Annotated in this window: 71 protein-coding genes and 1 pseudogene (1 of these 72 only partly in view); 42 read left to right on the top strand and 30 right to left on the bottom strand. The window is 72.1% G+C overall.

Annotated features, from left to right (window positions below; translation table 11 throughout):
- Positions 1-209 (top strand): integrase core domain-containing protein (locus ACWD5O_RS05205; protein ID WP_450084664.1); only part of this gene is annotated, 209 nt, incomplete at its 5' end.
- A 119-nt stretch (positions 210-328) separates the two neighbouring features.
- Here ACWD5O_RS05205 and ACWD5O_RS05200 read toward each other — a convergent pair.
- From ACWD5O_RS05200 to ACWD5O_RS05190, 3 genes are read right to left on the bottom strand one after another with little or no spacing between them, the layout of a single operon-like run.
- Positions 329-919 (bottom strand): GNAT family N-acetyltransferase, encoded by a 591-nt coding sequence (locus ACWD5O_RS05200; protein ID WP_450084663.1) that lies wholly within the window; start codon positions 917-919, stop codon positions 329-331.
- Positions 916-2,439: an APC family permease gene (locus ACWD5O_RS05195; RefSeq protein ID WP_450084662.1), complete on the bottom strand. Its 1,524-nt coding sequence runs from the start codon at positions 2,437-2,439 to the stop codon at positions 916-918. The genes ACWD5O_RS05200 and ACWD5O_RS05195 overlap by 4 nt, the downstream gene beginning before the upstream one ends.
- Before the next feature lie 45 nt (positions 2,440-2,484).
- On the bottom strand, positions 2,485-3,126 hold the full coding sequence (locus ACWD5O_RS05190; RefSeq protein ID WP_450084661.1) for a GOLPH3/VPS74 family protein: 642 nt from the start codon (positions 3,124-3,126) through the stop codon (positions 2,485-2,487).
- A 171-nt stretch (positions 3,127-3,297) separates the two neighbouring features.
- Between ACWD5O_RS05190 and ACWD5O_RS05185 the strand changes: the two genes are divergently transcribed.
- Genes ACWD5O_RS05185 through hrpB form a run of 3 tightly spaced genes read left to right on the top strand, consistent with a single transcriptional unit; the run spans position 3,298 to position 6,966 of the window.
- Positions 3,298-4,122 (top strand): helix-turn-helix domain-containing protein, encoded by an 825-nt coding sequence (locus tag ACWD5O_RS05185; RefSeq protein WP_354964330.1) that lies wholly within the window; start codon positions 3,298-3,300, stop codon positions 4,120-4,122.
- Between the two features lie 41 nt (positions 4,123-4,163).
- Positions 4,164-4,364, top strand: coding sequence for a DUF397 domain-containing protein (locus ACWD5O_RS05180; protein WP_450084660.1), 201 nt, complete (start codon positions 4,164-4,166; stop codon positions 4,362-4,364).
- Positions 4,365-4,392: 28 nt separating this feature from the next.
- Positions 4,393-6,966, top strand: coding sequence for an ATP-dependent helicase HrpB (gene hrpB / locus ACWD5O_RS05175; RefSeq protein ID WP_450084659.1), 2,574 nt, complete (start codon positions 4,393-4,395; stop codon positions 6,964-6,966).
- A gap of 6 nt (positions 6,967-6,972) precedes the next feature.
- On the opposite strand, the gene ACWD5O_RS05170 is transcribed toward hrpB, so the two are convergent.
- Positions 6,973-7,698, bottom strand: a complete 726-nt coding sequence (locus ACWD5O_RS05170) for a PP2C family protein-serine/threonine phosphatase (RefSeq protein ID WP_450084658.1) — start codon at positions 7,696-7,698, stop codon at positions 6,973-6,975.
- A 259-nt stretch (positions 7,699-7,957) separates the two neighbouring features.
- On the opposite strand from ACWD5O_RS05170, the gene ACWD5O_RS05165 reads away from it, so the two are divergent.
- From ACWD5O_RS05165 to ACWD5O_RS05150, 4 genes are all read left to right on the top strand, one after another.
- Entirely contained in the window at positions 7,958-10,567 is a 2,610-nt protein-coding gene (locus tag ACWD5O_RS05165) for a glycoside hydrolase family 9 protein (RefSeq protein WP_450084657.1), read from the top strand.
- Between the two features lie 91 nt (positions 10,568-10,658).
- Positions 10,659-11,573 carry a hypothetical protein gene (locus tag ACWD5O_RS05160; protein ID WP_450084656.1) on the top strand — a complete coding sequence of 305 codons (915 nt, stop codon included), beginning with the start codon at positions 10,659-10,661 and terminating at the stop codon, positions 11,571-11,573.
- A 110-nt stretch (positions 11,574-11,683) separates the two neighbouring features.
- Positions 11,684-12,934: a DUF222 domain-containing protein gene (locus tag ACWD5O_RS05155; protein ID WP_450084655.1), complete on the top strand. Its 1,251-nt coding sequence runs from the start codon at positions 11,684-11,686 to the stop codon at positions 12,932-12,934.
- A 307-nt stretch (positions 12,935-13,241) separates the two neighbouring features.
- Entirely contained in the window at positions 13,242-14,480 is a 1,239-nt protein-coding gene (locus ACWD5O_RS05150; protein WP_450084654.1) for an MFS transporter, read from the top strand.
- Positions 14,481-14,512: 32 nt separating this feature from the next.
- On the opposite strand, the gene ACWD5O_RS05145 is transcribed toward ACWD5O_RS05150, so the two are convergent.
- The 5 genes from ACWD5O_RS05145 to ACWD5O_RS05125 are packed head-to-tail and all read right to left on the bottom strand — an operon-like array spanning position 14,513 to position 19,086.
- The gene (locus ACWD5O_RS05145; RefSeq protein WP_450084653.1) at positions 14,513-14,770 is read right to left on the bottom strand and encodes a UBP-type zinc finger domain-containing protein; all 258 of its coding nucleotides are present in this window, start codon (positions 14,768-14,770) and stop codon (positions 14,513-14,515) included.
- Positions 14,767-16,338 carry a Na+/H+ antiporter gene (locus tag ACWD5O_RS05140; protein WP_387325847.1) on the bottom strand — a complete coding sequence of 524 codons (1,572 nt, stop codon included), beginning with the start codon at positions 16,336-16,338 and terminating at the stop codon, positions 14,767-14,769. The genes ACWD5O_RS05145 and ACWD5O_RS05140 overlap by 4 nt, the downstream gene beginning before the upstream one ends.
- A 39-nt stretch (positions 16,339-16,377) precedes the next feature.
- Complete coding sequence (locus ACWD5O_RS05135) at positions 16,378-17,343, bottom strand: TIGR03885 family FMN-dependent LLM class oxidoreductase (RefSeq protein ID WP_450084652.1); 966 nt, start codon at positions 17,341-17,343, stop codon at positions 16,378-16,380.
- A gap of 54 nt (positions 17,344-17,397) precedes the next feature.
- A complete protein-coding gene (locus ACWD5O_RS05130; protein ID WP_450084651.1) occupies positions 17,398-18,810 on the bottom strand; it encodes an NADP-dependent succinic semialdehyde dehydrogenase in 1,413 nt (470 codons plus the stop codon).
- 12 nt (positions 18,811-18,822) lie between these two features.
- Positions 18,823-19,086, bottom strand: coding sequence for a DUF6343 family protein (locus ACWD5O_RS05125; protein ID WP_089016751.1), 264 nt, complete (start codon positions 19,084-19,086; stop codon positions 18,823-18,825).
- A gap of 242 nt (positions 19,087-19,328) precedes the next feature.
- Between ACWD5O_RS05125 and ACWD5O_RS05120 the strand changes: the two are divergent.
- Positions 19,329-20,179: pseudogene (locus ACWD5O_RS05120) on the top strand (GDSL-type esterase/lipase family protein).
- A 28-nt stretch (positions 20,180-20,207) separates the two neighbouring features.
- On the opposite strand, the gene ACWD5O_RS05115 reads toward ACWD5O_RS05120, so the two are convergent.
- From ACWD5O_RS05115 to ACWD5O_RS05105, 3 genes are all read right to left on the bottom strand, one after another.
- Positions 20,208-20,954, bottom strand: coding sequence for an EcsC family protein (locus ACWD5O_RS05115; protein ID WP_450084650.1), 747 nt, complete (start codon positions 20,952-20,954; stop codon positions 20,208-20,210).
- A gap of 37 nt (positions 20,955-20,991) precedes the next feature.
- Positions 20,992-21,138, bottom strand: coding sequence for a hypothetical protein (locus tag ACWD5O_RS05110; RefSeq protein ID WP_354964076.1), 147 nt, complete (start codon positions 21,136-21,138; stop codon positions 20,992-20,994).
- A 106-nt stretch (positions 21,139-21,244) separates the two neighbouring features.
- Positions 21,245-22,093, bottom strand: a complete 849-nt coding sequence (locus ACWD5O_RS05105; protein ID WP_450084649.1) for a peptidase M23 — start codon at positions 22,091-22,093, stop codon at positions 21,245-21,247.
- Between the two features lie 417 nt (positions 22,094-22,510).
- On the opposite strand from ACWD5O_RS05105, the gene ACWD5O_RS05100 reads away from it, so the two are divergent.
- From ACWD5O_RS05100 to ACWD5O_RS05090, 3 genes are read left to right on the top strand one after another with little or no spacing between them, the layout of a single operon-like run.
- Positions 22,511-23,431, top strand: a complete 921-nt coding sequence (locus tag ACWD5O_RS05100; RefSeq protein WP_354964074.1) for a proteasome assembly chaperone family protein — start codon at positions 22,511-22,513, stop codon at positions 23,429-23,431.
- 37 nt (positions 23,432-23,468) lie between these two features.
- Positions 23,469-24,266: an exodeoxyribonuclease III gene (locus ACWD5O_RS05095; RefSeq protein ID WP_354964073.1), complete on the top strand. Its 798-nt coding sequence runs from the start codon at positions 23,469-23,471 to the stop codon at positions 24,264-24,266.
- A 19-nt stretch (positions 24,267-24,285) separates the two neighbouring features.
- A complete protein-coding gene (locus tag ACWD5O_RS05090; RefSeq protein ID WP_354964072.1) occupies positions 24,286-24,603 on the top strand; it encodes an antibiotic biosynthesis monooxygenase family protein in 318 nt (105 codons plus the stop codon).
- Between the two features lie 117 nt (positions 24,604-24,720).
- Here the strand turns inward: ACWD5O_RS05090 and ACWD5O_RS05085 are convergent, their stop codons facing one another.
- Together ACWD5O_RS05085 and ACWD5O_RS05080 are read right to left on the bottom strand one after the other, a co-directional pair.
- On the bottom strand, positions 24,721-25,443 hold the full coding sequence (locus ACWD5O_RS05085; protein ID WP_354964071.1) for a class F sortase: 723 nt from the start codon (positions 25,441-25,443) through the stop codon (positions 24,721-24,723).
- A gap of 7 nt (positions 25,444-25,450) precedes the next feature.
- Entirely contained in the window at positions 25,451-26,071 is a 621-nt protein-coding gene (locus ACWD5O_RS05080) for a hypothetical protein (protein ID WP_354964329.1), read from the bottom strand.
- A 130-nt stretch (positions 26,072-26,201) separates the two neighbouring features.
- Here ACWD5O_RS05080 and trmB point away from each other — a divergent pair, with 130 nt between their 5' ends.
- Both trmB and ACWD5O_RS05070 read left to right on the top strand, forming a co-directional pair.
- Complete coding sequence (gene trmB, locus ACWD5O_RS05075) at positions 26,202-26,900, top strand: tRNA (guanosine(46)-N7)-methyltransferase TrmB (protein WP_450084648.1); 699 nt, start codon at positions 26,202-26,204, stop codon at positions 26,898-26,900.
- 59 nt (positions 26,901-26,959) lie between these two features.
- Positions 26,960-29,473, top strand: a complete 2,514-nt coding sequence (locus tag ACWD5O_RS05070) for a DEAD/DEAH box helicase (protein ID WP_450084647.1) — start codon at positions 26,960-26,962, stop codon at positions 29,471-29,473.
- 64 nt (positions 29,474-29,537) lie between these two features.
- On the opposite strand, the gene ACWD5O_RS05065 is transcribed toward ACWD5O_RS05070, so the two are convergent.
- On the bottom strand, positions 29,538-30,257 hold the full coding sequence (locus ACWD5O_RS05065) for an MBL fold metallo-hydrolase (protein WP_354964068.1): 720 nt from the start codon (positions 30,255-30,257) through the stop codon (positions 29,538-29,540).
- A 115-nt stretch (positions 30,258-30,372) separates the two neighbouring features.
- On the opposite strand from ACWD5O_RS05065, the gene ACWD5O_RS05060 reads away from it, so the two are divergent.
- From ACWD5O_RS05060 to ACWD5O_RS05045, 4 genes are all read left to right on the top strand, one after another.
- Positions 30,373-30,951: a TetR/AcrR family transcriptional regulator gene (locus tag ACWD5O_RS05060; RefSeq protein WP_450084646.1), complete on the top strand. Its 579-nt coding sequence runs from the start codon at positions 30,373-30,375 to the stop codon at positions 30,949-30,951.
- 124 nt (positions 30,952-31,075) lie between these two features.
- Positions 31,076-31,720: a hypothetical protein gene (locus ACWD5O_RS05055; RefSeq protein ID WP_450084645.1), complete on the top strand. Its 645-nt coding sequence runs from the start codon at positions 31,076-31,078 to the stop codon at positions 31,718-31,720.
- A 196-nt stretch (positions 31,721-31,916) separates the two neighbouring features.
- Complete coding sequence (locus tag ACWD5O_RS05050) at positions 31,917-32,111, top strand: hypothetical protein (RefSeq protein WP_354964065.1); 195 nt, start codon at positions 31,917-31,919, stop codon at positions 32,109-32,111.
- A gap of 184 nt (positions 32,112-32,295) precedes the next feature.
- Entirely contained in the window at positions 32,296-32,823 is a 528-nt protein-coding gene (locus ACWD5O_RS05045; RefSeq protein ID WP_450084644.1) for a hypothetical protein, read from the top strand.
- Between the two features lie 113 nt (positions 32,824-32,936).
- Here the strand turns inward: ACWD5O_RS05045 and ACWD5O_RS05040 are convergent, their stop codons facing one another.
- The 4 genes from ACWD5O_RS05040 to ACWD5O_RS05025 are packed head-to-tail and all read right to left on the bottom strand — an operon-like array spanning position 32,937 to position 36,919.
- Positions 32,937-33,884 (bottom strand): ABC transporter substrate-binding protein, encoded by a 948-nt coding sequence (locus ACWD5O_RS05040; protein WP_450084643.1) that lies wholly within the window; start codon positions 33,882-33,884, stop codon positions 32,937-32,939.
- On the bottom strand, positions 33,884-34,750 hold the full coding sequence (locus ACWD5O_RS05035; protein WP_450084642.1) for an ABC transporter ATP-binding protein: 867 nt from the start codon (positions 34,748-34,750) through the stop codon (positions 33,884-33,886). Before ACWD5O_RS05035 ends, ACWD5O_RS05040 begins: the two co-directional genes overlap by 1 nt.
- A 19-nt stretch (positions 34,751-34,769) precedes the next feature.
- Positions 34,770-35,876: a FecCD family ABC transporter permease gene (locus ACWD5O_RS05030; RefSeq protein WP_450084641.1), complete on the bottom strand. Its 1,107-nt coding sequence runs from the start codon at positions 35,874-35,876 to the stop codon at positions 34,770-34,772.
- Positions 35,873-36,919 carry a FecCD family ABC transporter permease gene (locus ACWD5O_RS05025; RefSeq protein ID WP_450084640.1) on the bottom strand — a complete coding sequence of 349 codons (1,047 nt, stop codon included), beginning with the start codon at positions 36,917-36,919 and terminating at the stop codon, positions 35,873-35,875. The genes ACWD5O_RS05030 and ACWD5O_RS05025 overlap by 4 nt, the downstream gene beginning before the upstream one ends.
- Positions 36,920-37,059: 140 nt before the next feature.
- Between ACWD5O_RS05025 and ACWD5O_RS05020 the strand changes: the two genes are divergently transcribed.
- Complete coding sequence (locus tag ACWD5O_RS05020; protein ID WP_450084639.1) at positions 37,060-37,419, top strand: YciI family protein; 360 nt, start codon at positions 37,060-37,062, stop codon at positions 37,417-37,419.
- Between the two features lie 21 nt (positions 37,420-37,440).
- Here ACWD5O_RS05020 and ACWD5O_RS05015 read toward each other — a convergent pair whose 3' ends face one another.
- Positions 37,441-37,896: a cytidine deaminase gene (locus ACWD5O_RS05015; protein ID WP_450084638.1), complete on the bottom strand. Its 456-nt coding sequence runs from the start codon at positions 37,894-37,896 to the stop codon at positions 37,441-37,443.
- A 119-nt stretch (positions 37,897-38,015) separates the two neighbouring features.
- Here ACWD5O_RS05015 and hrpA point away from each other — a divergent pair, with 119 nt between their 5' ends.
- On the top strand, positions 38,016-42,098 hold the full coding sequence (hrpA, locus tag ACWD5O_RS05010) for an ATP-dependent RNA helicase HrpA (RefSeq protein WP_450084637.1): 4,083 nt from the start codon (positions 38,016-38,018) through the stop codon (positions 42,096-42,098).
- Positions 42,099-42,104: 6 nt separating this feature from the next.
- Here hrpA and ACWD5O_RS05005 read toward each other — a convergent pair whose 3' ends face one another.
- Entirely contained in the window at positions 42,105-43,034 is a 930-nt protein-coding gene (locus tag ACWD5O_RS05005) for a LysR family transcriptional regulator (protein WP_354964056.1), read from the bottom strand.
- Between the two features lie 77 nt (positions 43,035-43,111).
- Between ACWD5O_RS05005 and ACWD5O_RS05000 the strand changes: the two genes are divergently transcribed.
- From ACWD5O_RS05000 to ACWD5O_RS04970, 7 genes are all read left to right on the top strand, one after another.
- A complete protein-coding gene (locus tag ACWD5O_RS05000) occupies positions 43,112-43,801 on the top strand; it encodes a succinate dehydrogenase cytochrome b subunit (RefSeq protein ID WP_450084636.1) in 690 nt (229 codons plus the stop codon).
- A 1-nt stretch (position 43,802) separates the two neighbouring features.
- The gene (locus ACWD5O_RS04995) at positions 43,803-45,740 is read left to right on the top strand and encodes a fumarate reductase/succinate dehydrogenase flavoprotein subunit (RefSeq protein WP_450084635.1); all 1,938 of its coding nucleotides are present in this window, start codon (positions 43,803-43,805) and stop codon (positions 45,738-45,740) included.
- Positions 45,737-46,501: a succinate dehydrogenase/fumarate reductase iron-sulfur subunit gene (locus ACWD5O_RS04990; protein ID WP_450084634.1), complete on the top strand. Its 765-nt coding sequence runs from the start codon at positions 45,737-45,739 to the stop codon at positions 46,499-46,501. Before ACWD5O_RS04995 ends, ACWD5O_RS04990 begins: the two co-directional genes overlap by 4 nt.
- Before the next feature lie 318 nt (positions 46,502-46,819).
- Entirely contained in the window at positions 46,820-48,004 is a 1,185-nt protein-coding gene (locus tag ACWD5O_RS04985) for a zinc-dependent alcohol dehydrogenase (RefSeq protein WP_450084633.1), read from the top strand.
- Positions 48,001-48,930 (top strand): SDR family NAD(P)-dependent oxidoreductase, encoded by a 930-nt coding sequence (locus tag ACWD5O_RS04980; protein WP_450084632.1) that lies wholly within the window; start codon positions 48,001-48,003, stop codon positions 48,928-48,930. The genes ACWD5O_RS04985 and ACWD5O_RS04980 overlap by 4 nt, the downstream gene beginning before the upstream one ends.
- Positions 48,931-49,015: 85 nt before the next feature.
- Complete coding sequence (locus ACWD5O_RS04975; protein WP_450084631.1) at positions 49,016-50,026, top strand: serine hydrolase; 1,011 nt, start codon at positions 49,016-49,018, stop codon at positions 50,024-50,026.
- A 113-nt stretch (positions 50,027-50,139) separates the two neighbouring features.
- Positions 50,140-51,288 carry an MBL fold metallo-hydrolase gene (locus ACWD5O_RS04970; RefSeq protein ID WP_450084630.1) on the top strand — a complete coding sequence of 383 codons (1,149 nt, stop codon included), beginning with the start codon at positions 50,140-50,142 and terminating at the stop codon, positions 51,286-51,288.
- Here the strand turns inward: ACWD5O_RS04970 and ACWD5O_RS04965 are convergent.
- Positions 51,285-52,796, bottom strand: coding sequence for a deoxyguanosinetriphosphate triphosphohydrolase family protein (locus ACWD5O_RS04965; RefSeq protein WP_450084629.1), 1,512 nt, complete (start codon positions 52,794-52,796; stop codon positions 51,285-51,287). The two genes, ACWD5O_RS04970 and ACWD5O_RS04965, sit on opposite strands and share 4 nt — an antisense overlap.
- Positions 52,797-52,967: 171 nt before the next feature.
- Here ACWD5O_RS04965 and ACWD5O_RS04960 point away from each other — a divergent pair, with 171 nt between their 5' ends.
- The 3 genes from ACWD5O_RS04960 to ACWD5O_RS04950 all read left to right on the top strand — a co-directional run bounded on the left by ACWD5O_RS04960 (position 52,968) and on the right by ACWD5O_RS04950 (position 57,231).
- A complete protein-coding gene (locus ACWD5O_RS04960) occupies positions 52,968-55,388 on the top strand; it encodes a Tex family protein (protein WP_450084628.1) in 2,421 nt (806 codons plus the stop codon).
- A 487-nt stretch (positions 55,389-55,875) separates the two neighbouring features.
- A complete protein-coding gene (locus tag ACWD5O_RS04955) occupies positions 55,876-56,760 on the top strand; it encodes an aminoglycoside phosphotransferase family protein (protein WP_450084672.1) in 885 nt (294 codons plus the stop codon).
- Between the two features lie 33 nt (positions 56,761-56,793).
- Positions 56,794-57,231 (top strand): hypothetical protein, encoded by a 438-nt coding sequence (locus tag ACWD5O_RS04950; RefSeq protein ID WP_450084627.1) that lies wholly within the window; start codon positions 56,794-56,796, stop codon positions 57,229-57,231.
- Here the strand turns inward: ACWD5O_RS04950 and ACWD5O_RS04945 are convergent.
- From ACWD5O_RS04945 to ACWD5O_RS04935, 3 genes are all read right to left on the bottom strand, one after another.
- Positions 57,191-58,051 carry a polysaccharide biosynthesis protein gene (locus ACWD5O_RS04945; protein WP_450084626.1) on the bottom strand — a complete coding sequence of 287 codons (861 nt, stop codon included), beginning with the start codon at positions 58,049-58,051 and terminating at the stop codon, positions 57,191-57,193. The two genes, ACWD5O_RS04950 and ACWD5O_RS04945, sit on opposite strands and share 41 nt — an antisense overlap.
- On the bottom strand, positions 57,966-58,193 hold the full coding sequence (locus ACWD5O_RS04940; protein ID WP_450084671.1) for a hypothetical protein: 228 nt from the start codon (positions 58,191-58,193) through the stop codon (positions 57,966-57,968). Before ACWD5O_RS04940 ends, ACWD5O_RS04945 begins: the two co-directional genes overlap by 86 nt.
- Positions 58,194-58,454: 261 nt before the next feature.
- The gene (locus ACWD5O_RS04935; RefSeq protein ID WP_450084625.1) at positions 58,455-59,858 is read right to left on the bottom strand and encodes a hypothetical protein; all 1,404 of its coding nucleotides are present in this window, start codon (positions 59,856-59,858) and stop codon (positions 58,455-58,457) included.
- 629 nt (positions 59,859-60,487) lie between these two features.
- Here ACWD5O_RS04935 and ACWD5O_RS04930 point away from each other — a divergent pair.
- Positions 60,488-61,330: a glycosyltransferase family 4 protein gene (locus ACWD5O_RS04930; RefSeq protein ID WP_450084624.1), complete on the top strand. Its 843-nt coding sequence runs from the start codon at positions 60,488-60,490 to the stop codon at positions 61,328-61,330.
- Positions 61,331-61,494: 164 nt separating this feature from the next.
- Positions 61,495-62,730, top strand: coding sequence for a hypothetical protein (locus ACWD5O_RS04925; RefSeq protein ID WP_450084623.1), 1,236 nt, complete (start codon positions 61,495-61,497; stop codon positions 62,728-62,730).
- Positions 62,731-62,748: 18 nt separating this feature from the next.
- On the opposite strand, the gene ACWD5O_RS04920 is transcribed toward ACWD5O_RS04925, so the two are convergent.
- On the bottom strand, positions 62,749-64,059 hold the full coding sequence (locus ACWD5O_RS04920) for a hypothetical protein (RefSeq protein ID WP_450084622.1): 1,311 nt from the start codon (positions 64,057-64,059) through the stop codon (positions 62,749-62,751).
- Positions 64,060-64,419: 360 nt separating this feature from the next.
- Here ACWD5O_RS04920 and ACWD5O_RS04915 point away from each other — a divergent pair, with 360 nt between their 5' ends.
- On the top strand, positions 64,420-65,328 hold the full coding sequence (locus ACWD5O_RS04915; RefSeq protein ID WP_450084670.1) for an NAD(+)/NADH kinase: 909 nt from the start codon (positions 64,420-64,422) through the stop codon (positions 65,326-65,328).
- 51 nt (positions 65,329-65,379) lie between these two features.
- On the opposite strand, the gene pgm is transcribed toward ACWD5O_RS04915, so the two are convergent.
- Together pgm and glgC are read right to left on the bottom strand one after the other, a co-directional pair.
- A complete protein-coding gene (gene pgm / locus ACWD5O_RS04910) occupies positions 65,380-67,023 on the bottom strand; it encodes a phosphoglucomutase (alpha-D-glucose-1,6-bisphosphate-dependent) (protein ID WP_450084621.1) in 1,644 nt (547 codons plus the stop codon).
- A 47-nt stretch (positions 67,024-67,070) separates the two neighbouring features.
- On the bottom strand, positions 67,071-68,303 hold the full coding sequence (glgC, locus tag ACWD5O_RS04905) for a glucose-1-phosphate adenylyltransferase (protein WP_450084620.1): 1,233 nt from the start codon (positions 68,301-68,303) through the stop codon (positions 67,071-67,073).
- 72 nt (positions 68,304-68,375) lie between these two features.
- Between glgC and glgA the strand changes: the two genes are divergently transcribed.
- The 3 genes from glgA to glgB all read left to right on the top strand — a co-directional run bounded on the left by glgA (position 68,376) and on the right by glgB (position 73,927).
- Entirely contained in the window at positions 68,376-69,584 is a 1,209-nt protein-coding gene (gene glgA, locus ACWD5O_RS04900; protein WP_450084619.1) for a glycogen synthase, read from the top strand.
- Positions 69,585-69,761: 177 nt separating this feature from the next.
- Positions 69,762-71,837, top strand: a complete 2,076-nt coding sequence (locus ACWD5O_RS04895) for a maltotransferase domain-containing protein (RefSeq protein ID WP_450084618.1) — start codon at positions 69,762-69,764, stop codon at positions 71,835-71,837.
- Complete coding sequence (gene glgB, locus ACWD5O_RS04890) at positions 71,825-73,927, top strand: 1,4-alpha-glucan branching protein GlgB (RefSeq protein WP_450084617.1); 2,103 nt, start codon at positions 71,825-71,827, stop codon at positions 73,925-73,927. The genes ACWD5O_RS04895 and glgB overlap by 13 nt, the downstream gene beginning before the upstream one ends.
- Positions 73,928-73,929: 2 nt before the next feature.
- Here glgB and ACWD5O_RS04885 read toward each other — a convergent pair whose 3' ends face one another.
- Entirely contained in the window at positions 73,930-74,970 is a 1,041-nt protein-coding gene (locus tag ACWD5O_RS04885) for an App1 family protein (protein WP_354965931.1), read from the bottom strand.
- A gap of 117 nt (positions 74,971-75,087) precedes the next feature.
- On the opposite strand from ACWD5O_RS04885, the gene ACWD5O_RS04880 reads away from it, so the two are divergent.
- The 6 genes from ACWD5O_RS04880 to ACWD5O_RS04855 all read left to right on the top strand — a co-directional run bounded on the left by ACWD5O_RS04880 (position 75,088) and on the right by ACWD5O_RS04855 (position 81,516).
- Positions 75,088-76,713, top strand: coding sequence for an ArnT family glycosyltransferase (locus ACWD5O_RS04880; RefSeq protein WP_450084616.1), 1,626 nt, complete (start codon positions 75,088-75,090; stop codon positions 76,711-76,713).
- 112 nt (positions 76,714-76,825) lie between these two features.
- On the top strand, positions 76,826-77,440 hold the full coding sequence (locus tag ACWD5O_RS04875; protein ID WP_354965933.1) for an IS607 family transposase: 615 nt from the start codon (positions 76,826-76,828) through the stop codon (positions 77,438-77,440).
- Complete coding sequence (locus ACWD5O_RS04870; RefSeq protein ID WP_450084615.1) at positions 77,437-78,843, top strand: RNA-guided endonuclease TnpB family protein; 1,407 nt, start codon at positions 77,437-77,439, stop codon at positions 78,841-78,843. Before ACWD5O_RS04875 ends, ACWD5O_RS04870 begins: the two co-directional genes overlap by 4 nt.
- A 16-nt stretch (positions 78,844-78,859) precedes the next feature.
- Positions 78,860-79,657, top strand: a complete 798-nt coding sequence (gene yaaA / locus ACWD5O_RS04865) for a peroxide stress protein YaaA (RefSeq protein WP_450084669.1) — start codon at positions 78,860-78,862, stop codon at positions 79,655-79,657.
- Between the two features lie 105 nt (positions 79,658-79,762).
- Entirely contained in the window at positions 79,763-80,479 is a 717-nt protein-coding gene (locus tag ACWD5O_RS04860) for a hypothetical protein (RefSeq protein WP_450084614.1), read from the top strand.
- 74 nt (positions 80,480-80,553) lie between these two features.
- Positions 80,554-81,516, top strand: coding sequence for a TAXI family TRAP transporter solute-binding subunit (locus ACWD5O_RS04855; protein ID WP_450084613.1), 963 nt, complete (start codon positions 80,554-80,556; stop codon positions 81,514-81,516).
- Positions 81,517-81,527: 11 nt separating this feature from the next.
- On the opposite strand, the gene ACWD5O_RS04850 is transcribed toward ACWD5O_RS04855, so the two are convergent.
- Positions 81,528-82,839, bottom strand: the 3' portion of a protein-coding gene (locus ACWD5O_RS04850) for an ATP-binding protein (protein WP_450084612.1). The gene runs 125 nt beyond the window's last position; the window shows 1,312 of its 1,437 coding nt (coding positions 126-1,437); its start codon lies beyond the right edge, outside the window; it ends in the stop codon at positions 81,528-81,530.

Genomic DNA, 82,839 nt, shown 5'->3' with positions numbered 1-82,839 from the left:
ACCGGCCGCAGACCAACGGCAAGGTCGAACGGTTCCACCGGACCCTGACCGACGGCTGGGCCATCGCCCGCTTCTACAGCTGCGAACAAGCCCGCCGCAAGGCCTTACCGGCCTTCCTGCATCACTACAATCACCACCGACCCCACACCGCCACCGGCGGCCTACCACCCATCACCAGGTTGACCAACGTCCCTGGACAGCACAACTAGGCGGTTCCGATCGAGGGCCGGGTCCGCGGACCCGGCCCTCGATCGCGCGTACGAACTGTCACGCGAGCGTTACAGCACGTCAGCTCTGCGCACCGGGCGGCAGCGCCCGGCCGGTCCCGTCAGCGGCTCACCGGCTCCCGCCACATCGGCCAGAACGGCGTACCATCGGGCACCCGGAACGGCTCGCCGGCCCGGTAGGCGTGCTGCGCGTACAGGTCCCGACTGCGCGGGCTGCTCGCCTCCAGGTAACCGGGCATCCCGTTGGCGTCCAGCCAGGCGTGGTGGTGCTCCAGCAGCGCGGTGCCCAGCCCCTGCCCCTGCCGGTCCGGCTGGACCGCCAGGAAGGCCAGATGGTGGTGGTCCGGATGCGGGTGGTTCGCCGCGAACAACTCGTCGAGATGCTCGAACCGGTCGGTCCACTCACCGCAGGCGGCGGCGAGCCGGGCGTCGTAGTCGGGCGGCGGCGGAGCCGGGTCGCCGACCGAGGGGAACCAGACCGCGACCGCGGCCCGGTCCGCGCTGGCATACACCAGACCGTGCCGCATCGCGTGCTCGACCAGGATCTCGAAGTTCCCGGCCAGCACGGCCTCCCGCTTGCTCGCGTCGGGCACCAGCCAGCGGGTCACCTCCAGGACGGTGAAGGCCTGGGCGATCCGGCCGGCCACCAGCGCGGTGCCTTCGGGACCGAGCCGCTCGATGGCCACGCTCATCGGGGCGCCTCCGAGCCGGCCGGTGCCGGCGACTGCTCCACCGGCTGCACGGCGGCCGCGGCGCTCTCCGCGCCGAGGCCGATCCGGGCGTACGTGTCCGGACGGCTGCCGCGCAGCACCAGCGCCCAGCCGACGCCCAACGCGGCCGCCACCGGGTACACCGCGGGCAGCGCCCAGCGCAGGGTGGAGTCCGGCGCGACGCCGAGCAGGTTGGCGAAGTTCGACACGGCCAGCCAGATGATCACAAAGAGCGCGATGGTGGCCAGCCCGGGTGCGATGACCCGCCGCCACAGCGTCTCCCCGCCACCGGAGCGGAGGAAGTAGGCGATCACGGCCACCGAGGTGGTGGCGATCAGCAGCAGCACACCGAACCCGCCGGTGGTGCCGCCCCAGAAGAACAGCTTGACCACCGGGTCCCAGCCGTTGACCGCGTACAGCAGGATGACCAGCAGGCCGAGGACGCTCTGCGCCAGCGAGGCGGCCCGCGGCGCGCCGCTGCGCGGCGAGGTCTGCCCGAACACCGCCGGCAGCACCCGCTCCCGGCCGAGCGCGAAGGTGTAGCGGGCCGTGGTGTTGTGGAACGAGATCATCGCGGCCAGCACCGAGGTCAGGAAGAGCGCCTGGCCGATGGTGACCGCGGTGTCGCCGAGCTGCGCACCGGCCAGGTTGAAGATCAGCCCGACGCTCTGCTCACCGGCCTCGGCCACGATACGGTCCGGTCCGACGGCGACCGTCATGGTCCAGGAGGAGAGCGCGTACAGCCCGGCGATGATCGCGACCGAGAGGTACGTCGCCAGCGGCACCGTGCGCTTCGGGTCCTTGCTCTCCTCGCTGAAGACCACCGCGGACTCGAAGCCGACGAAGCCGAGGATGGCCAGCACCAGCACCGCGCCCAATCCGGGCACGAAGAGGTTGTCCGGCGACAGCGCGGCGAAGCTGACCTGGCCGTCGGCCGGGTTGCCCAGCTGCCCCAGGTCGAAGATCAGGATCACCACGATCTCGGCGACCAGCAGCGCCGCCAGCACCAGGCCGTTGATGTCCACCCGGAGCAGGCCGAGCAGGCCGACCAGCGCCCACGCCACCAGGGCGACGATCGACCAGTGCGGGTGCCCACCGAAGATCCGGTCGAGCACCGGCTCGGCGGCGACGCCGATGGTGCCGTAGAGCCCGACCTGAAGCGCGTTGTACGCGATCAGCGCCACCCAGGCGGCGCCCACGCCGGCCGGCCGGCCCAGGCCACGGGAGATGTACGCGTAGAAGGCGCCGGCGTTCTCCACCCGGCGGGACATCGCCACGTAGCCCACCGAGAACAGGGCGAGCACCGCGGCGACCACCAGGAACGCCAGCGGGATGCCGGTCACCCCGATGACGCCGTAGCCGGTGGTGACGACACCTGCAACCACCGTCAGTGGCGCGGCGGCGGAGAGCACGAAGAAGATCACCGAGGGGACGCCGAGGCGGCCTCGGGCAAGGGCTTCGGAAACGTTGCTGGGTCGGTCGACTGTCGATGTCGGGGGCATACGACTACTCCGGTTGTCGAGGGGAGGGTGGGGGTTACCGGGGAATCATGGGACGCCACGGAGGACGGCGGCGCCGACCGCGGCCTCGGTGTGCCCGACGAGTTCCTTCAGGGGCGCCGGCAGCGCGGGGAGGAGGACGTTCAGCCGGTGGTGGGCACGGGGGCCGGCGCTCCACAGCACCTCGCGGGTCAGCCCGGCGGCCACCACCAGGCCGAGCAGCAGGGCGTCCGGCACGCTCGGCGGGTCCGGCCGCTCCAGCAGGGCCCGCAGCCGGGTGGCCGGCCAGGCCACCGCGTTGAGGTCGACCGGCAGGTAGCTGACCGAGGTGCGCAGCAGCCGACGGCTCTCCTGGCGGCGCAGCATGCCGGCCCGGGCCAGCCGCTCCCCCACCGAGGTCGTCGCGCTCTGCGCCAGGAAGCTGAGCCAGGTACGCACCGCCTGGTGCTGGGACTCGCCGATCAACTGGTCGAGCACGGTGTGCGCCAGCGCGTCGCCCGGCGGGCGCCGGTCGATGACAGTGACGTGCCCGCCGGAGACGGTGATGTGTCCATACAGGATCAGCTCGCCGAGCAGCCCGCCGGCCAGGCCGAGCCCGGTCGCGGCCGGGTGGAGTTTTGCCTTGCCGCGACTGTCGTTGTGAGCGATCAGGAAGAACTCGTCGGCGATGAGCAAACGGTCCTCCCGCACGGGTGTGTGTCCACAGTGATCGCGACCGGCAAAGGATGCACCGACAGCTACCGCAATGCAACTCCCAGATTTGAAAGTTGCACTCCGTGCAGGTCCGACCTGCGGATCTTGTCGTGACAGACTCGGAGGGTGACCGCCACCCCCGCCGTCCCACTCGCCGCCAGCCCGACCGTGCGCCGTCGACGCATCGCCCGGGAGCTGCGCCAGCTCCGCGAACGCGCGGGCATGACCCTCGATGTGGCGGCCCGCCAGCTCGACATGTCCAAGAGCAACCTCTCCCGGATCGAGACCGCGCAGATCGGCATCAAGCCGCGCGACGTCCGAGCGGCGCTCGCGCTCTACCAGGTGACCGGGGCCGACGCCGAGGCGCTGATCGAGATCGCCCGGAGCGCACAGCAGCGGGGCTGGTGGCAGAACTACAGCGACGTGCTGCCCGAGTGGTTCGAGTTCTACGTCGGGCTGGAGGCCGAGGCGGCGGCGCTGCGCACGTACGAGGCCGAGTCTGTGCCGGGGCTGTTGCAGACCGAGGCGTACGCCCGGGAGATCTACCGGCGCACCGCGGGCGAGGACGGCGTGGAGCGCAAGGTGGCGGCACGGCTGCACCGGCAGGAGGTGCTGCGCCGCGACGACCCGGTCCAGTTGTCGGTGGTGCTCAACGAGGCGGTGCTCCTGCGCCCGGTCGGCGGCAACGCCGTGATGGCCGAACAGGTGGTCCACATGACCCGGATCGCGCAACTACCGAACGTGACAATCCAGGTACTTCCATTCGCGGCCGGCGGGCATCCCGCGATGAGCACCCCGTACGTGATCCTCAACTTCGCCGACGCCGCCGACGCGTCCGTGGTTTACCTGGATAACCTCACGATGGGCCTGGCGCTGGAGGATGCCGACCAGGTGCTCGGGTATAGCCTGCTGCACGAGGAGCTGTGCCGCTTGGCGCTCGATCCGGCGGCGTCGTTGACCCGTCTTGAGCAGGCTTCTCGTAACTTTGCGTGACCGCGTCTGCGGCACGCCGACGCAGACGAGAGGTATCGCGGATGACGGCGCACGACCTGACCCGGGCGGACTGGCGGACCAGCACGCGCAGCAGCGGCAACGGCAACTGCGTGGAGGTCGCGACAGCCGACGGTCAGGTCGCCGTCCGGGACAGCAAGGACCGGCCCGGCCCGGTGCTCACCTTCGACGCGTCGGCCTGGCGCGCGTTCCTGCACGGCGTCGGCGAGGTCCGCCGCAGCTGAGCCCCCGGGGCCGGTGCGAGACTGGGCCGTGCTCTCCGACGTAACCCTGGACCTGCCGGTACGCCCGGTGCTGCCGGCGCTGGTCGCGGCACTCGACGCGGCCGGCGCCGGTGTCCTGGTGGCCCCGCCGGGCACCGGTAAGACGACCCTCGCGCCGCTGGCCGTGGCCGACCGGGTCAGCGGGCGGGTCGTGATCGCGCAACCCCGCCGGGTGGCCGCGCGGGCCGCCGCCCGCCGGATGGCCGAGCTGCTCGGCGAGCGGGTGGGCGACCGGGTCGGCTACGCGGTACGCGGCGAGCGCCAGGTCAGCCGTGCCACCCGGGTGGAGGTGGTCACCACCGGCCTGCTGGTCCGCCGGCTGCACCACGACCCGGAGCTGCCCGGCACGGGCGCCGTGCTGCTCGACGAGTGCCACGAGCGGCAACTCGACGCCGACCTCGCGCTGGCCTTCGCGGTGGAGGCCCGGGCCACCCTCCGGCCGGACCTGTGGCTGCTGGCAATGTCCGCCACCCCGGACACGGACCGGTTCGCCGCGCTGCTCGGCGGACCCGATCCGGCCCCGGTCGTCCGGGCCGAGTCGGCGCTGCACCCGGTGCAGCGGATCTGGGCACCGCCGGCACGGCCGATCGCCCCGCCCGGGGGCGGGCCGGTGGACCGGGCCCTGCTCGACCATGTGGCGGCCACCGTCCGACGGGCGCTGCGCGAGCGCGACGGCGACGTGCTGGTCTTTCTGCCCGGGGCCGGCGAGATCGCGGCGGTCACCGGCCGGCTGGCCGACCTGCGGGACACCGTCGCGCTGCTGCCGCTGCACGGCCGACAGCGCGGCAGCGAGCAGGACGCGGCCCTGCGCCCGGCTGATCGACGCCGGGTGGTGCTGGCCACCGCGTTGGCCGAGACCAGCCTGACCGTGCCGGGCGTGCGGGTGGTGGTGGACGCCGGGCTGTCCCGGGTGCCCCGCACCGACCTGGCCCGTGGGCTCGGCGCGTTGATCACCGTGCCGGTCTCCCGGGCCGCCGCCACGCAGCGGGCCGGCCGGGCCGGCCGGGAGGCCCCCGGGGCCGTCTACCGCTGCTGGTCCGCGGCGACCCACGAGCGGCTGCCCGCCCGGCCGGAGCCGGAGATCGCCACCGCCGACCTGACCGGCTTCGCGCTGGAGCTGGCCGCCTGGGGACGGCCGGACGGCGTCGGGCTCGCACTGCCCGATCCGCCGCCGCCGGCAGCGCTGTCGGTGGCCCGGGACACGCTGGTCACCCTGGGCGCGGTCGACGCGGACGGCCGGATCACCGGGCGGGGACGGGCCATCGCCGCCGCCGGTGCGCACCCACGGCTGGCCCGGGCGCTGCTCGACGGCGCCGGCCGGGTCGGCGCCGACCGCGCGGCCGAGGTGGTGGCCCTGCTCGCCGAGGAGAGCGCGGCCGGCCCGGGCGACGATCTGGTCGCCGGCTGGCGTCGGCTGCGCGCCGGGGCGGACGCGGGCGCGACCGCCCGCTGGCGGGCCGAGGTGCGCCGCCTGCGAGGTGCCCTGCCCGCCGGCTCCCCGCCGCAGGGCCGCGCCGCCGCCGGTAAGCCCGGCCGGACGGTCGGTCCCGGGACCAGCGGACGCGCCGACGCCGGTGGGCTCACTGACGACCTGGCCGCCGGGCTGCTGGTCGGGTTGGCGTACCCGGAGCGGTTGGCCCGGGCGCGGCGGTCGGGCGGTTCGGCGTACCTGATGACCGGTGGGACCGCCGCGGAGCTGGCGGTGGGGTCGGGGCTGACCGGGTCGGACTGGCTGGCGGTGGCCGTCGCGGACCGCACCCCCGGCGCGCCCTCGGCGCGGATCCGCCGGGCCACGCCGCTGGACGAGGCGACGGCCCGGGAGGCGGCCGGCCCGCTGCTGTCCACGCGCCGGGAGGTCGGCTGGTCCGAGGGGGACGTGGTGGCCCGGGAGGTGACCCGGCTGGGGGCGATCCTGCTCCAGGAGCGCCGGCTGGATCGTCCGGACCGGGCGGAGGTAGCGGCGGCGCTGCTGACCGGCCTGCGCCAGGACGGGCTGGGGCTGCTGTCCTGGACGCCGGCGGCCCGGGCGCTGCGCGAGCGGCTGGCGTTCACCCGGCACCACCTCGGCGCACCGTGGCCGGACGTCAGCGACGAGGCGTTGCTCGCCGCCGCGCCGACCTGGCTGGGCCCGGAGCTCTCCGCCGCCCGGCGCCGCGCCGACCTTGCCCGGGTGGACGTGGCCTCGGCGCTGCGCCGGCTGCTGCCGTGGGCACAGGCCGCCCAGCTGGACGAACTGGCCCCGGAACGGATCGCCGTGCCGAGTGGTTCCCGGATCCGGCTCGACTACAGCGACCCGGCGGCGCCGGTGCTGGCGGTGAAGCTGCAGGAGACGTTCGGCTGGCGGGTGGCCCCGCGCATCGGCGGCGGCCGGGTGCCCGTGCTGCTGCACCTGCTCTCCCCCGCCGGCCGGCCCGTGGCGGTCACCGCCGACCTGGCGTCGTTCTGGCGCACCGGCTATCCGCAGGTGCGCGGCGAGCTGCGCGGCCGCTATCCCCGGCACCCGTGGCCGGAGGATCCGACGACCGCGACGCCCACCCGGCGCGCCACACCGCGCCGGCGTTGAGGCCGGTTACTCCTCCAGCACGTCGGCCACCACGACGGTGACGTTGTCCGGCCCGCCGGCGTGCAGTGCCAGGTCGATCAGCTTGCCGGCGCAGGCGGCCCGGTCCGGGTAGCCGGTGAGCACCTCGACGAGGGTGTCCGAGCGGACCACGTTGGACAGCCCGTCGCTGCACAGCAGCCACCGGTCGCCGACCCGGGGCACCATCGTCGCGTACGACGGGGAGACGTCGTCGCCCTGCAACGCCTGGGTGACCACCGCCCGGCGCGGGTGGCTGCTGGCCTGGTCCGCGGTGATCACGCCCTGGTCCACCAGCATCTGGACGAACGTGTCGTCCCGGGTGACCTGCTTGAGCACTCCCTCGCGGAGGAGATAGGCCCGCGAGTCACCGACGTGCGCGAGGGCGAGGCAGCTGCCGGTGCGGGCGAAGAGCAGGGCGGTCAGTGTGGTGCCCATGCCCTGGCGCTCCGGGTCCTCGGCGACCGCCTGCCGGATCCGGGTGGTGGCCAGCGCGATGCCACCCTGGAGCGCGGCCACCAGGGCGTCCTCGGGGGTCTCCACGTCCAGAGGAGCGACCGCGTCGATGGTGAGCGCGCTGGCCAGGTCGCCGGCCGCCATTCCGCCCATGCCGTCGGCGACGGCGACGAGCCAGGTCCCGGCGTGCAGGGCGTCCTGGTTTCCGCTGCGGATCAGCCCACGGTCGCTCGTTCCCACGGAACGCAGCTTCAGGGTCATGGGAGGCAGCCTGCCAGGCGAAGGGCGCAGTTGTCTCTAGGAGATCAGGACGACGGCGCGTGGCGCGGCCAATCTCACGTGTCCGCCCTGGCGCGTCATGGCGGACCCGGCCGGGCTGGCCGCCCTCGTCGTACGCCACAACCCATCCAGTCAGATCGATTGACGCGGCGCACGGACGCTGGAAACATCAAGCCGATAGTTGGGAGCGCTCCCAGATTCCGCCACCACCGCCCCGCATCCCGTCCCGGAAGGACTCCCCGTGACGCCATCTCGACGCCGCCTCCTACTGGCCGCGGCGACCACCCTGGCCCTCACCGGCGCGGGCGCCGGCGCGGCCCACGCCGACCCGCCGCCGGACGCCCCCGAACAGATCGACAACGGCGACTTCAGCGCCGGCGTGAGCCCCTGGTTCTCCTACGGCACCGGCGCGCTCGCGGTGACCGACGGCCGGCTCTGCACCACCGTTCCCGGCGGACTGGCCAACCCGTGGGACGCCGGCATCGGCCAGGACGGCGTGCCGCTGATCGCCGGCGCCGAATACACCCTCGGCTTCACCGTGTCCGCCACCCCCGGCGCCGCGGTCAAGGCCGTCCTCCAGCTCGGCAGCGCCCCGTACACCACGTACGCCGCCGTGGACGCCACCGCCACGGGCACCGCCCAGCGGGTCGAGCAGACCTTCACCGTCCCGGACGACAACCCCGGCGCCCAGCTGATCTTCCAGGTCGGTGGCGCCGCCGAGACGCAGACCGTCTGCCTGGACGACGTCTCGCTGCGCGGCGGTGAGCCGCCCGAGCCGTACGAGCCGGACACCGGGCCGCGGGTGCGGGTCAACCAGGTCGGCTACCTGCCCGGCGGGCCGAAGAACGCCACAGTGGTCACCGAGGCCACCGGGCCGCTCCCCTGGCAGCTGCGCTCGGCCGCCGGCACGGTCCTGGCCAGCGGCACCACCACCGCGCGCGGCGTGGACGCCGCCTCCGGGCAGAACGTGCACACGGCCGACTTCTCCGGCTACCGCACACCCGGCAGCGGTCTGACGCTCACCGTGGACGGTGACACCAGCCACCCGTTCGACATCTCCGGCACCCTCTACGACCGGCTGCGCGCCGACTCGCTCCAGTTCTTCTACGCCCAACGCAGCGGCATCGCCATCGACGGCCACCTGATCGGCGACGAGTACACCCGGCCCGCCGGCCACCTCGGCGTCGCGCCCAACCAGGGCGACACCACCGTGCCCTGCCAGCCGGGCGTCTGCGACTACTCCCTCGACGTGCGCGGCGGATGGTACGACGCGGGCGACCACGGCAAGTACGTGGTCAACGGCGGCATCGCCACCTACCAGCTGCTGAGCACCTTCGAGCGGACCAGGACGGCGGTCACCGCGGCCGGCGGCGCCGGTCTCGCCGACGGCACGCTGCGGGTGCCCGAGCACGACAACGGCGTGCCAGACATCCTCGACGAGGCCCGCTGGGAGCTGGAGTTCCTGCTGCGCATGCAGGTGCCGGCCGGCAAGCCGCTCGCCGGGATGGCCCACCACAAGATCCACGACCGGAACTGGACCGGCCTGCCGCTCGCCCCGCACGACGACCCGCAGCCCCGCGAGCTGCACCCGCCGTCCACCGCGGCCACCCTCAACCTGGCCGCCACCGCCGCCCAGTGCGCACGGCTCTACGCCCCCTACGACGCGGCGTTCGCGGCCCGCTGCGGCACCGCCGCGACGACCGCCTACGCCGCCGCCAAGGCACACCCGGCGGTGTACGCCAGCCCCAGCGACAGCACCGGCGGCGGCGCGTACGACGACACCAACGTCACCGACGAGTTCTACTGGGCCGCGGTCGAGCTGTACCTGACCACCGGTGGGCAGGCCTATTTGACCGACCTGACCGCCTCGCCGCACCACAGCGGGGACGTGTTCGCCCCGCAGGGATTCGGCTGGCAGGGCACCGCCGCGCTCGGCCGCCTCGACCTGGCCACCGTGCCGAACGGGCTGCCCGCCGCCGAGCTGACCCGGATCCGCGCCTCGGTCACCGGCGCCGCCGACGCGTACCTCGCCGAGCTGCGCCGGCAGGCGTACGGGCTGCCGATGCCCGGGGACGAGAGCAGCTACTTCTGGGGCGCCAACAGCAACATCATCAACAACGCCGTCGTGCTGGCCACCGCCTTCGACCTGACCCGCGACGCCACCTACCGGGACGGCGCCGTGCAGGCGATGGACTACCTGCTCGGGCGCAACGCGCTGAACATCTCATACGTCACCGGGTGGGGCGAGCACGCGGCGGAGAACCAGCACAGCCGGATCTTCGGCCACCAGCTCGACCCGAACCTGCCGCGTCCGCCCGCCGGCTCCCTCGCCGGTGGCGCGAACGCCGCCCTCCAGGACCCGTTCGCGGCGCAACTGCTCGCCGGCTGCAAGCCGATGTTCTGCTATGTCGACGACATCAACTCGTACGCGACCAACGAGGTGGCGATCAACTGGAACTCGGCGCTGGCCTGGATCGCCTCGTTCCTGGCCGACCAGGGTGACGCCGGCGCGGTGCCGGCCACCACCTGCGCGATCCGCTACACCAACTACGGCGCCTGGCACGGCGGCACCGGGTTCACCGCACAACTGACCGTCCGCAATACCGGCGCCACCACCGTCAACGGCTGGACCGTGCGGTTCGCGTTCACCGGCGACCAGCGGGTGCGCGAGGCGTGGCTGGCGAAGGTCACCCAGGCCGGGGCTACGGTGACCGCCCGCAACGAGTCGTACAACGCCCGGATCGGGCCCGGCGGCACGGTGACGTTCGGCTTCAACGCGACGACCACCGGCGGCGCCAACCCCAATCCGGGCCTGGTCACGGTCAACGGCGCTGCCTGCTCCCTGACCTGACCGGAACGGCTGGTGGCCCCCCGCAAGGGCGGCCACCAGTCGTTCACAAACCAGGTGGACCGGGCCGACCCCGTAGACCATGGTGAGGGCCATGGATGGCGGCGAACTGGCCGGCGCGGAGCGTCGGGTGTGGGCGGCGATGCCGTCGGGGACACGGTCCGCACTCGCCGGCCTGCCCAGCGCGGACCTACGCACCCTGCTGCTGACCGTGGCCCGCGACCGCGCAGCCACCGTGCGCCCGGCCGATGTGGTCCGCCGTTGGCGTGAGGACCGCTTCGTCCGCCCGGCCGGCGCCGACCCCCGCGTACTTGCTCAGGTGGAGGCACGGATGTGGCAACTGCTGCCGGCCGACGTCTCTGGAGTGGAGCTGTCGCCGGTCGTACCGGTGGGCACCTGCGCGACGGTCGCACCGGTCAGCCAGAACAGGATCGTCACCACGATGCGCGCCAGCGAGGTGCTGAGCGATCCCACCAACGCGCTCGCGATCGAGGCGGCTGTGCGTCGCCGTCGGCAGAGCGAAGTGCACCTTGCCGCCGCCCATCGGGCCCTGCGGGCGCAGGACTTCGGCACCGGCGCGTCGGCGCACTTCCGACTCTTCGCCCTGGTGTCCAGCGCCCGGGACGCTGGCTCGGGCAGCACCGAGGCCCGGCTGCTGATCCGGCACCTCACCTACTGGCGGACCGTCCTCGCCGAACTGGCACCAGCGGCAACACCACAGCTGCATGTCACGGTCTTCGACGACCGGATTATCGGCGAGCGACTGGCCGACACCGTCCGACCGACACTTGGTGAGAACGCGGTGCTGCTCGTGGACGAGTCGGAGCGGGAGCGCGGCCGGGGTTACTACACGGGTTGCGCACTGCGGATCACCGTCCTGGGCGGCAGCCTGGAAGTCGGCGACGGCGGCTTCACCGATTGGACCGCCCGGCTGAGCGGCGATGCCAAGGAGCGCTGCCTCGTTTCCTGCCTCGCCACCGAACGCCTCGTTGACTGCGTCGAGCGCTGAATCGACCGCACAACGACCCGACCGCCGGCATTCAGCACGCTCAGAATGCCGGCGAATTCCGCCGCCACCGAGCACCAGAAGTTGTCGTACAGCTGTTCTAATGTTTGGACGTGGTGGAGGAGTTGGCGCAGGCTGAGGCCGCAGTCGCCGTGTGCGTCGACGTGGCGACGTGGGCCTTGCCGGAGCACGACCTCATCGCGGCGCTCGATGCCGCACACCGCCTCGAACAGCGTCTGGCAGCGGTGAAGTTGGCCGTGGTACGAGAGTTGGACGGCCGTGGCACGGCCGCGACGCAGGGCGCGTCGTCGACGTCGGTGTGGTTGCGTGACCGGCTCCGGCTCACCGTCCCCGCCGCTCGTCGGCTGGTTGACCTCGCTGCAGCCCTGGACACCGGGGTGCCCGAGGTGCGGGCCGCTCTGGCCAGCGGCGATATCAATGTGGGGCAGGCCCGTGTCATCGGCGACACGGTCAGCACCGTGCAGACGACCGCCGGCGCCGACGTAGCCGAGAAGGCGGTTGCGGTGTTGATTGAGTGGGCCAGGCAGTTCGAGCCGACCCTGCTGCGCAAGCTGGGCACCCGGGTCCTCGATCACGTCGCGCCGCAGGTCGCCGAAGCCGTGGCTCGGGCGACGATTGAGGCCGATGCCCGCCGGGCCTGTCGAGACCGTCATGTCACTTTGTCCGGGCTGCGGGATGGCTGCCTGCGGCTGAGCGGCACCCTGGACGCCGAGGCGGCCGGCCTGCTGCGCGCCGCGATCGAGCCGTTGACCGCGCCGTCGGGTATGGGCGATCCGCGATCACCCGGGCAACGCCGCCACGACGCGCTCGCCGACCTCTGCCGACTCGCCCTGCGCTCCGGGCAGTTACCCGAACATGGCGGCGAGCCCGCACAGCTCGTCGTCACCACCAGTTTCGACGGCCTCGTCCGTCAGCTCAACGGCGGCACTCTCGACACCGGCCCCGAACTCACCCCGGAAACCGTGCGCCGACTCGCCTGCGACGCCACCATTCTGCCCGCCGTTCGCGGCAGCACCGGCCAGGTCCTCGACGTCGGCCGACAACGCCGCCTCATCACCGGCCCCCTCCGACGCGCCCTGGTCCTACGCGACCGGGGCTGCGCCTTCCCCGGCTGCGACCGCCCACCCCGCTGGTGCGACGCCCACCACATCCGACACTGGGCCGGCGGCGGAGAGACGGCCCTGCGTAACGCGGTGCTGCTTTGCGGGCACCACCACAGACACGTCCATCACGGCGACTGGACCGTCCGACAGGGCAGCGACGGCCACCCCGAGTTCGTCCCGCCGGCCTGGCTCGATCCCGACCGCCTCCCCCGCCGCAACCAATACCACCGGCGCACGTGAAGACACTCCATGCACCAGGCATGACTGCGGCACCCGAGAACGGCACAGGCGACCGGAGAGGCCAGGCACCCGGGGCACGGCCCTCCCGAGCCGGCGACCGCCGCTTCCCTTGGCACCGCATCGCCAGCCTCAGCACGCCCACGGGATGCTGCGGGCTCCCGCTGGCTCGATGCCCGGGCGCCCGCCCGCACTGGTCCCACGTCGACCTGTCCACCGCAGAATTCGACGAACGCGCCGGAGTCGGGCTGTGACGGGCACCGCACCGCGAGGGGCGTCGATGCGTATACGTCGGCCATAGGGTCGTTGTGTGCGTACCCAGGCGGGGATTCGTGGCCGATGGCGGTCGTTGTCGCCGTTGCCGCCACCCGGCCACCTGCGCACCCTGTCGCTGGCCACCCTCGCCAACACGGTCGGTGCCGGGCTCTGGCTGACCGGTGTGGCGCTCTACCTCACCCGCGTCGTCGGGCTGTCCCCGACACAGGTGGGGCTCGGGCTCACCCTGGCCGGCCTGGTCGGGCTGACCGCCAGTGTGCCGCTCGGCGGGCTGGCCGACCGCCGCGACCCACGGACCCTCCGTGCGGTCCTTCAACTGGCGCAGGCCGCCGTCGCCGTCGCGTACCTGCTGGTGGGCTCGTTTCCAGTCTTTCTGCTGGTGGCGACTCTGGACGCGCTGCTGGTCTCCGGCAACCTGGCGGTTCGTGCCACGCTGGTGGCCGCCGTCGCCGGCCCGCAGGGACGGGTGCACGCCTTCGCCACGCTGCGGGCGGTGGCGAACCTGGGCATCGCGGTCGGGGCGGGGCTGGCCGGGTTCGCGCTGGCCGCCGACACGCATCTGGCGTACCAGATCCTGGTGGCCGGCAACGCGACCACCTATCTGGTGTCGGCGGCCCTGCTGATGCGGCTGCCGGCCCTCGCACCACCCACACGTCCGTCGACGGCCGCCGCCCTTCGCCGGGGGCGGCCGCTGCGTGACGGCCGCTTCCTCGCGGTGAGCGGCGCGTCGGCGGTGCTCGCCCTCCATCAGACGGTGCTCACGCTGGTGGTGCCGCTCTGGGCGGTGAACCTGCTCGGGGCGCCCCCGCCCATCGTGTCGGCGGTGCTGCTGACCAACACCGTGCTCACCGTACTGCTGGCGATGCGGCTCAGTCGGGGCGCGGACACCGCCGCGCCGGCCGCCCGGAAGATGCGCCGAGCCGGCCTGGTGCTGGCCACGGCGATGCTTCTGTACGCCGCGACCGCCGGCCTCCCCACCGCGCCGGCGGTCGCGCTCCTGCTGGTCGCCACCGTCGTCTACACCGTCGGCGACCTGTGGCACGGCGCCGCCGGGGCGGGACTGACCTACGATCTGGCGCCGCCGGACGCGATCGGCGCCTACCAGGGGGCGGACGGGATGCTCGCCGGTCTGGCCCGCGCCGTCGCCCCGGCTCTGCTGACGCTGGTGGTGCTCGACGGTGGCGTGCCCGGTTGGCTGGCCGTCGGAGGGCTCTTCGCCGTGGTAGGCCTGGCCAGCCCTGCGCTCACTCGGCGTGCGCTACCCCGTGACTGACGTTCGGGTGGAGGCACGTCGCCGCGAGCCCGTCAGCCGATCTCCTCGTCGACGTAGCACCAGCGCCAGGCCTCGCCGGGCTGCGCCGAACGGATCACCGGGTGACCGGTGGACGCGAAGTGCTTGCTCGCGTGCTGGTTCGGCGACGAGTCGCAGCAGCCGACCTGCCCGCAGCTCAGGCAGGTGCGCAGGTGCACCCAGTAGGTGTCGCCGATGGCGACGCAGTCCGCGCACTCGTCGGCGGTACGCGCCTCGGCGGCACCGGCCTCGGTCAGGTGCCGACAGCTCATTTCTCGACCTCCCGCAGCAACGACTCTTCCAGGTCCAGGTCACGATAGGCCTGCACCAGCACCTCCTCAGGTATCTGACCGGCGTCCCGGGCAGCCCGGAAGACGTCCCGCTCGGCGTCGATCATCTCCTGTCGCAGCCGACCGTACGCCTGCGAGGGGGTTTCCCGCTCGGAGCCACCGAGCCGTTCCCAGGCCATGTTCGTGCGGTCGTCCAGCGCCCGGCGCAGCCGGTCCACCACCGCCGGTGGCGCGTCGTCGGCCAACTCGTCGAGGCGGTCCTGGGCTGCCCGGCTGGCCTGCTGCTGCACCCCGGCGGCCGACAGCGCGTCCTGCACCGGGTCGTCCTGCGGCAGCTTCAGCCGGCGGGCGACGACCGGCAGCGTGGCTCCCTGGCCGACCAGGGTGACCACGATCACCGCGAAGGCCAGCCAGATGAACAACGCCCGGGGGTAGGGCTCGTCGTCGGCCAAGGTCAGCGGCAGGGCCAGCGCGGCGGCCAGGGTCACCACACCGCGCATCCCGGCCCAGCCGATGATGATGGGGAACTTCGGCGGCGGGGCCGGATCCCGGCGACGGATCCGGGGCACCAACCGGGCCAGGTAGGTGGCCGGGAAGAGCCAGACGAACCGGGTGAGAAAGACCGTGGCGAGCACGGCGAGGGTGATCGCGGTGAGCGAGCCGAACGGCTCGTCGAGGTCCCGCAGCACGTCCGGCAACTGGAGCCCGACCAGCAGGAAGACCAGCCCCTCCAGCAGGAAGCGGGCCAGCCGCCAGAACGCGCCGACCTGCAGCCGGGAGGCGGCCGAGAGCAACCGGGGCAGCTTGTGGCCGAGCACCAGCCCGGTGACCACCACCGCGACGACGCCGGAGGCGTGCACCTCCTCGGCGCCGAACACCACGGCGAATGGGATGATCAACGACAACGCGTTGTCCAGCAGCGGGTCGTGGATACGCCGGTGCAGGAAGCCGAAGACCAGCGCACCGAGCAGACCGATCAGGATGCCGCCGCCGGCGGACCGCAGCACCTCGATGGCGACGTCGGCGGTGCCGACCGCCGAACCGGCGGTCGCCAGCGTCGCGACCCGCAGCAGCACCAGCGCCGTCGCGTCGTTGATCAGGCTCTCCCCCTCCAGGATGGTGACCACCCGGCGGGGCAGCCCGACCCGTCGGGCGACCGCGGTGGCGGCCACCGCGTCCGGGGGCGCGACCACCGCGCCGAGGGCCAGGCAGATCGCGAACGGCAGCTGCGGCAGCAGCAGGTGCAGCACGAGGCCGACCACGAACGCGGTGAACAGCACCAGGCCGACGGCGAGCAGCAGGATCGGCCGGATGTTGTTCTTGAACGCCGGCACCGAGGTCTCCAGCGCTGCCACGTAGAGCAGCGGCGGCAGGATGCCGACCAGCACCAGCTCCGGGTCAAGGTGCACCTGCGGAAGGCCCGGCACGAAGGAGAGCGCCAGACCGAGTACGACCAGCAGGATCGGCGCGAGCAGGCCGAGCCGGCGGGCCAGCGCCGCGCCCAGGGTGGCGATCGCCAGGAACACGACGACCGGAAACAGGCTTTCCATGGGACAGAAGCCTAGGGGTCCCAGGTAGTGGACCCCTGGTCAGCCGGCCGGGCGCAACTTCGGCAGCACCTCGGCGCCGAACGCGTCGATGAACCCGCGCTGCTCCTGCCCGACGTGGTGCAGGGCGATCTGGTCGAACCCGAGTTCCGCGTACTCCTCCAGCCAGCCCACGTGCCGGCCCAGGTCGGCCGAGACGTTCACGACCTGCGCGACCCGTTGCGGTGGCACGTCGGCCGAGACCACGTCGAAGTGCTCGACGGTCTCCAGGTCCCAGCAGACCGGCGGGGCGAAGACGTTGCTGCGCCACTGGTCGTACGCGAGCGCCTCGGCCTGCGCCTGCTCCGGCGCCCAGCTGACGTGCACCTGCAGGTGCAGTGGGCCGCGCCCGCCGGCGTCCCGGTACGCGTCGATCATCTCGCGCAGGTGCGCCACCGGCGCGTTGACGGTGATCAGACCGTCCGCCCACTCGGCGCACCAGCGGGCGGTGGCCACGCTGACCGCGGCGCCGACCAGTGCGGGCGGCTGCTCGGGCCGGGTCCACAGCCGGGCCCGGTCCACCCGGACCAGGCCGTCGTGGCTGACCTCCTCGCCGGCCAGCAGCGCCCGGATCACGTCGACACACTCGCGCAGCCGGGCCGCGCGTACGTCCTTGCGCGGCCACGGGTCGCCGGTGATGTGCTCGTTGCTGGCCTCACCGGTGCCCAGCGCGGCCCAGAACCGACCCGGGTACATCGCGCCGAGGGTGCCGATCGCCTGCGCGATGATCGCCGGGTGGTAGCGCTGGCCGGGGGCGTTGACCACACCGAACGACATGCCGGTGGCCTGCAACGCGGCCCCCAGCCAGGACCAGGCGAAGCCGGATTCGCCCTGCCGGGCGCTCCACGGGGAGAAGTGGTCGGAGCACATGGCGGCGTCGAAGCCGGCCCGTTCGGCGTGCAGCACCGCCTCCAACAGGGCACGCGGACCGATCTGCTCGTGCGAGGCGTGAAATCCGAACAGCGTCATGCCGGCACTTCCTACCCGCGACCGCCCCCGCTGATGCCTGCGAGGAACCGCGGGCTACTCGGCGTGCGCGCCGGCGCCGGCCGAGGCCGCGCCCTGTCCCACCCAGACCGTCTTGGTGTTGCAGAACTCCCGCATGCCCAGCGCGGACAGCTCTCGGCCGTAGCCCGAGTTCTTCACGCCACCGAATGGCAGCTCCGGGAAGGAGGTGGTCATGCCGTTGATGAAGACGTTGCCGGCGTCCAGGTCGGTGGCGAAGCGTTCCTGCTCGGCCTCGTCCCGGGTCCACGCGTTCGAGCCGAGCCCGAAGGAGGTGCCGTTGGCCACCTCGATCGCCTCCTCGTACGACGACACCCGGTACAGGCCGGCGACCGGGCCGAAGACCTCCTCGCGCCACATCCGCATCTCCGGAGTGAGGTCGGTGACCACAGTCGGCGGATAGAACCAGCCGTCACCGGCCGGCAACTCGCCGCCGCAGAGCACGGTCGCGCCGTTGTCCACCGCGTCGCGTACCTGAGCGTGGACCTCGTCGCGACCGCTCTGGCTGGCCAACGGCCCCACCTCGGTGTCCTGGTCCATGGGGTCGCCGACCCGCAAGGCGGCCATGTTCGCGGCGAACTTCTCGGCGAAGGCGTCGAAGACGTCGGTGTGCACAATGAACCGCTTCGCCGCGATGCAGGACTGGCCGTTGTTCTGGCAGCGGGCGGTGGTGGCCACCTGGGCGGCCCGGTCCACGTCGGCCGAGGGCATCACCACGAACGGGTCGCTGCCGCCGAGTTCGAGCACGGTCTTCTTCAGCTCCCGGCCGGCGACCTGGGCGATGGACCGGCCGGCGCGCTCGCTACCGGTGAGCGTGGCGGCGCGTACCCGGGGGTCGCTGAGGATCCGGTCGACGGCCTCCGAGCCGACGAGCACGGTGGTGAACGCGCCCTCCGGGAAGCCGGCCCGACGGAACACGTCCTCCAGCAGCAGCGCGGTCTGCGGCACGTTCGAGGCGTGCTTGAGCAGGCCGGTGTTGCCGGCCATCAGCGCCGGCGCGGCGAAGCGCATCACCTGCCAGAGCGGGAAGTTCCACGGCATCACCGCGAGCACCGGGCCGATCGGTTGGTAGCGGATGAACGCCCGGGTCGCCGTCACCGCCTTGGCGTCGGCCGGCTCGTCGGCGAGGAACGAGGGCGCGCGGTCGGCGTAGAACCGGCAGGCCGAGGCGCACTTGGTCACCTCGGCCTGTGCCGCGACGTACGTCTTGCCCATCTCGGTCGTCATGATCCGGGCGATCTCGTCCCGGTCGGCCTCCAGCAGGTCGGCCGCGGCGTGCATCCACCGTGCACGCTGGTCGACGGTGGTTTCGCGCAGCTGCTGGTACGCGAGGTCGGTGCGCTCGATGGCGGCGTCGAGCTGCTCGGTGGACATCGCTTCGTAGGTCTTGAGCACCTGTCCGGTGGCCGGGTTGGTGGTGGCGATGGACATCTCGTCCTCCTGTCACTCGAACAGTGAGTGCCGGACGCCCGGCTGCTCGCGGCGGCGGGCGGCGCGGCGGCGCTGGATCACGACCAGGTCGACCACGGCGACCACGGCGAAGATCGCGCAGAGCACGCCGAGCCAGGCGAGGTCGGCCCAGAACGCCAGCACCGCGAAGAGCACCATGATCACCAGTCCGAAGCCGGCGAGGGTGAGCCGGAGGTTCAGAGCGCTGTACGCGTGGCCGACCGTGCCACGGGCGCGCCGGGGCTGCGATCTCGTCATACCTTCCGACCTACCCCAGATCGCCTGTGTTAACCGGCTGGCGTTCTTCCCATGGCCCGCGCCGCCGGGGCGGCGATCATCCAACCGTCCCGCAAGGCGTCCCTCGGGCGGCATGCATGTAGCACGCCGCAGGCGGTCGCGGCGCCGCTCTGCCGCATACCCGACAGCAACTTCCCGATGAACCGCTTCCTACGCATAGAGTTACCGCAATGTCGCTCTGTGCTGTGAAGACGGGGGATGTCATGCCTCGACGCTGGGTCACCGCGCTGGCCTGTCTCGCGGCGCTGGTCACGCTGGCGTGCGAGGGCGGCACCTCGGCGAGCCCCCGCCCCACCAACGACACCCCGAAGCCCGGTGGCCCCGGTGGCATCGCCGCGCTCGGCGACTCGATCAGCACCGGCTTCGCCTCCTGCCTGGTGCTCACCTCCTGCGAGCGCAACTCCTGGTCGACCGGGGACGGCCAGCGGGTACGCAGCCTCTACCGGCGGCTGCTCGACCAGGACTCCGCGATCCGCGACCGGACGTACAACCACGCCCGGCCGGGGGCCCGCGCCGACGCGCTGGAGGGCCAGGCGAAGGCTGCGGTACGCGACCGCGCCGACTACGTCACCGTGCTGATCGGGGCCAACGACGCCTGCCGGGGTGGGATCGACGCGATGACACCGGTGGCGCAGTTCCGGGCCGACGTCGACCGGGGCCTGCGGGTGCTGCGGACCGGCCGACCGAAGGCCCGGGTGCTGGCGGTGAGCATTCCCGACCTGTACCGGCTCTGGGAGGTCGGGCACGGCGACCCGCGGGCGGTGCGCGCCTGGCGGCGGGGTGTCTGCCCCGCTCTGCTGGCCGACGCGACCTCGACGGCACCCGCGGACCGCGCCCGCCGGGCCGCCGTCCGCGAGCGGATGACGCCTACAACGCCCAACTGGTGGCCGCCTGCCGGGCGTACGGGTCGCGCTGCCGGCACGACGGCGGCGCGGTGCACAAGGTCCGGTTCACCCTGGACCTGCTGAACCCGCTGGACTGGTTCCACCCCAACGCAGGCGGGCAGGGACGGCTCGCCGAGGTCACCTGGCGCGCCTCGGGCCTGGCCGACTGACCGGCCGGACGCGCCCGCGAGCGGCGGGTCAGGGGCGGCGGGGCTCCGGCAAGCTCGCACCGCGCGGGCGGTAGAGCGCACGGGATCGCTCCGCGAGATCCCTGGTGGCCGACGAGTTGGCCCAGGTGCCGAGCACGATCGCCGCGCCGGGCACGATCTTGGCCACCATCCGCTTGGCCGCCCGGACGCCGGCCATCTGGGCCAGCCGCACGCCGAGTCGCAGCATGACGTGGCCGAGTGGACGCTGGCCGCCCAGGCCGAAGAGCGCGTCGGCGCGTTCCCGGCCGGCGGCCACCCCGAGCGCCAGTCGGGCACTCTCGGCGACCTTGTGCACCCGCTGGAGCACCAGCAGGTCTGTGGCCCGGTCGGTGTGCAACGGGTCGACGTCGTACGCGGCGGCGATGTGCAGCACCATCCGCGCCTGGGTCCAGGCCAGCACACCCACGTCGAGCACGGCGCCGGGCAGCCCGGCCGCGCCGGAGACGGCCCCGGAGAGGCGGGCCAGATTGAGGAACTTGCGGGCCGCCTGGTCCGCAAGGAGTTCGGCGGAGACGCCAGCCTGATCAGCCCGGGCCCGGGCTGCCCACTGGACGGCCTCCGGCCCGAGCCGGCGCACCGCCTCCAGGGCGAGGTGCTCCGGGGCGTACTGCGGATCCGCGCGCATCCGGTCCCAGAGCCGGGCGGGCGGCCCCTCGGGGGCGTCCATCGGCAGGTTGGCGGACGGTTGGGGGGTGGGCGCGGCGGGCTGGCCGCCGACGGGTGGGGTGTCGGTCACCGGGTCTCCCCAGGGGTCGGTACGGCCGGTGGAACGGTCAGCGGCGGCGGTTGGACAGCCGGGCCGCCAACCCCTTGAGCTTCTGCTGGTTGCTGGGCTTGGCCAGCTCGCGCCGACCCCGGTCGACCAACTGCTGCCCCTTGGGTGATCTCAGAAACATGCTGATCCGCTGCATCAGTGACATGACGTCCTCCTGTCGGTGATCCCGCTGTCATGTGTACCCCGAACCCGCAACGGATGTACCCGGGACCCGACAGGCTCAACCCCAACCGTCCATAGTGGCCGGTAGGTTACCGCCCGGCCGGCACGATCGCGTCGACGACCCGGTTGGCCCGCCACTCGTGCTGCTGGTAGTGCTCGGGATACGCGGAGACCTGCACCGCCTGGGCGGCATCGGTGAGCCGCATCTGCTGCCAGCCGGGCACCTGCTCCAGCGCGCTGAGGAACTGGCTGGTGGCGAACTCGGGGTCCATCAGCCGGCCCACCGGGCCCCAGCCGCTGCTGGAGCGCTGCTGGAACAGTCCGACGGAATCGTGGTCCCAACCGACGCCCTGGTGCGGATAGTCCTGCGACTCGGGCAGCACGCCGCTGGCCACGTTGTACAGGTTGCTCTCCTGCATGGCCGTGGCCACAGCGATCACCAGGCCGCGGCGGGGCACGCCCATCTTGCGGCCGGTGCGGACGATCGCCTCGGCGTTCTCCATCTGGTCCTCATCCAGCCCGGCGACGGGGGCCGGGTCGGTCGGCCGCGCCGGAGCGGCCTTGCGCGCCGACCGGGTGGTGTCCGGGTCGGCGGCGGACGGGGTGGCGGTGGGCGTGGCCGGGACGGCGGCCCGGTCGAGACCACGGGAGGCACGCTGCTGCTCGGCACGCTGCACCAGCTCCGAGCTTCCGGCGAGCGAATCGGAGCGCACCGCGCCGGCGCTCTCGTCGCGGACCTGCGCGACGGCGGCCAGGCCGAGGCAGCAGACCACGCCGGTGGCGAGCGCCACCTGTGCCCGGCGTCGACCCGTCAGGTCCCGGGCGTACGCCCGGATCCGGCTCGCGGCGGTTGTCCGTTCGGCTGAGGTGCCATCCTCCATATCGGCAGTGGGCCTGCTCGGGGCGTACGGGTCGTCGAGGGTGCCGTCGTCACGCATCAACCGAGGCTAGGCAGGCGGAAACCCCGATCACGCACGGTGATCACGTGGCGCTCGCCACAGATCCGGGCCCTCCCGGTGGACGACCGGGGCGCGTCGACCCGCCCGGGGAATGGACCTCGCGTACCGGATGAAGCCGGCGTCGCACGCAGCCGGGACGGCACGCGACACGGACGGACATCCGACCCCGGGCACCGACATGATCGACAAACTCGGCCTTTGGGCTGAACCACCCTCGGCCGATCGGGCGGCAGGGCCGACCTGGCGGCGTAATCGGGTGATTAGTCCGGTCGCGCCCATCCACCGGGCGACGGATCGCCCCGAGCAGGAATGCACCAGGATGGCGGGTACGTTGCCCGAACCGGGTGCCGTCCGTCGCGGGCATCCCGTAGGCACATTCCAGGGAGGTCCGCACCGGTGCTCGACCCACACGAGCTCTACCAGCTCACCGACGATCTGCCCGACCTCGGGCAACCGGTCATGATCCAGGCCCTCACCGGGTTCGTGGACGCCGGCAACGCCAGCCGGCTGGCCCGCGAGCAGCTGCTCACCTCGCTGGAGAGCCGGCCGATCGCCACCTTCGACGTGGACCAGCTCTTCGACTACCGCTCGCGGCGCCCCGTGATGACCTTCGTCGAGGACCACTGGGAGAGCGTCGACGCGCCCGAGCTCGAGCTGCACCTGCTGCACGACGACGACGAGACCCCGTTCCTACTGCTCACCGGCCCGGAGCCGGACCTGCAGTGGGAGCGGTTCGTGGCCGCGGTCGCCGGGCTCACCGCCCGCCTGGACGTCCGACTCACCGTCGGGCTCAACTCGATCCCGATGGCGGTGCCGCACACCCGGCCGACCGGGGTGACCGCGCACGCCACCCGGCCCGAGCTGATCGCCGGGTACGAGCCCTGGCTGCAACGGGTCCAGGTGCCCGGCAGCGTCGGTCACCTGCTGGAGTTCCGCCTCGGCGAGCAGGGCCGTGACGCGCTCGGCTTCGCCGCCCACGTGCCGCACTACGTGGCGCAGACCGAGTACCCGGCCGCCGCCGAGGTGCTGCTCACCTCGGTGTCCCGCAGCACCGGGCTGCTGCTGCCCGGCGACGGGCTGCGCTCGGCCGCCGAGGTGGTCCGGGTGGAGATCGACCGGCAGGTCGCTCAGACCGAGGACGCCGCCGCCCTGGTCCAGGCCCTGGAGGAGCAGTACGACGCGTTCGCCCGGGGCCGCGGTGAGAAGAGCCTGCTCGCGCCGGACGCCGGCCCGCTGCCCACCGCCGACGAACTCGGCGCGGAGCTGGAACGGTTCCTGGCCGAACAGACCCGTCCCGGCGACACCCCGGGCAGCTGACCCGGCGTCGCGGGGGCGGATGCGGCAGGCTGGAGACATGCGCCTGGCAACCTGGAACGTGAACTCGGTGAAGGCCCGGCTGCCCCGGCTGCTGGAGTGGCTGGCCGGCACCGGGCCGGACGTGGTCTGCCTGCAGGAGACCAAGTGCCCGGACGGCGCCTTTCCGGTGGCCGAGGTGGGCGAGTTGGGCTACACCGTGGCCAGCCACAGCGACGGCCGCTGGAACGGGGTCGCCATCCTGTCCCGGGTGGGGCTGGACGACGTCCGGGTCGGGTTCGCCGGCGAGCCCGGCTTCCCCGAGCCGGAGGCCCGGGCCATCTCCGCCACCTGCGACGGGGTGCGGGTCTGGTCGGTGTACGTGCCCAACGGCCGTACGCCGGACGACCCGCACTACGCGTACAAGCTGGCCTGGTTCGCGGCGCTGCGTGACGCGCTGGACGCGGAACTGGCCGGCGGGCTGCCCCTGGCCGTCTGCGGCGACTTCAACGTCGCCCCGACCGACGCCGACGTCTGGGACCCGGCCGTCTTCACCCACTCCACGCACGTCACGCCGGCCGAGCGGGCGGCTCTCGCCGCGCTGCGCGATCTGGGGCTGAGCGACGTGGTGCCGACCCCCATGAAGGGGCCGCACCCGTTCACCTACTGGGACTACCGCGCCGGGATGTTCCACCAGAACAAGGGCATGCGGATCGACCTGGTGTACGCCTCCGCGCCGTTCACCCGGGCGGTCCGCTCGGCGTACGTGGACCGGGAGGCCCGCAAGGGCAAGGGCCCCTCCGATCACGCCCCGATCGTGGTCGACGCCGATCTGGTACCCGTCGTCGAGACGTTCTGAGCCTGGTTAGGGTGAGTGGATGGCAGTTGTGAAGATCAACGCGATCGACGTCCCACCGGGTGCCGGCGCGGAGTTGGAGAAGCGGTTCGCCGCGCGAGCCGGCGCGGTGGAGAACTCCCCCGGCTTCCTCGGCTTCGAGCTGCTCCGGCCGGTGGCCGGCGAGACCCGCTACTTCGTCTACACGAAGTGGGAGAGCGAAGAGGCGTACCAGGCATGGGCCGCGGGTCCGTCCCGCGCCGCCCACGCCGCCGCGCCGGGCGACAAGCCCCGCCCGCCGGTCTCCACCGGCGCCAGCCTGCTGGAGTTCGAGGTGGCCCTGCACGTCCCCCAGCCCTAGTCGGTCATTCCGGAGATCGTTTGATCCACTCGGGATCGGCGATGCAGGGGTGTCCGGGCCAGCGGGACACCCCTACATCACTGAGACCGTGTCGATCAAGGCCGGAGGCAGGCGATGTCAGGGCTTGCGGGAGGACTGGAGGGTGGCGAAGGCGATGACATTGTCGGCGTAGCCGGTGCGGCCGCCGATGAACTGGCCACCGCAGGTGATCAGCCGCAGCCCGGGTGGGCCGTCGTGGCCGTAGATCCGCTCGGCGGGCAGTTGGTCCTTCGGGAAGTGCTCGACCGTGTCGATCTTGAACACCACCACCGACCTGTCCGCCCGGGCCACCTCGATGAGGTCGCCGGGATGCAGCTTGCCCAGGTCGTAGAAGACCGACGGCCCGCTCTTGGTGTCCACGTGTCCCACGATCACCGCCGGGCCGGGCTCGCCGGGCGTGGGCCCGCGGTCGTACCAGCCGGTCTCGTTGTGCCGCTCCAGCGGGGGTACGGCGATCGAGCCGTCCCGCGCCTGCCCGACCGGCGCCACCGGCGCGGCGACCTTGATCGCCGGCACCGAGAGGCGCACCGGGCGGCTGGCCGACAGTCCGACCGTCTCGCTGCGGGCCGGCCGGTCACCGCCGGCCGGCGCCCAGTCGAGCGGGCCGACCGAGCGGCCCAGCCCCGCCCCTGTGGCGAAGACGCCGGCCAGCACCAGCACCACGGCCACCGGCACCGTCCAGGGGCTGCGGCCGGGCGGACGGCCGGGCGGACGGCTGCGCCGGGGCGCGACGGCGGTCGGCGGGCGGCCGGCCACCGACGGACGGTCGGCGGGCGGCTGCGAGGGGCGGAAGATCTCCATGGCGGCCTCAGCGGCGGGAGACGCGCGGCCGGCGCAGGGCCACCACGGCGAGGATCAACCCGGCGATGGTCAACGCCGCGCCACCGGGCAGCAGCAGATTGCCGGTCATGCCACCGGCGGCGCCGCCGAAGCCGGTGGCCGGACCCCGACTGGGCTGGATCTTCTTGACCACCTGGAGCATCGTCGAGGCGGTCTCGCCGTCGCGGCACTCCAGCTTGACCCGGTAGTTGCCGGGGCGGGTGCGCTCGCGCACCATCGGCGCGGCGGTGAGCACCCCGCGCTGCGGCTGCACACCGACCGCGCCGAAGGCATCGGAGACCACCGTGGCCCCCACCGAGTTGTCCCGGCAACTGGCCCGGATGCCGACCAGGTAGCCGGGCTGCACCGTGCTCGGGCTCACCTCGACGAAGACATCCACCACCGGGCTGGGCTGGGGTGCGCCACCGGGCGGGCCGGGCTGCGGCGCGCCGAGCGCGGGCGCGGCGAGCACGAGAGCGGCCGTGGGCACGCGAACGGGCGTGGTGTCGGGTGCGCGGGCGGCGGCGTGTGCGGGAGCGGTGGCCAGCAGGAGGCCGGCGAGCATGGTCACCACCGACAGGGTCACGCCGCCGCGGGTCACTGTCACGATGCCCCCTCTCGACGCCGTGCGGCCGTGCCGGGAAGCGGACCAGCCGGCCTGCCGTACCAGTTGGATCCTCTCATTCCCGGTCGCACATCACATCCGATCCGCCGACCGGGTCGCGTACGCTCGGGTCGCTGTGACCGCCACCGACCATGACCCCGCCGCCCCGCCCACGAGCCGGGCGATCCGCACCTTCCACCCCCGACGGGGCCGGATGAGCGGCCGGCAGACCGATGCGCTGGACCGGCTGTGGCCCCGCTACGGCCTGGACGTGTCGGACGAGCCCGTCGACCTCGTCGGCCTGTTCGGCCGCCGGGCGCCGGTGGTGCTGGAGATCGGCTCCGGCATGGGCGACAGCACCGCCGCGATGGCCGCCGCTGACCCGGACCGAGATTATCTGGCGGTGGAGGTGCACACGCCGGGAATCGCGAACCTGCTCGACCTGGTGGACAGCGCCGGCCTGGGCAACGTGCGGGTGGCTCGGGGCGACGCGTTGGACCTGGTCCGTGGCCTGCCCGAGGGCGTCCTGGACGCCGTGCACGTCTTCTTCCCGGACCCGTGGCCGAAGGCCCGCCACCACAAGCGGCGGATCATCCAGCCGGCACACGTGGCGCTGCTGCGCTCCCGCCTGACCCCGGGCGGCCCGCTGCACTGCGCGACCGACTGGGCCGAGTACGCCGAGGCGATGCGGCAGACCCTGGACGCGGATCCGGGGCTGGTGGACGCGTACGGCGGGTTCGCGCCGCGTCCGGCGCACCGCCCGGTGACGAAGTTCGAGCGACGGGCGCACACCGCCGGCCGGCCGGTCGCCGACCTGATCTACCGCCACCGGTAAGGGTGTCGCGGCGACCCGGTTGGCACCGGGGGGCATGATCCAGGCACCATGGACGGGATATGACGCTCACCGCCGCGCTGCCGACAAGCGCCGACCCCGACACCCTCTTCGACGCGTTCGCCGGTTGGGCGAAGGATCTCGGCCTCGACCTCTACCCCCATCAGGAGGAGGCGGTCATCGAGATCGTCTCCGGCGCCAACCTGATCATGAATACGCCCACCGGCTCGGGTAAGAGCCTGGTGGCGGTCGCCGCGCACTTCGCGGCCCTCGCGGACAGCCGGACCACCTTCTACACCGCGCCGATCAAGGCGCTGGTGTCGGAGAAGTTCTTCGCCCTCTGCGAGGTGTTCGGCGCCGAGAACGTCGGCATGCTGACCGGCGACGCCAGCGTCAACGCCGACGCCCCGATCATCTGCTGCACGGCGGAGATCCTGGCCAATCTGGCGCTGCGCGAGGGCTCGAAGGCCGACGTCGGCCAGGTGATCATGGATGAGTTCCACTTCTACGCTGAGCCCGACCGGGGCTGGGCCTGGCAGGTGCCGATCATCGAGCTGCCGCAGGCCCAGTTCATCCTGATGTCCGCCACCCTGGGGGACACCACCCGGTTCGTCGACGACCTGACCCGGCGCACCGGGCGGCCGACCGCCGTCGTCCGCTCGGCCGAGCGGCCCGTCCCGCTGATCTTCTCGTACGCCATGACGCCGCTGCACGAGACGCTCGAGGAGCTGCTGGAGACCAAGCAGGCCCCGGTGTACGTGGTGCACTTCACCCAGGCCGCCGCGCTGGAACGCGCCCAGGCGCTGATGAGCGTCAACGTCTGCACCCGCGCCGAGAAGGACATGATCGCCGAGGCGATCGGCGGGTTCCGGTTCACGTCCGGCTTCGGCAAGACCCTGTCCCGGCTGGTCCGGCACGGCATCGGCGTCCACCACGCCGGCATGCTGCCCAAGTACCGCCGGCTGGTCGAGACCCTCGCGCAGGCCGGCCTGCTCAAGGTCATCTGCGGCACCGACACCCTCGGCGTCGGCATCAACGTGCCGATCCGCACCGTGCTGTTCACCGGCCTGTCCAAGTACGACGGGGTCCGTACCCGTCTGCTCAAGAACCGCGAGTTCCACCAGATCGCCGGGCGGGCCGGCCGCGCCGGCTTCGACACCATCGGCCGGGTCGTGGTGCAGGCCCCCGAGCACGTGATCGACAACGAGAAGGCCCTCGCCAAGGCCGGTGACGACCCGAAGAAGCGGCGCAAGGTGGTCCGCAAGAAGCCGCCGGAGGGCTCGATCGGCTGGGGTCAGCCCACCTTCGACCGGCTGGTCGACGCCGAGCCGGAGCCGCTGACCTCCAGCTTCCAGGTCAGCCACTCGATGCTGCTGAACGTCATCGGCCGGCCCGGGGACGCGTTCACCGCGATGCGGCACCTGCTCACCGACAACCACGAGGACGCCGCCGCGCAGCGCCGGCACATCCGCCGCGCCATCGCCATCTACCGGGCGCTACGCGCCGGCGGGGTCGTCGAGGAACTGCCCGAGCCGGACGAGACCGGCAGACGGATCCGCCTCACCGTCGACCTCCAGCTCGACTTCGCCCTCAACCAGCCGCTCTCCCCCCTCGCCCTGGCCACCATCGAACTGCTCGACGCCGAGTCACCGTCGTACGCCCTGGACGTCCTCTCGGTCGTCGAGTCGATCCTCGACGACCCCCGGCAGATCCTCTCCGCGCAGCAGTTCAAGGCGCGCGGCGAGGCGGTCGCCGCGATGAAGGCCGAGGGCATCGAGTACGAGGCCCGCCTCGAACTGCTCGACGAGGTGACCCACCCGAAGCCGCTCGCGGAGCTGCTGGAGGCCGCGTACGAGATGTACCGGCAGGGGCACCCCTGGGTCGCCGACCACCAGCTCTCCCCCAAGGCCGTGGTCCGCGACATGTACGAGCGGGCGATGACCTTCACCGAGTACGTGCAGTTCTACGGGCTGACCCGCTCGGAGGGCCTCGTCCTGCGCTACCTGGCCGACGCGTACAAGACGCTGCGGCAGACGGTGCCCGAGGACGCCAAGACCGAGGAGCTGATCGACCTCATCGAGTGGCTGGGCGAGCTCGTCCGCCAGGTCGACTCCAGCCTCATCGACGAGTGGGAGCGGCTGCGCAACCCGTCCGACGTGGCGGAGGTGGCCCAGGCGCACGCAGCCCTGACCGACCGGCCGCCGGCGGTGACCCGCAACGCGCGTGCGTTCCGGGTGCTGGTGCGCAACGCGCTGTTCCGCCGGGTCGAGCTGGCCGCGCTGCGCCGCTGGGACCTGCTCGCCGAACTGGACGCCGGTGACCGCTGGGACTACGACGCGTGGGCCGACGCGCTGGGTCCGTACTTCGAGGCGTACGACTCGATCGGGATCGGGCCGGACGCACGCGGACCGGCGCTGCTCATGATCGAGCAGGGCCGGGAGCGGTGGACCGTCCGGCAGATCTTCGACGACCCGGACGGCGACCACGACTGGGGTATCAGTGCCGAGGTCGACCTGGCCGCCTCGGACGAGATCGGCGCCGCCGTCATCCGGATCACCGACGTCGGCCAGCTCTGACTCGATGCCGGAGGCGGAACTCGCCTCCGGCACACCACCGGCGTCGGCCTCGGCCCGATTCCGCTCACCGGGCCTCGGCCACCGCCCTGATCCGGCGCACCGCCTCGCGGACGCCTCCGTTCCACGGGGTGCCGTGACCGGGGAGGATCCACGTCGCCGGCAGGTCCTCGATGCGGGCGAGTGAGGCGAGCGCCAGCGCCGGGTCGTCGGTGAACGGCGCCGGCTGCGGGCCCTGGAGGCCGGTCAGCACGTGCCGGGTGGTGAGCGCGTCCCCGACGAACACCGCGTCGGCGACCGGCACGTGCACGGCGATGCTGCCCGGCGAGTGGCCGGGCATCCCGATCACGCGCGGGGCACCGGGCAGGTCGAGCACCTGACCGTCCTCCACGGCGGTCACCTCGGTGAGGTGGGTCGTGCGCATCCCGCCCTTGCGGCTCGCGTACCAGATGAAGCGCGCAGTCGCACCCACCTTGACCTTCCCGAAGGACGCCTTGGGCTTGACCTCGCCGCGGGCGCGGGCGGCGTCCGCACCGTGCACGTAGACCGGCACGCCGTGATCGCGTCGGAGCCGCTCGGCGAACCCGATGTGGTCGGTGTCGCCGTGGGTGAGGATCAGCCCCCGAACGTCGGCGAGCGAGCGGCCCATACCGGACAGCTCCGCCACCAGCTCCCGCCAGTGACCGGAGAGCCCGGCGTCGACGACGGTCACACCCTCCTCGGTCTCGATCAGGTAGACGGCGACGATGTCGTTGCCGATGCGGTGCAGGTGTGGCCCGAGCTTCATGGGTGCCTCCCGAAGTGACGTCACGTCTCGTATGGCTACGGTACATAGCTATCATGGCTAAGCGCTATAGCTATCATGGTGACGGCCGTCGCCCAGCCCCGGAAGGAGCACCCGCATGCCGACCCCCGACCGGACGTCGCTCGCCGACATCATCGAGGCCGCACGCGGCATCCTGGAGTCGGAGGGACTCCCGCGCCTGACCATGCAGGCGGTCGCCGAACGGGTCGGTGTGCGCGCCCCGTCGCTCTACAAGCGGGTCCGCAACCGCGACGCCCTGATCCAGCTCGTCGCCGAGGCCGTCGTCCGCGACATGGGCGAGCAGCTCAGCGCCGTCGCCAGCAGCGGCGACCCGGGCAGGGACCTCGGCGAGCTGGCCCGCACCTTCCGCGCTTTCGCCCACGCACACCCGGCCGGCTATCAGCTGATCTTCGCCAACAGCCGCCGGGAGACCCGGCCCAGCCTCGATGCCCTCACCCAGGCCAGCGCCCCCGCCCTGCGCGTCGCCGCCGCCCTCGCCGGGCCCGAGCACGCCCTGGAGGCCGCCCGCATGTTCACCGCCTGGGCCAACGGCTTCGTCAGCATGGAGTACGCGGGCGCCTTCAACCTCGGCGGCGACCTCGACGAGGCCTTCGAGTTCGGCGTCAGCCGCCTGACCGCCGCCTTCGCGCCCCCGAAACCGTCCCGGGCCGACTGACCGCCGGTGGCCGCGAACCGGCACCGATCGGCCCACCCGCTTCGCCAGTTCTCCCGCTGGGCAATGTCAGACCCGTCGATTAGAATGTATGTACTAATCGAGATCCTGACCTGGGAGGACGCCCGTGACCGCGCCCGCCTCCACGCCCCTCACCCCCTACGCCACACTGCTCGGCTTCACCCGCTACGTCGACCGCAACGGCCCCACCAAGGCAACCTTCGTGGGCGGCCTGCGCAAGCAGCGGGCCAGCCGCTCCGGCTTCAACCCGCACGGCCAGTTCGTCAAGGCCCTCAAGGCCGACATCGCCTTCCACACCGGTGGCACCCACCTCACCGGCGTGGTCGACGTGGTCAAGCCACGCTGGCGCCCGCTCTACCAGGCGCTGGTTCCCGGCGCCACGGCCTGGCTGCACTCCCTGGGCGAGCCGTCCGCCGTCGACCTGGCCCAGACCCGTGACGCCCTGGCCATGCTCGGCGATCTACCAGTCAAGATCAATCCCCATTTCGGCGTACGGCACGCCGACGGCCGGGCCGAGGCGGTCCGGCTGCACTTCGACGAAACCCCGCCGAGTCCGGAGTCCGTGCTCGCCACCCTGCACCTGATGGCCCGGCACATGGACGCGGTGCTGCCGCACGCCGAGCCGGTCCTGGTCGACGTTCGACGCGGCCAGGCCCACCACATGCCCGCCGACGCCAAGCCCGACCAGATCGAACGCTGGCTGGCCGGCGAAGCCGCCGCCTTCCGCGCCATCTGGTCCACCGCCGCCTGACCCATCTCGCCGGCCGGGGCGGCTGCCCTGCGAGATCACGCTCGATCCCGGATGTAGTGGCCTCCTCTCCTCGGGAGGCCACTACATCCCTGTTCGGGCGAGATCATGGGTGAGTGGGCAGCGAAGGTGCCGAGGCGCGATCCGTGGTTATCCACAGGGGCGGTGTAGGGCACCGGGATCGGTCAGCCTGGACGCCATGCCGAAAGCTCCTCGCCGGCCGCCCCAGTTGCGCGGTCGGGTCTTCCGTGGCTCGGTCGCCGTCTCGCAGGGCCTGCTGACCCGCAACGACCTACGCAGCTCCGCGTGGCGGCCACTCTTCCGGGACGTCCACGCCGATGCCCAGGTCAAATTCACACACCTGACCAGGTGCGCCCAGTCGGACGCTGGCTGATCCCGCCCGGCGCGGCCATCGCCGGCAACGCCGCAGCGGCCCTGTACGGCTGCGCTACACCGACTCTGACGGAGCCGGTCGACGTGTTGGTGCCAGGGACACCCGGATCGGGCCAACCACCGGTCTTCGGATCCATCATGGGGAGATCGACTGTGGCGACGCGGTGGACCGGGCGGGGGTCAGGGTGACCAGCCCGCCGCGAACCTGCTGGGACCTCGCCCGTTGGCTCGATGTGGTCGAGGCGGTGGTCGTCATCGACGCCCTGCTCGCCAACCGGCTCATCGACGTGCCGACGTTGCGCGAGTACGCGCTGAGCCGGGCCGGTCGGCGGGGCTGGCGGTCCCTGCTGCGCGCGGTTGACCTGGCCGACGCGGGTGCGGAGTCACCCCAGGAGTCCCGCACCCGGGTGCGGCTCGTGCTCGCCGGGCTGCCCAGGCCGCAGACGCAGTGGATCGTCGCCGATCAGGGCCGGTTCGTGGCCAGACTGGACCTGGCCTGGCCGCAGTTCAAGATCGCGGTGGAGTACGACGGGCTCTGGCACGACGACCCCGAGCAGTTCCACCGGGACCGCCGGCGACTCAACCGGCTGCTCGGCGACGACTGGATCGTCGTGCACGTGACCGCCAAGCGCCTCCGGGACGACTTCGACGGCTTCCTTGCCGAGGTCAGGGCCGCGCTGCGGGCGCGGTCCCGCTCCCCCTGGGCGCCATGATCGTGCTCGAATACGGAAGTAGTGGCCTCCCCGTCAAGAGAGACCACTACTTCCTGGATCGTGCGTGATCACGGCCGCGTGCGGCGCGCAGCGCGTGCGGCACGCGGGGTTGGTCAGGCGGCGGGGAGGTACTTTGCCAGGTCGTCGAGGATCTTGTTGGCGGCGCCGACACCGATGCCGGTCATCCAAACCTCGTCGGCGACCGGGTAGGCCTTGCCGGCCTTGACCGCGCCGAGGCCCTTCCAGAGGGTGCCGGCGGTCATCTTGGCCTGCTCGGCGGCGGCCTTGTCGCCGTAGGCGGTCACGAAGATGACGTCACCGTCGACCTCGTTGATCCGCTCGGGGCTGACCAGGTCGAAGCGCTTGTCCTCCTTGTTGGCGAGCTGCTGCCGCTCGGGCCGGCCCAGGCCGGTGTCGCCGATGACGATGCCGGAGAACGAGTCCGGGCCGTACACCCGGATGTTGCCGGGGAGGAACCGCACGATCGACACCTTGCGGGCGGCGGCGTCGCCGAGCGTGGCGCCGAAGTCCTTGGCCCGCTTCTCGTACGCGGCGAGCAGATCCTTGGCCTGCTGCTCGTGGCCGAGCGCCTTGCCGTCGAGGAGGAAGTTCTCCTTCCAGGTGATGCCGACCTTGTCGGTGAACACCGTCGGCGCGATGGCGGACAGCTCGTCGTAGAACTTCTCCTGGCGGAACTTGCTGCCCAGGATGAGGTCCGGCTTCAGCGCGTTGATCGCCTCCAGGTCGGGCTCGGTGAGCACCCCGACCTCCTTGATGCTGGCGAGCTTGTCCGCGCCGAAGTACGTCGGCCAGCTCTTGGCCTCACCGGCGGTGGCGGCGCCGACCGGCGTGACGCCCAGCGAGAGCGCCGTGTCGATCTTGTCGGTGTCGAGCACGACGACGCGCTTGGGCTCCGCCGGGACCTTGGTGGTGCCCATGGCGTGGGTGATCTCCCGGGTCTCCCCGGTGGCGGAGCCGGCGACCGGGTCGCTCTCACCGCAGGCGGTGAGGCCGACGCCGAGGGCGACGGCCGCGGCGAGGGCGGCGACGAGACGACGCATCAGAGTCCTTTCGAAGGGTACGAGCCGGCGAGCGGGATGTTCCCGTCGCCGGCGGGTTGGGCGGAGGGGGTGACCGGGCGGGTGGTGGCGCCGCCGGTGTGCGCGGGCACCACCAGGGGTGCCCCGGTCACCGGGCAGGGCACGACCACGCAGGCCAGCCCGAAGACGTCACGGACCAGGTCCGCGGTGAGGATCTCCCGGGGCGGCCCCGCGGCCACCACCGTGCCGGCGCGCATCGCGACCAGGTGGTCGGCGTAGCGGGCGGCCTGGTTCAGGTCGTGCAGCACGGCGACCACGGTGCGTCCCCGCTCGACGCGCAGCCGGTGCAGCAGGTCCAGCACCTCCACCTGGTGGGCCAGGTCGAGGAAGGTGGTCGGCTCGTCCAGCAGCAGCGCGTCGGTGTCCTGGGCGAGGGTCATGGCGATCCACACCCGCTGCCGCTGGCCGCCGGAGAGGCTGTCGACCGGCCGGTCGGCCAGGTTGGCCACGTCGGCCAGGGCCATCGCCCGGTCCACCGCCGCGCCGTCCTCCGGTGACCACTGCCGCCACCACCGCTGGTACGGCTGCCGGCCGCGCCCGACCAGGTCGGCCACGGTGACGCCCTCGGGCACCAGCGGGCTCTGCGGCAGCACGCCGAGCCGGCGGGCCACCTCCCGGGTCGGCAGGTCGCGGATGGCGCTGCCGTCCAGCAGCACGGTGCCGCGGCGGGGGGTGAGCAGCCGGGCCATGGTTCGCAGCAGGGTGGACTTGCCGCACGCGTTCGGCCCGACGATCACGGTGAACGCGTCGGTCGGCAGGTCCAGGTCGAGCCCGTCGAGCACGGTCCGCTCGTCGTAGCCGGCGACCAGGTCGCGGGTGGAGAGCATCAAACGACTCCTTGAGGCGTCACGAGGACCGCCGCCGTCCGCGCAGCAGCAGGAAGATCAGGTACGGCCCGCCGATCGCGGCGGTCAGCACGCCGGCCGGCAGTTGGGTGGGTGCGAACAGGCGTCGGCCGGCCAGATCGGCCAGCACCAGCAGCAGCGCGCCGAGCAGCGCCGCGCAGACCAGCGGCGGCCGTTCGGCCCGTACCAGCCGCCGGGCCACCTGGGGCGCGACCAGGGCCACGAAGTCGACGGCGCCGACCTGGGCGGTGACCATCGCGGCGACGAGTACGCCGGTGCCGGCGAGCCCGATGCGGCGGGCCACCGGGCGTAGCCCGACCCCGCGTGCGGTGTCGTCGTCCAGGGCGGTGCTGTTCAGCGCCCATCCGGCCCAGGCCAGCACCGGCAGCAGCACCAGCAGCGTGCCGGCGATCCAGGCGGCCTCGGTCCAGCCCTTGCCGGCCAGGGTGCCGATCAGCCAGATCTGCGCCCGCAGCCCGTCGATCGGGTCGGCGGTGAGCATGACCACCTCGGTCAGCGCCCGGAAGGCGAAGGCGACCGCGACTCCGGCGAGCACGAACCGCTGCGCGGCCAGCCCGTGCCGGGCACCGAGGGCGAACAGCAGCACCGCGGCGAGCAGCCCGCCCACCAGCGCGGTGGGCGCCACCAGCACCGCGGCCGCCCCGCTGGTCAACGCCACGGTCGCGGCGAGCCCGGCGCCCTGGGTGATGCCGATGACGTCCGGACTGGCCAGCGGGTTGCGGGCCACGCTCTGGATCAGCGTGCCGGCCACGCCGAAGGCCGCGCCGGCCACCGCGGCCAGCACGATCCGCGGCAGCCGAAGGTCAAAGACGACCAGGTCGTACGGGGTACCCGCCCCGGAGAGCGCGCGCAGCACGTCGGCCGGGGCGACGTACGGGGTGCCCAGGGAGAGGCTGAGCACCACGGCCAGCAGGAGCAGCACGGTCAGCGTGGCAGCCACCAGCACCGCGCGGCGGCGGACCTGCAGGCTGACCGGGCCGATCCGCAGCAGCGACCGCCCCGGCAGCCGGGCGTCGGCGCCACCGGGCGACACGTCGACGTCCGGCGCCGTGGTCGGGGAGTCGGGGATGCGGTCGACGGTGGTCACGCGGTCACCACCCGGGCGCGGCGCACCAGCACGGCCAGCAGCGGCGCGCCGATCAGGGCGGTGACGATCCCGGCCGGTATCTCGCCGGGCGGGGCGACGAGCCGGCCGACGACGTCGGCGCCGAGCAGCAGGGCCGGCCCGAGCAGGGCGGAGACGGCGAGGGTCCAGCGGTGGTCCGCGCCGACCAGGGCGCGTGCCAGGTGCGGCACGGCCAACCCGACGAAGGCGACCGGCCCGGCCGCCGCCACCGCGGCCCCGGTCAGCAGCACCGCGGCGAGGCCACCGCCGAGGCGGACCAGGCCGACCCGGTTGCCGAGGCCGCGGGCCACGTCGTCGCCGAGGGCCAACGCGTCCAGACCCCGGGCCACCAGGGCGGCAAGCACCAGGCCGGCGAGGACGAAGGGCAGCACCTGGGCGGTGACCGACAGGTCCCGTCCGGCCAGCCCGCCGACCACCCAGAATCGGTACTCCTCGAAGGTGCGGGCGTCGATGCTGAGCAGCGCGTACACCCCGGAGGCCAGGCTGGCGTCGAGCGCCGCGCCGACCAGCGCGAGGGTGACCGGGCTGGCGCCCTCGCGGGCCCGGGTGGCGATGGCGAAGACCAGCAGCCCGGCGATCAGCGCACCGGCGATGCCGAACCAGACGTACCCGGCGAGCGTGCCGACACCGAAGACGGAGATGGCCAGCACCACGCCGAACGACGCGCCGGCGCTGATGCCGAGGATGCGCGGCTCGGCGAGCGGGTTGCGGGTGAGGGCCTGGAACAGCACGCCGGCCACGGCGAGCGCGAGCCCGACGGCGAGGCCGAGCGCGGTGCGCGGCACCCGCAGCTCGCGGACGATGGTGCTGGCGTCACTGCCGTCCGGCGCGACGAGGGCGTGCCAGACCTGGTCGACGCCGAGTTGCCGGCTGCCGAGCGCGAAGCTGGCCAGCACGGTGAGCAGCAGCACCAGCGCGGCGCCGACGGTGACGGCCACCCGGCGGCCGGTACGCGTGCCGGACCGGACGCGGGCCGGGGCCGGCCGGGTGGCGAGGGTGGTCACGAGTCTCCTGCACGTTCGCGCTTAGGTTCGCCTTACCTTAGCCGACGTCCTGAGGGTGGCCTAACTGGCGCTCGTCGATCCAGGGCGGGTGACCAGGTCGGACGCCCGCGGCGAGGGGGCGGCCCGCCTAGGGTGGGAGCATGCGATTCGACCAGCACACGGTCGTGCTTCTGGTCCGGCCGGCGGACGCCCCGGAGCTGCCGCAGGACGCGATCGACCGGTTGCAGAACACGCACCTGGCCCACCAGGCGGGGCTCGTGGAGCAGGGACTCGTGCTCGCGGCCGGGCCGTTCCTGCACGGCGACGACGACCGGCTGCGGGGCTTCGTCGTGCTCTCCATCGCCCCGGACGAGGCCCGCGAGCTGTATCACAACGATCCGGCGGTGCGAGCCGGGCAGCTTGCCGTACAGGTGATGAGCTGGCTGGTGCCGGAGGGCAACGTGCGGTTCGAGAGCGTGCCGGTCCCCCGCTCGATGCTGGAGGCGGCGGCCGGCGACTGACGCGCCAGGAGCTGGCGCCGGTCAGCCGGCCGCGGCGCTGCGGGCCGCCGGAGGGACCGGCGAGCTGGCCGGCGGCGGCGCGTTCCGCTGCTCATCCTCGACGTGGCGCTCCGGCGGCAGCTCGCCGATCGGCACCACCCGCAGGGCCTCCACCGAGCCGACGATCACCCGCAGCGCAGGGAATTGGTCCCCCAGCACCTGGCGGCACCGGCCGCACGGCGCGACGATCTCGCGCCCGCGATCCGTCACCGTCACGATCGTCTCCAGCCCGGTGACGCCCTGCGTCGCGGCGGTGCCGACGACGATCAGCTCGGCGCACGTCGCGCCGGTGACATGGTGGACGTTCACCCCGGTGAAGACCCGCCCGTCGGCGGTCCGAGCGGCGGCCGCGACGGTGTGGTTCTCGCTGCGGCAGCGCAGCTTGGCGACCGCCGTGGCGGCCTGCACCAGCGCGCGGTCGGTGTCCCGCAGCTCCATTCCGTCCCCCAGCGCTCGACGTCGGCCGCCAACTCTAGACCGCCGCGCTGCGCCCGGAGAGCGGCGGCGCGGTAACCCAGGGGCGGTACGCGGCCGGGCTGCCTATCCTTGGGCACGACATGCAGAATCCAGCCTCCTCCGCCGCGACCGATCCCGTCCGCGAGCTGCACCGCCGCCTCTCCCCCCTGATGTTCCGCGACCAGCGTCGGCTCCAGCGACGGCTGGACGGCGCCCGCAAGCTGCGCGACCCGCAGCGCCGGGAGGCGGCGTTGGCCGAGATCACCACCGACCTGGCCCGGGCCGAGCAGCGGGTCGCCGCCCGGCGAGCGGCCGTACCCGTGATCACGTACCCGGCGGGGTTGCCGGTCAGCGAGCGCAAGGACGACATCGCCGCCGCCATCCGCGACCACCAGGTGGTGATCGTGGCCGGCGAGACCGGCTCCGGCAAGACCACCCAGATACCCAAGATCTGCCTGGAGCTGGGGCGCGGGGTGCACGGGCTGATCGGGCACACCCAGCCCCGGCGGCTGGCGGCCCGGACGGTCGCGGACCGGATCGCCGACGAGCTGGGCACCGAGCTGGGTGACGTGGTCGGCTACAAGGTGCGCTTCACCGACCAGGTCAGCGACCGCAGCCTGGTCAAGCTGATGACCGACGGCATCCTGCTGGCCGAGTTGCAGACCGACCGGATGCTGCGCCAGTACGACACGTTGATCATCGACGAGGCGCACGAGCGCAGCCTCAATATCGACTTCATCCTCGGGTACCTGCGGGAGCTGCTCCCCCGACGACCCGACCTCAAGGTGATCATCACCTCGGCGACCATCGAGACCGACCGCTTCGCCCGACACTTCGCGGGGCCGCCCACCGCCGACGAGCCGCAGGGCGGACCGGCGCCGGTGGTCGAGGTCTCGGGCCGCACCTACCCGGTGGAGGTCCGTTACCGGCCACTGGTCGAGGTCGCCGAGGGCGAGGAGGACGGCGACGGCGACGGCGACGGCGACGAGGAGACCGTCCGCGACCAGATCCAGGCGATCGGCGACGCCGTCGAAGAGCTGGCCGCCGAGGGCCCCGGCGACATCCTGGTCTTCCTCAGCGGTGAACGGGAGATCCGGGACACCGCCGACGCGCTGGGCAAGCTGGTGCGGAAGAAGCGCCCGCTGCTCGGCACCGAGATCCTGCCGCTGTACGCCCGGCTCTCCTCCGCCGAGCAGCACCGGGTGTTCGCGGCGCACACCGCACGTCGGGTGGTGCTCGCCACCAACGTCGCGGAGACCTCACTGACCGTGCCCGGAATCAAGTACGTGGTGGACCCGGGCACCGCCCGGATCTCCCGCTACTCCAGCCGGCTCAAGGTGCAGCGGCTGCCGATCGAACCGATCTCCCAGGCGTCGGCCAACCAGCGCAAGGGCCGCTGCGGGCGTACCTCGGACGGCATCTGCATCCGCCTCTACGACGAGCAGGACTTCCTCTCCCGGCCGGAGTTCACCGACCCGGAGATCCTGCGCACCAACCTGGCGTCGGTCATCCTCCAGATGACCGCGATCGGGCTCGGCGACCTCGCCGCGTTCCCGTTCATCGACCCGCCGGACCGGCGCAACATCACCGACGGCGTCAACCTGCTGCACGAGCTGGGCGCGCTCGACCCGGCCGAGGCCGACCCGGCGAAGCGGCTCACCGCGCTGGGCCGGCGGCTGGCCCAACTGCCGGTCGACCCGCGGCTGGCCCGCATGGTCGTCGAGGGCGAACGCAACGGTTGCGCGACCGAGGTGCTGGTGATCGCCGCCGCGCTCTCCATCCAGGACCCACGGGAGCGGCCCGCGGAGAAGCAGGCCCAGGCAGACCAGGCGCACGCCCGGTTCGCCGACAAGGAATCGGACTTCGTCGCGTTCCTCAACCTGTGGCGCTACCTGCGGGAACAGCAGCGGGAGCTGTCCTCCAGCGCGTTCCGCCGGATGTGCAAGGCGGAGTATCTGAACTACCTGCGGGTCCGCGAGTGGCAGGACATCGTCGGGCAGCTGCGCCAGGTGCTGCGTACCCCGCAGGAGGGCGACCGGCGCGGCGGACGGCCGGCGCGGGACACCTCGGACGGCGCGGACGCCGGCCGGGGTGAGAGCCGCCGCGGCGGCGCCGACCTGCCGGAGGAGATCGACACCCCGAAGGTGCACCAGTCACTGCTGCCCGGTCTGCTGTCGCACATCGGCCTGAAGGACGCGCAGAAACACGAGTACCTGGGCGCGCGGGGCGCGAAGTTCGCGCTCTTCCCCGGCTCGGCGCTGTTCAAAAAGCCGCCGCGCTGGGTGATGGCCGCCGAGCTGGTGGAGACCTCCCGACTCTGGGGCCGCATCGCCGGTCGGGTCGAGCCGGAGTGGGTCGAGCCGCTCGCGCAACACCTGGTCAAACGCAGTTACAGCGAGCCGCACTGGGAGAAGAAGCAGGCCGCGGTGATGGCCTACGAGAAGGTCACCCTGTACGGCGTCCCGCTGGTCACCTCCCGCAAGGTGAACTTCGGGCGGATCGACCCGCCGCTGAGCCGGGAGCTGTTCATCCGACATGCCCTCGTCGAGGGCGACTGGCAGACCCACCACCAGTTTTGGAGTGACAACAAGCGGCTGCTCGCCGAGATCGAGGAGTTGGAGAGCCGGGCCCGCCGCCGGGACATCCTGGTCGACGACGAGACCATCTTCGGCTTCTACGACCAGCGGATCCCGGCCGACGTGGTCTCCGGCCGGCACTTCGACACCTGGTGGAAGAAGACCCGCCGGGACCAGCCCGACCTGCTCACCTTCACCCGCGACCTGCTCGTCAACGACGGCCGGCCGGGGGTGGACGAGGGCGACTACCCGGACGAGTGGCAGACCCAGGGGGTGACCCTGCCACTGACCTACCGGTTCGAGCCGGGCACGCCGGCCGACGGCGTCACCGTGGACATCCCGCTGCCGCTGCTCAACCAGGTGCCGGCGGAGAGCTTCGGCTGGCAGGTGCCGGGGCTGCGCGAGGAGACGGTGATCGCGCTGATCCGCTCGCTGCCCAAGGCGATCCGCCGCAACTTCGTCCCGGTGCCGGACTACGCCCGGGCCGCCCTGGCGGCGATCACCCCCGGCGAGGAGTCGCTGCTGGACGCGCTCACCCGGGAACTGCGCCGGATGACCGGGGTCACCGTGCCGCGCGACGCCTGGGAGCCCGGCAAGCTCCCGGCCCACCTGCGGGTCACCTTCCGGGTGCTCGGCGACGACGAGAAGCCGGTCGCCGAGGGCAAGGACCTGCCAACCCTGCAACGCCAACTCCGCCAGGAGGTACGCCAGGTGGTGGCGGCCGCCGCGCCGGAGGTGGCCCGCACCGGGCTGCGCGAGTGGAGCATCGGCACGCTGCCGCGCACCATCGAGCAGGTCCGCGCCGGGTACGCGGTGACCGCGTACCCGGCACTGGTCGACGAGGGCGCCACCGTCGGGGTGAAGGTCTTCGACTCCCCGGCCGAGGCGGAGGCGGCGCACTGGGCCGGCACCCGCCGGCTCCTGCGGCTCACCGTGCCGTCCCCGGCGCGGTTCCTACAGGGCCGGCTGAACAATGAGGCGAAGCTGGCGCTGAGCCGCAACCCGCACGGCGGCGTGCAGGAGCTGATCGAGGACGCCGCGGGCGCGGCCATCGACCGGTTGATCGGTGCCGCCGGCGGGCCGGCCTGGGACGCCGACGGGTTCGCGGCGCTCCGCGAGAAGGTCCGCGCCGACCTGGTCGACACCGTGGTCGAGGTGATGGACCGGGTACGCAAGGTGCTCGCCGCCGCGTACACCGTCGAACAGCGGCTCGGCGCCACCCGCAACCTCGCCGTGGTGGCCGCGCTGGCCGACATCCGCAAACAGCTCGCCGGTCTGGTGCACGCCGGGTTCATCACCGAGACCGGGTACGCGCGCCTGCCCGATCTGCTGCGCTACCTCACCGCCATCGAGCGCCGCCTGGACCGGCTGGGCGGCAACCCGCAACGCGACCGGCAGCAGCAGGACCGGATCGCGACGGTGCAGAAGGAGTACGACGACCTGCTCGCCGCGCTGCCGCCAGCACGCCGGCAGGAGACCGCCGTCCGGCAGATCCGCTGGATGATCGAGGAGTTGCGGGTGAACGTCTTCGCTCAGGCGCTGGGCACCCCGTACCCCGTCTCGGAGCAGCGGATCTACCGCGCGATGGACGACGCCGAAGGCCGCTGACGGCGATCAGCGGGGGTCCACACCCGGCGGGAGGTCGTCGCCGTCGATCGCGGACTGTACGTAGTCGAGCAGGATGCGGCGCAGTTCCCGGCCGGCGTGGGTCGGCACGACGTCCCGCCGGCGGGCCACCGCGATGGTCCGCCGGACCCCGGGCGGCGCCAGCCGGGTGATCCGCACTCCCGGACGGCGGGCCAGCACGATGCCGGGCACCAGCGCGACGCCGAGCCCCGCCTCGACGAAGCTGAGCACCGCGTCCATCTCTCCGCCGTCGACCGCGAAGGTCGGCTCGAAGCCGGCCGCGCGGCACGCCTCGATGGTGGCGTCGCGCAGGTCGTAGCCCTCCCGGAACATCACCATCGGCTGGTCGCGCAGGTCGGTGATGCGCAGTTCCCCGTTCGCCGAGGCGGTCGGCACCTCCCCCACCGAGGCCACCACCAGGCTCTCCTGCAGGATCGGGTCGACGCGCAGCCCCGGGTCGGCGCCCTGGGCCGGCATGATGATCAGCGCCAGGTCGAGGTCGCCGCGGAGCAGGTCGCGCACCAGGTCCTGGGACCCGCCCTCCTCGACCTTCAGGTCGACGGTGGGGTGCGCGTCGCGGAACCGCCGCAGCACCGGCGGGGCGAGCGACGTGGCGAGGCTGGGGGTGGCGCCGAGCCGGACCCGGCCCCGGCGCAGCCCTACCAACTCCTGGACCTCCCGGGTCGCGGTCTCCACGTCGGCGAGGATCCGGGTGGCCAACGGCAGCAGCACCTCGCCGGCCGCGGTGAGGGCGATGTTGCCCCGTACCCGCTCGAACAGTGGGGCCCCGAGGTCGGTCTCCAGGGCGTGAATTTGCTTACTGAGAGAAGGCTGAGTGATGCCGACGATGTCGGCGGCTTGGGTGAAATGTCGTACTTCGGCCACCGCAACGAAGTACCGGAGCTGATGGAGTTGCATCTACATAGCTTATGGCTATCAACACTGCGAGTTTGATGCATTGGACGACTGATCCATGTGCTCCTAGCGTCGATCGTGTGGTAGTCACGAAAACTCGGTCGCCCATCCGCTCCAACGTCGGTCTCAAGGCCGTCATGGCGGTGACGGGCATCATGCTGGCGCTGTTCCTGATCGCACACATGCTCGGCAACCTGAAGGTGTTCACGGGGGAGACCTCGTTCGACCACTACGCGCACTGGCTGCGCGACATCGGCAAGCCGCTACTGCCCGGCGTGTGGTTCCTGTGGATCCTGCGCTTCGGGCTGGTGGTGGCGGTCGTCGCCCACATCGTGGCCGCGACGGTGCTGGCCCGCCGGGCCCACGCGGCCCGCCCGGTGAAATACGCCCACCGCAAGAAGGTCAACGGCAGCTACGCGGCCCGCACCATGCGCTGGGGCGGGGTGATCATCCTGCTCTTCGTCATCTACCACCTCCTGGACCTGACCACCGGCACGCTGAACCCGGTCGGTGACGAGAGCAAGCCCTACGGCAACGTCGTCGCCGACTTCGCGCCGGAGCGCTGGTACGTCACGCTCTTCTACACCCTCGCCATCGTCGCGGTGGGCTTCCACCTGCGGCACGGCGCCTTCAGCGCGTTCCGCAGCCTCGGCCAGCAGACGCCGCGGGGCGAGCGCCGGGCGCGCACCGCCGCGCTGGTCTTCGCCGTGCTGCTCTGCGCCGGATACCTGGTGGTCCCGTTCGCCGTTCTCACCGGATTGGTGTCCTGACATGGAACTCTTCACCGAGGGCGACCCGATCGCCGACACCAAGGCTCCCACCGGCCCGATCGAGAAGCGCTGGGACACCCGACGCTTCGAGGCCAAGCTGGTCAACCCCGCGAACCGCCGCAAGATGACGGTGATCGTGGTCGGCACCGGCCTGGCCGGCGGCTCGGCCGCGGCCACCCTGGCCGAGCAGGGCTACCACGTCAGGTCCTACTGCTACCAGGACAGCCCCCGCCGGGCGCACTCGATCGCGGCGCAGGGCGGCATCAACGCCGCGAAGAACTACCGCAACGACGGCGACTCGGTGCACCGACTGTTCTACGACACCGTCAAGGGCGGCGACTTCCGCTCCCGGGAGTCGAACGTGCACCGGCTGGCCGAGGTGTCGGTCAACATCATCGACCAGTGCGTCGCCCAGGGCGTGCCGTTCGCCCGCGAGTACGGCGGTCTGCTGGACACCCGCTCCTTCGGCGGCGCCCAGGTGCAGCGCACCTTCTACGCCCGGGGGCAGACGGGCCAGCAACTGCTGCTCGGCGCGTACCAGGCGCTGGAGCGGCAGATCGGCCTCGGCAACGTGGAGATGAACGCCCGGCACGAGATGCTGGAGCTCGTCATCGTGGACGGCAAGGCCCGCGGCATCGTGGTCCGCGACCTGGTCACCGGCGAGATCAGCACCGAGATGGCCGACGCCGTCGTGCTCGCGTCCGGCGGCTACGGCAACGTCTTCTACCTCTCCACCAACGCCAAGGGCTGCAACGTCACCGCCACCTGGCGGGCGCACCGCAAGGGCGCGTACTTCGCCAACCCCTGTTACACGCAGATCCACCCGACCTGCATCCCAGTCTCCGGCGACCACCAGTCGAAGCTGACCCTGATGAGCGAGTCGCTGCGCAACGACGGCCGGGTCTGGGTGCCGAAGACCAAGGGCGACGACCGCAACCCCCAGGACATCCCGGAGGACGAGCGGGACTACTACCTGGAGCGGATCTACCCCTCCTTCGGCAACCTGGTCCCCCGCGACATCGCCTCCCGCGCCGCGAAGAACGTCTGCGACGAGGGACGCGGCGTCGGGCCGACCAAACTCGGTGTCTACCTCGACTTCGCCGACGCGATCGGCCGGCTGGGCCGCAAGGCCATCGAGGCCAAGTACGGCAACCTCTTCGAGATGTACGAGCGGATCACCGGCGAGGACCCGTACGAGGTGCCGATGCGGATCTACCCCGCCGTGCACTACACGATGGGTGGTCTCTGGGTCGACTACGACCTCCAGTCGAGCATCCCCGGCCTGTTCGTGATCGGCGAGGCGAACTTCTCCGACCACGGCGCGAACCGGCTCGGCGCCTCAGCGCTGATGCAGGGCCTGGCCGACGGCTACTTCGTGCTGCCGACCACGATCGCCAACTACCTGGCCTCGGGCCCGCTGGAGAGGGTCGACGCCAGCCACCCGGCGGCGGTCGAGGCGCGCGCCGACGTCGAGGACCGGATCCAGCGGCTGCTGGCGGTCAACGGCGACCGGACGGTGGACTCGTTCCACCGGGAGCTGGGCCAGATCATGTGGGAGCACTGCGGCATGGAGCGCAGCGAGGCCGGGCTGCGCAAGGCGATCGGCGAGATCCGTGCCCTGCGCGACCAGTTCTGGCAGCGGGTCCGGGTGTCCGGCAGCGGCGAGGAGCTCAACCAGTCGCTGGAGAAGGCCGGCCGGGTGGCCGACTTCTTCGAGCTGGCCGAGCTGATGTGCGTCGACGCCCTGCACCGCGAGGAGTCCTGCGGCGGCCACTTCCGGGCCGAGCACCAGACCCCGGACGGCGAGGCGCAGCGCGACGACGACCGGTTCGCGTACGTGGCGGCCTGGGAGTTCACCGCCACCGGTGAGCCGTCGGTGCTGCACAAGGAAGACCTGATGTTCGAATACGTCCACCCCACGCAGCGGAGCTACAAGTGAACCTGACCCTGCGCATCTGGCGCCAGAAGGGCCCTGAGGACAAGGGTCGGATGGTGACCTACAAGGTCGACGACGTGTCCCCGGACATGTCGTTCCTCGAGATGCTCGACGTGCTCAACGAGCGGCTGATCCTCGCCGGTGAGGACCCGGTGGCGTTCGACCACGACTGCCGCGAGGGCATCTGCGGCATGTGCGGCCTGATGATCAACGGTGACGCGCACGGGCCGCAGCGCGGCACCACCGCGTGCCAGCTGCACATGCGGCAGTTCACCGACGGCGAGACGATCGACATCGAGCCGTGGCGGGCCAGCGCCTTCCCGGTGATCAAGGACCTGGTGGTCAACCGGGGCGCCTTCGACAAGATCATCGCCGCCGGTGGCTACATCACCGCGCCGACCGGCAGCGCGCCCGAGGCGCACTCCACCCCGGTGGCCAAGGCCAACGCGGACGCCGCCTTCGAGTCGGCCGCCTGCATCGGCTGCGGCGCGTGTGTCGCCGCCTGCCCGAACGGCTCCGGCATGCTCTTCACCGCCGCCAAGCTCACCCAGCTCTCCCTGATGCCGCAGGGCCAGCCCGAGCGGTACACCCGGGTGATCGGCATGGTCGACGCGCACGACGAGGCCGGCTTCGGCGGCTGCACCAACGCCGGTGAGTGCACCCCGGCCTGCCCGAAGGGCATTCCGCTGAACACCATCGGCCGGCTCAACCGCGACTACCTCATGGCCACCTCGAAGCGGGGCGACAACACTCCGGGCTCCTGAGCCTGGTGTTCTTCGTGGTCGGGCTGGGGGCGACCGTCCGCGCGCCGGTCCCGGTTTTCTCAGGTACGTGATCACGCCGCTGGCCGGCACCCCTGGTGGGTGCCGGCCAGCGGCTCTTTCCGGCTGCGCTCGGCGCTGTGGGTGGCGCACGGGAGAGCAACTCGGGTTCCTGGAAGTCGGCGTATCCCCACGCCGGTGACACCCCGACACCATGCAAACCGAGTTGATCATCGGCGACCCGCCAACCACCCCGGACCGGTTCAAGTGCCGGAGCGCGGGTAGCAGTCCGGTAGGCGCACCGGAGAGGGGACGAACGGCATGAAGGCACTGACCTGGCAAGGCAAGCGGCACGTACGGGTCGAGGAGGTCCCGGACCCCCGGATCGAGGAGCCGACCGACGCGATCGTGAAGATCACCTCGACGGCGATCTGCGGCTCCGACCTGCACCTGCACGAGGTGCTGGGGCCGTACCTGAAGCCCGGCGACATCCTCGGCCACGAGCCGATGGGCATCGTCGAGGAGGTCGGGCCGGAGGTGACCCGACTCAAGCCCGGCGACCGGGTGGTCGTGCCGTTCAACATCTCCTGTGGCAGTTGCTGGATGTGCCAGCGCCAGCTCTACGCCCAGTGCGAGACCACCCAGGTCAGCAGCGAGGGCAAGGGCGCGGCGCTGTTCGGCTACACCTCGCTCTACGGCTCGGTCCCCGGCGGGCAGGCCGAGTACCTGCGCGTTCCGCAGGCTCAATTCGGGCCGATCACCATCCCGCAGACCGGCGCCGACGAGCGCTACCTCTACCTCTCCGACATCCTGCCCACCGCTTGGCAGGCGGTGAAGTACGCGGACACCCCGCCCGGGGGCACCCTGGCGGTGTTCGGGCTGGGCCCGGTCGGCCAGTTCTGCGCCCGGATCGGCCGCCACCTCGGCGCCGGCCGGGTGATCGGCCTGGACCTGGTGCCCGAGCGGCTGGAGCTGGCCCGCCGGCACGGCATCGAGGTGCTCGACGTCCGCGAACTCGACGACGTACCGGGCGCGCTGATCGACCTGGTCGACGGGCGCGGCCCGGACGCGGTGATCGACGCCGTCGGCATGGAAGCGCACGGCGCGCCGGTCGGCAAGCTGGCCCACGCCGCCGTCGGACTGCTGCCGGACAGGCTGGCCCAGACGATGACCGACCGGGTCGGCACGGACCGGCTCTCCGTCCTGCACGCCGCGATCAAGGCGGTCCGTCGCGGCGGCACCGTCTCGCTGTCCAGCGTCTACGGCGGCGAGGCGGACCCGATGCCGCTGATGGAGATGTTCGACCGTGGCATCCAGCTGCGGATGGGGCAGTGCCACGTGCGCCGGTGGACCGACGAGATCCTGCCGCTGCTCGCCGGCGACGACGACCCGCTGGGCGTGGAGGATCTGCACACCCATCGGGTACCGCTGGCCAGGGCGCCGCAGGCGTACGAGATGTTCCAGAAGAAGGAGGACGGCTGCATCAAGGTTGTGCTCGCTCCGTGAGCCGGGTCGTGGTGATCGCCGGCGCGACCAGCGGGATCGGCCGGGCGACAGCTCGGGCGTTCGCCGAGCGCGGCGACCGCCTCGTCCTCGCCGCCCGCGCCACACAGACCCTGGCCGACGTACGCGCGGAGTGCGCCGAAGCCGACGTGCTGACCGTGCCCACCGACGTCACCGAGCCGGGCGCGCTGGAGGCGCTCGCGGGCGCCGCGGCCGACCGGTTCGGCCGCATCGACGTCTGGGTGCACACGGCCGCCGTCATGGCCTACGGACGCTTCGACGAGCTGCCGGAGCGGGTCTTCGACCAGGTGGTGCGCACCGATCTGCTGGCCGCGGCCGACTCGGCGCGGGTGGCGTTGCGGCACTTCCGGGCCACCGGGACCGGCACCCTGATCCTCACCAGCTCGGTGCTCGGGCACATCACCGCGCCGTACATGAGCGCCTACGTGACCAGCAAGTGGGGGTTGCAGGGGCTGGTCCGGACGCTGCAGCAGGAGCTGCGCGACAGCCCGCGGATCCGGCTGTGCCTGGTCAACCCGGGCAGCGTGGACACCCCGGTGTACCAGCAGGCGGCCAACTACCTGGGCCGGGTCGGCCGGCCTCCACCGCCGGTCACCAGCTCCCAGCGGGTGGCCCGGGCCATCGTGGACTGCGTGGACCGGCCCCGCCGGGAGGTCTCCGTGGGCCGGCTGAACGTGGTGCTGCGCGCCGGCTTCACCGTGCTGCCCGGCGTGTACGACGTCCTGGTCGGACCGTTGATGCGGTTGGCCGGCCTGAGCGGGCGGCCGGTCGACGCGCACGACGGCACGGTCTTCGCCCCGAACCCGGCCGGCGAGGCGGTGCGCGGCGGTCACCTGCCTGACCTGCGGCAGCTCGCTCGCAGCGTGCCCGGGTCGGTGGGCGCCGTGCTGCGTCGGCGGCTCGGCTGAGCGGTCGGGGGGCGCCTTGCATCGATCAACTCGCCTAGGGTGGTGGTCCGGCAAGCGCTCCGGCGCACCACGATGGGGGAGACGATTGACCATCCGACTGAACCGCAGGACCGCACTCGGGCTGGGCACGGTGGCCACCGCCGGTACGGTGCTCGGCGCCGCCGGCCCGGCGAGCGCCGCCGCGACGACCGAACCCAGCCCAACCACCCCGGCCCAGGCCGCCCGCCGCGTCGCCGCCGCCTACACCCGGTTCAGCACCGCGGCCGGCGGCAACTGGCAGGCGTACGTCAGCGTGGCCGACCCGGCCGGAGCGCCCGTGGTCGCGGTGGCGGCCGAGGCGGACCGGCGGATCGAGGCGTACAGCGTCAACAAGATCGCGGTCGCCACGGCGGTGCTCGACAAGGTCGACCGGGGGCTGCTCACCCTGGACCAGCAGGTCGAGGTGACGGCGGCGATCGTCGTTCCGGGCGGCGACGGCATCTTCAGCCTGGACGGCGCGTACCCGAGCAGCGTGACCCTCGGGCACGTGCTGGCCACCCTGCTGACCGTCTCCGACGACACGGCGGTGCGGCTGTGCGGGTCGGTCTGCCCGGCCGCCGAGCTCAACGCCATCCTGGTCGGCAAGGGCTTCCCGAACACCCAGGTCGAGCCGGTGGCCAACCCGAACCGGTTCTTCCTCGGCACCAGCACCCCCCGGGAGACGCACGACCTGCTGCGCGCCCTGGTCGCCGGCACCCTGCTCTCCCCAGCCTCGACGGCGTTCCTGCTCGGGCTGCTGCGCGCCCCGGTGGCGTTCACCGACGGCATCCGGCGCACCATGTCCTCCGACGAGCGGGCCCGGATCGCCACCAAGGCGGGCTGGTTCGCCGACGCCCGGCACGAGGCCGGAATCATCTTCGACCGGTCCGGCGCCGCGGTGCTCACCTACGCGCTGTTCGCCGACGGGCAGGCCGACCCGGACGACTTCGGCGCCACCCACCCGGCGGTGCAGGCCCGGGCCGCCATGGGCCCCCGGTTCCTCGCCGCGGTGGACCGGCTCGCCGGCGCCGGCACGGCGTACCGGATCGCGGCCCGGCGGCCCAGCAACGGCGGCTGAGCACGCACCCGGGCCGGCCGTCGTGGCGGCGTCCGGCCCGGTGCGGCGGCCGCCGGGGCACGAGCCGGCCCGGGTGACTACCGTGTAGTGCGGGACACAGCGGAGGGGCGGCGATGGCACCAGCGGAACGCACGGACGTCGAGCGGTCGCTCGGGCGACGGATGGGCGGCGCGGCAGGGCTGGCCGCGCTGGCCGGCCTGGCCTGGGTGGCCCGGGACGTGCCGGCGGCACTGGGCGGCCGACTCGCCGGCGCCCGGGCCGACCGGGCGGCCCGCTCGCCCCAGTTTCGCGACGGCACCTTCCACAACCAGGCCGGCACCCGCACCATGGTCGCCGCCGAGCCGGGCCGCAACCTGCTCCGCGAACTGATCTTCGGCAAGCAGAAGCGCCGCCCGAGCACCTCGGTGCCGCTGCTGCATCCGGCCGACGAGCCGGCCACCACCGGCACCGACCGGGAACTCGGCATCATCTGGTACGGCCACGCCTCGGCACTGGTGGAGATCGAGGGGTACCGGGTGCTCATCGACCCGGTGTGGAGCGAGCGCTGCTCACCCTCGGCCCTGGTCGGTCCCCGCCGGTTGCACGAACCGCCGGTACGCCTCGACGAGCTGCCCCGACTCGACGCGATCCTCATCTCCCACGACCACTACGACCACCTCGACATGGCCACCGTCCGGGAGCTGGTCGCCCGGCAGTCCGCGCCGTTCCTGGTGCCGCTGGGGGTGGGGGCACACCTGGACCGGTGGGGCGTACCGGCCGACCGGACCATCGAGCTGGACTGGTCGGACAGCCACCGGATCGACGGGCTGAAGGTCACCGCCACGCCGGCCCAGCACTTCTCCGGCCGGGGGCTGCGCCGTGACGGCACGCTCTGGAGTTCCTGGGTCATCGCGGGCAGGTCCCGCAAGGTCTTCTACACCGGCGACTCCGGCTACTTCGACGGGTACACGGCGATCGGCGCGGAGCACGGGCCGTTCGACGTGACGCTGATGCAGATCGGCGCGTACGACCGGGCCTGGCCGAGCATCCACATGTTCCCCGAGGAGGCTGTCGACGCCCACCTCGACCTGCGCGGCGGGCTGTTCATCCCGGTGCACTGGGCGACGTTCAACCTGGCCCTGCACGACTGGTCCGAACCGGTGAACCGGCTGTGGGCCGAGGCGAAGGCCCGCGACGTGAGGCTTGCCGTCCCCCGCCCAGGCGAGCGCGTGGTGGTCGACGAACCACCCGCGGTGGACGGCTGGTGGCAGGCCGTCGCCTAAAGCACGAAGGCGTCGGTCCAGAGCGCACCGGAGCGGCCGGAGAGCGCGTCCAGCATGGCCACCGCCTGGCCGTCGGTGAGTTGCGCGACGAAGTCCACGATGGCCCGCCCCCGGGCCCGGCCGATCCGGTCCGACGTACGCGGATGCAGCTCCGCCTCGGCCAGCTCGACCAGGTCGTGCAGTCGCCGGGGCAACCGGGACTCCTCCTCCGGGTCGAGCAGCCACTCCCAGAGCGCCTCGACCAGGGTGCCCAGCAGCCGGGCCTGGCCGCGCTGGTGCAGGGCGAGGTCGGGGCGGGCCAGCACGAACCGGTGGTGGACGAACTTGAGCACCTGCACCTCGTGCCACTGGGCGCAGCCGAGCAGCACGTACCCGGAGCGCACCGACGGCTGATCGGTCACCGTGATCGCCTCGACGAAGCGGGTGGACCAGCGGGCGGAGAACCGGGCCACGTACTGCTCGGCCTCGATCGAACCGTCGAACGGCATCGCCAGCAGCCCCTCGACCAGCTCCTCCCGGACGTGCTCGACGGCGGCGGCGAAGGCGTCGTCGTCGGCGATCCAGGCGTCCTTGCGGTGCAGCTGCCGGCGCAGCCGCTCGATCGCCGCGCCGGGCCGACGGGCCGCGGTGGCCAGCGCCGCGTCGGTGATCGCCCGGAAGTGCCCGCTCTCCCGCTGCCAGGCCATCAGCTCGGCGGAGACCGCGCCCTGCTGGAGCACCCCGACCCGGTAGAAGTCCTCCACGTCGTGGATGGCGTACGCGATGTCGTCGGCGGTGTCCATCACCGACGCCTCCACGGTCTGCTGCCACTCCGGGACGCGGCCGGCGAACGGCTCCCGGGCCTGGCGCAGGTCGTCGAGCTCGGTCCGGTAGGCGCCGAACTTCGACGAGCCGCTCTCCGGGTCGTCCGGCGGTGGGGTGGCCCCCCGCGGCGGCGGGTCCAGCAGCCGGGGGTGCGGGTCGGGGTGGTCGAGGCGGGTCCACGGGTACTTCAGCATCGCCGCGCGGACCGCGGCGGTCAGGTCCAGCCCGGTGGTGGCCGCGCCGCGGATCTCGGTGCTGGTGACGATCCGGTACGACTGGGCGTTGCCCTCGAACCCGTCGCTGAGGCCGAGGCGTTGCCGGGCCAACCGGTCCAGCACCCGCTCCCCCAGGTGCCCGAACGGCGGGTGGCCCAGGTCGTGGGCGAGCGCCGCGGCCTCCACCACGTCCGGATCGCAGCCGCCGAGCTTGTCCAGCAGGTCACGCCACCGCTCGTCGCCGGTCAGCCGCTCGGCGATCGCCCGGGCCACCTGGGCGACCTTCAGGCTGTGGGTGAGCCGGTTGTGCACCAGCAGGCCGGAACCGACCGGGCTGATCACCTGGGTGACGCCCCCGAGGCGGGCGAAGAACGGCGAGCCGACGATCCGGTCCCGGTCGGCGCGGAACGGGTTGGGCGTGAGGTCGCCGAGGGCCCGGGCGCTGCCGCCGAAGAGCCGCCGGGCACGCGGCTCCGCAGCTGATTCCATGATCGCAACGCTAGCGCAGGCGCGGCGGGGTCGCCGCCGGGTCGCCCCGGCCGGGCGCGGCGGTTCAACCCCGCCGGGCGAGACGGATCAGCCTGGCCGGGCGCGGCGACAACGCCCGACACCGCCCGGCACAATGCAGGCGGTACCCACTTCCGAAGGCGGATCGAGATCGTGACCCAGTCTGTTCATCAGCGGATCGCCGACGAGCTCGGCGTGGCCGAGCGTCAGGTGCGGGCGGCCGTGGAGCTGCTCGACGGCGGCGCCACCGTGCCGTTCATCGCCCGCTACCGCAAGGAGGCCACCGGCCTGCTCGACGACACCCAGCTGCGCACCCTGGAGGAGCGGCTGCGCTACCTGCGCGAGCTGGACGAGCGGCGGGCCGCCATCCTGGAGTCGATCCGCGGCCAGGGCAAGCTGGACGAGGCCCTGGAAGCGCAGATCATGGCCGCCGACTCGAAGTCCCGGCTGGAGGACATCTACCTGCCGTACAAGCCGAAGCGGCGGACCCGGGCGCAGATCGCCCGCGAGGCCGGGCTGGCGCCGCTGGCCGAGACGCTGCTGGCCGACCCCACCCAGGACCCGCGGGCCACCGCCGCCGGGTTCGTCGACCCGGAGAAGGGCGTCGCCGACGCCGCCGCCGCGCTGGAGGGCGCCCGGGCGATCCTGATCGAGACCTTCGCCGAGGACGCCGACCTGATCGGCACGCTGCGCGAGCAGATGTGGTCGCGGGGCCGGCTGGTGTCCCGGGTACGCGAGGGTCAGGAAGCTGCCGGCGCCAAGTTCGCCGACTACTTCGACTTCTCCGAGCCGTACCCGAAGCTGCCCTCGCACCGGATCCTGGCGATGTTCCGGGGCGAGAAGGAGGGCGTGCTCGACCTGACCATGGAGCCGGAGGAGGCCGGCGAGGCGGATGCCGCGCCGACCGGCCCGAGCCGGTACGAGGCCGTCATCGCCGGCCGGTTCGGAGTGTCCGACGCCGGCCGCCCGGCCGACCGCTGGCTGGCCGACACGGTCCGCTGGGCGTGGCGCACCCGGGTCCTCATCCACCTCGGCGCGGACCTGCGGATGCGGCTCTGGCAGGCGGCCGAGGAAGAGGCCGTGCGGGTCTTCGCCATGAACCTGCGGGACCTGCTGCTCGCCGCGCCGGCCGGCACCCGGCCCACGATGGGGCTGGACCCCGGCCTGCGCACCGGGGTCAAGGTGGCCGTGGTGGACGCCACCGGCAAGGTGGTCGCCACCGACACCATCTACCCGCACGAGCCGCGCCGGCAGTGGGACGCGTCGATCGAGACCCTCGCCCGGCTGGCCGGCGCGCACGGCGTCGAGCTGGTGGCCATCGGCAACGGCACCGCCTCCCGGGAGACCGACAAGCTGGCCGGTGACCTGATCAAGAGGCACCCGCAGCTCAACCTGACGAAGGTGGTGGTCTCCGAGGCCGGCGCCTCGGTCTACTCGGCCTCCGCGTACGCCTCGCAGGAACTGCCCGGGATGGACGTCTCGCTGCGCGGCGCGGTGTCCATCGCCCGCCGCCTCCAGGACCCGCTCGCCGAGCTGGTCAAGATCGATCCGCGGTCGATCGGGGTCGGCCAGTACCAGCACGACCTGTCCGAGGTGAAGCTGTCCCGGTCTCTGGACGCGGTGGTGGAGGACTGCGTCAACGCGGTCGGGGTGGACGTCAACACCGCCTCCGCGCCGCTGCTGACCCGGGTCTCCGGCATCGGCGCCGGGCTGGCCGAGAACATCGTGCTGCACCGCGACGCCAACGGGCCGTTCCGGTCGCGTACCGAACTGAAGAAGGTGGCCCGGCTCGGGCCCAAGGCGTTCGAGCAGTGCGCCGGCTTCCTGCGCATTCCCGACGGTGCCGACCCGCTGGACTCCTCCAGCGTGCACCCCGAGGCGTACCCGGTGGTGCGCCGGATCCTCGCCAGCACCGGCCAGGACCTGCGCTCGGTGATCGGTAGGAGCGCGATCCTGCGGGGGCTGCGGGCGACGGACTTCGTCGACGACCGGTTCGGCCTGCCCACCGTCACCGACATCCTCGCCGAGCTCGAGAAGCCCGGGCGCGACCCTCGGCCGGAGTTCCGCACCGCCACCTTCGTCGAGGGTGTGGAGAAGATCGGTGACCTGACGCCGGGCATGGTGCTGGAGGGCGTGGTCACCAACGTGGCCGCGTTCGGCGCGTTCGTGGACGTCGGGGTGCACCAGGACGGTCTGGTGCACGTCTCGGCGATGTCCCGGACGTTTGTGAAGGACCCCCGCGAGGTGGTCAAGTCCGGTGACGTGGTCAAGGTCCGGGTGCTCGACGTGGACGTACCTCGTAAGCGGATCTCGCTCACCCTGCGCTTGGAGGACGAGCCGGGCGCGGCACCCGCCGGCCCACGGGACGGGCAGAATGCCCGTAGCGGACGGGCCGGCCAGGACGGACGCGGCGGGCCGGCTCAACGTGGTTCGCAGAGCGGGCGCGGCGGCTCCGACCAGCGCGGCGGACAGGGCGGGCGCGGCGACCAGCAGCGGCAGGGGCGGGGCAGCGGCGCGCCCGCACCGGCCAACGACGCGATGGCCGAGGCCCTGCGCCGCGCCGGACTCGCCTGACCAACCGGGCGCGGCCACGCGCCCCCGCCGACACCGCCCGGGATGCCCGCCAGTTGGGCGGCCATCCCGGGCGACGGGCCCTGCCGACCTCAGTGACCTGCCCATTCATGACCTCACCCGGGCGCTGTCGAGCTGCCCTGTATCTGGGGCGGTTCGGCGGCGCAACGGACGGCGACGCACTCACATCCGCACAAACCCCGCAGTGGCCCAGCAGCCGCGGGGGATGCCCGGCAGTTGTCCCGTGGCACACCCCTACAACCCCCGTCGACGTTGTCGCCGTGCAGATCTTGGACAGTTTCCGTCAGGGCGGAACGGAAACTGTCCAAGATCTGCGGTCTTTCGCAGCACGCCCCGGATATGGGGCAGGTTGACAGGGACTTCGGGGTGTGGCGGCAGGGAGCGTCCGGAATGGCCCAGCACCGGGGGTGTGGCGCGGGAAATCGGGTCGCTTGGTGGTGGGGTTCGGGGTGATGATCTCGCAGTGAGGATGCATACCGACCAGGTTGACGTCTCCGCGGACGTGGTCGCCGCGCTGGTGGCCGCGCAGTTCCCCGAGTGGCAGGCCCTCCCGGTCCGCCCACTTCCGTCGTCCGGCACGGTGAACTCGCTCTTCCGGCTCGGCCCGGAGATCGTCCTGCGGTTCCCGCTGCAACCCACCGCCGACCCCGAGCTGCGCGCCGAGCTGCGGCAGGAGCAGGAGTACGCCCGGCTGCTCGCCGCGCACCTGCCGGTCGCGGTACCCGAACCGCTCGGCCTCGGTGAGCCGGGCGAGGGGTATCCCGGGCCGTGGACGGCGTACCGCTGGATCGCCGGCGAGCCGGCGCGACCCGACCTGATCGACGACCCGGACGCCTTCGCCCGCGACCTGGCTGGCGTCGTCGCCGCCCTGCACGGCATCGACACCGGCGGGCGGGCCTGGCCCGGGTTCGGCCGGGGCGGTCCGCTGGCCGCCCAGGACGACGGCGTGCGGTCGGCCCTCGCCGACAGCGGTCACCTCACCGACACCGCCCGGCTCGTGGGCGTGTGGGACCGGTGCCGGGAGGCTCCCCGGCGCGACGATCGTCACGTGTGGATCCACGCCGACCTGATGCCGGGCAACCTGCTGGTCCGCGACGGCCGGCTGGCCGCGGTCATCGACCTCGGCACGGTCGGCGTCGGCGATCCGGCCGTGGACCTGATGCCGGCGTGGAACCTGCTCGACGCCGGGTCGCGGGAGACGTACCGGCGGGCGCTCGGCGTGGACGACGACACGTGGGAGCGGGGGCGCGGCTGGGCCCTGGTACAGGCGATCAACGCGCTGCCGTACTACGTCGAGACCAACCCGGTGATGGCCGACATCGCCCGGCACACCCTGCGGGCCGTACTCGACTGAGCCGTGCCGCATTCGCGGGCGTACCGTCGGCTCGTGAGTGAGCGGGACGGCCGGGAGTGGCGGGAGCGCCAGCGGCAGGCGGTGCGGGCGCACGCCGACGCGGACGCGCGGCGGCGGGCCGCCGAGCAGGCCGAGGCGGCGGAGCTGGTGGCCTGGTTCGTGGCCGAGGCGACGCGGCGAGGGCTGCCCACCACCCGGCTGGTCGCCCGGGGCTACGACGGGCGCGGGCGCTACCGGACCCGGCTGACCGGCTGGTACGTCGACCGGGCCGAGACGCGGGCGGTGGACGTGGCCGGCCGGTTCCACCTGCTGACCGTGCCGGGCGGCCTGCGGGCCCGGCTGTTCGGGGTCGACCCGCAACCCAGCCCGGCGCCGTTGATCGTCGGGGCAGGTGGCCGCGACGGCGAGTCGGTCCCGTTGCGGACGCTGCTCAACCGGCTGCTGGACGCAGGACGTTCGGGCAGAGGTTAGTCACCAGCCGGACGGCCGACTCGGCCCCCTCGTCCCACACCCCGCAGGCGCCGGCGACCGCACGTTCGCCGCGGCCGGCAGCGGTGGTCACGCTGCCCGACTTCGAGGGCATTTCAGCTGCGTGCTGCACACCGATTGCAGGTAAAGGTCGTTTGATGTCGCGCGCATCCAGCGGCACCCGGAGGAAGTCGCCGAAGTCCTCGGCATGGGTGAGCTCCTCCCGGCTGGCCAGCGTCTCGGCCTGCTTCTCGCCGTGCCGTACGCCGATCACGTCGAGCTTGACGGGCACGTCGAAGAGTTGGCAGACCGCCTCGGCCAGGTCACCGACGGTGCAGGCAGCCGCCTTGCGGATGAAGATGTCGCCGGGGCGGGCGTGCCGGAAGGCGTGCTCGACCAGCTCCACGGAATCGGCCAACGACATCAGGAACCGGGTCATCCCCGGGTCGGTCACAGTGGGCGCCCGACCCGCCTTGATCTGTTCGATGAAGAGCGGAATCACCGACCCGCGGGAGTACATGACGTTGCCGTACCGGACGCAGGAAACCGTGGTGGCGCTGTTCGGGTTGTTCCGGGCGTGCGCCTGGGCGACCTTCTCCATCATCGCCTTGCTCATGCCCATCGCGTTCACCGGGTAGACGGCCTTGTCGGTGCTGAGCAGCACCACCGAGCCGACGCCGCTACGCTCGGCAGCCTCGACGACATTGCTGCTGCCCAGCACGTTCGTCCGGACCGCCTCAAGCGGGAAGAATTCGCAGGACGGCACCTGCTTGAGGGCGGCCGCGTGGAAGATGTAGTCGATGCCACGGCTGGCCTTGAGCACCGAGTCGTAGTCCCGAACGTCCCCGACGTAGTAACGGGACCCGCTCGTCGCCGAGCAGCCGACGCATCTCGTCCTGCTTGGCCTCGTCCCGGCTCAGCACCCGGACTTCGCCGACGCCGCGGTCGAGAAGCCGGCGCACCATCGTCTGCCCAAAGGAACCCGTGCCGCCGGTGATCAGCACCCGGCGTCCGGTGGTCAAGTAGCTCACTGACGCTCCGTTCGTTCATGGTGGCTCGCGTAGGCCGTGCTGGTCGAGGGCCGTAGTGCGGCCACAACTGCCGCAACGAGCGAAACCCAACTGGAGAAACGACCACAAACGGGACTAACGGAACAACGGGCTCGGTCAAGATCCCGACGGTCTCGGCATGCGCCTACGGTCAGCCCATCGGTCCGCGTGCAGCTGTCATCGCGTACGCGCCATCGGCCGGGCACGGCGGGCGGCGTCCGTCCGGTAGTGGCCAACCAGGTGGTTCGGCACCGCCGGCCCCGAGACCCGCCAGCCAATCACCAGGACCACCGCGGCCAGGACCAGCAGGCGACCGCCGCCACGCACCACGTAGGTGAAGCTGCCCACCCAGAGGAGGTCGAACAGACCCACCGCCGTGACGATCGCACCGGCGTAAGCGCCCACGGCGTACGGCGTGGTGAGCGGGCTTGACGAGGCCCAGGCCAGAAGCCAGTCGATGAATCGGACGGCGAGGCCGATCACCGGGACCATCAGCCCCAGCCCCAGCAGCCCGAAGTTGTACAACCACTCCCCGTGCGCGAGCGCCGCTGCGGAGTGCCCCGTGCCAACCAGTTCAGGTGACAGAAACGTGACGAGATCGGCGCCGAAGCCGACCGGCTTGCCCTCCCACAGGGCGCGGGGCACCAGACCGACGGCCGCGTTGACAAATGTCTCCCCCCAGCCCCGCGGCAACAGCCCCACTTGGTCCAGACGCAGGAGCTGGGCGAACGCGTGCAGCGGGCTGATCGCGGACCCGAATCCATCCTGGTCGACCGTGAACGGTGAGCCCTGTGAGCCGGTGGCGCGGAGCCCGGCGAGGAACAGCAGTGCCGGGGCTGCCCCACCGAGGATGAGGAGCTTGGTGTACGGCCGCTGATCACGGTGGGCCGATATCACCAGCAACGCGAGCGCCAGCGTGCCGACGACGATCCGTCCGAAGCCGTTGAAGAGGTAGGTGAAGTAGACCGCGAAGGCGATGAGGAGAACCACTCCCCAAAGGAACGTATGGCGTGCCACCGGCCCCCGCAACAGCCCCACCGCGAGGAGCACGACGCCGACAAAACCGACCGGGTTGGCCACCTGCATCGAATCCGGTGCGATCGTGGCCATGGCCACGGCGAGCACCAGCAGGAGCACGCCACACTTCACCGCCCACCCGGCCGTCCTGCCGTCCGCCTGCCCGGCGTTCGGCGGCAGCCGACGCGGCACGCCACCGCTCCAGAACAGCAACCACGTCACCACCTGGACGAAGTAGCAGATGGCTACGGCGGTGAAAAGCGGGACGCCGGGGTCGAGCGTCCATGCCTTCACCGTTTGGTAGAGCCCGCTGAAGCCGACAAAGAACGCGAAGGCAAGGTTGTAGAGCCCGACCGCCGTGATCCGTTGACCGCCGTCCCGCCAGAAGACCCACGCGCCGAAGAGGGTCGCCAGGAAGCTCATCGCGAGGGTTCCGTCCCGGCCCCACGCGGCCGAGGGGTTCTGCTGGACAAGCAGGCACGCCACGCCCAGCCCGAGCCAGGCCAGCCCGACGAAGTAGCGCCAGAGAGCGCTGGTCGGGGTCCGCGCGCAATCGTCGGCCACACCGCGCGCGTGACGCGGGTGCGCGCCTCGATTCCCACCTGCCATCGCACGCGCCCCTGTCAATGACTCCATGAGAGCGGAGCATATATCGGACATCCAATTCGGCCGCTTGTCTCACGAATTTCGGGCCGGTCTTCGCCACATCACTTCGGGCCGATCCGTTCGCCGTCACCAATCCCCACCACTCATCGTTAGCCGACCGTGGCTGAAACCTTCGACGTCCTGCACGACGAGAGCACCCCCGCAGCCGCGAAGACCATTCACAATTCACCCCGGACCGTTCAAGACCGGCGAGACGTCGCACATCCTGCGGAATCGATCGCCGTGCCGCCGTACCGCGTACTGCTGACGTGCGACTTCTTCGAACCGGGATTTCGGGCCGGGGCCCTATCCGCTCCGTCGCCCAGCTGCTCGACGTCGTATCGCCAGCGATCGAGGTGACGATGCTGACGAGAGACCGCGATCTCGGCTCGACGGAGCCGTATCCCGGTCTCTCGGGTCGTTGGACGCACCGGGGTCCTGCCCGCATCTACTACCTCGACCCAGGCCGACTCCGCCAGTGGTACGCAATGCTGGGGACCCTCCGATCGAGCAAATTCGACCTTCTCTACGTCAACAGCCTTTGGGCGATGTCGTCGATTCTGCCGATTCTCGCGGCGCAAACACGCATCATCAAGGTCGAACGGATACTCGTCGCCCCGAGAGGTGAACTGGCGGCGAGCGCGCTTGGGGTCAAGAGCCGGAAGAAGAGCTTGTTCCTACGCGTCTGGCGCCCGATTCTCAAACGGCGCGAGGTCCACTGGCACGCCACCAGCCCGCACGAAGCGCAGCTGATCCGAACCGTCTTCCCGTGGGCACGGATCGAGACCCGACGCAACGAGGTGTCGCTTCCGCCGGAGCCTATCCCGCCAAACGAGATCGACGGATCTCCGCGGCTCGTATTCATCGGTCGCATCAGCCCGATCAAGAACCTGGCGAAGGTGATCGAGGCGCTCGCCCTGGTGACACGGCCGGTGGTGTTCGATGTCTACGGCCCACTTGAGGACACGTCGTACTGGGCCGAATGCCAGCGTCTTGCCCAGCGGTTGCCGGCGTCCGTGACGCTCTCCTATCTGGGTGAACTCGCGCCCGACGCGGTCCGGTCCACCTTCGCGCGGTACGACATGTTCGTCTTCCCGACCCAAGGGGAAAACTTCGGCCACGTCATCGCCGAGAGCCTCTCCGCGTCGTGCCCGGTGATCTGTTCGGACGAGACACCCTGGAGCCCGGTGCTCAGGGCAGGTGGTGGAGCCGTCCTGACGGATGTCACGGCGGCCGCTCTGGCTCACCAGATCGACCACTTCGCCCGGCGCACCCCCATGGAACGGCTCGCGGCGCGTCGAGCGGCGGGGCAGGCCTATCGGTCCTGGCGGGCAGAGACCGCCGGGCCGAACATCCTCGACCGGATCAGGTTGACCGCCGACCAACGCTGACCCGGCGCCCAACGCCGGGCGGCGAGCGGTGCCGTGCCGCCGTGAAAGGACCACGATTGACGGAACGGTCGACTCCGGAGCAGACGCTCTCCGAGCCCACCGAGCCTGTCCGCTCACGAGGAAGTGGCCGGGCGGGCGTACGGTCCAACACCATCGTGGCGTCGATGTCCAGCCTGGTGAGCGGCCTGTTGAACGCCGGGATACTCGCGTACAGCGCGCGGCAGGGCCAGACCGCCGAGATCGCGGCCTACAGCGTGATGACGGCCGCGCTGACCTGGGTGGCCAACCTGGTGATGGGCGGGTCGTCTCTCCTGTACGTGTCCGGAAATGACGAGGAACGGCGCGCGGCGCACAGTCAGCGGCTCCTGGTGGCGGTGCCGGCCATGGCCACCGCCACCCTGCTGATCACCGCTTTCTATGTCGGTGAGGGATACGGCATGTCGTCCCTGATCAGCGCCGGCGGCGTGGTGATCTTCAACAGCCTCGCCGACCTGCGCTTCGGCGACCTCGCCCGACAGATGCGCTTCATCGCGGCCTCTGCCGCGATAGCCAGCACCCGCCTCCTCTCCATGGTGCTGCTGATCGCTGGCACGCCGCTGACGACCGCGCTGCTGGTTGGTGCCGCCACCTACCTGTTCAGTACGGAGATACTCGCCTGTCGAGGCCCGGCCGCCCCTCCTGCGATGTGGAGAAATCTGTCGCTGCGAGCTGCCGGACGCGCTTTTCGGTTGAGCCGGCCGCTGTTCACCTACAGCCTTGCCGAGGCTTTCACCGGTCGCGCCAGCACCATCGCTCTCTCACTGGTCGCGAGTCCCCAGGTCGTGGGCTGCTACGGCGCCCTGGCAAACATCTACCAGGCACTGGTAGCCGTCACGTTCAGCGGACTCCGGGTTCCGATGGCGATCCGGACCAGGCGGCGACACAACCTCGGCCCCACCGAGGCGGTTAGTCGGGAGAGCGAGATGATCGCCGTCATCGGCGCGACCGTCATCGCCTGCGGGGTCATCGCCACGGCACCGTGGCTCACAACGAGTCTGCTCTCACTGCCGATACCTGAGTCAGCGCTCTGGCTGCAGCTGCTGGCGCTCGCCCTGCCGTTCACCACGGTGAACCGCGCCTTCACGCTCAACCGCATCGGCGACGGGAACTACGCCGCCGCTACCCGTCTCGCCCTGTCGATCGGTTTACTCCTGGGCGGCGCACTGCTCATCCAGGCGGCGACGCTCGGCCCGACGGGCGCGGCCGCCGCGACGGCCGTGGCGGAGGTGCTGGTCGCGGGGACCCTCGTGCTGGCCGCGGTGTCCCGTCGGTACCGGCGGCGCGGATCCCATCGACCCAGGGCGGTCACGTCCGAACAGGAGCACCGCCCGGCGTCGCCCGCCGACCTCCTCGGAAGGTGAGGCCGCGGTGCCCTCGGATCAGGACACGAACAGGGGATGCTTGCCGGCACGAGTGCGGGCCTGGTCGGCGACCTGGTGGAACGTTATCGACTCCGCGCGAAGGTCAGGATGGTCCTTCCTCAGCTCGCGAGCGAAATACAGGCTCACAGCATCCAGATCAAGCTCATGGTCCGCCTGTACGTAGATGTGCAGCGTGTCAGGTCGCTCCTGGCGGAACTGGACGCCGACGATTCCCGGGTAAGTCTTGAGGATGTGCACCGGCAGGATCGGGGATAGATCGAGCGTCCCGTGCGCAGAGGCGACTTGGACGATTTCCTGTCGTCGGCCGAGGACCGCTCGGAACTCGAACGCGTTGCCGTCGACGGCGTCAGTTGGTTCGACCTGGTCCCCGATGGAGTAGTTGACCAGCGGGAACAGACGGTCGTCGAGGGTGGTGACCGCGAGCGAGCCGTCATCGGCGACGAGACAGATGACGCTGTCCCAGATGACCTGGATGGGTCGTGCCTGCTCGCGGGACATTGCCACCAGGCCGGTCTCGGCAGCGCCGTACTCGATGACCGCCCTTGCCCCGAAGACCCGTTCGATCAGCGCGATGTCCGCGTCACTGGCCGTCTCCGCGGTCAGGATCACCGCGCGCAGCTGACTCATGTCGCCCAGATCCAGCCTGTTGCGCTCGACATAGCGGGCGACTTTGAAGATTGCCGAGGTGTATCCGACCAGCAACACGGGTTGCCGGGACCGGATCGCCTCGTAGTGACCTAGCAGCGCGGGATCACTGAGGTCGTAGGCGTTCAGTCGGGTGATGTTCACCAATCGGTCGGCGACGCCACGCTTCAACCGAGCGATCTGGCTACCTATCCCGTCGCCGAACAGGTGCGAGTGCCCCCACAGCAGGATCTGCGGCTCGAACGGCTGGACTCCCCGCCAAGACCGCCCGAGGTAGTTGTTCGCCCACCGGTCGGTCGACTCGCCCCGCCCCCGAGGAAACCGGGTGGGCTGGCCGGTGCTTCCGCCGGTGCTGTAGGCCTGCTTCGTCGAACCACCCGCGAAGACCTCGGCAGAGCGGCTGATCAGCAACTCCTTGTCGAGGGTCGGGAAGTTGCGGATGTCCGACGGCCGAGCGATGCCCGCGGGGAGACGGTGTTCCTTCCGCCACGCCTGGTAGAACGGCACCCGGGTCAGACAGTACGCCCACATCTTGTTGAAGCGTTCGACCTGGATCCGCTCGATCTGGGCGCGGGACAACGGCTCGTTGTAAAGGGCGATCTTCCGCTCGAGACGCCGGCGGCGTTCCGCGAACAGCCACCCGCGCTCCATCAGCGCACGCACGTTAAGTCGCCTCCCGGCTCCGCTGCCACCCCTGGGGAGCAGAGCTGCCGCCACCAGCCCGCTCGTTCATCAGCAACCTTTCAACGATGCGACAAAATGCCAGTTACGACATCGAATCGTCCGAGCCCCCGAGGTAAACATGCACCGCACCCTGCTCGGGCTGATGCTGCGTCCAACCCGGGGGTTCACTGAAATTCGTCGGAATCATCTCGACGGGGCGGTCCGACACCGCAAAGGGCTCGCCGGGCGCACCGAGGACCGGCACGGCCCGCTGACCCGCCGCCCCGCCCCTGACGGCGCACTCTCGGTGTACGCCCGGCGCGGCCGCCAGCGATGTGGTGAGCTGTACGGGTGTCGGGTCTGGGTCTGGTACTGCACCCCACCCGGGATGTCACCGAGGTGGTCGGGATCATCGAACGGTGGGCGACTCGCCACCACAAGTCGCTGATGGTGCGCGCGGAGGACAAGCACCGGGTGCCGGCCAGCGTCGAGCCCGTTCCGGATGACGAGGTGGCCGTCCGCGCCGACGCGTTGATCAGCATCGGCGGTGACGGCACCATGCTGGGTGCGCTGCGCTCCGCCGTCCTCGACCCGAAGCCGGTGCTCGGCGTACACCTGGGCCGCCTCGGGTTCCTCGTCGAGGTCGAACCGCCGGAGCTGCCCGAGGCGCTGAGCCGGCTGCTGTCCAAGGACTTCACCATCGAGTCGCACGCCTGCCTGGCCTGCGACGTGTGCGGCGACGACGTGGTGGCGTTCAACGACATCGCGCTGGTCCGCCAGCCGGGGTCCGGTTTCGTCACCGCCACTCTCGCAGTGGACGGTCAGCAGTACGGCTACTACCGCTGCGATGCCCTGGTGGTCAGTACGCCGACCGGCTCCACGGCGTACAGCTACGCGGCCGGCGGCCCGCTGATCTCCCCGGCGGCGGACGCGGTGGTGGTGACGCCGTCGGCGCCGATGGCCGGCATCTCCCGGTCGGTGGTGCTCTCGCCGGACGAGAAGATCCGGCTGGAGCTGGAGCCCAACTCGTCGGCGGTCGTGGTGGAGATGGACGGGTTGGTGTTCCGGGACGCGGCGACCGAGGGCGCGGTGGACATCAGCTACCGGCGCAACGCCGGCCTGGTGGTCCGCTTCGACCCGTTGCGCTACCAGGAACGCAACCAGTTGAAGATGACCCTGCTCGACCTGCCGTTCCTGCCCGAGCAGCTCAGCGAACTCCTCCCCGATGAGCTGCGGCGGCGCCAGCGGGAGCTGCCACCGCCCTGCTGACCGGCCCGGCCCCGGCCCGCTCCGCCCGCCCGGGGGGGGGGGGGGGGGTGGTCAGGCCTGCTTGAGCACTCCGTCGACCAGGGCCTTTGCTTCCTGCTGGATGCGGGACAGGTGTTCGGGGCCCTGGAAGGACTCGGCGTAGATCTTGTAGACGTCCTCCGTGCCGGAGGGTCGGGCCGCGAACCAGCCGGAATTCGTGCTGACCTTGAGGCCGCCGATCGGGGCGCCGTTGCCGGGTGCGTTGGTCAGCGTCGCGGTGATCCGCTCGCCGGCCAGCTCGGTGGCGGTGACCTGCTCCGGGGAGAGCTTGCCGAGCACCGCCTTCTGCTCCCGGGTGGCCGGGGCGTCGATGCGGGCGTACGCGGGCGCGCCGAACCGCTCCGCCAGCTCCGCCCAGTGCTCGCTCGGGCTGCGCCCGGTGCTGCCCAGGATCTCGGCGGCGAGCAGGCAGAGCAGGAGTCCGTCCTTGTCGGTGGTCCAGGTGGAGCCGTCACGGCGCAGGAACGACGCGCCGGCGCTCTCCTCGCCGCCGAAGCCGACCGCGCCGTCCAGCAGCCCGGGCACGAACCACTTGAAGCCGACCGGCACCTCCAGCAGCGGCCGGCCCAGGTCGGCGGCGACGCGGTCGATCATCGACGAGGAGACCAGGGTCTTGCCCACCGCGGCGGCCGGGCCCCAGTCGCCGCGGGTGCGGAACAGGTGGTTGATCGCCACCGCGAGGTAGTGGTTGGGGTTCATCAGGCCGGCGTCCGGGGTGACGATGCCGTGCCGGTCGGCGTCGGCGTCGTTGCCGGTGGAGATCTGGTAGTCGGCGCGGGCGGCGATCAGCGACGCCATCGCGTTCGGCGAGGAGCAGTCCATCCGGATCTTGCCGTCGCCGTCCAGTGTCATGAACCGCCAGGTCGGGTCGACCGTCGGGTTGATCACGGTCAGGTCCAGCCGGTGCCGTTCGGCGATCTCACCCCAGTAAGCCACGCTCGCCCCGCCGAGCGGATCCGCGCCGATGCGCACCCCGGCGTCGCGGATGGCGTCGATGTCGATCGCCGTCGGCAGGTCGTCGACGTAGCTGGCGAGGAAGTCGTACTCCCCGGTGGTGTCGGCGGCCCGGGCCCGCGCGTAGGTGATCCGGCGGACCTCCTTGAGCCCGGCGGCCAGGATCGCGTTGGCCCGGTCCTGGATCCACCGGGTGACGTCGGTGTCGGCCGGCCCGCCGTTGGTGGGGTTGTACTTGAAGCCGCCGTCGTCGGGCGGGTTGTGCGACGGGGTGATGACGATGCCGTCGGCGAGCCCGCTGGTGCGCCCCCGGTTGTGGGTGAGGATCGCGTGCGACAGCGCCGGGGTAGGGGTGTAGCCGTCGCGGCTGTCCACCAGCACGGTGACCCCGTTGGCGGCGAGCACCTCCAGGGCGTCCACCGCGGCCGGCGCGGAGAGCGCGTGGGTGTCGCGGGCGAGGAAGAGCGGGCCGTCCAGGCCCTGCTCCCGCCGGTAGTCGCAGAGCGCCTGGGTGACCGCCAGGATGTGGTCGGAGTTGAAGGCGTTGCGCAGGCTGGAGCCCCGGTGGCCGGAGGTGCCGAAGGAGACCTGCTGCGCCGGGTCCGCTGGGTCCGGATGCTCGGCGTAGTAGGCGGTCACCAGGCGCGGCACGTCGACCAGGTCGGCGGGCTGCGCGGGCTGGCCGGCACGGGGATGGGTCACGGGGGTCTACCTCCTTGGTGCTGCGATCAACGACGGGCGGGCCCGGGTCACGGCTCGACTCTCTGGCCCTTGCCGATCACCACGATGCCGTTGTCGGAGACGGTGTAACGCTGCCGGTCCTTCTCCAGGTCGACGCCGATCTCGGCGCCCTCCGGGACGAACACGTTCTTGTCCAGGATGGCCCGCCGGATCACCGCGTGCCGGCCGATCTCCACACCCTCCATCAGCACCGAGCCCTCGACATGCGCCCAGGAGTGCACCCGCACCTTCGGCGAGACGATCGAGTTTTCCACCAGCGAGCCGGAGATCACCACGCCCGGAGAGACCATCGAGCCGACCGCGCGGCCGACCCGCTCCCCCCACTGGTGTACGAATTTTGCCGGCGGCCACGGCGGCTGCTCGGTGTAGATCGGCCAGTCGAAGTTGTACATGTTGAACACCGGGTGCACGTTGATCAGATCCATGTGCGCGTCGTAGAACGAGTCGAGCGTTCCGACGTCCCGCCAGTAGCCCCGGTCCCGGTCGGTGCTGCCCGGCACCTCGTTGTCCCGGAAGTCGTAGACGTTCGCCTCGCCCCGCTCGACGAGCATCGGGATGATGCTGCCGCCCATGTCGTGCTTGCTGGTCTTGTCCTCCGCGTCGCGCTCGACGGCCTCGCAGAGCGCGCGGGTGGTGAAGACGTAGTTGCCCATCGAGGCGTAGATCTCGTCCGGCGCGTCGGGCAGACCGACCGCGTCGGTGGGCTTCTCCCGGAACGCCCGGATGCGCCGGCCGTCCGCGCCGACCTCGATGACGCCGAACTGGTCGGCCATCGACAGCGGCTGGCGGATTCCGGCGACGGTCACCGCGGCGCCGGAGGCGATGTGGTCCTCCACCATCTGCCGCGGGTCCATCCGGTAGATGTGGTCGGCGCCGAAGACGATCACGTAGTCGGGCTGCTCGTCGTTAATCAGGTTGAAGCTCTGGTAGATAGCGTCGGCGGAGCCGGCGAACCACCAGGGGCCGCGACGCTGCTGCGCCGGCACCGGCGTGACGTAGTTGCCGAGCAGCGTGGACATCCGCCAGGTCTTGGTGATGTGCCGGTCGAGGGAGTGGGACTTGTACTGGGTCAGCACGACGATCTTGAGATAGCCGGCGTTGGCCAGGTTGGAGAGGACGAAGTCGACCATGCGGTACATCCCGCCGAACGGGACGGCCGGCTTGGCCCGGTCCGTGGTGAGTGGCATCAGGCGCTTGCCCTCCCCACCCGCCAGGACGATCGCGAGCACCTTGGCAGCCATGCCACGACGCTATCCACCCTCGTCCCACTTCACCACTCGTACGGGGAGTCTTCTGCACTAGGGTGCGGGGTCATGACGGAACCCACCCCGCTGCGCGTCGATCTACTGACCCGCGAGTACCCGCCGGAGGTCTACGGCGGCGCCGGAGTGCACGTCGAGTACCTGGCCCGGGAGTTGCGCCGCCTGGCCGACGTGCGGGTGCACTGCTTCGGTCTGCCGCGTACCGAGCCGGGCGTCACCGCGTACACCGAACCACCCGGCCTGACCGGCGCGAACGCCGCGCTGCGCACGATGGGCGTGGACCTGGAGATGGCCGCCGGCACGGCCGGCGCCGACGTGGTGCACAGCCACACGTGGTACGCGAACCTGGCCGGGCACACCGCGAAGCTGCTGCACGGGGTGCCGCACGTGATGACCGCGCACAGCCTGGAGCCGCTGCGGCCGTGGAAGGCCGAGCAGCTCGGCGGCGGCTACGCGCTCTCCTCCTGGTGCGAGCGCACGGCGGTGGAGGCCGCCGACACGGTGATCGCGGTCAGCGCCGGGATGCGCCGTGACGTGCTGGCCGCCTACCCGCAGGTCGACCCGGACCGGGTCCGGGTGGTCTACAACGGCATCGACACCGCCCAGTACGCCCCGGACCGGGGCACCGACGTGCTGGACCGGCTCGGCATCGACCCGGCCCGGCCCAGCGTGGTGTACGTCGGGCGGATCACCCGCCAGAAGGGGCTGCCCTACCTGCTGCGGGCCGCCCGGGACCTGCCGGCGGACACCCAGCTCGTGCTGCTCGCCGGCGCGCCGGACACCGCGGAGATCGCCGCCGAGGTCCAGGGGCTGGCCGCCGAGCTGCGCGCCAACCGCTCCGGCGTGGTGTGGGTGGCCGAGATGCTGCCCAAGCCCGAGGTGATCCAGGTGCTCACCCATGCCACCGTCTTCGCCTGCCCGTCGGTGTACGAGCCGATGGGCATCGTCAACCTGGAGGCGATGGCCTGCGAGACGGCGGTGGTGGCGACCGCGACCGGCGGCATTCCCGAGGTGGTGGCCGACGGCGAGACGGGCCTGCTGGTGCCGATCGAGCAGGCAACCGACGGTTCCGGGACCCCGCTGGAGCCGGAGAAGTTCGTCGCCGACCTGGCGGCGGCGATCAACACGCTGCTGGCCGACCCGGCGCGCACCGAGCGGTTCGGCCTGGCCGGTCGGCAGCGCGCCGTGGAGCACTTCTCCTGGGACTCCATCGCCCGCCAGACGCTCGACGTGTACCGCTCAGTCGGCGCGGTGGCCTGAGGGAGACCTGGACGCGGCCTAGATCCACACGACTTCCAGGAAACCGCCGCATCCGGGTCGCATCGATGCAGCAGTTTCGCTGAAAGCGTGTGGACCTTGACGGTTGATGCCGCCAGGGGAAGAGCACGTGATGTGCTTGGCCGCGCGCGAGCGGATCTCGCACAGTAGGTTGGCGGGGTGACTGGACGGTTCCCGATCGAAGACGTCTCCCCCGTCGTCTCGTGCGGGCGGTACCCGGCCAAGGCGGTGGTCGACGAGCCGATCCCGGTGTCGGCCCGCGCCTACCGGGAGGGGCACGACGCGCTCGGCTGCAACGTGGTCTGGACCGGTCCGGACGGCAGCACCAGGCCGTTCACCCGGATGCGCACCGGCGAGCCCGGGCAGGACCGCTGGCACGCCGTCATCCGTCCGGACGCCGTGGGCACCTGGACCTTCTCCGTCGAGGCGTTCGCCGACCCGTACCTGACCTGGCAGAACGCGGTGACCAAGAAGGTCGCCGCCGGGCAGTTACCGGCCGAGCTGGCCAACGACCTGGCCGAGGGTGCGCGGGTCCTCGCCGCTGCCCGGGAGCTGGTGCCGACCGCCGATCGGCGCAGGGTCGCCGACGCCCTCACCGCGCTGGTCGACACCGACCTGCCACTGCCGCAGCGGGTCGAGCCGGCGCTGGCCCTGGCCGACCTGCTCTGGGAGCACCCGGTGCGGGAGCTGGTGACCGCCGGTGACACGTACTCCCTCTGGGTGGACCGCAAGCGCGCGCTCTACTCGGCCTGGTACGAGTTCTTCCCCCGCTCCGAAGGGGCGGCGGGGGGCCGGTCGGGCACCTTCGCCACCGCCACCGAGCGACTGCCCGGCGTGGCCGCGATGGGCTTCGACGTGCTCTACCTGCCGCCGATCCACCCGATCGGCCGGGTCAACCGCAAGGGCCGCAACAACGCGCTCACCGCCGGGCCGGACGACGTGGGCTCGCCGTGGGCGATCGGCGCCGCCGAGGGCGGCCACGACGCCATCCACCCGGACCTGGGTACGCCGGCAGACTTCCGAGCCTTCCTCGACGCGGCGGCGGCGCAGGGTCTGGAGGTGGCGATGGACCTGGCGTTGCAGTGCGCGCCGGACCACCCGTGGGTCACCGAGCACCCGGAGTGGTTCACCACCCAGGCCGACGGCAGCATCGCGTACGCGGAGAACCCGCCGAAGAAATACCAGGACATCTACCCGGTGAACTTCGACAACGATCCCGACGGCATCCGGGCCGAGGTGCTGCGGGTGGCGCTGCACTGGGTCGGCGAGGGCGTCCGGATCTTCCGAGTGGACAACCCGCACACCAAGCCCTTCGACTTCTGGCACTGGCTGATCGCCGAGGTGAAGAAGGTCGACCCGGACGTGCTGTTCCTGGCCGAGGCGTTCACCCGGCCGGCCATCATGCACGGCCTCGGCAAGATCGGCTTCACCCAGTCGTACACCTACTTCACCTGGCGCACGACGGCGGCGGAGATGCGGGAGTACTGCGAGGAGCTGCTCGCGGCGGCCGACTACATGCGACCCAACTTCTGGCCCAACACCCCGGACATCCTGCACGAGTCGTTGCAGCACGGCGGCCCGCCGATGTTCAAGATCCGGGCGGTGCTGGCCGCGCTGCTCTCCCCCTCCTGGGGCATGTACGCCGGCTTCGAGCTGTTCGAGCACGTGGCCCGCCGCGGCGCCGAGGAATACCTGGACAACGAGAAGTACGAGCTGCGCCCCCGGGACTGGGCCGGCGCCGAGGCGCAGGGCCGCTCGCTGGCCCCGTTCATCGCCACCCTCAACCGGGTACGCCGGGACAACCGGGCCCTGCACCAGCTGCGCAACCTGCGCTTCCACGAGATCGACAACCCGGCGCTGCTCTGCTGGTCCAAACACGAACCGGAGACCGGCGACACTGTCATCGTGATCTGCTCGTTCGACCCGCGTGCCGTGCAGTGGGGCAACACCACGCTGGACATGCCGTCGCTCGGGTTCGACTGGCACGAGCGGTTCACCGTGCACGACGAGCTCACCGGCACCAGCTACGACTGGGGTCAGCGCAACGCGGTCCGGCTCGACCCGTACCTGCAACCGGCGCACGTGCTGACCGTGCGCCGCCCCACCCCGCCCGGCGCACCGGCGCCCGTCGCCACGGTCCCGGCCACGCTCACGGTCGCGGACGTACCCGCCGACCTCTCCGGCGGCACCGCGCCGACCGCTCCCGCCCCGAAGGAGCCTCGATGGACCAGCTGATCACCGGCGCGACGCACGACCCGCACGCGCTGCTCGGCGCGCACCCCGCCGACGGGCGGACCACCATCCGCACGCTGCGCCGGGGTGCGGGCGACGCCGCCGTCCTGGTCGGCGGTGACCGGCACCCGATGAAGCGGGTGCACGACGCGGGCGTGTTCGAGACGGTGCTGCCCGGCGAGGTCCTCGACTACCGGGTGGAGGTCGACGGGGCGACCCACGACGATCCGTACCGCTACCCGCCGACTCTCGGCGAGCTGGACCTGCACCTCATCGCTGAGGGCCGGCACGAGCGGCTGTGGGAGGCGCTCGGCGCCCGGGTCTTCGACGAGGGAGTGGCGTTCACCGTCTGGGCGCCCAACGCCCACGGCGTGCGGGTGGTCGGCGACTTCACCGGCTGGTCGCCGGACGACGGCTGGCCGATGCGCTCGCTCGGCTCCAGCGGGGTGTGGGAGCTGTTCGTCCCCAACGCCCGGGTCGGGGCCCGCTACAAGTACCGGGTCCTCGGCGCCGACGGGCAGTGGCGGGACAAGGCCGACCCCCTCGCGGCGTACGCCGAGGTGCCGCCCGCCACCGCCTCGGTGGTGCACCACTCGACGTACCGGTGGTCCGACGCCGACTGGCTGGCCCGGCGGGCCGAGCGGCAGCCGCACCAGGAGCCGATGAGCGTCTACGAGGTGCACCTCGGCTCGTGGCGGCCCGGGCTGGGCTACCGCGAGCTGGCCGAGCAGCTCACCGCGTACGTCACCGAGCTGGGCTTCACCCACGTGGAGTTCCTGCCGGTGATGGAGCACCCGTTCGGCGGTTCCTGGGGCTACCAGGTGACCGGCTACTACGCACCGACCTCCCGGTTCGGCGACCCGGACGAGTTCCGGCACCTCGTCGACCAGCTGCACGCCGCCGGCGTCGGCGTGATCCTGGACTGGGTACCCGCGCACTTCCCCAAGGACGAATGGGCCCTCGCGCGCTTCGACGGCACCCCGCTCTACGAGCACCCCGACCCGCGGCGCGGCGAGCACCCCGACTGGGGCACGTACGTCTTCGACTTCGGCCGCCGCGAGGTCCGCAACTTCCTGGTCGCCAACGCCCTCTACTGGTGCGACCAGTTCCACGTCGACGGGCTCCGGGTGGACGCCGTCGCCTCGATGCTCTACCTGGACTACTCCCGCAAGGACGGCGAGTGGGCCCCCAACCAGTACGGCGGCCGGGAGAACCTGGAGGCCATCGCGTTCATGCAGGAGGTGAACGCGACCGTCCACAAGCACCACGCCGGGGTGGTGCTGATCGCCGAGGAGTCCACCGCCTGGCCGGGCGTCACCCGCGCCACCGCCGAGGGCGGGCTGGGTTTCGGGTTCAAGTGGAACATGGGCTGGATGCACGACACCCTGCTCTACACCTCGAAGGACCCCATCTACCGCCAGCACCACCACCACCAGCTCACCTTCTCCCTGGCGTACGCCTGGAGCGAGAACTACCTCCTGCCGATCAGCCACGACGAGGTGGTACACGGCAAGGGCTCACTCGCCGGCAAGATGCCCGGCGACACCTGGCAACGGCTGGCCAACGTCCGGGCGCTGCTGGCATACATGTGGGCGCACCCGGGCAAGCAGCTGCTCTTCATGGGCTCGGAACTGGCCGACGACCGGGAGTGGAGCGAGGAGCGCGGCCTCGACTGGTACCTGCTGCACGACCCGGCCCGAGCCGGCGTACAGCGCCTGGTCGGCGACCTCAACCGGATCTACCGGGACACCCCGGCGCTCTGGGCGCAGGACACTGAGCCGGCCGGCTTCCGTTGGATCGCCGGCGACGACGTCGCCAACAACACCGTGTCGTTCATCCGGATCGCCCCGGACGGCTCGACGCTGGTCTGCGTGGCGAACTTCTCCGCCCAGCCACTGCACGACTACCGGATCGGCCTGCCGGCCGGCGGCGCCTGGACCGAGGTGCTCAACACCGACGCGCAGCACTACGGCGGCTCCGGGGTGGGCAACCTGGGCGAGGTGCACGCCGAGGACGTGCCCTGGCACGGCATGGTGGCCTCCGCCGCCCTCCAGATCCCCCCGCTCGGCGTCGTCTGGCTCCGCCAGGGCTAGCGTCAGACCAGGCCGGCGTCGCGTAGCAGCGACCACAGGCCGGCGCCGTCCGGTGCGGACAGCCACTTCTGCCCCACCGGCCCCGACGACGGGCGACCCGCCGGCGCCGGCAGGCTACCGGCCAGCACCGACTGGGTCGGGGAGAGCCGGCGGATCGCCACCCCGGCGACGTTCTCCGGGTGGGCGGCGGCGAACTCCCGGTAGATCTCCTGGTCGTGCTGGCCGTCGTCGCCGACCAGCAGCCAGCGCACCTCGGGGAACTCCCGCGCCAGCCGGGCCAGGGTGACCCGCTTGTGCTCCCGGCCACTGCGGAACCAGCGGTCCGCGGTCGGACCCCAGTCGGTGAGCAGCAGCGGCCCGGCCGGGTAGAGGTGCCGGGACAGGAACCGGGTCAGCGTCGGCGCCACGTTCCACGCGCCGGTGGAGAGGTAGAAGACCGGCGCCCCCGGGTGCGCGGTGACCAGCCGCTCGTAGAGCACCGCCATGCCGGGCACGGCGGCCCGGGCGTGCTCGTCGAGCACGAACGTGTTCCACGCGGCCAGCAGCGGCCGGGGCAGCGCGGTCACCATCACCGTGTCGTCGATGTCGGAGAGGATGCCGAACCGGACCTCCGGGTCGAGGATGCGCACCGGCGCGTCGACCGGCTCCGCGTCCGGCACGCTGAGCCGGACGGTCCCCCACCCGGGCGGCAGATCGGCCTCGACGAGCGTGTCGACGAAGCCGCTGCGGTCGGCCCGCGCCTCGCAGCACACCCCACCAGCTTCGATGGTCACCGTGACGTGCTTGGCGGGCAGCGTCGTGAAGCTGCGCCACCCGCGGACCTTGTCCAGCCGGCCCCGCTGGCGGGTGTCGGGACGACCCAGCAGCACCCGGCACATGACCCGCACCCAGCCCGGTGAGCCGTAGCCGGTGTACGCGATGATGTTGACCCGCCAGCCGGTGCGCCGCAGCCGACGCTCCACGAGCTGGTGCACGGCGTCCTCGATCCGCGCGGCCCGGTGCAGGTTCGGAACGGCCAGCTGGCCGGCGGGAGTGGGTGGCACCCGCCAACCCTGCCACACGTGGACGGCCACGGCCATGCGAGCCGACGCCGCGTCCTGCGAACCACAGCGGCCGGCCCGCCGTCCGTGAAACACTCCGGTCGGGACGACGACGGGGGCGTGGCCGTGTCGAATCCAGAGCAGCACCGTGGGCGATGGCGCCCGCGACTCGACCGGCCGGCGCTCGTCGCGCTGCTGTTCGGGCTGGCCGGCGTCGGGTATCGGCTGGTCCTGACGCTGTACACCGTGCCGGTGTCCAACAGCGACGAGGCCACGTTCGGTCTCGCCGCGCTGCACATCGGGCAGGGCCGCGAACGACCGGTCTTCCTCTACGGCCAGCACTACATGGGGATGCTGGAGTCGTACCTCGCCGCGCCGCTGGTCGCGCTGACCGGGCCGAGCTGGCCGGTGCTGCGGCTGCCGATGCTCGCGTTGTACGCCGTCTTCCTCTACCTGATCCACCGGCTGACCCGTCGGCTCTGCGCGCCGTGGTTCGCCGCCTTCGTCGTCGGCCTGCTGGCCCTCGGACCGGAGCGGGTGGTGCGTGACCAGCTCACCGTCGTCGGCGGACGGCCCGAGGTGAAGCCGGCGGTGCTGCTGATGCTGCTGATCACGGTGGGGCTGGCGGCCGGCACGGTCCACCGCCGACGGCTCGCCGTCGCCCTGTTCGGCCTGCTCGTCGGACTGGCCGCCTGGTCGGACTGGCTGATCCTGCCGTACCTGGCGGTGGCCGGGCTGGCCCTGGTGTGGGCGGTACGGCGGGAGCTTCTCGGCTGGTCCGGCCTGCTGCTGGTGGCGGGCTTCGTGGTCGGGGTGGCGCCGATGATCTACGACAACCTGCGAGCGCCGCCGGGGGCGGACTCGCTGTCGGTGTTCCGGGAGGTCAGCACCAAGGCGGGCCCGTTGCCGCCGTGGTCCGAGCGGATCCGGGGCGGACTGCTGGAGGGGGTGCCGCTGGCGCACGGGCTCTGCCCGGTGGACGGCTGCGGTCGCTGGCAGCAGTGGTTCGGGCTGCTCTATCCGGTGCTGCTGGTGGTCGCCGCGGTGCTCACGGTGCTCGCGTACCGCCGGGCCGCCCGGGGGTCCCGCGGGGAGCGGGCCCGGCCGGTGGTGCAGCTCGCGCTGGTCGTCGGCGCCGCGTTGACCCTGCTGTCGTACGTGCGCACCCCGCTCGCCGCGACCAGCCCGCTGGACAACGCCCGCTACCTGTCGGTGCTGCAACTGTCCCTGCCGGCGGTGCTCTGGCCGCTCTGGGTGGCCGCCGTCGCCTGCTGGCGGGGCACGGTCGGCGCGCTCGGCCGGCTCACCGGCGCGCTGGCGACCGCCGTGCTGGCCGCGCTGACCGCGACCACGCTGGTGATCACCGTGCTCTTCGTGACCACCGGCGTCGGGGCGTCGCGGACCGAGGAGCGCCAGGCCCGGGAGCTGGCCGGCGCGCTGCGTGCCGACGGCCCCCACGAGGTGTACGGGGACTACTGGACCTGCAACCGGCTGATCTTCAACACCGACGAGACGGTGGTCTGCGCTGTGCTCGACGGCGACCTGTCCCCCGGGCAGAACCGCTACCTGCCGTACTGGCGACAGGTCGGCCGGGCCGAACGACCGGGCTATGTGGTGGAGGCCGACTCGCCGATGGACCGGCGGCTGCGCCGGCTGCTCGCCGACCGGCCCGACGCCGCACCGGTCCACGAGGTCGGCGGCTATCGCGTGTACCACCCCGACACTGCGGTCCGGCCCTGGCGGTAGCCGCAGGTCGTACGCTGGCCGGGCCGCCGCGCTGGGCGCCGCCGTACCGCCCGTCGAGAAGCGGTGACTCTAGGCTTGCTCCCTTGGGCAAAGCTGCCTAAAGTTTCTCGTCGTGAGTAGCGTTTACCGGATTGGCGACTTCGCCAAGCGCGTCGGGCGGTCACCGTCGACCGTCCGGCGCTGGGAGGCGGAAGGCAAGATCACTGTCCGCCGCTCCCCGTCTGGTCAGCGCTACTTCGACGAATCCGACGTGGCCGCCGTCCTTGCCCCCGGTTTCGCCCGTGACGACCGCAAGATCGTCGTCTACTGCCGCGTTTCCTCCGCCGGGCAGCGCGCCGACCTCGCCTGCCAGGTCGAAGCCATGGAGGCGTTCTGCCTCGCTCGCGGTTTGGCAGTGGATGAGTGGGTGCGGGAAGTCGGCGGCGGAATGAACCTGACTCGCCCGAAGATGCTCGCCGTCATGGCCGACGTCAAAGCCGGGCGAGTGGCAACTTTGGTCATCGCGCACAAGGACCGGCTTGCCCGGTTCGGCTATGACTACCTTGCTCACGAGGCCGAGACCGCAGGCTGCGAAATCCTCGTCGCCAACCAGGAGTCGCTGTCGCCGCGAGAGGAGATGGTGCAGGACCTGCTGGCTATCGTGCGTACCTTCTCCTGCCGCCTGTATGGCCTGCGGCGCTACGAGAAGCAGCTCAAGGCAGCGGACTTGACCGAGGCGTCGTCGTGAAGACGACCCGAATCGCCTACTCACACCGCCTCAACGCGGGAAAATACCGCGCGCTGGCCGAGCAGGCGCGGCGGCTGGGTCGGGTCCGCGGCGAGGTGTGGCAGCGGTACGGGTCGGCGCGCGGGGCTAGGTTGAAGGACCGGCAGGTTCGCGACCGATGGTTGTCCGAGGGCATCCACCACCGGTTCGGGGTGTTGGCCAACGCGTGGAAGGAAACCGTCCGCGACGCGATGGCCGACATCGCCGCGACCCGCGAATCGGCCAAGGTGCAGGTGCGCCGAGCCATCCGCCACCACACCGGCGACCGGGCAGAGCAGAAGCGGCTGTTCAGCCTGCTCAAGGCTGACCGGTGGGCCGACGACCCGTACCTGTCCCGGCAGATGCGCTCACACTGGCGGCGCGGGCACAACCGCACCCACAACCAAATCGTGGTGCGCGCCGACCAGCACCACACCCGGGCTGACGATGGCGGGCGATTGTGGCTGGCAGTGCCCGGGCTCGTGCGGTGCCAGATGGTCCGCATCCCGTTGAACACCACCGTCGCCCCGACGGGCACGCTGCGGTTGATCCTGCGTGATGGCCGGGTGGAGATCCACTACCAGATCGATGCCGCAGGAATGAAGACCTCCCAGCGTCCATCCGGCACGGCGACGCTGGGGGTGGACAAGGGTTACACCGAGGTGCTGACCGATTCCGATGGCAACCACCACGGTGACGGTCTCGGTCATCTGCTGAGCGCCGAATCCGATCGGATCAAGGAACGCAACCGCCGCCGGGCGAAACTGCGCTCGGTCGCCAATACAGCCGCCCGGCGCGGCGACCAGGCGAAGGCTGACCGGATCGCGGCCAACAACCTCGGCACGATTAAGCGTGATCGGCAGGCCGCCCGCCACCAGGCGCGGGTGCGCACGGAGATCTTCACCGCCGTGCACTGGGTAGTGGACAAGGCCGCCGTCGTGGTGGCCGAGGACCTGACCAAGACGTTCGCCGGGCGCACGCCGCTGGGCAAGAACACCAACCGGCGTCTCGCGGCGTGGACCAAGGGGGTCACCGCGCAGGCGCTGAAGAATGTGTCGGAGCGCAGAGGTTCTGCGCTCGTGCACGTCAACGCCGCCTACACCTCACAAGTCTGTCACCGCTGCGGCTGCTTTGGCCGACGCGCCGGGGATCGGCTTCACTGCACCCTGTGCGGGGTGGTGTGGCAGGCCGACGTGAACGCCGCGATCAACGTCCTGCGACGACATGGTGACCCCGACATCACCCTGCACACCCCGCATCGCGCGGTGAGGCAGATCGTGCAGGCACGGGCCGATCGCCACCGGAGCAGACTGCCGCTCCCGGACTCCAGCCCGGCACGCCAGGCGGAGAGCGAATCATCCGACGTGCTCAGCAATGAGCATTGACAAGGAAGCGGACCCGATGTTCATTCTGCTGCCGCCCTCGGAGGGGAAGGCCGACGCCGGCACCGGTCGACGATGGTCCCCGGACCGGCTCGCGCTGCCCGAGCTGAACCCGGCCCGGGAGCGGGTGCTCGACGCGCTCGTGGCGTTGAGCGCCGGGCCGGACGAGGCGGCGGCGCTGGCCGCGCTCGGGCTCACCGAGGGCCAGCGCGGCGAACTGCGCCGCAACGCACGGCTGCGGGTGGCGGCCACCGCGCCGGCCGCGCAGGTCTACACCGGGGTGCTCTACGAGGCGCTGGACCTGGCCTCGTTGCCGGCGGCGGCGCTGCGGACGGCCCGCCGGACGATCCTGATCAGCTCCGGTCTGTGGGGCGCGGTGCGGCTCGCCGACCGGATCCCGCCGTACCGCTGCCCGATCGGCGCCCGCCTGCCCGGTGTGGGGGCGCTGTCGGCGTACTGGCGGCCGGTGCTGGCGCCGGTGCTGTCGGCCGCGGCGGGCTCGGGGCCGGTGCTCGACCTGCGCTCCGGCGCGTACGCGACCACCTGGACGCCGCGCGGGGAGCTTGCCGAGCGGACGGTGATCCTGCGGGTGCTGCACGAGCGGGAGGTCGACGGGGTGCCGGTCCGTTCGGTGGTGAGCCATTTCAACAAGGCGACCAAGGGGCGGTTGGTCCGTGACCTGCTGGTCGCCGGGGCGCGGCCGCGTACCGCCGCGGAGCTGATCGGCACGCTGCGCGACCTGAAGCACACTGTCGTGGAGCAGGCGGCCGCCCCCGGTCGGGCTCGGCACGTGGATCTGGTGGTCACCGACCTCTAGGCGGGCACCCGCAAGATTTCCTCAAGGCTGGGCGGGACCGGTTCCGCAGCGGCGGCTCAGGGGCCACGGTAGGGGAACCAAGACTCCGACAAGGGAGCTCCTCCGTTGGCCCGCGAACCCGCCCTGCTCGATCGGCCCCGCTCCCCGGCGACGCCACCCCCGCTGGACTGGCTGACCCTGGGTGACGCGTTCGAGGCCGCCTGCCTGCTGCGCTGCACGCCACGGCCGACCGCCAGGCGGCTGTCGGCGGCGCTCCCGCCGCCCGCGTCGGGAGTGGAGTTCAACCGGGAGGACGCCGCCCAGCGGATGCGGCAGTTGCTCGGCCGACTGGACATCCCGGTGACCCACGAGGTGGCCGTCGGCGGCCTGCGCCGCCGCTACGAGCTGCACCGGCTCTGGGTGCCCCGGGAACACCGTGGGAGGTACGCCCGGGTGCTCGACGCCGGTTGGTGGCAGGGTCGTCGGGAGCTGCTCGGCGGACCGCTGCCCGGTGCCTCGCCGGCACGCCGGCGATGGGTGTCCCGGCTCGCCGCGGCGGCCTGGCGTTCGGCGCTGCTGGCCGGCGGGCGGCATGTCCGCCGGCACATCCTCGGCGTGCGGCTCACCGACCGGGAGCTGGCGGCGGTGCTGATCCGTGGCGCGGCCGTGCTCGACGTGCCGGCCCTGCTCCGTCCCGGCACCGGCTGTTTCCTGGTCAGCGTCGCCGACGGGCCGGACCGGGCACGGATCCTGCGCAGCGCGGCCATGGAACCGGCCAGCACCGCAGCTATGGAACCGGCCGGCACCGCGGCACCGCAGCCGGAGAGCCGCCCCGCCTGCTGACCCGGGCGCGGCCGGCATCGGCGGCCGGTCGAACGGGCTTGCTCGCACCGGCCCGACGGCGGACAGTGCACCGCGTGAGTCGTACCTCGCCCAGCCGGCCCGGTCGCCGCCGTCCGGGGACGGCGGCGCTGCTGACGCTGCTGCTGGCCGCGACGCTGACCGGGGCGGCCAGCTGCCGGGACGGCCTGGCCGAGCCGCTGCGGATCCGCATCGCCACGGGCAGCCCCACCGCCGTCTACTACGCCTTCGGGCAGTCCCTGGCAGCCATCCTCAACCGGGAGTTGCCCGGCGTGCAGGCCAGCGTCATCGTCACCGCCGCCTCGGCGGAGAACGTCCGGCTGGTCGGCTCCGGCGAGGCCGAGCTGGGCTTCACCCAGGCCGACGTGCTGCCCACCACCACGTCGGACAGTCCGACGGTCGACGCGGTCGCCCGGGTCTACGACGACCAACTGCATTTGGTGACCACCGGCGGCGGGCCGGTCCGCACGGTCGCCGACCTGCGCGGGCGGCGGGTCTCCGTCGGCGCGCCCGGATCCGGCACCGAGATCACCGCGACCCGGCTGCTGGAGGTGGCCCAGCTCGCTGACGAGGTACGCCAGGAGCGGCTCGGGCTGGACGACTCGGTGATCGCGCTGCGGGCCGGGCGGATCGACGCCTTCTTCTTCTCCGGCGGGCTGCCGGTGCGGGGCATCAAGGAGCTGGCCGGGCGCAGCGCCACCCGGATCGTGGACCTCGGCGAGTGGACGGAGCCGCTGCGCGCACGCTACAGCGAGGTCTACGTCTCCCGGGACATTCCCCGCTCGGTGTACGGCGTGGACCCGGTGACCACGGTGGCCAACCCGAACTACCTGATAGTCCAGGCCGCCCTCCCGGAGCGGTTGGTCCGGGAGGTGACCCGGCTGTTGATGGAGCGCCGGGCCGAGCTGGGCGCCGCGCATCCGGCGGCGGGGCGGATGAGCCCCCGCTCGGCGATCGCCACGCCGCCGCTGCCGCTGCACCCCGGGGCCGCCGCCTGGTACCGGGCGGCCAAGCCCTGACACCCGGCCCGCTAACGGGCCAGGGTGGAGCGTAGGTCGACAGCCGGTTCCTCGTCCGGCGACTCCGCCACGGGGACCGGCTGAGGCGTCGGGAACCACAGGCCGGCGACCAGCCCACGCGGCTCCCCCCGGCGCATGGTGAGCCGACCGTCGGAGGCGTCCACCAGCACCGCGGCGATGGTCAGGCCGAGCCCGGCGCCGTCCACGTTCTGCGCGTCCGGTGCCCGCCAGAACCGTTCGGTGGCCTGGCCGAGCTGGCTCTCGGTCATACCCGGACCGGTGTCGCGCACCTCCAGGTTCACCCCGTGGTCGCGGCTGGCCACGGTCACCGTCACCGCCCCACCGGCGCCACTGAACTTCACCGCGTTGTCGATCAACGCGTCCAGTGCCTGGTCGACGGCGGTCGGCACGGTCTGGACGTACGCCGGGGCGTCGGTCGTGACGAGCCGCAGCGCGACCGACCGGTGCCGGGCCAGCGGCGCCCAGAAGGCCACCCGGGACGCGGCCACCGCGGCGGCGTCCACGGTGACCCGCTCGTTCTCCTCACGTTCGGCACGGGCCAGGGTGAGCAGCGCGTCCAGCACCAGGGCCAGCCGGTCGGTCTCCTCCAGGGCCAGCCGGTGCTCGGAGCGCCCGTCCGGGTCGGTCAGGCTGGGGCCGAGCTCCTCCACCCGCAGCCGCAGCGCGGTGAGCGGGTTGCGCAGCTGGTGGCTGGCGTGCGCGACGAACGCCCGCTGCCGGTCCATCACGTCGGACACCACGTCGGCCATGTGATTGAAGCTCGCTGCGAGCCGGCGTAGCTCCGGCGGGCCGAGCCGGTGCAGCACGCGCGCCTTCCGGTCGCCCTCGGCGATCTCGTGGGTGACCGCGTCCAGCTCGGTGACCGGGCGCAGCACCCAGCCGGCCAGGCCGAACGCGGTGAGCACGCAGGCCAGCACCGCGAGCAGGCCGGCCAGGGCGAGCAGCAGCCACCAGGCGGTGACGGTCCGGCGGATCGGGTCGGACGGGGTCACGATCACCACCGCACCGAGGACCTCGCCGCCGTCGTTGATCGGCACCGCCACCACCACCGCGCCGGCCGTCCACGGCAGGACCGACTCGGGGGCGCTGGTCTGCTGCCCGGACAGCGCGATGTCCAGCGCCGTTCTGGTCCCCGTGGCCGGACGCCAACTCGTCGAGGCGACCACGGTGCCCCGCTCCCGGTCGACGACCGCCGCGCCGATCGCGTACAGCTCGTCGTAGCTGCGCAGCTCCGCCTCGATCGGGCCCGGCCCGCCGCCGCGTAGCACCGGTCCGGCCAGCGAGGCGAACCGGGTGGCGTCG

It is taken from the genome of Micromonospora sp. NPDC005161, assembly GCF_053599855.1.
This window is presented reverse-complemented; position numbering and strand designations above follow the sequence as displayed.

Excerpts from the sequence above, each read along its gene's own strand:
- ACWD5O_RS05200 (WP_450084663.1), bottom strand. The coding sequence starts at position 919 with ATGAGCGTGGCCATCGAGCGGCTCGGTCCCGAAGGCACCGCGCTGGTG.
- ACWD5O_RS05195 (WP_450084662.1), bottom strand. The coding sequence starts at position 2,439 with ATGCCCCCGACATCGACAGTCGACCGACCCAGCAACGTTTCCGAAGCC.
- ACWD5O_RS05180 (WP_450084660.1), top strand. The coding sequence starts at position 4,164 with ATGACGGCGCACGACCTGACCCGGGCGGACTGGCGGACCAGCACGCGC.
- ACWD5O_RS05170 (WP_450084658.1), bottom strand. The coding sequence starts at position 7,698 with ATGACCCTGAAGCTGCGTTCCGTGGGAACGAGCGACCGTGGGCTGATC.
- ACWD5O_RS05160 (WP_450084656.1), top strand. The coding sequence starts at position 10,659 with ATGGATGGCGGCGAACTGGCCGGCGCGGAGCGTCGGGTGTGGGCGGCG.
- ACWD5O_RS05145 (WP_450084653.1), bottom strand. The coding sequence starts at position 14,770 with ATGAGCTGTCGGCACCTGACCGAGGCCGGTGCCGCCGAGGCGCGTACC.
- ACWD5O_RS05140 (WP_387325847.1), bottom strand. The coding sequence starts at position 16,338 with ATGGAAAGCCTGTTTCCGGTCGTCGTGTTCCTGGCGATCGCCACCCTG.
- ACWD5O_RS05135 (WP_450084652.1), bottom strand. The coding sequence starts at position 17,343 with ATGACGCTGTTCGGATTTCACGCCTCGCACGAGCAGATCGGTCCGCGT.
- ACWD5O_RS05130 (WP_450084651.1), bottom strand. The coding sequence starts at position 18,810 with ATGTCCATCGCCACCACCAACCCGGCCACCGGACAGGTGCTCAAGACC.
- ACWD5O_RS05125 (WP_089016751.1), bottom strand. The coding sequence starts at position 19,086 with ATGACGAGATCGCAGCCCCGGCGCGCCCGTGGCACGGTCGGCCACGCG.
- ACWD5O_RS05110 (WP_354964076.1), bottom strand. The coding sequence starts at position 21,138 with ATGTCACTGATGCAGCGGATCAGCATGTTTCTGAGATCACCCAAGGGG.
- ACWD5O_RS05105 (WP_450084649.1), bottom strand. The coding sequence starts at position 22,093 with ATGCGTGACGACGGCACCCTCGACGACCCGTACGCCCCGAGCAGGCCC.
- ACWD5O_RS05095 (WP_354964073.1), top strand. The coding sequence starts at position 23,469 with ATGCGCCTGGCAACCTGGAACGTGAACTCGGTGAAGGCCCGGCTGCCC.
- ACWD5O_RS05090 (WP_354964072.1), top strand. The coding sequence starts at position 24,286 with ATGGCAGTTGTGAAGATCAACGCGATCGACGTCCCACCGGGTGCCGGC.
- ACWD5O_RS05085 (WP_354964071.1), bottom strand. The coding sequence starts at position 25,443 with ATGGAGATCTTCCGCCCCTCGCAGCCGCCCGCCGACCGTCCGTCGGTG.
- ACWD5O_RS05070 (WP_450084647.1), top strand. The coding sequence starts at position 26,960 with ATGACGCTCACCGCCGCGCTGCCGACAAGCGCCGACCCCGACACCCTC.
- ACWD5O_RS05065 (WP_354964068.1), bottom strand. The coding sequence starts at position 30,257 with ATGAAGCTCGGGCCACACCTGCACCGCATCGGCAACGACATCGTCGCC.
- ACWD5O_RS05060 (WP_450084646.1), top strand. The coding sequence starts at position 30,373 with ATGCCGACCCCCGACCGGACGTCGCTCGCCGACATCATCGAGGCCGCA.
- ACWD5O_RS05050 (WP_354964065.1), top strand. The coding sequence starts at position 31,917 with ATGCCGAAAGCTCCTCGCCGGCCGCCCCAGTTGCGCGGTCGGGTCTTC.
- ACWD5O_RS05040 (WP_450084643.1), bottom strand. The coding sequence starts at position 33,884 with ATGCGTCGTCTCGTCGCCGCCCTCGCCGCGGCCGTCGCCCTCGGCGTC.
- ACWD5O_RS05035 (WP_450084642.1), bottom strand. The coding sequence starts at position 34,750 with ATGCTCTCCACCCGCGACCTGGTCGCCGGCTACGACGAGCGGACCGTG.
- ACWD5O_RS05020 (WP_450084639.1), top strand. The coding sequence starts at position 37,060 with ATGCGATTCGACCAGCACACGGTCGTGCTTCTGGTCCGGCCGGCGGAC.
- ACWD5O_RS05015 (WP_450084638.1), bottom strand. The coding sequence starts at position 37,896 with ATGGAGCTGCGGGACACCGACCGCGCGCTGGTGCAGGCCGCCACGGCG.
- hrpA (WP_450084637.1), top strand. The coding sequence starts at position 38,016 with ATGCAGAATCCAGCCTCCTCCGCCGCGACCGATCCCGTCCGCGAGCTG.
- ACWD5O_RS05005 (WP_354964056.1), bottom strand. The coding sequence starts at position 43,034 with ATGCAACTCCATCAGCTCCGGTACTTCGTTGCGGTGGCCGAAGTACGA.
- ACWD5O_RS04995 (WP_450084635.1), top strand. The coding sequence starts at position 43,803 with ATGGAACTCTTCACCGAGGGCGACCCGATCGCCGACACCAAGGCTCCC.
- ACWD5O_RS04985 (WP_450084633.1), top strand. The coding sequence starts at position 46,820 with ATGAAGGCACTGACCTGGCAAGGCAAGCGGCACGTACGGGTCGAGGAG.
- ACWD5O_RS04970 (WP_450084630.1), top strand. The coding sequence starts at position 50,140 with ATGGCACCAGCGGAACGCACGGACGTCGAGCGGTCGCTCGGGCGACGG.
- ACWD5O_RS04965 (WP_450084629.1), bottom strand. The coding sequence starts at position 52,796 with ATGGAATCAGCTGCGGAGCCGCGTGCCCGGCGGCTCTTCGGCGGCAGC.
- ACWD5O_RS04955 (WP_450084672.1), top strand. The coding sequence starts at position 55,876 with ATGCATACCGACCAGGTTGACGTCTCCGCGGACGTGGTCGCCGCGCTG.
- ACWD5O_RS04940 (WP_450084671.1), bottom strand. The coding sequence starts at position 58,193 with ATGGTGCGCCGGCTTCTCGACCGCGGCGTCGGCGAAGTCCGGGTGCTG.
- ACWD5O_RS04930 (WP_450084624.1), top strand. The coding sequence starts at position 60,488 with ATGTCGTCGATTCTGCCGATTCTCGCGGCGCAAACACGCATCATCAAG.
- ACWD5O_RS04925 (WP_450084623.1), top strand. The coding sequence starts at position 61,495 with ATGTCCAGCCTGGTGAGCGGCCTGTTGAACGCCGGGATACTCGCGTAC.
- glgC (WP_450084620.1), bottom strand. The coding sequence starts at position 68,303 with ATGGCTGCCAAGGTGCTCGCGATCGTCCTGGCGGGTGGGGAGGGCAAG.
- glgA (WP_450084619.1), top strand. The coding sequence starts at position 68,376 with ATGACGGAACCCACCCCGCTGCGCGTCGATCTACTGACCCGCGAGTAC.
- glgB (WP_450084617.1), top strand. The coding sequence starts at position 71,825 with ATGGACCAGCTGATCACCGGCGCGACGCACGACCCGCACGCGCTGCTC.
- yaaA (WP_450084669.1), top strand. The coding sequence starts at position 78,860 with ATGTTCATTCTGCTGCCGCCCTCGGAGGGGAAGGCCGACGCCGGCACC.